This is a genomic window from Kaistia sp. MMO-174, assembly GCF_037147815.1.
Lineage (GTDB): Bacteria > Pseudomonadota > Alphaproteobacteria > Rhizobiales > Kaistiaceae > Kaistia > Kaistia nematophila.
In genome coordinates this window covers 112175-225038 of record NZ_JBBCUO010000005.1, presented here as the reverse complement: position 1 = coordinate 225038, position 112864 = coordinate 112175, and the positions used below count along the sequence as shown (strand labels likewise).

Sequence of the window (112864 nt, the reverse complement as noted above, 5' to 3'; positions counted from 1 at the left end):
CAGGTGTTCTTCCGCGTCACGCTACCGAACGTCAAATGGGCGCTGCTCTATGGCGTGCTGCTCTGCAACGCCCGCGCCATGGGCGAGTTCGGCGCCGTCTCGGTGGTCTCCGGCCACATTCGCGGCCTGACCAACACCATGCCGCTGCATGTCGAGATTCTCTACAACGAGTATAATTTCGCGGCCGCATTCGCCGTAGCCTCGCTGCTGGCGCTGCTTGCCCTCTTTACACTGGTCGTCAAGTCGGTCTTGGAATGGCGTTATGCCGACGAGATCGCCGCGACGCGCCGCCACTGAGGTAACTGCAATGAACGCGATCACCCCGATCGACAAGGGTGCTTCGGTGGCCCTCGGCGCGCCCATCGACGTCACCATCGAGAACGTTCAGAAGGCCTTTGGCGATACGCCGGCCCTGCACGGCGTCTCGCTCGACGTCAAGGCCGGCGAACTGGTGGCGCTGCTCGGGCCCTCCGGCTCCGGCAAAACGACGCTGCTCCGGATCCTAGCCGGCCTCGACGCGCCGACTGCCGGCCGCGTCCTGTTCGGCGGCGACGACGCGCTCGGCCTCTCGGTGCAGGACCGCAATGTCGGCTTCGTGTTCCAGCATTACGCGCTGTTCCGCCACATGACGGTGTTCGACAACATCGCCTTCGGCCTGACGGTGCGGCCGCGCGGCGAGCGGCCGCCCAAGGCCGAGATCCGCAAGCGCGTGCTGCATTTGCTCGACCTCGTCCAGCTCTCCGGCCTCGACAAGCGCTATCCCTCGCAGCTCTCCGGCGGCCAGCGCCAGCGCGTGGCGCTCGCCCGCGCGCTCGCCATCGAGCCGCGCGTGCTGCTGCTCGACGAGCCCTTCGGCGCGCTCGACGCGCAGGTGCGCAAGGATCTCCGCCGCTGGCTGCGCGAAATCCACGACCGGACCGGCCACACCACCTTCTTCGTCACCCACGACCAGGAGGAGGCGCTCGAGCTCGCCGACCGCGTCGTCGTCATGTCGAAGGGTCGGATCGAGCAGGTCGGCACGCCGGACGAGATCTATGACGCGCCGGCGAGCCCGTTCGTGTTCGAGTTCATCGGCGAATCCTCGTTCCTGCCGGTCACCGTCGTCGACGGCGCCGTGCAGCTCGACGGCCAGCCGCTCGACCTCGCCGCGCTCGGCGCGCCGACCGGCGCGGCCACCCTCGGCTTCCGGCCGCATGACGTGACGATCGTCACGGATGGCAGCCCGGCCGTCATCGGCACGATCGTCACCGAGCGCCGGCATGGCGGCGCCCGCCGGCTCGAGCTCGAGGTCGGCGCGGAGAAGCACCGCGTCGAGATCGACATGGCGGTCGACCACACCCGCCTGCCCGGCGGCCAGGTCGCCTTCCGTCCGCATCGCTGGCGGATTTTTCCGCGCTGAGGCCGGCCCCGGGGGCCCTCCCCCGGTTCCCCGATCCGGCTGTGCCACGAGGTCGCTCTCGGCCGTCCGGATCATCTTCCGCATTCGCGCGCCAGGGCCTAGTCTGGCCCTCCCAAGGCGACGACGGTGGAGGAGACCGGAATGAAGCGCTCGCGGATCAATGAAATCATGCTGCAGGGGGACGAGTTCATCCGCTCGTTCGGCTATGTGCTGCCCCCCTTCGCCTACTGGACGCCGGAAGAGCTGCGCGCCCGCAAGGCGCAGGCGCCCGGCATCCTCGACGCGCGGCTCGGCTGGGACATCACGGATTTCGGCGCCGGCGATTTCGACGCGCTCGGCCTGTTCCTGTTCACCGTCCGCAACGGCAACGCGGCCGACCTCGCGACCGGCCGCGGCCTGCTCTATGCCGAGAAGATCATGATCGCCCGGCAGGACCAGGTGACGCCGATGCACCGCCACGTCATCAAGGGCGAGGACATCATCAATCGCGGCGGCGGCAGGCTGACGCTCGAACTCTTCGCCTCCGACGCGGCCGGCAGCCTCGACCGCAAGGCCGGCGTCACGGTGATGACCGATGGCGTCGAGCGCAGCCTCGCCGCCGGCGGCAAGCTGAAGCTCGAGCCAGGCGAGAGCATCACGCTGACGCCCGGCATCTGGCATTCTTTCTGGGCCGAGGGCGCCGACGTGCTGATCGGCGAGGTATCGACCGTCAACGACGACCGCACCGACAACATCTTCGCCGATCCGGTCGGCCGCTTCGCCGAGATCGAGGAAGACGAGCCGCCGATGCACCTGCTGGTGTCGGACTACGACGACTGGCTCGCCCCGTAGCGGCGACGAGCCTCGTCAGGACCAGGCTTCGTCGAGGATCGGCGCGAAGCCGCCGAAGATCATGCGCTGGCCGTCGAAGGGCATGTCGAACTGCATGCGCGGATCGGCCATCGCCTTCTGCCATCCCTCGGCGCGCGCCGCCTTGGACGGCCATTCGATCCAGGAATAGACGATCTTCTCGTCCCCGGTCGCCTTCACGGCGCGACGGAAATCCGTAACCTTGCCCTCCGGCACGTCGTCGCCCCAGGTCTCGACCACCCGCGTCGCGCCATATTCGCGCAGGATCGGCGCCGTCTTCGCCGCCATGGCGCGATAGGCCTCCTTGTTGGCGCCGGGCACGGCGATCAGCGCGCCGTCGACATAGCCGGTCCCGCCGCCCCCGCCCTGCTCGACCAGAAGGGCCTCGAACCCGCCGAAGATCATGCGCTGGCCATCGAAGGGCATGCTGGCCGCCATCTCCTTCATGCGCGGGTCGTTCATCATCTTCTCATTGGCGGCGTCGCGGGTTGCGCGATCCGGATATTCGAACCAGGAGAAGACAACGACCTCATCCGGCTTCGCCTGCACGGCGCCCTTGAAATCGGTGAGCTTGCCGTCGGGCACCTCGTCGCCCCAGGTCTCGACCATGCGGGTCGCGCCGCTATCCCGAATGAAGGCGGCGGCCTCGGCGGCATGCTTGCGGTAGGCTTCCTTGTTGGCGGCCGGCACGGCCACCACGAATCCCTCGACATAGGTCATGGCGTCTCCTCCTTGGTCCCGCCTGGCGGGCTCTCCTCCGCTCGTCCCGCGCCGCCTGCCATGCCGTGGCAGACAATGCGGGACAACGGCTTCCTGGACGGATTGTTCACTTGACAATTTAAGTTGATATCAACATAAAAAGAGCATGTCAAATTCCGGCCCTGTACCCTTTTCGACCACGCTGCATGTCCGCGATCACTGCCTCTGCCTGGCCGCCCAGCGCGCCGCCCGCGCCCTGGCGCGCCGCTTCGACGAAGCATTGCGGCCGGCCGGACTGACCAGCGGCCAGTTCTCGCTGCTGATGTCGCTGAACCGGCCCGTGCCGCCGTCGATCGGTTCGGTGGCGTCACTGCTCGCCATGGACCGGACAACGCTGACGGCCAATCTGAAGCCGCTGGAGCGGCAGGGACTGCTGGAGACCGCCATCGACCCGCAGGACCGGCGCAGCCGCCTGCTGACGCTGACCGACGCCGGCCGCGCGGCGCTCACGGCCGCCGTGCCGATCTGGCAGCGCATGCATGCGGAGGTCGAGGCGCCGCTCGGCGAGGGCGTGGCCGATCTCCTGCGCGCCGGGCTGATGGCGCTCGTCTGACGGATCGACGGCCGGTCGGCTATTGCCGCGCCAGTTCCTCGACGCCCTGCCTGCCGCGCCTGCGCAGCGGCTGCCGCTTGAAGGCGACGTCGACCGACCCGACGGTCATGCCGAGCATGGAGATGACGCCGTTGTTGACGATGGTGTCGCGGCCGGAGCGGCGGATCGTATCCTCGAAATGAAGCTGCAGCTTGCTGCCGTTCTTGCCGCGCGTGATCAGGTCGTAGGACATGCGAATGACATCGTCATCGACCCGCACCTTGGCGGTGCCGACGACGTCCTCGCGTGTGCCGATATAGGTGTTCGGGCCGGTCTTCTTGAAGCGCCAGGTGCGGCGGTCGAGCGCGCCATTGTCGAAACGAAAGGCCTGGTCGAGCACGAAATGGCCGCCGCTGCCGCGCCCGCTCGTGGTGACGACGAAGCCGCGGTCGACGCCGGCGAGCCGGCTCTTGAAGCGGCCGACGCCGGTCGCCTGGCCGCGAAACGCGTCTTCCAGCGTCTGCCCGGTCTCGGCCGCGCCGGAGCCGGCGCTGGAAACGAGCAGCGCCAGCGCGACGACAAGACAATGCGCGATCTTCATTGCGGGCCCCCGGATGCGCCGGATTCGGTATCCGCGCAGTCTAGCCTGAGTTTCGGGGGTTCGTCAGCCTCGCTTGCGCAATGGCGGCAAAACGGGCCCGCGGCCGGCCTCAGCCCGAGGCGCTGACCGGCGCGGCGGCGCTCTCGGTCAGCACGGCATAGAGCGCCGACTGGTCGCCGGAGGCGCGCAGCTTGTTGGCGAGCCCAGGCTCGCGCAGCAGACGCGCGATGCGGGCGAGCGCCTTCAGATGGTCCGCGCCGGCGTTTTCCGGCGCCAGCAGCAGGAAGATCAGGTCGACGGGCTGGTCGTCGAGCGATTCGAAGTCGATCGGCTTGGGAAGGCGGGCGAAAACGCCATGGATGCGGGTCAGCGCCGGCAGCTTGCCGTGCGGGATCGCGATGCCGTTGCCGACGCCGGTCGAGCCGAGGCGCTCGCGCTGCAACAGGGTATCGAAGATCTGCCGTTCGTCGAGACCGGTCAGTTTCGCGGCCTTTTCGGCCAGTTCCTGAAGTGCCTGCTTCTTGCTGTTGGCCTTCAGGGCCGGGACGATGGCGTCCTGGCTGATGAGATCACTGAGGTCCATGACTTGGTTCAAAAATGCCTCGGTTCAAACCTTCGGTCCAAGACCCGTCGTTTCGGCGCGCTCCCCGAGCGCGCCGAAATCTCGATTCCAAGCTTACGCGGAATCAGCTGGCGACGGAATCCCCCTTGCCGCCCTGCGCCGGGTCGATCCACCCGATATTGCCGTCGCGCCGGCGGTACACGATGTTCACGCCGCCATGTCCGGCATGCCGGAACACGACGACCTGCGATTCTGCCAGGTCCATCGCCATCACGGCGCCGGATACGGACATCGTCCGCAGCGCCTTGGTTTCCTCGGCGATCACCATCGGCTTGTAGTCCGCCGCCAGCTCCTCGTCCTCGTCCGGCGTTGCCGCCAGGACGGTGTAGTTGGCGTCGATATCGGCCGCGCCATTGCGCGGATGATGGTCCTTCAGCTTGCGCTTGTAGCGCCGCAGCTGCTTCTCGATGCGATCGGCGGCCTGGTCGAATGTCGGATAGATCTCATGACCCCGTCCCTCGGCATGCAGATCCGCCCCGCTGTCGAGATGCAAGGCGCAATCGACGCGATAGCCGGTTCCATCCCGCTCCAGAACCACGCGACCCGAAAAGCCGCCGGAGAAATATTTGCCGATGGCGTCGCCGACCCGGCCCTCCACATGCGTGCGATAGGCGTCGCTGACTTCGATGTTCTTACCGGAGATGCGCAGAGACATGGACTTCTCGTACCCCTTGGTCGTCGTTGCGAACCGAGGCTCGCTTCGCGCTCCCGCGTGAAGCAGCCCCGTCGGGCACGTGCTTTCCGGCGTCACCAAGGCCTGCCGACTTCGAGCCGTTGGCGTTCCGGCTCCAAGGCCTCGGCCGCCTTCGGCGCCGCGCCCTTCTAGTGACAGCATGCCGGGAAGTCAAGAAACACGCCCCGGCAACAGCCATCATGTCTTGGACTTGGTCATCCGTCGAGCCCAAGGCAAGGGCAGCCGTCTAAACTTTAGCAGGCGGCGACCGCCTGCTTTTCACGACGACGCTGGACCGATGACGGAATCCTCAGGGCTTCGCGGTACTTGGCGACCGTCCGGCGCGCGATGTCGATCCCCGAGTCACGCAGCATCTTGACCAGCGTATCGTCGGAAAGAACATCATCCGGTGTCTCGGCGTCGATCAGCGCCTTGATGCGGTGGCGGACGGCCTCGGCCGAATGCGCCTCGCCGCCCTCGGAGGAAGCGATCGAGGCGGTGAAGAAATATTTGAGCTCGAACACGCCGCGCGGCGTCGCCATGTACTTGTTCGAGGTGACGCGCGAGACGGTCGACTCGTGCATGGCGATCGCCTCGGCGACCGTCTTCAGGTTCAAAGGCCGCAGATGGGCCACGCCATGCGCCAGGAAGGCATCCTGCTGGCGCACGATCTCGGTCGCGACCTTCAGGATGGTGCGGGCCCGCTGGTCGAGGCTCTTCACCAGCCAGTTCGCCGTCTGCAGGCACTCGCTCAGATAGGTGCGGTCCTCGCCCTTGGAACGGCGCGCGACCTTGGAATAATAGCTCTGGTTGACCAGCACGCGCGGCAGCGTGTCGGTGTTGAGCTCGATCCGCCAGCTGCCGTCCGGCGCCGCGCGCACGACCACATCCGGCACGACGGGATGGATCGGCGCCGATCCGAAGGCGCTGCCCGGCTTCGGATCGAGCGTGCGCAGCAGGCGCAGCCGCTCGGCCAGGTCCTCATCGCCGATGCCGCAGAGCCGCTTCAGCCCGCTCATGTCGCGCCGGGCGACCAGGTCGAGATGGCCGATCAGCGTCTTCATCACCGCATCGAGGCGTCCGCGCTCGCGCAGCTGGATCGCGAGGCAATCCGCGAGGTCGCGGGCGGCAATGCCGGTCGGCTCGAAGGTCTGCAGGATGGCGAGCGCATCCTCGACCTGCTCCAGCGGCGCGCCGAGGCGGCTGGCGACAGCCTCCAGGCTGGCGCGCATGTAGCCGGCCTCGTCGATCTCGTCGATCAGCGCCTGGCCGATCAGGCGGAGGCCCGGATCGGTGACGGCAAGGCCGAGCTGGTCGCCCAGCAACGCCGCGAGCGACCGCTCCTCGGCGACGAAGGCTTCGAGATTGTAGTCGTCGCTGCTGACGGCGTGGCGATCGGAGGGCGTCGACCAGGGATCGACCGGCGGCAGGCCCGCCGCTTCGCCAGCCGGGGCGCCGTGATCGTCGGGAAACACGTTGGCGAGGTCGGTGTCGAGCCGCTCGGCGATCGCGTCCGGCGAGACCTCCAGGCGGGTCTCCAGCCAGTCCGGCCGCTCCTCGGCGACATCCGCCGCGAGCGCGCGGTCCTCGGCGGCGTCGGAGGCGCCCTCGGCCGGGAGCGTGAAGCCGGTTGCGTCATCGCGGTCGTCGCGCTCGAGCAGCGGATTGCGCTCGAGTTCGGCATCGACATAGGCGACCAGGTCGAGATTGGAGAGCTGAAGCAGCTTGATGGCTTGCATCAGCTGCGGCGTCATCACGAGGGACTGGCTCTGCCGGAGCAGGAGTTTTTGTGAAAGAGCCATTCTTCGGCAGCGTATCCCGGAGTGTGGTCCAAGGCTTTTTTGCCTTATGGCCACCGGCCTCCCGGCCTGGTGGCCCAAGACTTGCTTGGTTCACCCCTTGGTATCGCAAGCCGCGCCGGCTTCAAAGCGTAAACTGCTCTCCGAGATAGAGACGACGCACGTCCGGGCTGGCGACGATGTCCTCCGGACGGCCTTCCATGAGCACTTCGCCGGCATGGATGATGTAGGCGCGGTCGATCAGACCCAGCGTTTCGCGAACATTGTGATCGGTGATCAGCACGCCGATGCCGCGCTGGGTCAGGTGGCGCACCAGCGTCTGAATGTCGCCGACCGCGATCGGATCAATGCCGGCGAACGGTTCGTCGAGAAGCATGAAGGTCGGACGGCTGGCGAGCGCGCGGGCGATCTCGCAGCGGCGCCGCTCGCCGCCGGAAAGGGCGATTGCCGGCGATTTGCGAAGATGGCTGATGTGGAACTCGGCGAGAAGCGAATCGAGCTCTTCCTCGCGCCGGTGGCGATCGGGCTCGACGACCTCCAGCACGGCCTTGATGTTCTGCTCGACCGTCATGCCGCGGAAGATCGAGGTTTCCTGCGGCAGGTAGCCGATGCCGAGGCGGGCGCGGCGATACATCGGCAATTGGGTGACGTCGTTGCCGTCGAGCTCGATGCGGCCGTGATCGGCCTGCACCAGGCCGGTGATCATGTAGAAGATCGTCGTCTTGCCGGCGCCGTTGGGGCCGAGCAGGCCGACCGCCTCCCCCCGCGCCACGGCGAGGCTGGCGGAATTGACGACGCGGCGGCGGCGATAGCTCTTGCCGAGGCCATGGGCGACCAGCCAGCCGGGTCCGCCGGCATCCTGGGCGTAGCGGGTTACCTGCGGTTCGGCGCCACGACGGGCGGCGATATCAGCCACTGCCGGTTCCCGGCTCCTGAAAAGGCTCGAAAAAATGACCGGCGCTCCGTTCACTGCCCCGGCGCTGCCGGCTGCTTCTGTCATCGGGACGATCCCAGAGGGGATCCGAGGCGTCAATCCGACACCTCGCCTCAGGCCGGCGCATGGTGCGCGGCCTCAGGCCTGACGCGCTAGGGCGTCTTGCCCGGGGCCGAGCCCGGCGTGAAGATGCCGCGGATGCGAGCGCCCGGCTTCTGGTCGACGCGGGCGCGGCCCGTCGTCATGTCCCAGGTCAGCTTGTCGCCGGTGATGACGTTGGGGCCCTGGCTCAGCACGACATTGCCGGTCAGCGTCACCAGCTTGCCGACCATGTCGACGACGGCGGTGTCGCCGGTCGCGGTCTGCTGGCCGGAGTTGACGTAGACCTTGCCGGTCGCCTCGATGCGGGTGAAGCTGCCGGCGCCCGGCAGCGTGCCCTCGAGCTGAGAGGCTTCCTTGTTGGCGGCGGCGGGCTTCGCCGCGCCATCGGCCGACTTGCCATCGGCGCTCTTGCCATCGGCGGCGTCGGCCGGCTTGCCGTCCTTCGGCGCGGTCTTGGAGCCGGCCGAGAAGATCGAGATCTTGCCGGCCTTCAGCACGCTGTCGCCGCGCGTCACGGTGACATTGCCGGTAAAGGTCGAGATGCGCTGACCGTCCTTCTCCACCACGTCGAGCGAATCCGCCTCGACATTGACCGGGCCCTTCTGGCCGGTCTGGAATCCCTTGAACAGGTCGGCATTGGCCTGCGCGCGCGCCTCGACGGCGCCAAGCGCCAGCGGCAGGAAGGCGAGTGCAAAGACGAGGCGGTGGGACAGTCTTGTCATTCGATCACCGAAGGTGCTGCGGGCTGCGGGGAAGGCGAGTCGGCAGAATGGGTTGCAGGAGCCGAGTATGTCACCTTTACCCCGTTCCTGAACAGAATACGTTTGCCGCGATCCTGCACTTCAACGCTGTTGGCCTGGATCCGGCTGCCCTGGGCGGTGAAATCGATCGGCTGGTCGGATCGCATCGTGCCGGCCTTCATGTCGATATCGGCGTTTTCCAGCTTGCCGGCGATGCCGGTCGAGGTCGAAAGCGTGATCGACTTGTCGAGGAACAGGCGCTGCTTGTCGGCGTAGTAGGTGCCGGTGGTGGCGACCACCTTGGCCGTGTCGTCATTGTCCATGCCGATCGTCGCGCCGATCCGCTGCAGGGTGACGACCTTGGTGTCCTTCAGCGACTGCTCGGCCCGGTCGGCCTTCAGCTCGTAGGCGCGGCCATTGTTGGTGAAGCCCGAAACGTGCGGGTTCTCCATCACCACGGCGTTGTTGGTGACGTCGATCGAACCGAAGGCGACGCCTTCCGGCAGGCTCGGCGCGAAATAGGTGAACAGGAAGAAGGCGCCGGCCGCCAGCACGCTGACCGTCGGCAGGGCGATCTTCAGGATGCGGACCAGGCGGCTGTGCCGCATGGCGGCGCGATAACGCGCGTCGACGCCCTGGCGCGGATCCACATGGGAACCGCGGCCTCCTGCTGACCAGGTCGGGTCAGTCGACGCTCTCATGCGCTCTCCGCTCTTTCAAGTCTCGCTGCCGCGGCCGGCAGCCTGCGTCAGCAATATGGATACTTAGCGGCGCAAACCAAGGCGCGACGCAACGTCGCCGCGCGCGGTCAGGAATGCGCGAAGATATCCTGTTCCGCCCAGCCTGCAAGATCGAGCTCGGCGCGGGTCGGCAGGAAACGGAAGCAGGCTTCGGCCAGTTCGGCGCGGTTTTCGCGGGCAAGGCGCTCGTCGAGCCGCGTCTTCAACCCATGCAGATAAAGAACATCGGAGGCGGCATAGGCGAGCTGCGCCTCGCTGAGCTTTTCGGCCGCCCAGTCGGAGCTTTGCTGCTGCTTGGAAAGATCGACGTCGAGCAGTTCCTTCACCAGATCCTTCAGGCCGTGCCGGTCGGTATAGGTGCGGGTCAGCCGCGAGGCGATCTTGGTGCAATAGACCGGATTGACGGTGATGCCGAAGGCATGGCCGAGGACGGCGACGTCGAAGCGGGCGAAATGGAAGATCTTGGTCACGCCCGGGTCGGTCAGCAGCTTGACGAGGTTGGGCGCCTCGCGCTGGCCGCGCGCGATCTGCACGACGTCGGCGGTGCCGTCGCCGGGCGAAAGCTGCACCACGCAGAGACGGTCGCGATGCGGGTTCAGACCCAGCGTCTCGGTATCGATCGCGACCGATGCGCCGTAGTTCGACAGATCGGGCAGGTCGCCACGATGCAGGCGGATCGTCATGGCAGAAAAACCTCAAATTCCGGAAGCGTTTGCGTTTTCCTAGCGAAGCATGTCGTCTTCTGCAATGACGCAGGTCACAGCCGGAAGGCCATAGGGACGAAGGAACGCAACCGATGACCAATCTGCCAGGCGAACCCGCGACCGATCCGGTGCGCTGGGGCATATTGAGCACGGCGCGGATCGCGCGTCAGCGCGTCGTGCCGTCGCTGCTGAAGAGCCCGTCGTCACGGGTCGCGGCCGTCGCCTCGCGCAGCCTCGACAACGCCCGCAATTTCGCCGCCGCCTTCGACATCCCGAAGGCCTATGGCTCCTACCAGGAACTGATCGACGATCCCGAGATCGATGCCATCTACAACGCGCTGCCGAACAACCTGCATGTCGAGACGACGCTCGCCGCCACGGCGAAGGGCAAGCATGTGCTCTGCGAAAAGCCGATCGGCCTCGATCTCGCCGACGCGCTCCGCCTGAAGGCCGCGCCGCCCGGCGTGCTGATCGGCGAGGCCTTCATGATTCGCCATCACCCGCAATGGCACGAGGTGCGGAAGATCCTCGCCTCGGGACGGATCGGCAAGGTCCGCGCGGTGCAGACTTTCTTCGCCTTCCTGAATGTTGACCCCGCCAATATCCGCAACCGGCCGGAAACCGGCGGCGGCGCCATCCTCGATATCGGCTGCTATGCGATCGCCTCGGCCCGCCTGATCTTCGGTTCCGAGCCGCTGCGCGTGCTCGCCCTCATAGACCGCGACCCGGCGATGCTGACCGACCGCACCACCTCGATCCTGGCCGATTTCGGCGAGGGGAGGCAGTTCTCGGCGACGATCTCGACCCAGGCCTTCCGCCACCAGCGCGTCGGCATCATCGGCACGGAAGGCCGGATCGAGATGGAGACACCCTTTTCGGCGCCGACCGACGAGAAGTCGCGCATCCTGCTCGACCTGCACGGCCCCGGCCAGCCGGTCGAGTCGATCGTCTTCCCGCCGGTCGACCAATACGCCCTGCAGGTCGAGGCGTTTTCGCGCGCGGTGCGCGGGACGGGGCCGTGGCAATTCGGGCTCGACGACGCGCTCGCCAATATGGCGGTACTCGACGCGCTGTTCCGCTCCGAGCGCTCCGGCACATGGGAGAGACCCTAGCCGGCGGACGTTCTCTCTCCGGCGGGCGGCGCCGCAATCCGGCCATTCGCGGCGCAAACCGGCGCGCCGCGGCTGCGGCAACCCGCCGTTAACAGGTCGGCTGCCGATGTTCTTGAAGCCGCCGACCGGCACGACCATATTGGGATCACGGGATGGTTCCCGTCGGATGCCTCTTCAGAGGGTCCGGTGACAAGGTCGCTTAGTGAAAGGACTTTGTGGATGTCGCGCGTTTCTGCGTTCTCCAGTCCGTTGCTTCTCGGATTCGACGAGATCGAGCGAGCTCTCGATCGGGTCGCGAAAGCATCCGGAGACGGCTACCCGCCGTATAATATCGAGCGGGTCACCAAAAGTGGCGCGCGCGACGAGTGCCTTCGCATCACGCTGGCCGTGGCCGGCTTCTCCCGCGAGGCGCTCGAAGTGACCGTGGAAGAAAATCAGCTCGTCATCCGCGGCCGCCAGCAGGACGACCGCGAGCGGATCTACCTTCATCGCGGCATCGCGGCACGACAGTTCCAGAAGACCTTCGTGCTGGCCGACGGGATCGAGATCATCTCGGCGGAGTTGAAAGATGGACTGCTTGCCATCGATCTCGCCCGGCCGACGCCGGAGCGGGTGGTGCGCAAGATCGAGATCGGCGTTCGCGACTGAGGGTCGCCGGTCCTCTCGCTCGATGATGAGGAGAATAATGATGTCTGCTACACGTTTCGCCATTTCGCCGGAGAGCCTCGCTGGCCTCGGCAACGGTCAGATCGCCTACGTCAAGGCGGTCAAGTCCGAGAACATCCGGGACCTCTTCCCCGACGCGCCTGAAATCGCCGCCGGCCAGAAGTTCTGGGCCCTGCTCGACGCGCGCGGCACGCCGCTGATGATTTCCGACAGCCGCGATGCCGTGGTCATGAACGCCCATGAAAACGACCTCGAAGCGGTGAGCCTCCACTAGGCTCCTGCCCGGCTCCCCACCCCGCCGGCCTCCCCCGACGGGGCGCGGGCGCCGCCGAGACGAACGACCGATGCCGGGCATCGGATTCTCCCAACCGGGAGGATCCGGTGCCTTTTGCGTTTCAGGGCCACCTCGCAAAGAAAAGGGCCGCCCGGATCGGATCCGGACGGCCCTTTCTTCATCAAATCCGCGCGAGCCGTCAGGAGCGCAGCACACCCTGCGTCGCCTTGGAGACCTGGGCGACGATCTTGGCCGCCACCGCCTCGATCTCTTCGTCGGTGAGCGTCTTCTGCGTCGGCCGCAGCGTCACTTCGATGGCGATCGACTTCTTGTCGGCGCCAAGCGACGCGCCCTCGAACACGTCGAACACCGACACATTGGAGATCAGCGCCTTGTCGGCGCCCTGCGCCGCCTTGACCAGCTTCGCCGCTTCCACCTTGCGATCCACCACGAAGGCGAAGTCGCGCGTCACCGGCTGGTAGGGCACCAGCTCGAGCGGCGGCTTCGTCTTGGTCGGGCGCGCGCGCGGCGCGGGAATGGCGTCGAGGAGAATCTCGAAGCCAACCAGCGGCCCCGCGACGTCGAGCTTGTCCAGCACGGAGGGGTGCAGCTCGCCGAACCAGCCGATGACGTTCTGCGGCCCGAGCTGGATCGTGCCGGAGCGGCCGGGATGGAACCATCCGGGCGCGCCGGCGACGATCTGGAATTTCTCCACCTGCGCGCCGAGGGCGTCCAGGAGGGCGAGCGCATCCGCCTTGGCGTCATAGACGGAAACCGCCGGCGCCTTGCCCTGCCAGTGGCGGCCGGCGCCGTTCACCGTCGCGCTCAGGCGACGGATGCCGGTAGCGGCGGTCAGCTGGTCGGACGGCTTTGTGCCGCGGAAGATCTGGCCGACCTCGAACAGGGCGAGATCCGCCGTGCCGCGGTCGGCATTGCGCTGCGAGGCCAGCAGCAGGCCGGGCAGCAGGCTCGGGCGCATGTCGGACATGTCGGCCGAGATCGGGTTCGCCAGCGCCAGCTCGGGCTTGCCGCCGCCGAAGGCCTCTGCCACCGGCTTGGCGACGAACGACCAGGTGACGGCCTCGACGAGGCCGCGCGCCGCCAGCGCCCGCTTCGCGCGGCGGGTGCGGGTCTGCGCCAGGGTGAGCACCGGCTTGGTGACGTTTTCCGACTTCGGCAGCGGCGTCGACGGCACGCGGTCGACGCCGAGGATGCGCATCACTTCCTCGACCAGGTCAGCCTTGCCGTCGACATCCGGGCGCCAGGACGGCACACCGACGGAGAGCGACGGCGCGCTGCCCGAAACGGTGAAGCCGAGCGCCGTCAGCACGGTGCGGATCTCGTCCTCGGTCGGATCGATGCCGGCGAGACGCTTCACCTCGGCGATCGGGAAGGCGATCGTCAGGTGGCGCTCCGGCACGCTGCCTGTGACGACGACCTCGCTGGCCTCGCCGCCGCAGATCTCCTGCACCAGCCGCGTCGCCAGCTCGATGCCGGGCACCATGAAGGCCGGATCGACGCCGCGCTCGAAGCGATAGCGCGCGTCCGAGTTGATGCCGAGCTTGCGGCCGGTCTGGGCGATGTTGAGCGGCTCCCAGAGCGCCGACTCGATCAGCACGTCGACCGTGTCGTCGGAGCAGCCGGAGGCTTCGCCGCCCATGATGCCGCCGAGCGACTCGAGACCGTTGTCATCCGAAATCACGCAGATCGACGGATCGAGCGCGTAGGTCTTGCCATCTAGCGCGAGCAGGGTCTCGCCCTCCCTGGCGCGACGCACGACGAGGTCGCCCTTGACCTTGGCGGCGTCGAAGACGTGCAGCGGGCGGCCGCGGTCGAAGGTCAGGAAGTTGGTGATGTCGACGAGCGCATTGATCGGGCGCAGGCCGATGGCGCGCAGCTGGCGCTGCATCCATTCCGGCGACGGACCATTCTTCACGCCGCGCACCAGGCGCAGCGCGAAGGCGGGCGACAGCGCCGGCGTGTCGCCGAACTCGAACTTCACGCTGACCGGCGAGGGGAACTTGCCCTCGACCGGGGCGACCGAACGATCCCTGAGCGTACCGAGGCCGGCCGCCGCCAGGTCACGGGCGACGCCATGGATTCCGAGGCAATCCGGGCGGTTCGGCGTGATCGCGATGTCGATGACGGGGTCGCCGAGGCCCGCCCATTCGGCATAGCCCATGCCCACCGGCGCATCGGCCGGCAGCTCGATGATGCCGTCATGGTCTTCCGACAGCTCCAGCTCGGCGGCCGAGCACAGCATGCCGCGGCTCTCGACGCCGCGAATGGTGCCGACGGTCAAAGTGATGTCCTTGCCGGGAATGTAGGTGCCGGCCGGCGAGAAGACGCTCTTCATGCCGGCGCGGGCGTTGGGCGCGCCGCAGACGACCTGCACCGGATCGCCCGAGCCGGTGTCGACCATGCAGACGCGCAGGCGGTCGGCGTTCGGGTGCTGAACCGCCGAGACGACATAGGCGATGGTGAACGGGGCGAGCAGCTTCGCCTTGTCCTCGACGTCCTCGACCTCGAGGCCGACGCGGGTCAGCGCATCGGTGATCTCGTCGAGCGAGGCATTGGTCTCAAGATGCTCCTTGAGCCAGGAAAGCGTGAATTTCATGGGTCTTTCCTTACGAGCTCAGGCCGCCGACGAGCGTCGGCAGGTCCAGCGGACGGAAGCCGTAATGATTCAGCCAGCGCTGATCGGCGTCGAAGAAGGCGCGCAGGTCCGGCATGCCGTATTTCAGCATGGCGATGCGGTCGATACCCATGCCGAAGGCGAAGCCCTGATAGACGTCGGGGTCGAGGCCGGCGAAGCGGATGACGTTCGGGTGAACCATGCCGCAGCCGAGGATCTCCAGCCAGTCGTCGCCCTCGCCGAAGCGGACCTCGTTGCCGACCCGCTTGCAGCGGATGTCGACTTCCATCGACGGCTCGGTGAACGGGAAGAAGGACGGGCGCATGCGCATCTCGACCTTCTCGACCTCGAAGAAGGCGCGGCAGAACTCCTCCAGCAGCCACTTCAGATGGCCGATATGGCTCGACGTGTCGATCACCAGGCCCTCGACCTGGTGGAACATCGGCGTGTGGGTCTGGTCGCTGTCGCAGCGATACGTGCGGCCGGGCGCGATGATGCGGATCGGCGGCTTCTGGCTCTCCATCGTGCGCATCTGCACCGGCGAGGTGTGGGTGCGCAGCAGCAGCCGCTCGCCCTTCTCGTCCGGATTGAAGAAGAAGGTGTCGTGCATCTCGCGCGCCGGATGGCCGACGGGGAAGTTCAGCGCGGTGAAATTGTAGTGGTCGGTCTCGATATCCGGCCCCTCGGCGACGGCGAAGCCGAGGTCGCCGAAGATCGCCGTGATCTCGTCGATCACCTGGGAGACGGGATGGATGCGGCCCTGCTCGAGCGGGCTCGGCCGGAGCGGCAGCGTGACGTCGACCGCTTCCGAGGCGAGGCGGGCGGCGAGGCCGGCTTCCTTCAGCGTGGCGCGGCGGGCGCTCAGGGCTTCCGTGACGCGATCGCGCAGGCCGTTCAGCGCCGGTCCCATGACCTTGCGCTCGTCCGGCGTCATCGCGCCGAGGCCCTTCAGCAGTTCGGAGACGGAGCCCTTCTTGCCAAGGGCGGCGACGCGAACCGTCTCGATCGCCGCTTCGTCGGAAGCGCCGTCGATGGCCGCGTGGATGTCGCGTTCGAGAAGTTCGAGATCGGACATGTCATTCCTCATGGGCGCCCGTGCGGCGCCGGATCATCGTCAGTTCGATCCGAAGAGGAATGCTCGCCGGATCACGCCAAACGCCGCAGCCACATTCAAGCGGCGGCGGCGCGATTGCGTTCCGGCCCCGGAAAGTCCGGCGGGAGGCCGCCCGAAGGCGGCCTGCCCAACTCAGGCGGCCTTGAGGGCGCCCTGAGCCTGATCGACCAGCGCCTTGAAGGCTGCCGGCTGGCTGATCGCCAGTTCGGCCAGAACCTTGCGGTCGACTTCGATACCAGCCTTTGCGAGGCCGTCGATAAATCGGCTGTAGGTCAGGCCCTCGGCGACTTCGCGGACGGCGGCGTTGATGCGCTGGATCCAGAGAGCGCGGAAATTGCGCTTCTTGGCCTTGCGGTCACGGAACGCGTACTGGGCGGCCTTGTCGACGGCTGCCTTGGCGGTCCGGATGGTATTCTTGCGGCGACCGTAGAAGCCCTTGGCGCGCTTCAGGATCTTCTTGTGCTTGGCGTGAGACGTTACGCCCCGCTTAACTCGCGACATGGTTCAAACTCCAGGTAAGGGGGACGGTTCAGCCGTTCAGGAACTGCTTGACGATCTTGGCATCCGCATCCGAAAGCACGGTGGTGCCGCGTGCATTGCGGACAAACTTGGCGGTGCGCTTGATCATGCCATGGCGCTTGCCAGCCTGGCCTGCCTTGACGCGTCCGGTACCGGTGAGCTTGAAGCGCTTCTTCGCGCCGCTCTTGGTCTTCAACTTGGGCATTTTGCTCATCCTTAATCATGCTGCCGGGATGCAGACCACAGCGCCCGTCTTGCGAGGAGCGTTCCAATGGTCGCTTCGGCATGGAAGCATTCGTGAGCCGACGCGGCATGCCCTGAGGAATATCGCCAACGAATTGGCGTTCCCCGCGCCGGGCGGCTCGGAAACGGCGGATCTATAGCGGGCGGAAACCGACGTGGCAAGGGCGGGCCGATGATTCCGGCCCGCCGACTTGCCAAATCCGTGACGCCGACCCCAAGGGTCGATCGCCCGGGTGGCCAAGCGCTCAGCGCGGGGCCAGAACCATGATCATCTGGCGGCCTTCGAGCTTCGGCTCCGCCTCGACCTTGGAAATCTCGGCGGTCTCGTCGCGAACCCGCTCGAGCAGCTTCATGCCCAGGTGCTGGTGCGCCATTTCGCGGCCGCGGAAGCGGAGCGTCAGCTTGACCTTGTCGCCCTCTTCGAAGAAGCGCTTGATCGCCTTCATCTTGACCTCGTAGTCGTGGTCATCGATGGCGGGGCGCATCTTGATTTCTTTGACTTCGACGATCTTCTGGTTCTTGCGAGCCTCGTTCGCCTTCTTCTGGGTCTGGTACTTGAAGCGGCCGAAATCGAGGATCTTGCAGACCGGGGGCTCGGAATTCGGCGCGATCTCGACGAGATCGAGGCCCGCTTCCTGGGCAGCGGCCAGCGCATCCTGAATCGAAGTGACGCCGATGTTCTGGCCGTCCTCTCCGATCAACTGAACTTCACGGACACCACGGATTTCGCGGTTGATACGCGGCCCATCCTTGGTGGGCTCCTGCGCTTTGAACGGACGGCGAATGGGGGCAGTCTCCTCTAACATTTATGAATCTGTCCGGCTTGACTAAATGGTTACGGTCCGCGTGTTTGCCTAGGGCCGACAAAGGCCGAGGCAAGCAGCAGACACGCGGGTCAAAGATCCCGGACAGCCCTGCGAAACTCGGCCAAGCAGGCGGGAAAGTCAACAGAAAGCCGCCATTCCACGCCACTTGAGCGCGGATCGACGCAGATTTCGAGCGACGGATGAGCGATTGATGCAACCAGAACACAAGACCCTGCCCGTCGGCGCCGGCGCCGAAGCGCGCGACATAGCCGTTCTCGCCCGTGCCGGGACGGGCCCCGGCGTGCTGTTCCTCGGCGGATTCATGTCCGACATGCTGGGCTCCAAGGCCGAGGCGCTCGACCACTGGGCGGCGGAAAAGGGCCGTGCCATCACCCGCTTCGACTATTCCGGCCACGGCCAGTCCGGCGGCGACTTCGCCGACGGCACCATCACACGCTGGCTCGAGGAGGCGCGCGCCGTGCTCGAGCGCGAGACGGAGGGCCCGCAGATCCTCGTCGGCTCGTCGATGGGCGGCTGGATCGCGCTGCTGCTGGCGCTGGAAATGACCACCCGCGCGCCGGGCCGGATCGCAGGCCTCGTGCTGCTGGCGCCCGCCGTCGACATGACGCGCGACCTCATCCTCGCCCGGATGACGCCGGCCGAACGGCAGGAAATGGAGACCACCGGCGCGCTGAGGCAGCCGAGCGCCTATTCCGACCAGCCCTATCTGATCACCAGGAAGCTGATCGACGACGGCGAAGCGCATCTTCTCGGCCACAGGCCGGTTGCACTCGGCGCGCCGGTCCATATCCTTCAGGGCGTCCTCGACGACGAAGTGCCGTGGCAGATGGCGATCGACCTTGTCGCACAGCTGGCACAGGACGATGTGGTTCTGACGGTGATCAAGGATGCCGGCCATCGGCTGTCACGGCCGGAGGATCTCAAGAAACTGATCGCCGCGGTCGAGGCGATCGCCTGAACGGCAGGTGGCGGGACCGGATCTGCGGCCCGCACAAGCAGGATCGGAGCAAGGCATGGCGACACGCGGCTTCATCGGCAAGCGTCCGAGCGACGGCATCGGCGACAGGCTGCCGCCGGGACAATATCTGACCGAGGATTTTCCGGTGCTTTCGGCCGGGCCGACGCCGCGCGTCGCGCTCGCCGATTGGCGCTTCACCCTCAAGGACGGCGTGCGGCCGGTGGCGAGCTGGGGCTGGGACGCCTTCAACCAGCTGCCGCAGTCGAAGCTGACGCGCGACATCCACTGCGTGACGAAATGGTCGAAGTTCAACACCGCCTGGTCGGGCGTGATGGTGGACGACATCCTCGCCGAGGCCGGCATCGCCGCGCCGAGCGACTTCACGCTGGCGCATTCCTATGACGGCTATTCCACCAATGTGCCGACCGAGGATCTAATCAACGGCAGGGCGATGGTGGCGACCCATTTCGAGGGCAAGCCGATCAGCCCCGACCATGGCGGCCCGGCGCGGCTGCTGGTGCCGCATCTCTATTTCTGGAAATCGGCGAAATGGGTAAGCGGCCTGCAATTCACCAGCCGCGACGAAGCCGGATTCTGGGAACTGCGCGGCTACCACATGCGCGGCGATCCATGGCGCGAGCAGCGCTTCAGCGGAGATTGACAGCCTCGTGAATGCCTCCCCCGTCATCGCGCCGCAGCCGGAACGGCTGATCTGGCAGATCGCCACCGTCGTCGCCATCACGACCGAGACGCCCCGCGTAAAACTGTTCCGGCTGAAGCCGGCGGACTGGCACGGCTTCACCGCCGGCCAGCATGTCGACGTGCGACTGACCGCGCCGGATGGCTACCAGGCCGAGCGCAGCTATTCGATCGGCTCGGCGCCGGACGACAGCGGCACGATCGAGCTCGCGATCGATCTGATCGACGACGGCGAGGTATCGCCCTTCTTCCACGAGGTCGTGGAGGTCGGCGACGAGATCGAGGTACGGGGCCCGATCGGCGGCCATTTCATCTGGCGCGCCGAAGATGGCGGGCCGCTGCTGTGGATCGCCGGCGGCTCCGGCCTGGTGCCGCTGATGTCGATGCTGCGCCACCGCGCCGCCACCGCACCCGAAATCCCGGCGGCGCTGATCTATTCCGCCCGCCGCCGCGAGGACCTGATCTGGTGCGACGAGCTTTTGCAGCACGCGGCGCGGGACCCGAACTTCACGCTTTTCGCCACGCTGAGCCGCGAGGCGGCACCGGGCGGGGGCGTCTGCCACGCCGGCATCCGCCATGGCCGCATCGACCGCAACCTCGTCGACGCCGCGCTGGCGAGGTTGCCGTCGGCGCCGAAGACCACCTTCATCTGCGGCTCGAACCCGTTCGTCGGCGCCGCCTCGACCTTCGCGCTCGACGCGGGGCTCCCCTTCGCCAGCATCCGGGCGGAGCGCTATGGGGGTTGAGCCGCATTCGATCGTCGCCGCCGCCGTTCCGGCCGAGATCGACGCCCGCGCCGCCGACGAACTGCTGGCCTTCGCCCGCCATCTCGACCGGGCGGCCTCGGCTTGGCTCGACAGCCTCGGCGAGGACGGGCGGCGTCAGGGCCGGCGCGTCGGCTATGTGCTGATCGGCACGCCGGAATATGCGCTCGGCATGGACGTGCTGGTGCGCTCGCTGCGGGCCGTCACCGACCTGCCGATCCTGGTGCTGGCGGCCGGCGGCTGGAAGCCGACGCTCCGCGCGACGAACCTCGCCGTGCTGGCCGTGCCGGAGATCGTCAAGCAGGACCTCGAAGGCAGCCTGGCGGCGCGTTTCCGCCGCACGCTGACCAAGCTATGGGCGTTCAGCTTCGTGTCGCTCGACCGCCTCGTCTATCTCGACGGCGATTGCCTGGTGCGGCAGACAATCGACGACCTCTTCGACGGCGAGGGCTTCGCCGCCGCGCCGGACCTGCTCTGCAACCAGCCGCATCCGGTCTTCAATTCCGGCGTCTTCGCGCTCTCGCCCGACGCGGCGATGCGGCAGTCGCTGTTCGCCTCCCTGCCGGCAACCCCCTCCTTCGACGGCGGCGACCAGGGCATCCTCAACGCCTTCTTCGGCGCGGACGTCACCTGGCTGCCCGCCCGCGACAACTACCTTCGAACTTACGAGCCCATCATGCCTGGCGCTGCCGGCGCGGCGCGCGTCATCCACTACACCGCCAAGAAACCCTGGACGCCGCAATCGGAATCGATCGGCGACCACGCGCTGCTCGGCCTCGACGACGTCTGGACCGAAAAGCTCGACAGGGCCGGGCTGATGGCGCTGGTCGGAACGTGGCGGCGCGCCGTCGCCGACTCCGAGACGGCCGCGAACACGGCGCTCCGGCGCATCGAGGCGGAGCTTGTCGACCAGCGTCGCGGCGCCAAGCGGCTGATGCGCCGCGTGCTGCTGGCGCTCGGCCTCGTCGCGCTGCTGCAGGCCGGCCTGCTTGTCGCCTGGCTATCCGGCTGAGCCGCGCCAGCTGCCGTCGTTCCAGAGCGCCGCGATTCCCTCGCGATAGGTCGGAAAAGCGAGCTTCACGCCGAGATCGGCGGCGAGCCGCCTGTTGCCGACGCGCTTGTTCTCGCCATAGAAGGAGCGCGCCATCGGCGACAGCTCGGCGGTGGCGAAGTCGATCTCGGGCGGCGCCGGCTGGCCCGCAAGCCCGGCGGCGAAGGCGACCACGTCCTGCGGCGGCCCCGGCTCGTCATCGGTGACATTGAAGACGCCGGAGGCCTTTTGCGCCGCGCCGGCGGCGACCGCGGTCGCGATATCGGCGACATGGATGCGGTTGAACACCTGCCCCGGCTTGACCAGCCGGCGGGCCGTGCCCTCCATCACCTGCGCCAGCGCGTTGCGGCCCGGGCCATAAATGCCGGAAAGGCGGAACAGCGCCACCGGCACGCCGCGCTCCTCGCCGAGAATGCGCCATTCCATCTCCGCCCGCACGCGCTCGACCGAGCGGCTGGAAAGCGGGTTCGGCTCCGTCGCCTCGTCGACCCAGCCGCCGCCATGGTCGCCATAGACGCCGACCGTCGACAGATAGCCGAGCCATTCGAGGGCTTCGGCGCCGAGGATGGCGCCGCGCAGCAGCGTGATGACCGGATCGCCGGCCGAGCCCGGCGCGATCGACTGGACGATGTGGGTGGCGCGCCTCGTGGCGGCGACGACGGCGTCGCTCGCGCTCTCGCCGTCGAAGACCAGCGCGTCGATGCCCTTCGCGCGCAGCCGCGCCGCCTTCTCCTCGGTGCGGACCGTGCCGCCGACGGTGGCGTAGTCGCCCTTCGCCCGTTGCGCCAGCGCCTGGCCGGAGAAGCCGAGGCCGAAGATGAAGAGGTGTTTTTCGGTCATGCGGTCTCCGACGCTCGGGGAAAGAAACCCGGTCTATCGCCCAAGCCCATGCGCAGACAAGTCTTTTGGACGCGGATGCGCCCGCCCCTCAGGCGTGGCGGACGGAGGCCAGCGCCTTCGACAGCGCGCTGGCGAAGGATTCGCGATCGTCCGGATTGAGGAAGCTGCCGATCGAAAGGCGGCGGCCATGCGAGGCGAGCGCCATGCGGATGATGCCCCAATCCGGCACGCGCTCGACTTCCAGCCGCGCCCAATACGGGTTGAAGTCGAAATCCTCAGCCCGCCCGTTCGGGGCGATCCGGCGCACGGTCAGATGCTCGTCCGTCATCTCGACAATCTCGCAGGCGCGGCCGGAGCGGTAGTTGAGGCGGAAGGCGAGCTGGATGGCGAGGATGTCGAGGCCGAAGAAGGCGGCGATCGGCCAGGCTCCCATCGACCAGAACAGCAGGCCGCAGCCGAAGCTGGTCAGCACGATGACCATCATCAGCGCCGCGAAGCCGCGCGGCGACAGCGAACGGTACGGCGTCAGCGTCGCCCGGAACAGCACGGTCTCGGGTGTCGTCGGCGGGTTCTGCGGCATGTCGACATTGCGGTCGCTCATGGCTCGTCAGTATAGAGGATGTATGTCGAATGCACAGCCTCTCCCGCCATCCGCGCCACCGCGCCGCAAGGCTCCGCGCGCCCCGAAGCGCTTCACCAGGGCCGAGGTGGAAGAAGTGTTCGCCCGCTTCCAGGCGCGCGATCCCGAGCCGAAGGGCGAGCTCGAAAGCGTCAACACCTTCACGCTGCTGGTCGCCGTCGTGCTGTCGGCGCAGGCGACCGACGCCGGCGTCAACAAGGCGACGCGGGCGCTGTTCGCCATCGCCGACACGCCGGCCAAGATGCTGGCGCTCGGCGAGGAGCGCGTCAGCGACCACATCAAGACGATCGGCCTCTACCGCACCAAGGCGAAGAACGTGATCGGCCTGTCGAGAATGCTGATCGAGCAGCATGGCGGCGAGGTTCCGGACGACCGCGCCGCGCTGGAGGCCCTGCCGGGCGTCGGCCGCAAGACGGCGAATGTCGTGCTCAACATCGCCTTCGGCCACCCGACCATCGCCGTCGACACGCATATCTTCCGGATCGGCAACCGCACCGGCCTCGCGCCCGGCAAGACGGTCGACGCGGTCGAGAAGGAGCTGAACCGGATCATCCCGCCGAAATACATGCTGCACGCGCATCACTGGCTGATTTTGCACGGCCGCTATGTCTGCAAGGCGCGCAAGCCCGACTGCGCCGTCTGCCTCATCAACGACCTCTGCCGCTACCCGGACAAGACGCTGGCGTAGTCAAATCTCTCCGCGCCCTGCTCCATCCTCGCCGTCATCCTCGCGAAAGCGAGGATCCACGCAGCCGGGAACGCTGCCCAGCGAAGCTCCCGAGATCACGGCTGAATGGATCCCAAGGCTCCGCCCGGGATGACGCCGGATATGGAATAAGGGCTGGAGCCAGACTCCGCCCCCAGTCGGAAGCGCTCCGCGACCTCTCCCCATGGGAGAGGAGAAGAAAAACTCACATGCCGATGCCGCGCGCCATCATCGACGCGAGGATCGCGACGACCACCAGCATCGCCGTCTCGGCATGGACCAGGCGGCGGACGCCGGCGATCTCGCCGGGCGAAGGCTGGAAGGCAGGATCCGCCTTGGCGGCCTTGCGCCAGGCGAGGATGCGCATGGTCGGCTGGATCGAGAGCAGGCCGAGCGCGGCGAAAGCGATGATCTTCGCCCAGAACACCGGATTGCCGACATAGAAGCCGGAGCCCTTGAGGCCGAGGAAGACCCGGCCGAAGCCGGCGAGCACCAGAAGCGTCGCCGCGCCGCCATAGATAGCATCGACCCGGCCCAGCTTTTCCAGCGCCGCGCCCGCAAGCCCAGGCTTCAGCAGCAGCAGCTCCATCGCCAGCACCGTGACGATGGCGAAGACGAGCAGGAAATGGGCAATGGCGAGCAGCAGATCGACCAGCATCTCATGTCCCCGTGGCGCGGAACCCTGAACCCCGGGGCGATCTTGCCTAGATTTCGAGCGGACGGGAACCCGTCACGCGCTTGTGCACATGCGTCATGAAGGCTGTGGCGAAGAGCGGCGTCAGAAGGTTGAGGATCGGGATCGCCAGGAAGGCGGCGATGACGAAGCCGGCGAGAAGCACGGTGACGGCGTTGTCGCGGCGGAGCTGGCGGGCCGCCTCGACCGGACGGAACCGCGACGCCGCCGCCTCGAAGAATTCGCGACCGAGCAGGTAGCCGTTGCCGAGGAAGAAGGCGACGAGATTGACGCCCGGCACCAGCAGCAGGATCAGGCAGACGATGTTGACCAGGATCACCGTCGCGGTAAAGCCGAGCGTCGACACGACGCTGTCGACGAAGGAAAGTCCCTGGCCGGGCGGATCCTGCGGGTAGTGCGTGGCCTCGACGACCGCCGCGATGTCGTCGGAGAACAGCCCCGCCATCAGCGCCGAAACCGGAGCAATCAGGAAGCCCAAGCCGACGACCAGCCCGAAGCCGGTGACGATGGCGACCGAGGTGTTGATCCAGGGCTGGCTCGGCCAATCGGCGAAATGCACGACCAACGCCTGCAGGCCGAACCAGATGCCGATCAGGAACACGAAGGTCAGGCCCAGCGTCTTCCACAGCACGGCGCGGAAGGGCGGCGTTCCGATATCGGTCAAGGCGAGCCAGGCGGCCGCAAGCATGGACGTTCTCCCAGATGGACGCTGGCAGATAGGATGCGGGCCACGAAGCCGCAAGGCAACTCAGCCGGCGGGGCGGACGCCCAGTTCGCGGGCGAAGTCGAGCGTCGCCGCGACGACCGCCGCGAGCGGGATGTCGGTCATCGCCTCGCCGCCGAAATCCTGCGCCGAAACGATGCGCGAGGCGGGCGCGTTCGGCGCCCAGCGCTCCGGCCGCGTCGGCCCGAACAGGCTGACCACCGGCACGCCGGCCGCGCCGAACAGATGGCCGAGGCCGCAATCATTCGCCACCAGCAGCTTCAGCGACGGCGCCAGCGCCAGCGGCGCGTCGAGCTTTCCGCGCGGCGCGTCGATCATCATCGCCGTCATGTCGACGACATCGACGTCGGGCGCGCTACCGGCGAGCACCGGCAACGCCGCACGCTCGTCCGGGCCCGCGAGCAGCACCGGCCTGTAGCCGAGCGATCGCAACTCCCGCGCCAGCGCGACGAAGCGCTCGAGCGGCCAGTTCTTCCACGTCTTGTTGCTGCCGAAGGCGAAGCCGATCCACGGCTCCGAAGGCGGCAGGATCGTCGCCGCAAGGGCCTCCGCCCCGGCGCTGGCGGCAATCCGGCCGCTGGCATCGACAGGATCGAAGGCCTGGTAGGCAAGATTGAGCGCCCGCTCGCCGATATGCTTCGGCCGGCGCCGGTCCCACCAGGGCGCGCCGACGCGGCGGTTCAGCCCGGGCAGGCAGGCGTAATACTCGTCGTAGCGAAGCACCAGCCGGGCCGCGAGCACGCTGGCGACGCGGGTTCGAGTGTCGAACACGGCGCTGAAGGGCGGCAGCGTCTTCAGCGTGCGCATGCCCTGCAGAAGCGGCTCGGTGAAATCAAGCTCCGCCATCACCCTGGCGATCCCGCCCTCGACATAGGGCAGCACGGCGGTCTGCATGGCGGTGTCGTGCGCCGAGATCCACCAGATCTCGCGGTCGGGCCTCGCATGACGGATGGCGCGCAGAAGCGGCAGCTTCAGGATGACGTCGCCCAGCCCCTCGCGCTCGACGATCACCGCGATGGGGCGGCTCGCCTGGTCTCCGACGGTCTGGTTCATCCTGCGACTCATTTCTGTAGGCGAAGGTGCCGCGACACCTGGCATGCGGGCCGACCGAACGGTCGGCGGGCGTCTCTGTGCTGCCTATTTGTGTCGCTCTCGCGACATCGGCGCGGCGCCATGCAAAAAGGGCGGTTCCGCCGGGCGGCCTCGGTGGTTGCACGGCGAACGACCGGCTGTATAGTCCGGCTCCGTCACCCCTTTCCGCCGGCCGACCGGCCGCTTGCCCTATCAGGAAATTCTCATGACGGAAGCCCGCTACGACGTTCTCGGGATCGGTAACGCGATCGTCGACATTCTGGCGCGGGCGGAGGACGATTTCCTGGTCGAGCAGCAACTGGTCAAGGGTTCGATGCGGCTGGTCGACATGACCGAGTCGAAGCGGCTCTACGACGCCATGGGCCCGGCGATCGAGGCATCCGGCGGTTCGGCCGGCAATACGGTTGCCGGCGTCGCCTCGCTCGGCGGCAAGACCGCCTTCGTCGGCAAGGTCGCCGATGACGAGCTCGGCGCCATCTACGGTCACGACATGCGCTCGATCGGCGCCACCTTCGACGTGGCGCCGCTGGTCGGCGGCGCCCCCACGGCGCGCTGCATGATCTTCGTCACGCCGGACGGCGAGCGGACGATGAACACCTATCTCGGCGCCTGCCACGCGCTGACGCCGGACGACATCGACCCGGTGCTGTTCGCCGATACCAAGATCACCTATTTCGAGGGCTTCCTCTGGGACGCGCCGACGGCGCGCGACGCCTTCTTCAAGGCGGCCGACATCGCCCACAAGGCCGGTCGCCAGGTGTCGCTGACGCTTTCCGACGCCTTCTGCGTCGATCGCTTCCGCGGCGACTTCATGCGCCTGCTGCGCGACGGCACGATCGACATCCTGTTCGCCAACGAGGTCGAGCTGAAGTCGTTCTACGAGACGTCGAGCTTCAACGAGGCGCTGAAGGCGCTGCGCCAGGATTGCCGCATCGCCACCGTCACGGTCGGCGCCGAAGGCTCCTATGTCGTGACCCAGGACGGCATCGAGCACGTGCCGGCGACGACGGTCGAGAACGTCATCGACACCACCGGCGCCGGCGACCTCTATGCGTCGGGTTTCCTCTACGCCGTCGCCAAGGGCCTCGATCTGAAGACGGCGGCGGCCCTCGGCTCGCTCGCGGCCGGCGAGGTGATCAACCATATGGGGCCGCGCCCCTCGACCTCGCTGGTCGATCTGGCGCGGCAATCCGGCTACGCCGTCTGAGGCCACGTTCCAGCGCGGCCGACAGCGATCCGCGCCCGGAAGGCGTGGATCCATCCTCCCGAAGCCTTTCATCGATCCCGCTGCGGATGATGGAAGGCTTTCGCATTTTCGGGGATCTAGACACGCCGCCAGAGGTCCGCGCGCAGGGGATGGCGAGCGGAAGCAGATGCCTTCCGGGGCGGATCGGCTTAGGCGGCTCGGAGTTTTCCCCAGCCCCGAATAATCCCGGACGATCGCATCGTGTCGTGATTGACAAGGCAACGGGGTCCCCTTATTCATCCGTCCGCGCCCAGATGGCGGAATTGGTAGACGCGCACGGTTCAGGTCCGTGTGACGAAAGTCGTGGAGGTTCGAGTCCTCTTCTGGGCACCATTTCCCAACAGTACCGTTGAAGTCCCTGATATTTTCGAGATATCAGGGGCTTAGTCCACCCCGACTGTCATACAGGGGTGCCATACATGGTGCTGCAGATGGCCAGATCTACCAAACGGCCCGGGTCTCTCAACAATCAGTTCGTACGCCGCGTTCCAGCCGATCTCGTTGATCGCCTGAAGGGCAGGACACTTCGCTTCTCGCTCCCGAGCGGCGAACTTGACCAACCGGATCTTCCGGTCCGCGCCAAGGCTGGCGTCCACATTGCCTTCTCCCTGCAGACTGCAGACAAGTCGCTCACCACCGTGCGACATGCCGCCGCGCTGGCTCAAGTCGAGGCGCTATTCAAGGCCGAGCGCACCGGACCGGTGGATCTCTCGTTCAAGCAGGTTCAGGCACTCGCCGGCATCGCCTATCGTCGGCTTGTTGCCGACAACGAGGAAGATCCGGGCCAGCCTCACGACTGGGCGGTGTTCCAGTCTCTAGTCGCGGATGCGGCTGAATATCTTGAACCGGACGATGACGGCGAGATGCGCCCCTCCTACGGAACGCGTACCGCAGAGCAGGCCCTCGCAGCCATATTCGACATCGACGCGTTCTTGGCCTCCGAAGGCGTGACGCTCGCGCGACCGAGTCGCGATGCCTTCATCCAGGCGCTCGTCAGCGCGCTGTACAAGGCCGCCTCGCTGCTCGGCGTGCGCGCTTCAGGCGACTACAGCCCCGACCCGCATGCCGCCCGCTATCCCGACTGGCAGCGTCCCGAGCCGCCCGTAGAGCGAACCACACCGGCCCCAAGCAAGCCCACGCTCCCAGCCGGCGGCATCACGCTCACCGCCCTGGTTGAGGGCTGGTGGACAGAAGCCAAAGCAACCGGTCGCAAGCCCAGCACCTATGAGAGCTACCGCAACACGATGCAGCGGCTGATCAAGCACCTTGGACATGAAGTTGCGGCGCGCGTCACCCCCGAGGACATCATCAGCTTCAAGGACGCGCGCCTCGCCGAGATCAACCCGAGGAACGGCAAGCCCATCTCACCGAAGACCGTCAAGGGTAGCGACCTGGCGGGACTGAAGGTAGTGTTCGACTGGTCTGTCGTGAACAGGAAGCTTGCCGCCAACCCAGCTGCGGATGTCACGCTAAAGCTCGGCAAGACCAAGCGCACACGCCCGCCCGGCTTCACGGACGAGGAAGCCGTCGTCATCCTTCAGCACGCCACGTCCTTCCAGCGCGGGAACGAACGCTCGACAACAGCAGCCGCCAAGCGCTGGGTGCCGTGGCTCTGCGCCTATACGGGTGGTCGCGTGGGCGAGCTGGCGCAGTTGCGCAAGCAGGACATCCGGCAGGAAGCCGGCCGCTGGGTCATCCACATCACGCCCGATGCGGGCACGGTCAAGACTGACGAAGCACGTGATGTCCCGCTGCACGCTCATCTCATCGAGCAGGGCTTCATCGACTTCGTGACAAAGGCAAAGCCGGGCCCGCTCTTCCTCATTCCGGCCAAGGACGGCGACGTCCTGGGACCGCTGCAGGGCGTAAAGAACCGCCTCGCGGAGTTCGTGCGCGAGGTGTTCACCGACCCACGCGTCGCGCCCAATCATGGCTGGCGTCACCGCTTCAAGACCGTCTGTCGAGACATAGGGATTGATGCGGGGGTACGCGACGCCATCCAAGGCCATGCTGCACGCAGCGTGGCCGAAGAATACGGCGAGGTCTCGATCATCGCCAAGGGCAACGCCATCGACAAGCTGCCGAGATATGCGGTCGACTGACCGAGCGGCCGAGACGACCCCGATTGCACTCGGGAGACCGAACACCTAACAATTGCACGGGGGAATTCTTATGGCGTCAGTACAATCGAATAATGGCGGAGATCTCGGCTTTGAGGCCGACCTGTTCAAGGCGGCCGACAAGCTACGGGGCAATCTAGAGCCGTCCGAATACAAGCACGTCGCGCTCGGCCTGATCTTCCTGAAGTACATCTCCGAGGCGTTCGGGGCGCAGCACGAGAAGCTGCAGGCGGAGGACTACGCCGACCCGGAGGACCCCGAGGAATATCTCGCCGCACACGTGTTCTGGGTGCCGCCAGAGGCGCGATGGGCGCATCTTCAGGCCAACGCCAAGCGGCCGGAGATCACCTTTGTCGACGTCACCACAGGCCGCGAACGCAAGGGCGACATCGGCGGACTGATCGACAACGCTATGGAGGCCATCGAGCGGGCCAACGTGAAGGTCCTGAAGGACGTTCTGCCGAAGATTTATGGCCGCCCGCAGCTCGACAGGACCATGCTGGGCGAACTCGTCGACCTCTTCTCCAAAATCGACATGAAGGCCGGCCATGGCGGCGCGCAGGACCTGCTCGGCCGCGCCTACGAATATTTCATCTCGCAGTTCGCGGGCGCAGAAGGCCGGCGCGGCGGCGAGTTCTTCACGCCACGCTCGGTAGTGCAGACCATTGTCGAGATGCTGGAGCCGACCAAGGGCCGCGTCTACGACCCGTGTTGCGGTTCGGGCGGCATGTTCGTCCAGTCTGAAAGGTTCGTCGAAGCGCATCAGGGCCGGCGCAGCGACATCGCCATCTATGGCCAGGAGCGCAACCACACGACCTGGAAGCTCTGCAAGATGAACCTCGCGGTGCGCGGCATCGACGCCAATATCGCCTGGAACAACGAGGGCTCCTTCCTGCGTGATGCTTTCCCGCAGACGAAGTTCGACTATGTGATGGCCAACCCACCCTTCAACGTGTCGGACTGGTGGCAGCCGCAGCTCGAAGGCGACGCGCGCTGGGCCTTCGGCACGCCGCCACAGGGCAACGCCAACTTCGCCTGGCTGCAGCACATCATCCACCACCTCGCCCCGCGCGGCACGGCCGGCGTGGTGCTGGCGAACGGCTCGATGTCGTCGCAGCAGTCCGGCGAGGGTGAAATCCGAAAGGCGCTCGTCGAGCGCGACGTGGTCGACTGCATGGTCGCGCTGCCCGGCCAACTTTTCTATTCGACCCAGATTCCCGCCTGCCTTTGGTTCCTGGCGCGCGATAAGAGTGCGAACGGCCACCGCGAACGGCGCGGCGAGATCCTGTTCATCGATGCTCGCAAGCTCGGCCGAATGGTTGATCGAACCCGGCGTGAGTTCACGGACGAGGACATTGCCAGAATCACAGAGGTCTATCACCGTTGGCGCAACAAGCCCGAGGCGAATGAGGCTGCAGGCATTGAGCCTTATTCCGACGAACCGGGTTTCTGCCGGTCGGCCACGCTGGAAGAGGTACGCAGCCATGGCCATGTGCTGACACCTGGGCGCTACGTCGGTGCGAAAGACGAAGAAGGCGATGGCGTGCCGTTCGAGGAGCAGTTCGCTAACCTGCAGGCAGTGCTGGAAGAACAGTTCAGACTCGGGCGCGAGTTAGAGGCAGCTATTTCGCTATCTCTCCTTCGGGTGGCATCGCGATGATGAACGACTGGAATACGGTTGAGCTCGGGGAACTGGCTGCGGTCTACGACGGACCTCATGCGACTCCAAAGCTCACAACCAGCGGCCCCATTTTCCTCGGCATCGACACACTCCAGAATGGTCGCCTCGCACTCGACAACACTCGCCACGTCAGTGATGAGGACTTCAAGACCTGGACGCGACGAGTCACGCCTCAACCAGGAGACCTAGTGTTCTCATACGAGACCCGCCTCGGCGAAGCAGCGCTAATACCAGAGCGCCTAACGTGCTGCCTTGGCCGGCGGATGGGCCTGCTTCGACCAAAGCCGGACCGGGTCGACTCGCACTTCCTTCTCTACCGCTACCTCTCGCCGGACTTCCAAACCTTCCTGCGCTCCAGAACAATTCACGGTGCGACGGTAGATCGCCTGCCGCTGAAGCAGTTTCCGTCATTTCCAATCACTCTACCCGATCTAGATGAACAGCGCCGGATAGCCGCGCCTCTCATGCAGCTAGACGACAAAATCGAGCTGAACCGGCGCATGATTGGAACCCTGGAGGCCATGGCTCAGGCGATCTTCCGCGACTGGTTCGTCGACTTTGGCCCCGTCCGCCGCAAGATGGAAGGCACCACCGAACCGGTCGCGGTCCTGGGCGGCGTTACCGGAGACCCGACCCTCGCCGCCGAACTTGCCGGCTTTTTCCCCGCCCATCTTGAGCAGGAAGGCGAGCCCGCCGGCTGGACGTGGGGTACGGCCGAAAACCTCATCGAATTCAACCCTTCCATTCCCCTAAAGAAGGGGACAATAGCGCCTTACTTGGAAATGGCTGCCCTTCCCACTACCGGTCCGACCGCCGATGCTGCGGTCGAGCGCCAATTCGGATCGGGCATGCGCTTCGCAAACGGGGACGCCCTCTTGGCTCGCATCACGCCATGCTTGGAAAACGGAAAGGCTTGCTTCGTCGATAGCCTACCGGAAGGCGCCGTGGGGTGGGGCTCGACGGAATTTTTTGTCCTGCGCGCGAAGCCGCCATGCCCGCCGCCGATGGGCTACTTGCTGTGCCGCGATCCAGACTTCCAGACACTGGCGGTACAAAGCATGACCGGAACGTCGGGACGCCAGCGCGCGCAACTCGACATGCTAAGAGCATGGCCCTTGGCAATTCCGCCCGATACGGTACTTCGCGCCTTCGGGACATTCGTCGAGCCACTCTTTGCCAAGATCACAGCGGCCGCGGCCGAGAACCGGACACTCGCTGAAGCCCGGGATTACCTGCTACCCCGGCTGATGTCGGGAGAGATAAGAGTGACTGCTGCTCCGGGGGGGACAGATGAAAGCAGAGGCGACGGACGCCAGCATAGTTGGAGATCCGAATCTGACATACATGGACAGGCTCCCCCAATGGCCTGAGTTCACATTCGACAATGGACCGATGGATGGACTCATCCCATCCTGCAAGATAGCCAGCTGGCGTGACCTCGAACGAGTCGTTTCTCAGGACCCACACACCAGCAATATCGGGCAGGTTATCTATCGAGGTCATCGTCGGCATGATTGGCAACTGGAACCTGGGCTAACTCGAGCTTTCAGCGGTGGCGCGATACCGCCAAACTGGTCCGCCGGGTTGTTGAGGAAGTTCTCGCTCTCCATGAGGGGGAGAGGCTTCGACTTCGGTGGCCGAGATGACAATGAGATCTGGGCTATCGGCCAGCATTTCGGGCTTGCTACACCACTTCTCGACTGGACCGAGTCAGCCTTCGTGGCCTTGTTCTTTGCATTCGCAGATGAAGACCGTCCCGAAGAGCTATCAAATCCAAGCAGAGCCATATATTGCCTGCAGCGCTCTGCGCTTGACGAGCTTCTTCCTGACCTCTTTTTTGAGCCTAGACTCGGGGAAAACAGTCGCCTGGTGAATCAGGCTGGACTTTTCACAGTGACAGCGGCTGGGGGCGATAACCCTGTCACGGAGGTAATCAACGCGCTCTCAGAAGCAGGGGCGATCAATCCTGACGACCCACGGGAACTGTCAAAATTCATCTGCAAGATCCACATCCCAAATACCGAACGGCCAGCTTGCCTCGGGATGCTTCGCAAGATGAACATCCACCATGCCAACCTGTTTCCCGATCCTGGTGGCGCCTCCAGCTATTGCAACGACTGGCTCAACCGAGCGGTCGCTGAAGAACGTCAATTGCAGGCCGCTCGAAAACTGGCCCGAGCCAAAGCTGAGACCCAGGCCTCGAGAGAAGTCGGCGTGCCATCACATGGTGCGGGAGCGGAACAGGCCATTGCTGACCTCCTCGGACAGTTGGGTGATCTCGACAGGACGGGGATCATCGACGTTGAGACGACCGCCGCTCGCATACAGGAGCGCTATCAGATTGTAGCCGGCATTGACTGGTGGGCACATCCAACCGGCCGAGCACGGCTGAAAGTCGACCTCAAACGGCTGCTTGCATCAATCGACTGGCCCGAGAGCTCGCGTGACATTTTAGCAGAGCGCCTAGTCGAGATTTATGCGGAGCGCGACGAACGCAGTGCAAGATTGCAGCAAGGAGGAGGCGAATCATGAATGGCTTCTCCGAGGAGGTGGTAGAGCACGCTGGCATCGAGGTGCTGAAGGAGCTTGGCTGGAACTACCTGCATGGCAGCTCCATCGCGCCAGACGGGCCAGCCCCTCAACGGCAGGCGTTTTCCGACGTCATCCTTCTGCCGCGCCTTGAACGCGCCTTGGAAGACATCAATCCTGATGTACCGGAGGCCGCCCGAAGTGAAGCCATCCGACAGCTCCTGACCAGCCAGACGCCCTCGCTCGTCGAGGAAAACCGGCGCATCCATCGGCTGCTCACGGATGGTATCTCAGTCGAGTATCGCGCCCCGGACGGACGGATCACGTCGACGAAGGTCTGGCTCATCGACTTCGCAGAAGCTGACGCCAATGACTGGCTCGTCGTTAACCAGTTCACGGTCGTCGAGGCGGGTCAAAACCGCCGCGCCGACCTCGTCCTCTTCGTCAACGGCCTGCCACTGGCAGTGCTGGAGCTGAAGAATGCCGCAGCCGAGAATGCGAGCACGACCGGCGCTTTCAATCAGTTCCAAACCTACCTCAAGAGGATCCCGAGCCTTTTCCGCACAAATGCCGCGCTGGTCATCTCGGACGGCATCGAGGCGCGCATCGGTTCGCTCACGGCCGATTTCGAACGGTTCATGCCCTGGCGAACAACCGATGGCGAGGATTTCGCGCATCGAGGCATGGCCGAGCTGGACACCCTCCTGCGCGGCGTATTCGAGAAGCGACGCTTCCTCGCGCTCATTCGCGATTTCACCGTGTTCGGCGACGGAGGCAGCGGTCCGTTCAAGATCCTCGGTGGCTATCATCAGTTCCACGGCGCGCAGAAAGCAATTCGCGAGGCCATTGTCGCCACCCGACCGGAGGGCGACCGCAAAATCGGCGTGATCTGGCACACTCAGGGCTCGGGAAAGAGCCTGCTGATGGCGTTCTTCGCCGGCCTTGTCGTCAAGTCGCCGGAGCTCGAAAACCCCACCATCGTAGTCTTGACCGACCGCAACGACCTCGACGACCAGCTCTACTCGACCTTCGGCCTATGTCGTGACCTGATCCGACAGACGCCAGAACAAGCCGACACGCGTGAGGATCTGAAGCGGCTGCTCAACCGGGCCTCTGGCGGCGTGATCTTCACGACCGTCCAGAAGTTCTCGCCCGAGCGCGGCGAGGAGACATTCCCCGAATTGAGTAGCCGGCGAAACATCATTGTGATGGCGGATGAGGCGCACCGGAGCCAGTATGGTTTCGATGCCAGGCTCAACCAGCAGACTGGCGTGCGGCGCTACGGTTATGCGCATTACATCCGTCAGGCCATGCCGAATGCCTCCTTCATCGGCTTCACGGGCACTCCCATCGAAGCGGACGACGTGAACACCCCCGCCGTGTTTGGCGAGTACATCGACATCTACGACATCAGCCGGGCGGTTGAGGATGGGGCCACGGTCCCGATCTACTACGAGAGCCGTCTGGCGCGCATTGAGCTCGACGACGACGAGAAGCCGCTGATCGACGCCGAGATTGAGGCGATGGTCGAGGACGAGACGCTGACCGAGGCGGAGAAGGCCAAGGCAAAATGGTCGACCGTCGAGTCGCTCGTGGGCGCTGGCAAGCGTCTGTCGCTGGTCGCCGCCGACCTGGTACGTCATCTGGAGGCTCGGCTCCAGGCCCTCGACGGGAAGGCCATGGCCGTCTGCATGAGCCGGCGCATCTGTGTCGACCTCTACAACGAGATCGTCAAGCTACGACCCGAATGGCATTCCGACGACGACAGCCAAGGCGCGGTCAAAATCGTCATGACGGGCTCGGCATCGGACCCGTTGGATTGGCAGCCGCACATCGGCAACAAGAAGCGCCGCGACGATCTCGCGAAGCGGGCCCGCGACCCCAAGGACCCTCTGAAGTTGGTCATTGTCCGGGACATGTGGCTGACCGGCTTCGACGCGCCCTGCATGAACACGATGTACGTCGACAAGCCAATGCGCGGGCACGGACTCATGCAGGCCATCGCCCGAGTCAACCGGGTGTTCCGCGACAAGCCAGGCGGCCTCGTGGTCGACTACATCGGCATTGCCCAGAACCTGAAATCCGCCCTCGGCCAGTACACGCAAGCCGACCGTGAGCGGACAGGCATCGATGAGGAAGAGACCGTTGCCGCCATGCTGGAGCGGTACGAGGTCGTACGCGGCGTCTTCCACGGCTACGACTTCCAGCCCGGCATCACGGGACAGCCCAAGGAACGCCTTGCCTGTCTTGCAGGAGCCATGGACTGGGCATTGAAATGGGGGGAGGCGGAAACTGCGAAGGTCCCCACGCCTGAGGAGAAGAAGCGAGCACACCGACGTTTCCAGGATCTCGTTCTCGAACTGAGCAAGGCCTACGCACTCGCCAGCGCCAGCGACGAGGCCCGTGCTATCCAGGACGAAGTCGGCTTTTTCCAAGCGGTGCGTGCGGCCATCGTGAAAACCACCGCAAGCGGGAAGCTCAGCCTAGCGGGCAGGACGCTCGCGGTGCAGCAGATCATCGATAGGGCCATCGCTTCGGCCGAGATCATCGACATTCTGCAAGCGGCCGGGCTGCGGTCCCCCGATATCTCGATCCTCTCCGATGAGTTCCTTCTCGAAGTGGCGGGAATGGAGAAGAAGAACCTCGCCCTCGACGCGCTGAAGAAGCTGCTGGCGGGTGAGATCCGAAGCCGCTCGCGCACCAACGTGGTGGAAAGTCGAGCGTTCTCAGAGCGACTGGAGGAAGCCGTTGGCCGATATCATGCTGGCGCGCTTTCAGCCGTCGAGATGATCCAGGAGCTTATTGCACTCGCCAAGGAGGTCCAGGCCTCCTATGCGCGTGGCGAGGAAAGCGGCCTGACACCTGAGGAGCTCGCCTTTTATGACGCTCTCGCGGAGCATGAGAAGGCGGTCGAAATCATGGGCAGCGAGGCGCTCCGGGTCATCGCCCATGAACTGGTCGAGCAGCTGCGCAAAAACGTCTCTGTCGACTGGCACCACCGAGAGAGTGCCCGCGCGCAGATGCGGATCCTCGTGAAGCGCATTCTCCGTCGATATGGCTATCCACCGGATCTGGCAGATATCGCCGTGCAGACCGTCCTGGCACAGGCGGAAACGCTGCTGATGGAGGTAGCGTAGCGATGGCGCTATGCAAAATGCATGGCGTAAGGAGTGCATAGGAAGGCGTCAGAAGTCCGAGTCGTCATCCTCTCCATCGTCATCGATCTGATCCGACAGGTGCCTGACGAGTTGCTTCAGGTTCCGCCCGAAGTAGTGGGAGAGAGCCCGCGCGGCAAGCTCGGGGTTCTGCGCCAGCTTGGTGCTAAACGCTTTCGCGAGCTTGTCTGCCCATTCGCCTGCCATCGCATCCAGCTTCGCCTCTTGCTCATCATCGGTGAGTGGCTCTGACGACTTGCCCTTGGCGGCCTGCTGAGCCTGCCACCATTCCCGGTAGGCGAAGGCATCTGGTCCGAGATCCTTTGCCGCGCGACGCATGAGGGCGACCTGTCGATCCGACACGCCCGCAGCCTTAACGACCATCCCTTTCGTGTAGAGCTTGCCCATCAGGACGAGCCTCCACCCGTAGTCCATTCGCTCGCGGGTGCTCATGGGCAGCTTGGCGCGGCTGTTGGCTTCGCCGGCCGCCAGGATGGCCGCGTCAACAGAACCGATGAACGACGCAACCGGGATAGGCTCAGCCCGCCGGGCAAGCTGATAGGCCAGCATGCGGTGATGGCCGTCGATCAGGTAGGCATCCGGGCCTATCCACGCCACGAGAACCGGCTCCAGCTCCTTGCTGACCTCCAGGCCCCGCTTGAGATCCTGGACGTGCTTCTCGTCGGTCCCGTTGGGGCCACGTGGCTGGAACAGCTCCGGCAGCTGTTTGATCGAGCGCCAGGGCAATCGGTCGGGCAGTGGCGAAGGAGATGGTTGCTGTGCCTTCTCCTTCAGCTCAGCGAGGAGCTGGAGTGGCCTGAAGCTGTTCCGCTCGTCGTCAGCCCCAAGCGCACCAGAGGCCTCGCCAGCGGCCGGTGAGAGCACGTCTTCCATCACTGCAATTCCCTCATCGCTTCCGCCAGCCCTGCCGCGCTTGCCGCTCGCGCCTCGCGGTCGCGCCTTTCGAGACGCGAGAGATGCACGCCAACCCCGCCCAGCGCTTCGCCAACCCACTGCGCCATGATCAGGACGGCCCTCGGTGGAACATCGCGCTGGACGCGCTTGGCACGGCCGCCCGCACCACCTTTCCACTCGTCCATGCTGGCCTCCGTGAGGCCCCGCAAGCGGCGGATGAGCTGAGCCCGGAAGGCCTCATCGGAGCGCAGCCGCCTGGGGTCATTCTCCTGCAGCAGGTACATCGCGAAGACCGTCTCGATGATGGCACGCGGCGTCACGGCCTCGCCCAGGACGACCACCTCGCTGGCCGCCGTGCGCTCATAGCGGTTCCCCGGTACGCCGCGCCTGGCCTCGTTGAGGATGGATCGCGCGTGGTCGACGACCGTCTGCCAGCGAGCTTCGGAATGCGCCCAGGTGGCGTTCTCGGCGTTCCTCTCGATCCGCTTGCGCACCAACGCCACGAACGGCGCAAGGTCCGCCTTCGTCACCGCTGTCTGCTCCGCGTGTCCGTGGCGGCGCAGGTTGCTCTTGTGGGTCGGGCAGAAGGTGCCGTAGCGGGTCGTATGCGCGCCACATCCCAGCACGCGACAGGGTCGGATCATCAAGGCCTCGGAGCGGCAATCAAAACGGCATCCATCCCCGGAGAGACAGACGCGGAACTGCAAGAGCGGACAGGCAACAGCCGGTGACGCGACCTAGCGGTGATGGTCTGTCCCGTCAACGGGTCGCAGGAGTGGCATCGTCGATGGACACACGTGGACTTCTGTCCCTTGGACGGGATCACGGGGTCGGTGCCGCTTCCCTGACGATCCTGTCGACCGTGCTGACGCCGATGCCGAGTTCCTTGGCGATCTTCACCTTGCCCTTGCCAGCCGCGCGGGCCTCCAGCACGGCGGCATGAACGCGAGCCCATTCGGCCGCCTTCTTCAGGTCCTTCTCGGTTCCCTTGGCGGGGCGGCCGAGCTTGGTACCGTTGGCCTTGGCGCGGGACAGACCAGCGTTGACTCGTTCGCGGATCATTTCGCGCTCGAACTCGGCGAACACGCCCATCATCTGGAACATCGCCTTGCCGGCTGGGGTCGACGTGTCGAGGCCCTGCTGGTGCAGGTAGAGGTCGACGCCCTTGGCGTGAAGCTCGCCCAGAAAGCTGAGAAGGTCGGTCAGCGAGCGGCCGAGGCGGTCCACGCTCCAGGCGGCGATGAGGTCGATCTCGCGGCGGGCAACGGCCTTCATCATGGCGTCGAGGCCGGGGCGCTTGTCCCGTCCCTTAGCGCCCGAGATGCCAGCGTCCTCGAAGGTCGCAACCACCTGCCAGCCATGGCGCTCAGCGACCGCCTCAAGCTCGCGGCGTTGGTTCTCGACCGTCTGGCCGGTGGTCGACACGCGGAGGTAGAGGGCGACGCGCTTGGTCATGCTGAAGGTCCTTGCTAGGCACGAGGAGGCACGTGCGATGGCAGGAGTCTAGGTGACCATAGATACGAAAATCAACTGGTTTTCGTATATCAAAAGCCCCCTGACCAACTGCGCGGATCACCTCGATTTCCAGACGGCAGTTTCGGACGGGTTTTCCGTATGCCGACCACACGGCTCGACATCGGCCCGAAAGTGCACTCATCCTGCGCGTCCTCAACAGGAAGCGCATAGATGCCATCACGTAACGTCCATGTCTTCTGCGTCGACGTCGGAAGCCCCAAGAATATCGGCTGGGCGGACAGCACCGGCGGCAGCGGTGGTCCAGCAGATTTCGAGGCTGCCCTGGAAGATGTAGCAGCCCGACTGCATCACGGAGAGTTGGTCGCACTGGGGTTCGAGGCCCCAATCTGGACGCCACGGCGGTCTGATCTGAGCCGGATCACATCTAGTCGAGGCGGTGCAGAACTGGAACTGCGGCGGGCATGGTCGGCCGGAGCAGGCTGCGGAGCATTGGGAGCGGGGCTAGCGCTCATGCCTTGGTGCTTTGCGCTCTTGGCCAAAAACGGCACCGTCCCAGCGACGACCTCCGTCAACAAGTTTCAGGAATGGAGCGCTGGACTGTTCGTCTGGGAGGCTTTGGTAACGGGGAAGGCCAAGGGCGCCTCACATCACCACGACGCTTCCTATGGGGTTGCAGCGTTTGTAGCGCGACTGTCTGACCTACGATCTGACGTCCCCGCCGAACCCGCGCTCAACCATGCCGCTGTTGCTCTCTTGGTCGCCGGGTTCCCCGTACCCCTGAGTGAGTTGTCGCAAGCTGGACTGGTGGTCGCCGCTGCGCCCCGCCTGCCAGACGCCGCTGGAGCGATCAATGGCCGACCGGCTCCAATAAGCATCGAGCCGACATAGTCCGGGGGGGGGAGCACGGGGGGATGATGCTTCGAGGCCTGTCGAGGTGCGCAGACAGATTTTTCGCCAAAAATTCACGGGCCTCTCGTGGCAGTTTAGCGCCAAAGGCGACCGGATAACTCCCATTGCTGCGGACGTACGCGACTGCTATACAGACGCCATCGGACGTTCGAAATTAATCAACGATTTCAATGCACTGATGGCAGATATGCCCGATCCTCTTCTGGGCACCAATTTTCGCAAAAGCCCCGCACTCCGGACCGGATGCGGGGCTTTTGCTTTTTGGCATCCCCCAGGTCCACCTTCCGATCATCGCCGAAGCCGAGAGATGGCCTTGCTGCCGCCCGCAGCGAGCTCGACGGCCGATGCACGCAAAACGGAGATCATTTCCGGTTTGCTCCCCTCCGCCCCGACTGCCGGCGCCTCACGGGAGGGACAGGCTGCGCCTGACGAGTTCGCGCGCCCTATTGACCGCCGATGCGCGCGTGCCATCCTCGGAGAGGGCGAGGCGAAGTCGGCTCGACCTTCGATTTTTTGATGTGGGCTGTCGACGAAGACGGCGTAAGCATTTCCGGGGGAGTCGCGACCCCACAGTCGATTGCGGGTGCTGGTGGGTCGAGAGATGTGGGACAGAAGTCCGGTCAAGCTTTCCCTGCTGCACATGGTGCCGGCCGTCGCGGCGAAGTCGGACATTCTCGTCCCGGATCTACTGGGGCGCGCTGGATTGGCGGCCGACGCACTTTCAATGCGCGGCGCCGTGGCGACGCGAAGTCAGATTTGCACGCTGCTGAACATCTTCGCCCGGAGGTCCGGCGAGGCAACGCTCGGTCTTGATCTTGCAGCGGCGGCCGACCCCCTCCAGCTCGGGTTGAGCGGGCAAGCGTTGATCGGCGGCAGGACTATCCGTGAATGCCTGGCCGCGCATGCGCGCCAGATGCCGACACTCCAAGGCGGCGTCGAGCTCTCGCTCGCGGTCTCGGAGGGAAGGGCGTATTGGCGCCATTCGCTTCTAAACAGCGACGCGCTCCATGCGAGCGTGCTCAACGAGGGGATCGCCGCATTCGTTGTTTCGGCGCTTCGCTCCCTCGCCGGCACATCCCTCGACCTGCACATCGCACTGCCGCACAGGGCACGGGCCCCCATTCGGAGCTACGAAGACAAGCTGGCAGCTGACGTCTCGTTCGGCGCGGGCGCAGGAATCACGATCAGCTTCAGCGCCACATGGCTGGATCAGCCGAGCCGCCTCTTCGCGACCACCATCCCGGAAGCGGCGGATCAATCCGCATTCGACACCTTGCCCATGTGGCAAGATGACAGGCAACTCGAAGCGGCCCTCGCCCGCATCTTCGCGAGCGCCGCGCTGGTCGGCACGCTGTCGCTGGTCGATGCCGCCCGCAGCCTCGGTATCTCCCCACGTAGCCTGCAGCGGCGGTTGGCATCGTGCGGAACATCCTTCGAGGAACAGACAGAGGTCTGGCGCCGGAACCTGGCCCAACAATTTCTGGCTGCCTCCGGCATGGAGATTGGCGCCATCGCCAGGGCCCTGGGCTACAGCGACCCGTCGCATTTCATCCGGGCTTTCCGGCGTTGGCATGGAGTCACGCCGCTTGCCTATCGGCGGTCCGCTTTGGCGCGAAATGGCAATTGAGCCACGCGGGGCCTTCCATTACGGCAAGAAGCAGAACCTCTCACGGCCTCGCGCGCTTTCGGTGACCCATGCCCCACTCATCCAATCCCGAAACCAAGGACGCCGCCGGCCCCAGTCGGCGGACAGTTCTGGCTGGCGGCGCGGGCTTCGCAGCCGCCATCGCCGGCCTGTCGCTCCTGGCCCGGCAGGCCCAAGCTGCTCCCCAGCCCCGGCCTCACGTCGTTTATATCCTGGCGGATGACCTCGGCTTTGCCGATGTCGGCTTCCGCGGATCGGACATCCACACTCCGCATCTGGATCGGCTCGCCGCCGAGGGGGCCACGCTTTCGCAGCTCTACACCCAACCCCTCTGCACACCGACCCGGGCCGCGCTGATGACCGGCCGGTATCCCCTGCGCTACGGCCTGCAGACGGGCGTCATCCCCTCGGGAGGCGACTATGGGCTCGCGACCGACGAGTATCTGTTGCCGCAGGCCCTCCAGCAGGCCGGGTACAAGACAGCGCTGGTCGGCAAATGGCATCTAGGCCATGCCGACCGGAAATACTGGCCCCGCCAGCGCGGATTCGATTTCTTCTACGGGCCGCTCGTTGGAGAAATCGACCACTTCAAACATGAAGCGCATGGCGTGACCGACTGGTATCGCGACAACGACCTGCTCGTCGAGGACGGCTACGACACAGAGCTGTTTGGCGCCGAAGCCGTGCGCCGGATAGGGACGCACGATCCATCTACGCCTCTGTTCCTCTACCTCGCCTTCACGGCCCCCCACACGCCCTATCAAGCGCCGCAGCGCTATCTCGACCTCTACCCGCGCATCGAGGACCCGTCACGGCGGGCCTATGCGGCCATGATCACCGCGATGGACGAACAGATCGGCAAGGTGATCGAGGCGCTGGAAGCGCGTGGCATGCGCGACGACACGCTCCTGATCTTCCATTCGGACAATGGCGGAACACGGTCGAGGATGTTCGTTGGGGAAGGGGCCGTTTCGGGTGAATTGCCGCCCAGCAATGCGCCGCTGCGCGATGGCAAGGGGACGCTCTATGAAGGCGGGACCCGCGTCGTCGGTCTGGCCAACTGGCCGAAGCGCATCCCCGCTGGCCAGGTTGACGCCGTCATTCACGTCGTCGATATGCTGCCGACGCTCGGGGCGCTCGCCGGGGCAGACCTGTCGCGATCCAAGGCTCTGGACGGGAACAACGTCCTGCCCGCGCTGCTTGAAGGCCAGGACGGTCGAACCGGCCTCGTCTACAACATAGAGCCTACCCAAGGCGCCGTTCGACGCGGCTCCTGGAAGTTGATCTGGCATGCCGTCCTGCCTCCCAAGATCGAACTCTTCGACCTCGCGGCAGATCCTGGCGAAACGCGTGATGTGTCAGCGGCTCATCCAGAACTCGTTGCAGAGCTGCAGACCGAAGTCGTGAAACTCGCGCAAAGCATGGCACCCCCGCTGTTCTACGGGACCGCCCTGAAGGCGACGCTCTCCGCCCCGCTCGCAACACCGAGTGCTGCGCTCTATGATCTTGGCTCGCACGACGACTGAACACAGGGGGCGGAGCCGGCTCTTCCTCGCCGGAGCCGGCCCGGCCATAGGGCGGCGGGAACCCTCGCGCCTGCGCCGAATTGATCTTTCGGGTCTCGGAAGAGGCGCAGCGTGGGAGGACGACATGGCCCAGTTTACCGAACAGCAGATCGCCGACGAGGCGCACCGGCTCTGGCTCGAAGAGGGCAGCCCCGAGGGCCGCGCCGCCAGCCACTGGCAGCAGGCAATCGAAATCCTGAAGGCCCGCGAGCCGCTGCCGCCGAAGAGCCAGAGCGAGATCGCCGGCGACAAGATGCCGCCGGAACAGATCGCCTCCGAACTCTGAGGGGATCGCCGCGAACCGAGGGATGGCCGCCATGGCGATGCCGCCCGATCCCCGCACCCGCGCCTTCGCCCGCGTCATCGGGCCGTTCGTGGCGATCGTCTCCGTCATCGCTGTCTTTCGCATGCCCGAGATCACCGCGACGGCCTTCCTCGACGCCTTCTTCCAGAACCCGGTCTTGGTCTGGATCGCCGGCGCGACACTGGTCCTGTTCGGCATCCTGATCCTCGCGCAGCACCCGATCTGGTCCTCGGCACCGGCCGTCGGGATCTCGCTTTTCGGCTGGATCCTGCTCGCGCGCGGCATCGCGCTTCTGACGGTGCCGCAGGCCTATGAGCGCATCGTGCTGACGCTGGCGAATGTGACAGGGCTCCGGATCGGCGCCGGCCTGCTGGCGATCATCGGAATCTGGCTCGCCTCCGTCGGCTGGCGGACGCCGCCGGCCAGCCGGCCCTGACGACGCCGCGCCTCAGTTGAAGGCGCGCACCTCGACCGGCGCCCGGCAAGCAATGGCGGCCTTGCGGCCCCAGGCGAGCGCCTCGTCCAGATTGGCGGCCTCCAGCACCCAGAATCCGGCGACATGCTCGCGGGTCGCGAGATGCGGCCCCTCCGCCGCGCGCACCGCGCCATCCGGCCCGGCCCGCAGCGCCATGGCGCGGCGCACCGGCTCCAGCCCGCCGACGAAGATCCGGACGCCCGCCGCCACCATCTCTTCGTTGAGGACGTCGATGGCGCGATGCATCGCCTCGTCCTCGGCAGTGGCGGGATCGTAGTCATCGGGGTGATGGATGGCGACCCAATATCGTGTCATGACGTCTCCTGTCGTGCTCCGGGCCGGCCCGATACCTGCCCCCATGCTGACGACGAACGCCGGCGCCGGAATTCGACAAAGAGCCGGATGATTTTCCGCGTCCGCCTTGCCCGAAGGTCGGCAACCAGCCGCACCAGCGCCCGGATTGCAGATGGGGCCTCGCCATTCCTCCGGGATGTAGCCGAGGCGGCGGCCTGCTCGAACCCGCTGGCATGGAAGCTACCGGCACCCACGTCATCGACCTGTTTCCACCAGCACCGGGTCAATCCGGCTGTGCCGATCGGGGACGTCGCCGGCGCCGTCAACGAGTTGATCGCAAACCGAGGATCCGGCTACGGCGGCGAGAGCCCGGCACCGGCCCGCTGCCGCAGCACGTCCGCCGAAGCCCATTGATACCGGAATAGCTCGACCGGAGGGTCCCCGCGCATGAACCGTTCAACGGGGGCTCCCCCGAGCCGTTCATACAGGGCGCGCGCCGGTTCGTTGGCCCGGTACACCAAGAGATGCACCGGAGCAGCCCTCACATCCGAGCCCAGGCCGGAAACGCCTTCGACCAGCAGGCGTCTCGCGATGCCCTGCCGTTGATGGCTGGAAGCGACGTAGAGATTGTGAAGATAGCTTCCCCAGGCGTCGTTGGGCTCGAGGACGAAGCAGATGAAGCCAACCACCTGGCGAGCGTCGCTCTCCGCCACCAGGATCGACAGACGCTCGCGGTCGGCGCCCGGCGCGAGCCGCGCGCTCCACAGGACGCGCTTTTGGGCAGGCATTTCCTCGCGCAGATATCCCGCAGGAAGAATATGGGCATAGGCTCGCCATTGCTCCTCGACGTGCAGCGCGATGATCGGCTCCAGGTCTGACGCACGCGCATTCCGGTACAGCATCGCCCCTCCCAGCCTTCTCCGCCTGCTCCGGCGACGGTATCGGCAGCGAGGCGCGATCGCCAGCAGCGCGCGCGGCCCTCAGCCCTCGGCGTGGCGGATCTGGATCTGCGGCAGGCCGATGATCTCGATGTCGAACCGGCGCGCCAGGGCGGCGAAGGCTTCCGTCTCGATCAGCCGGCGATAGGGCTGGTCGGGAAAGGTGATCCCGGCACGATGGATGGCGGCATCGACCAGCAGCATGGTGCCGCCGACGGAATCGAGCCGAACCCGGCGGAGATGGCGGAGATCATGCTGGTAGAGCCGCAGATGGCCGACCGGCGGCTGGTAGAGCCCGTCCCGCACATGCTTGATCCATTGGTCGTCGCGCGGCTCGGCCAGGGCGATCCAGGCGTTCAGGTCGAAGCTCGGCCCGCCCGGCTGCCGGACGCAATCGGGATGCACGACGCGCGCCCGCTCGGCCAGCATGCGACCGAGAATGTCGGGCGGAAAATCGACGATGTCCGCATCGATCCAGAGCACCCAGTCCTCATCGACCAGCGCTGCGTCGAGCAGGCGGTTGCGAGCCTGGGCGATGCGGCTCCGCCGCACCCGCTGATGACGCAGGTTCCAGCGCGGACCGCTGTCGGGGGCCGCGAAATCCTGCTCGACCAGCAGGGTCCGGCGGAAGCGCCGCCGCGAGCGGGCGAGGAAGGCGCGCAGTCGCTCGAGGCTGTCATCGATCGAATTGCCGATGAGGAAGGCGATCGACAGCTTCTCGGCCGGATAGTCCAGCGCCTCGATATGGGCGAAGAGCGCGTCGAGCGTGGCGGCGGCGTTGCGGACGGGAATGGCGACCAGCACCGTGCCGTCGGCCGGCGCCTGCCTGGCGAGCGCGGCGCGGTCGACCGACGCCTCGCGTACCGAGGCGGGCTCGGCGCCGCGCTCGCGCCAGCGGAGCCTCGCCTTGCGAAACGCCGTCTTCAAACGCACCGGCAGACGCAGCGTCTCGTCCGCGCCGACCCAGGTGTGCAGCCAGTGATGCTGCGCCAGCGCGGGGCGGGCGGGATCGATATCCGCGCAGTCGCGGCCGGCCTTGTCACGCGGCGAGAACATATAGCCGGGCAGGACCTCGGGGCGGATCTCCGCATTCGTCGCCTCGACCGCGCCGGTCAGCAGGAAGGGCCCAGTCGAATCGAGCGGATCGAGCGCGTGGCGGCATTCGATCGCGAGATCGATCACCGCGTTCCAGAAGGGATGCCCGGCTGGCGACAGCATGACGGCATTGGAGACGACGTGCGAAAACTGCCGCACCGCGACCACCGTCTCGGCGAGATGGCTGCGCGGCTCCTCGGCAAAGACCGGGCGGTCGGCCCCGAGCCATTCATCGAACGGCCGCAGCGCTTCGGCATCGAGATCGGCGTAGACGCCGCCATAGCTCCTGAGCACGAGGTAGCGGCCGAGATCGGCGCGCTGGATCGGCCTGGCATAGCCGAAATATAGCTCGGCGAGATGCGGATAGTCCGTCTCGACCAGCCGCGCCAGGTCGTCATCGGTCCAGAGGCGGATCTCCCAGCCCGGATGCAGCTTCGGCCAGCTGGCGACGAAGGCCTGCATCGCCTGGGGAATGTCGCGGTCGCGCCAGGTCTGGTGGATGATTTTCGGGATCACGGGTTCGGCACGGCTCCAGGGGCGGCAAGCGCTCGAAGCGCGCCAAGGACGGCCCGCTCGATCGGCTCGGGACCGAAGCGCTGCCAGGCGGCGGCGTGCGCCCGGCTGCGCAAGGCGGCGCGCCGGCCCTCATCGCGCCAGAGGCTTTCAATGGTATCGGCGAACACCCGGTCGCTCTCGGCGAGCAGCAGATCCTCTCCGTCCGCAAGCCCGAGCCCTTCGGCCGCGAGCCGGGTCGCCACCACCGGCAGGCCCCACGCCATCGCCTCGACGATCTTGAAGCGCGTGCCGCCGCCACTGGTGAGTGGCACGACGGCGATATGGGCGCTGGCGAGCAGCGGCGCCAGTTCGTCCGGATCCGCCACGATGCGCACGCCCGCAGCGGCGAGGCGACGGACGCGGCGCGCCGGGTGCCGGCCGGCGAGCGTCAGCCTGGCCTCCGGCAGGCGCCGGCGCAGCCTTGGCAGGATCCTGCGCGCCAGCCGCCCGCAGGCGGCGATGTTCGGCTTGTAGCCGAGATGACCGATGAAGAGCAGTTCCGGCCCCGGCGGCGGCGGCACCGCGCCAAGCGCGACCGGCGCCGTCTCCGGGCGCGGCAGGCCGTTCGGTACGACGATGGCCTCGCCGAGGCCGCGCGCCGCGAGCCGCCCGGCATCGTCGGCGGAGCAGCACCAGACCTGGTCCACCCTGGCGATGGCGGCTGCCTCGATCTCGGCGATCGCCCGGCTGTCGCGCCGGCGCTTCGTTCCGAACCAGTCGCGCCGCAGCGGGATCTGCGCGGCGAGATGCGATTCGACATTGTGCAGGTCGAGCACGAGACGGGCGCCGCTTTCCCCCGCCAGCCGCAGGAACGGGTGAAGGCCGAGATGCTCGACGACGACGGTGTCGGGCCTGAAATCGGTCAGCATCGCCGCGAAGGCGGAAAGCATGGGCGGTTCGATGTGGAGGTCGATCGAACTAAGGCCGGCGACCGGCCGATAAAGCGAGGCGGCGGCGCCGCCGAGATGACGCACCTCGATCCCGGCCGGACTAGCGCTTCCCTCCGGCGCGGCCAGCACGGAGACGAAGCGGACCGGGCCGAGTTTCGCCGCGGCCGACGCGTTCTGCCAGTTGCGCAGGTCCGCGCCGGTGATCGCCGGAAAGGCCGGATGCGCGGCCAGGAACAGGATGCGCCTCACTGGGCCGCCCTGTCGCGAGGCCGGGTCCGCAGCGCCAGCTTCAGGCGGATGCGCAGCCACCGATAGGTGTCGGCCGCCGTCTTCGGCGTCCGCCAGGCCACGCCGAGGAAATGATGCGCCAGCGCCGTCTCGCCGCGGGCGAGATGCACGCGCGCCACCTTGATCGCCATGAAGGCCTCGCGCCGACGCAGCGCGCGGCGGCGGATGCCGCGCGCCTCGAGGCTCGAGAGGCAGCGGCGCCAGGCCTGGAAGCGCTCGCGCGAATCCACCGCCAGCCGGTCGTCGGCGCGCGTCAGGCTGACATTGTAGGTCATCACCACGGCATCGACGGCGGCGATCCGGCATTTGGCGAGCAGCGCCGCCCAGAACAGCGTGTCCTCGTCATAGGCGAGGTTGCCGTGGAAGCGCAGGCCCTGCAGCGCCGCGCGGGCGATCAGCGCGCTGCCGACGACGATGACCACCGCCCGGCCGGCGAGATAGCTCTCGGCAGAAAGTCCCTGCAGCAGCGGCGCGAACGGCTCCGGCTCGCGCCCGGCCCGCCGGCAATGATAGCCGCCGAGGATCAGGTCCGGGGCGTCGGCTGCCTGGCCGGCCGCGACCAGCGCCCGCAGGCCGCCCTCGTGGTGCACGTCGTCGGCGTCGAGGAAATAGATCCAGCGGCCGCTTGCGCGCGCCAGCGCCCGGTTGCGCGCCTCGCCGGCATCGCGGCAGTTGCTGGAAAGCACAACCAGGGGAAGATCAATATCGGCGGCGCAATTTCCGGCGATGGTAGCGGTATCGTCGTCGGAATCATCGTCTACCACGATCACTTCATGAATAACCGCCCGCTCGCCCGCCAGCGATCGCAACGTCAATCCAATCGTCTTGGCCGCATTCCGCGCCGGAATGACCACGCTGACGGTTTCGGGCTGCGAGCCCTGCGTGGAACGCGACACGACGGCACCTGCCAAGAATAGCTGCGGCAAAGGAAAAGGATCAGTCTGGATATTATCCAAACCGCGCGCGGCTGAAAATAGGCGATCCCGCCCGACGCCGGGTAACACCCCGAAGATCGGCGGAGACGGCAGGGCGGTGGCGGCAAAGGGACGGCGGCGACTTGGCGCCGCCGCCCCTCGCGGCTCAGGCCGGCGTCGGCGCGTCGGCGCGCAGCAGACCGGCGGTCTTCAGGTCCGACCAGAGCGAGGCCGGCACGGCGCGATCGAAGGCGGCGCGGTTGCGTTTCGTCTCCTCGGCCGCGACCGAGCCCATCACCAGCGAAGCGACGGCCGGATGACCGAGCGGGAATTTCAGCGCCGCGTCGGCAAGCGTCACGCCATGCGCCTCGCAGATCCTCTGGATCGCCGCGACCCGCTCGAGGATCTCCGGCGGCGCGTCGCGGTAATTGTACTTGGCGCCCTTGACCGGGCCGGTGGCGAGGATGCCGGAATTGAACACACCACCCAGCATCATGCCGATGCCCTTTTCCTCGGCCAGAGGCAGGAAGCTGTCGAGCGCCGGCTGTTCGAGCAGCGAATAGCGGCCGGCAAGCAGCATGGCGTCGAAATCGCCGGCGCGGGCGAAGCGCTCGCACATGTCGGCTTCGTTGAGGCCGACGCCGATCGCGTCGATCACCTTCTCGGCGCGCAGTTTCTCCAGCGCCTTGTAGGCCCCCTCCATCGCCGCCTTGAAGTGGCCGTCGACCGCCGCCGCGCCGTGCGAATAGACGTCGACGTCGTGGATCAGCACGATCTCGATGCGGTCGGTGCCGAGGCGGATCAGCGACTGCTCGAGCGAGCGCATGGCGCCGTCATAGGAATAATCGAGCCGGGCGGGATGCGGCAGGCCGCCGGCGAAGTTCGGCGGCTGGGTGTTGCCATCGGCCGGCTGGTGCAGCGGATCCATCCAGCGGCCGACCTTGGTCGAGAGCACGAAGGACTTGCGGGGCACGCCGCGCAGCGCGGTGCCGATGCGGTGCTCGGCGAGGCCGTGCCCGTAGAAGGGCGAGGTATCGAACAGGTTGACGCCGGCCTCAACCGCCGCCGTGACGGCGCCGCGGGCGGTGGCGTCGTCCAGCCGGTGATAGAGGTCGCCGAGCGGGGCGGAGCCGAAACCAAGGACCGTGACCGGAATCCCCGTGCGTCCAAGCGGGCGCGTCTCAAGTGCCATGACGTTCATTCCTTTGCGTTTCCAAGATCGCGGAGCCGTCATGGCAAGACCCGCGACCGCGCCGTTCCGGCTGTCGGTCACGCCCGCAACATCGCTGGATGCGGCCCCGTCCTCGCCCGCAGGTTCGGCGCTCGCTGCCGCCGCCGTCAAGGCCCCAGCTTCGGCGCGGGCGATCCTCGCCCCCTGCGCCACAAGAAAGGGCCGCCCCTGGGGGCGGCCCTTTTCAACCCGCTCGACGCGGCAGCGTCGAATCCAGACATCACAGGCGCCGCGCGGCCGCCCTACTGGCCCGTCTGGCCGCCACCATCCGAATAGCTGCTGTCTTCCTGGAAGCCGACGGTGCCGTTGTCGTTCTTGGTGATGATCACATGCTCACCGCCGTAAACGCCACGCAGCAGTTGCGGATACGTGACCTGGAATGTCTGCCCGCCAACGGAGACGATGCCCGTCGCGGGATTGGCGTAGTCCACCACGCCGCCCATGGTTTCGGCGGCCATGGCCGGTCCGATGGCCAGAACGCCAGCGAGGGGGATAAGCAGAGCAATCTTTCTCATGATGTCCATCCGTTTTTTTTCGGCCCCGTATGGAATTTGGGGCTGCGAAACAGGTCGGCAACGGGGTGGCCGGTTCATGAACAAAATTTCATGCAGCGGACATGAAATCAGCGTTCATCCCGCACCGAACCGATAAAATTAACAAAGTTAATCAATCACTTACTATTTAAGTGACAAGGGTCATCATTAATAACCTGACCGGTGCAATTCGCGTTCGCCCCACAGCGGGCGAGGCTTGGCGGCCGAGGTCTTTGCGGCCGAATTCCTGGCGGCCGAAGTCTCGGCAGCCGCGCGTGGTGTGGCCCCGCGATCTGGCGGCGCCAACACCGGGACGCTTGAAAGGCGCTAGTTGCTGCTGCCGGAGCCCGAATAGGAGCTGTCCACCTGCACGCCGATCGTGTCGTTGTCGTTTCGCGTGATGATCACGTGCTCGCCCGGCGCCAGATGGCGCAGGACCGACGGGTCGCTCACCTGGATATTGGCGCCGCCGAGCAGCACCAGTTCCCCGGTATAGGGGTCTGCCCGCGCGACCACGCCGTTCATGGTCTCGGCCGCGAGAGCGGTGCCGGACGCAAGCAACAGGCCGGCAAGTGGGAGAAGGTAGAGATGCTTCTTCATGGCTGGTCTCCAGCGTTTTCAGCATCGGAGTGCCCCGGTCGCCGATCCCGGCGACGGCCCCAACATGGGGACATCCACCGGCCGGGCCTATAAAGCCTCAAGGGATTGTGATCGGCCGGCCGGCATTCGCGGGCCGCCGGCCCCGACCGCGAAATGCGCCGCGCCCGGCGCCGCCCCACCCCTGCCCGGTGGCGGCAGCAAAGGCCGGCGCCGGACAAAGCGTTGTCCCGTTTCACCATTTCATGCGCGCATCGAAATGCTCTAAGTCTCGGACCATCGAGGCGGGAGCTTGGAATGCGCGGGATGAGCAGGAAACGGAAAATAACGGGCTTGGGTCAGGTGGCGGCGCGCATCGGCGTCGGAACCGTGGCACTGCTGGCGCTCTCGGTCGGCGCCAACGCCGACGACGCCGCAGCCCGCGGCAAGCAGGTGGTCGATCAATGGTGCCGGATGTGCCATCTGCGCGCCAACGACAAGCCCGACCCGAAAATGGCGCCGCGCTACGAGGACATCGTCAAGCGGCCCGGCCGCGACCAGGCCTATTTCACGAAGTTCCTCGCCGAGGATCATTTTCCGATGACGATCTACCGGCTGTTCGACGACGAGAAGCGCGACGTCGTCGCCTATCTGATGTCGCTCAAGAAGCGCTAGCCGGTCCCGCGTCCGCTTGCCGAAGACGGCACCAATCGGTCAGGACGAATCGGGACCCTCGGCCCCGATATCGGCCGGCCGCGCCATCGATCGTATGCGGGAAAAAAGCTGCGCCGGCTTTCGGCTCGCCGATCGGCGGAGAAGCCGTCCCGGATTTTGTGCGCATCCCTGGGTCTACGCGCATACTTGGCCGGCAAAGCCCCAAAAAGCGAAAAGCCGCCCGGAGGCGGCTTTCGTTCCCTTCAGCGAAGGGGGGAGGATGGTGGAGCCAATCGGAATCGAACCGACGACCTCTTGAATGCCATTCAAGCGCTCTCCCAACTGAGCTATGGCCCCACTATCTCGAAGTCGGAGGGGTTGGGGACCCCCCCGGAACGGCGCAACTCTTAAGCCGCGCCTTTTTTCAAATCAAGCGCCAATTCAAAAAATCGAACCGGTGCCTGTGGATAGGTTTACGACTCTTCGTCGTCGACGCCACCGATGATGTCGGTCACGTCGTCACCTTCCTCTTCCTCGTCCTCGATGAAGACGTCATCGCCGTCATCGTCGGCGAGCTCGACGTCGTCTTCGTCGCCTTCGACCGCGATCGCGCCGCCCGAGGTCTCCTCGTCGGCCTCTTCGAGGCTGACGAATTCGGCGCTCTTGTCGCCCTCGTCCTCGATCTCTTCGTCTTCATCGTCCGTCACATTGGCCGGGCGGGCCTTGGGGGCCGTGCCCGATTCAAAGAACGAACGGGGATACGAAACGCCCGTGAAGGGCGAAACGATGGGATCTTTGTTCAGGTCGTAGAACTTCTTGCCCGTCTCCGGGTCGACCCGCTTGGTGCCGAGTTCCGCTTTCGCCACGTCGTGCCTCATCGGTTGAAAAGAGCGGCTGTCCCTTAATGACTCGCACAGGCCCTGTCAAAAGCAATTCTAGCACAGGCGCTCCCTTGCATTCAGGCGGTTCCCGGCGGCAAGCCGCGATCCGACGCCTCGACCCGGATGACGGCGGGCGGTGGCCGTGCTATCCGACGACCGTCCCTTCTGGTCCTTGAGCCGCATGCGCGACCCCGAATTCGCCTGTGCCGAATACCGAGGAGCCCGACCCTATGCCATCTGCCGCGCCACCTCCCGCCGCCCTGACCGCCCGGACCGCCGGCCCGCTCCGCGGCCGCGTCCGCGTCCCCGGCGACAAGTCGATCTCGCATCGCGCATTGATGCTCGGGGCGGTGGCGATCGGCGAGACGACGATCGAGGGCCTGCTGGAGTGCGCGGACACGCAGGCGACGGCCGCCGCCCTGCGCGCCTTCGGCGCCAGCGTGACGCGTACCGGCGCCGGGATCTGGAAGGTTCGCGGCGTCGGCGTCGGCGGCTTCCTCGAGCCGGAGGACGTGATCGACTACGGCAATTCCGGCACGGGCGCCCGCCTCGCCCTCGGTCTCGTCGGCAGCCAGGCGATCAGCGCGACTTTTGGCGGCGATGCCTCGCTGCGCAACCGGCCGATGGGCCGCGTCCTCGATCCGCTGCGCCGCATGGGCGTGCAGGTGCTCGCCCGCTCGAAGGATCGCCTGCCGCTGACCCTGAAGGGCCCCGACATCACCCTGCCGATCGAGTATCGCGTGCCGGTCCCCTCGGCGCGGGTCAAGTCGGCGGTTCTGTTCGCTGGCCTCAACACGCCGGGCGTCACCACCATCATCGAGCCGACGCCGACGCGCGACCACACCGAGCGGCTGCTGCAGGCCTTCGGCGCGGCCATCGAGATCGAGCTCGGCGCCGACGGCGAACGCGTCGTGCGGCTGGAAGGCCGGCGCGATCTGAAGCCGCAGCAGGTTGCCATTCCCGGCGATCCGAGCTCGGCCGCTTTCCTGATCGTCGCCGCCCTCCTCATCGAAGGCTCGGAACTGACGATCGAGGCGGTGCTGCTCAATCCGATGCGGACCGGGCTGATCGAGACGCTGATCGAGATGGGCGGCGACATCGAGATCGGCAATCGCCGCACGATCGGCGGCGAGGCGGTCGGCGACATCCATGTCCGCGCCAGCCGGCTTCGGGGCGTCGTCGTGCCGGCCGAGCGGGCGCCGTCGATGATCGACGAGTATCCGGCGCTCGCCATCGCCGCCGCCTTCGCCGAGGGTATCACCGTAATGGACGGCATCGGCGAATTGCGGCTGAAGGAATCCGACCGCCTCGCCTCGCTCGCCGCCGGCCTCGGCGCCAATGGCGTCACCGTCGAGGAGGGGCCGGAATCGCTTGCCGTCACCGGCGGCGCGGTGCGCATCGGCGGCGGCGACGTCGCGACCCGGCGCGATCATCGCATCGGCATCAGCTTCCTTGTCCTCGGCCTCGCCGGCCAGGCGCCGGTGACGATCGACGACGCCACGCCGATCGACATCCACTTTCCCGAATTCCAGGCCCTGATGAGCGGGCTTGGCGCGCATTTCGAAAGGGCGGAGCCCGCCGCAGCATGATCATCGCAATCGACGGACCCGCCGCCGCGGGCAAGGGCACGATCGCCCTGAAACTGGCGAAGCACTATGGCCTCAACCATCTCGACACCGGACTGCTCTACCGCGCCATCGGCCGGCTGATGACCGAACAGGGGCTCGACCTCGACAACGCCGCCGAGGCCGGCGCCGTCGCCCGCCGGCTGACGCCGAAGGACCTCGACCATCCCGAACTGCGCGGCCGCGAGGCCGGCGAACTGGCGTCGCGCGTCGCCGTGCATCCGGAAGTGCGCGCCGCGCTCGTCGAGTTCCAGCGCGCCTTCGCCCGCACGGCGCCAGGCGCCGTGCTCGACGGCCGCGACATCGGCACGGCGATCTGCCCGAACGCCGACGTCAAGATCTTCGTCACGGCGTCGCCGGAAGTGCGCGCCCGCCGCCGCACCGACGAGCTGAACGCCAAGGGCCGCAACGTGCCCTATGAGCGGATCCTGGCCGAGATCCTGGAGCGCGACGAACGCGATTCGCACCGCTCGGCCGCGCCGCTGCGCCAGGCCGACGACGCGGTGCGCCTCGACACCACGGCGCTCGACGCCGAGGCGGCCTTCGCGGCCGCGGTGGCGATCGTCGAGGCCGGACACGACTGATTGAACGTCGGCACCGGCCAAAGGCGCAGAAATCGGCCAATTTGGCCTTGCCGCTGCGAGATCGACCCTATATAGAGCCCAGATCTTTGCGTTCAGGGCGTCGGAAATGGCCATCCGAGGCCGTTTCGGCGTTCCGAGCGCATCGATAAGCACCCGAATCGCGGTCCGGAAGCGTCGGTCCGCCCCAATGCGGTAGCCCCGATTTCCGTCGTGGGCAGGAACGCGATCCGGGTTTTCGCAACACGAACCGCCGACGCATGCCAGCAATGGCACCAGGAGTTTTCATGGCTGTAACCAATCCGTCCCGGGAAGATTTTGCCGCGCTTCTCGAGGAATCCTTCCAGAATGAAGACCTCTTCGAGGGCAGCGTCGTCAAGGGTACGATCGTCGCCATCGAGAAGGACCTCGCCGTCATCGACGTCGGTCTGAAGACCGAAGGCCGCGTGGCCCTCAAGGAATTCAACGGCCCGGGCCGCGAGAACGCGCTCAAGGTCGGCGATGTGGTCGAGGTCTATCTCGAGCGCGTCGAAAATGCTCTCGGCGAAGCCGTTCTCTCGCGCGACAAGGCGCGCCGCGAGGAGAGCTGGATCCGTCTCGAGGAGCAGTTCAACAAGAACGAGAAGGTCACGGGCGTCATCTTCAACCAGGTCAAGGGCGGCTTCACCGTCGACCTGGACGGCGCCGTCGCCTTCCTGCCGCGCTCGCAGGTCGACATCCGCCCGGTGCGCGACGTCGGCCCGCTGATGCACACGCCGCAGCCCTTCCAGATCCTCAAGATGGACAAGCGCCGCGGCAACATCGTCGTCTCGCGCCGTACCGTCCTGGAAGAGACCCGCGCCGAGCAGCGCTCCGAGCTCGTCCAGAGCCTGGAAGAGGGTCAGATCATCGAGGGCGTCGTCAAGAACATCACCGATTACGGTGCGTTCGTTGACCTCGGCGGCATCGATGGCCTGCTGCACGTCACCGACATCGCGTGGCGCCGCATCAACCACCCGACCGAGGTGCTCTCGATCGGCCAGACCGTCCGCGTGCAGATCATCCGCGTCAACCACGAGACGCACCGCATCTCGCTCGGCATGAAGCAGCTCGAGGCCGATCCGTGGTCTGGCATCGAGGCCAAGTACCCGGTCCAGGCCAAGTTCTCGGGCCGCGTCACGAACATCACCGACTACGGTGCGTTCGTCGAGCTGGAGCCGGGCATCGAAGGCCTGATCCACGTCTCCGAGATGTCCTGGACGAAGAAGAACGTCCATCCGGGCAAGATCGTCTCCACCTCGCAAGAGGTTGAGGTGATGATCCTCGAGGTCGATCCGGTCAAGCGCCGTATCTCGCTCGGCCTGAAGCAGACCCTGTCGAACCCGTGGGAGAGCTTCTCCGAGAAGTACCCGATCGGCTCGATCGTCGAAGGCGAAGTCAAGAACAAGACCGAGTTCGGCCTGTTCATCGGCCTCGACGGCGACGTCGACGGCATGGTCCACCTGTCGGATCTCGACTGGAACCGTCCGGGCGAGCAGGTCATCGACGAGTACAACCGCGGCGACATGGTCAAGGCGCAGGTGCTCGACGTCGACATCGACAAGGAGCGCATCTCGCTCGGCATCAAGCAGGTCGGCGGCGATCCGTTCGTCGAGGCTTCCGGCGAGCTGCGCAAGGGCGCTGTCGTCACCTGCGAGATCACCGCAGTGACCGAAGGCGGCCTGGAAGTTCGTCTGGCCGACAGCGACCTGACCTCCTTCATCCGTCGCGCCGACCTGTCGCGCGATCGTTCGGAGCAGCGTCCGGAGCGCTTCGCCGTCGGCGAGAAGGTCGATGCCCGCATCACCAACTTCGACAAGAAGGCCCGCAAGGTCGCCGTCTCGATCAAGGCGCTGGAAATCGCCGAAGAGAAGGAAGCGGTCGCCCAGTACGGCTCGTCGGATTCGGGTGCGTCGCTCGGCGACATCCTCGGCGCCGCCCTCAAGGCACGCCAGGACAGCGAAGAGTAATCTTCCCGTTCCATCGAACTAAGGAAACGCCCCGGCTCGTCCGGGGCGTTTTCGTTTGGGGCCGATGCAGAAATCGCCTGTGCCGACAATCGCTTGGCACGGACTTGTTTGATTCTGCATTGCAAAACATGTAACCCGTTCTGGGTCTTCGAGATCGACCGGGAGCGCATGGATGAGCATGGACGCGGATCAGATCCTGGATCGCCGACGGTTACGGCGAAAACTGACCACCTGGCGCATCCTCGCCTTCGTGGCGGCGGCGCTCGCCATCGTCGGCGGCGGCCTGCTGGCGGCCGGTCCCGACGGCATCGGCGGACGCTCCCGCCCGCACATCGCCCGGGTGACGATCTCCGGCTTCATCTCCGAAAACCAGGACCAGCTCGACCTGATCGACAAGATCGCGAAGAGCGACGCCGTGCAGGGCGTGATCGTCTCGATCAATTCAGGCGGCGGCGCCACCGCCGGCGGCGAGGCGCTCTATGACGCCATCCGCAAGCTCGCCGCCGAGAAACCGACCGTCGCCGCGATCCGCACCGTCGGCGCCTCGGCCGCCTACATGACCGCCATCGCCACCGACCACATCGTCGCCTATCGCAGCTCGATCACCGGCTCGATCGGCGTGCTGTTCCAGTCGCCGGAAGTGAGCGGCGCCATGGAAAAGCTCGGCATCAAACTGACCGAGGTGAAGTCGTCGCCGCTGAAGGCGGCGCCCTCCCCCTTCGCGCCGCCCTCGCCCGAGTCGCTCGCCGTCATCGACAGCCTGATCCGCGATACCTACAACTGGTTCGTCGACATCGTCGCCGAGCGCCGCAAGCTCGACCGGCCGAAGGCGCTCGCGCTTGCGGATGGCCGCGTCTATTCCGGCCACCAGGCGCTCGAGGCCGGGCTGATCGACGAGATCGGCGGCGAGGAGGCGGCGATCGGCTGGCTGACAACCAAGCGCGGCGTCGATGCGCGCCTGCACGTGATCGACTGGGAGCCCGAAGGCAGCTCCAGCCCGTTCTCCTTCGCCAGCGCCGCTTTCGCCTGGCTGGCGCGCGAGGCCGGCTTCGCGCCGGACTGGCTGCGCGGCAGCGGCCTTTCCGGCCTGATCCCCGCCAGACTCCAGCTTGACGGTCTCCTATCCGTTTGGCAGGCTCCGGCGGGTCTGAACGACGCTGAGGGGGCTCCGCGGTGATCAAGTCCGAACTGGTGCAGAAGATCGCCGAACAGAATCCGCATCTCTACCAGCGGGATGTGGAGCACATCGTCAATTCGATCCTCGACGAGATCATCGATGCGCTGGCCCGGGGCGACCGGGTCGAACTCCGCGGTTTCGGGGCCTTTTCGGTGAAGAACCGGCCGGCGCGACAGGGCCGCAACCCGCGCACCGGCTCGAAGGTCGAGGTCACCGAGAAATACGTGCCGTTCTTCAAGACCGGCAAGGAGATGCGCGAGCGTCTCAACGACGGCGACTGATCGCGGCCGGCTCGACGGGCGGCGGGCCGCCCGTTGAACCAAATGTGATCCCGTGTGTTTATTGGCGGGTTATCCTGTCCGGAGCGGTGGAAGCCATCCGGGCGTCCTGCTTGAGGCGGTATCGATGAAGAAGATTCTTGCGGTCGTCATCCTGGTTCCGATCGCAATCGTCGCGGTGGCGCTTTCGGTCGCCAACCGCCATGCCGTGGCGCTGTCGCTGGATCCGTTCAATTCCACCGATCCGGCCGTCGTCATCAGCATGCCGCTCTTCGTCCTGATCTTCGCCGCCATCGCGCTCGGCGTCGTCATCGGCGGGATCGGCACCTGGCTCGGCCAGGGTCGATGGCGCCGGCAGAGCCGCCGCCTGCGCCACGAGCTCCAGGACGCGAAGCGCGAAAACGCACAATATCGTGCCGCCGCGAGCCCGGCGACCGCGCTGCCGACCCCGCGCCGCGCCGCCTGAAGGCCCATCGCTCCGGCTCTGCCGCTTTTCACGTGAAACCGGTCCACGGACCGGCCGGCCCCGCACCGGCCGGAACCCGTTCGCCGCTTCGCGCCGGCACGGACTTTGCGGCTCGGACTTTTCTTGGACTTGCCGCCGCTTTCGTGCCAAACCCTTCCGCCAAGCTAGGTGCGTGACAATGAACGCTGCCCGTGAACCCAAAGCCGCAACAGAAGCTCGGACGCCCGAGACCGTGACGCCATGTCGGTAACGCTATGTCCGTGATCGTCAAGATCTGCGGTCTCTCCACCGAGGAGACGCTCGATGCCGCGCTCGACGCCGGCGTCGACATGGTCGGCTTCGTGTTCTTCCCGAAGAGCCCGCGCGCCGTCTCGATCGAGCGCGCCGCGGCGCTCGCGGCGCGGGCCCGCGGCCGCGCCGAGATCGTCGCGCTCACCGTCGACATGGACGATGCCGGCCTCGCCGCGATCGTCGACACGGTGAGACCCGACTGGCTGCAGCTGCATGGCGGCGAGAGCGTCGCCCGCGTCGCCGAAATCCGGCAGCGCTTCGGACTCAAGGTGATGAAGGCGCTCGGCATCCGCTCGGCCGAGGATATCGCCAGCGCGCCGGCCTACGCCGGCATCGCCGACCGCCTGCTGCTCGACGCCAAGCCACCCAAGGGGGCGACGCTTCCCGGCGGCAACGGCGTCACCTTCGACTGGCATCTGCTCGATGCGCTTGACCCCGGCCTTTCCTATATGCTTTCGGGAGGGCTGGATGCCGACAACGTCGCGGAGGCCCTGGCGCTCACGCGGCCGTTCGGGATCGACGCTTCCTCGGGCGTGGAAAGCGCGCCCGGCATCAAGGATCCCGCGCGGATCCGCGCCTTCATCGCCGCGATCCGCGGCTTCCGACCCACAGCTGATCAAGGCCGGACGATTGCCGGCGAGAGGATTTCGTCGTGACCGCTCCTGTCGAGCCCAATTCCTTCAAGACCGGCCCGGACGAGCGCGGCTTCTTCGGCATCTATGGCGGCCGTTTCGTCGCCGAGACGCTGATGCCGCTGATCCTCGAACTGCAGCAGGCCTATGACGACGCCAAGGCGGATCCCGCCTTCAAGGCCGAGCTGCAGGCGCTCTCGACCTATTATGCCGGCCGGCCGTCGAAGCTCTATTTCGCCGAAGGCCTGACGAAGCACCTCGGTGGCGCGCGCATCTTCTTCAAGCGCGAGGACCTGAACCACACCGGCAGCCACAAGATCAACAACTGCCTCGGCCAGATCCTGCTCGCCAAGCGCATGGGCAAGACGCGGATCATCGCCGAGACCGGCGCCGGCCAGCATGGCGTCGCCTCCGCCACCGTCGCGGCGCGCTTCGGCCTGCCCTGCGTCGTCTACATGGGCGCGACCGACGTCGAGCGGCAGGCGCCGAACGTCTTCCGCATGAAGCTGCTCGGCGCGACGGTCAACCCGGTCACCGCCGGCAACGGCACGCTCAAGGACGCGATGAACGAGGCGCTGCGCGACTGGGTCTCGAATGTCGAGAACACCTATTACCTGATCGGCACCGCCGCCGGCCCGCATCCCTATCCGGAGCTGGTGCGCGACTTCCAGTCGGTGATCGGCACCGAGGCCCGCGCCCAGATCCTGGAGCAGGAAGGCCGCCTGCCCGACATGATCATCGCCGCCGTCGGCGGCGGCTCCAACGCCATCGGCCTGTTCCATCCGTTCCTCGACGACAAGGATGTCGAGATCGTCGGCGTCGAAGCCGGCGGCCACGGCCTCGACATCGAGAACGGCCACGCCGCCTCGATGAATGGCGGCCGCCCCGGGGTGCTGCACGGCAACCGCACCTATCTGCTGCAGGACGCCGACGGCCAGATCCTCGAGGGCCATTCGGTCTCGGCCGGCCTCGACTATCCCGGCGTCGGCCCCGAGCACAGCTTTTTGCGCGACACCGGCCGCGTCAACTACGTGCCGATCGTCGACCAGGAAGCGCTCGACGCTTTCCAGGTCTGCACCCGCGTCGAGGGCATCATCCCGGCGCTGGAATCGGCCCATGCCATCGCGCAGGCGATCAAGGTCGCGCCGACCATGGCCAAGGACAAGATCATCATCGTCAATCTCTCCGGCCGCGGCGACAAGGACGTCCACACTGTGGGCAAGCTGCTCGGTATGGATATCTGAGCAAGAGGCGGCACGTTCCATGACCGAAACCCGTATCGATCGCCGCTTCGCGGCCCTGAAGTCCGAGGGCCGGCCGGCGCTCGTCACCTTCATGACGGCCGGCGACCCCGATCCCGCCACGACCCTCGCGCTCTTGAAGGCGCTGCCCGGCGCCGGCGCCGACGTCATCGAGCTTGGCATGCCGTTCTCGGACCCGATGGCCGACGGCCCGGCGATCCAGGCCGCCGGCCTGCGCGCGCTGAAGGGCGGCCAGACGCTGGTGAAGACCCTCGATCTCGTCCGCCAGTTCCGCCAGTCGGACGATGCGACGCCGATCGTGCTGATGGGTTACTACAACCCGATCTACTCGCATGGCTCGGAAGCCTTCGTCGCCGAGGCCAAGGCCGCCGGCGTCGACGGCCTGATCATCGTCGACCTCCCGCCGGAGGCCGATGACGAGCTCTGCATCCCGGCGCTCGAGGCGGGCCTCAACTTCATCCGCCTCGCCACGCCGACCACCGACGACAAGCGGCTTCCCGCCGTGCTCGAGAACACCTCGGGCTTCGTCTACTACGTCTCGATCAACGGCATCACCGGTTCGGCAGCCCCCGACGCCTCGCGCGTCGCCGAATCCGTTGCACGGATCAAGCGTCACACCCATCTACCGGTTGCCGTCGGTTTCGGCGTCAGGACAGCCGAGCAGGCGGCAGCGATCGGCGCGAATGCCGATGGCGTCGTCGTCGGCTCGGTCATCGTATCGGCCATTGCGGCATCGCTCGACAGCGAAGGCCGCGCCACAGCCGCCACCGTACCGGCCGTCCTGGCCCTCGTTTCCGAACTTTCGGGCGGCGTTCGCGCCTCCCGCAAATCGGTCGCCGCCTGAACAAGGATCACGCGATGAACTGGATCAACGACGTCGTCCGTCCGAAGATCAAGAGCCTCTTGAACAAGCGCGAGGTTCCCGAGAACCTCTGGATCAAGTGCCCCGAGACCGGCGAGATGGTTTTCCATCGCGACCTCGAGGCCAACCACTACGTGATCCCGAACTCGGGCTATCACATGCGCATGAGCGCGCCGAAGCGGCTCGCCTATTTCTTCGACGACGGCAAGTACGAAGCCGTCACCGTGCCGGAAGTGGCGGTCGACCCGCTGAAGTTCCGCGACGAGCGCCGCTATACCGACCGCCTCAAGGACGCCCGCACCAAGACCGGCCTGCAGGACGCGATCCTGGTCGGCGCCGGCACCGTCGAGGGCGTGCCGATGGTCACCGCCGTGCAGGACTTCGACTTCATGGGCGGTTCGCTCGGCATGGCCGCCGGCGAAGCGGTCATCGCCGGCATGGAAGCAGCGCTGAAGCGCAAGCAGCCCTTCGTCATGTTCGCCGCCTCCGGCGGCGCGCGCATGCAGGAAGGCATCCTGTCGCTGATGCAGCTGCCGCGCACCACCGCCGGCGTCATCGCGCTGCGCGAGGCGAAGCTGCCCTATATCGTCGTGCTGACCAACCCGACCACGGGCGGCGTCACGGCTTCCTACGCCATGCTGGGCGACATCCAGATCGCCGAGCCGGGCGCGCTGATCGGCTTCGCCGGCCCGCGCGTCATCGAGCAGACAATCCGCGAAAAGCTGCCGCCGGGCTTCCAGCGCTCGGAATTCCTGCATGACCACGGCATGGTCGACCTCGTCGTCCACCGCCACGAACTGCGCCAGACGATCGCGCGGCTCTGCAGCCTGCTCGGCCCGCAGCCGGCGAAGCCCGCCGACAAGCCGGAAGCCAAGGCGAAGGCCAAGCCGGCGCCGTCGCAGGACGTCGCGCTGGCGTCCTGATCGACGCCGCGCACACGCAACACACATCGTTTTCGGCCGGCGACCTTCGGGCCGCCGCCCGTATTGCGTGGCTCGCGCCACGCCACGGGATCGCGTCATGGACCATATCATGGACCGCAGCACCGTCATCCTGGAGCGCCTGTTCCAGCTACACCCGAAGGAAATCGACCTTTCGCTCGACCGGCTGAAGCCGCTGATGGCGAAGCTCGGCGATCCGCAGACGAAGCTCGCCCCGGTGCTGCACATCGCCGGCACCAACGGCAAGGGCTCGACCACCGCCTTCCTGCGCGCCATGCTGGAAGCGGCCGGCCTCACCGTGCATGTCTACACGTCGCCGCATCTCGTCCGCTTCCACGAGCGCATCCGCCTCGGTCGCAAGGGCGGCGGCCGCTTCGTCGACGAGGACGCCCTGGTCGACACGCTGCTCGATATCGAGAAGGTGAATGACGGCGAGCCGATCACCCATTTCGAGATCACCACCGCTGCCGCCTTCAAGCTGTTCGCCGACCATCCGGCCGATGTGACGCTGCTCGAGGTCGGCCTCGGCGGCCGCTACGACGCCACCAACATCATCGACCGGCCCGACGTCGCCGTGATCACGCCGATCTCGGTCGACCACGAGAAGTTCTTCGGCAGCTCCCTCGACGGCATCGCGCACGAGAAGTCGGGCATCATCAAGCGCGGCCGCCCCGTGGTGGTCGCGCCGCAGCCGGCGATCGTGCGCGAGGTGATCGAGCGCGACGCGGCCCGTCTTGCCGCGCCAATCTTCCTCGGCAACCAGGATTGGGTGGCGCATGCCGAGCGCGGCCGGCTGGTCTACCAGGACGAGGACGGCCTGCTCGACCTGCCGCCGCCGCGCCTGCCGGGCCGGCACCAGTTCGTCAACGCCGGCACCGCCATCGCAGCGCTGCGCCGCTCCAGCCTCGACGTGCCAGTCGCGGCGATCGAGGCAGGCCTGCAGGGGGTCGAATGGCCGGCGCGGATGCAGCGCCTGACCACCGGAAAGCTGGTCGACCAGGCGCCGCCGGAATCCGAGATCTGGCTCGACGGCGGCCACAATCCCGGCGCCGGCCTGGTTGTGGCCGAGGCGGTCGCCGATCTCGAGGAGCGGGTCTCGCGGCCGCTCTACCTGATCGCCGGCATGTTGGTGACCAAGGACCCGGTCGGCTTCTTCCGCCCCTTCGCCGGGCTGGCGCGGCATGTCTATACGGTGCCGATCGAGGGCTCCAATGCCGGCCGTGACCCGGTCGAGCTCGCCGCCGCCGCCGAGGCCGCCGGACTCAGCGCCGAGGCGACGACGGGCGTCGAGGCGGCGCTCGCCGCCATCCGCAGACAGCTGCCGCCGGGCATCGCGCCGCGAATCCTGACCTGCGGTTCGCTCTATCTCGGCGGCACGGTGCTGGCCGCGAACGGCACGCTGCCCAGCTAGAGCGTTTTTGAGCGAAGTGGGCACCGGTTCGCGTGAAGAAAACGCGATCAAACAAAGAGTTAGAGCCCCTTCGTGTTTTCATGAAACACGGAGGGCTCTAGGCCGATACGATCCTAGTCGCCAAACAAAAACGGGACCCAGCGGGTCCCGTTTCCATATCCAGAATGGTTCGGACGACGATCAGATCGCGCCCTTGATCCAGTCGGCCAGACGGCTCTTCGGTGCGGCGCCGACCTGGATCGAGGTGGGTTCGCCGTCCTTGAACAGGATCAGCGTCGGAATCGAACGCACGCCATAGCGCACGGCAATGTCCGGGTTCTCGTCGATGTTGAGCTTGGCGATGGTCACCTTGCCGGCCATCTCGGCCTGGATCTCTTCCAGAGCCGGCGCGATCATGCGGCAGGGACCGCACCATTCCGCCCAGAAATCGACGACGACCGGGCCGGATGCCCCCAGAACGTCGGCGTCGAAGGAACTATCCGTTACTTTGGCAGTCGCCATGGCAAGCCTCAAAGGGATGGAGGAGAGTGGTTCTAAGGTAGGAACCCGCCTCTTGCCGGTCAAGGCAAAGGGATTTCACCCCGCCGTAATGGCAGCCATGCGACTATCGAGCAACTCCGACGGGATCGCCATCAACAGCGGGATCTCGGTCCAGAGCAGCGCCGTCTCGATCGGCCGGTCGGGGTAGAGCGTCTGAAGCAGGGCGCGATAGAGCGCCAGCTGCGCCAGATGCGCCTCGGGCACTTCGGAGAGCTGGCGCGGCGCCGGGCGGTTGGTCTTGTAGTCGACCAGGATGACCCGATCCGGCAGCACGACGAGACGGTCGATCCGGCCGGAAACCGAAGCCGTGCCGCTGCGCGTTTCGATCGTGCCGGCAATCGGCACCTCGGCGCGGCTCTCCGGCCCGAACAGGGCGGAGAAGCTGTCGTCGTCGAGGATCGGCAGGATCAGCTCCAGCAGCCCCTGGCGGGCCGTTTCCGGCCATTCGCGCCCGACCACCTCCAGATAGCGCGCAGCAACTGTCGCCCTATGTTCCGCCGGCTGGTCGGGCAGCGCCTGCAACAGGCGGTGGATGATGCGACCGCGATCGAGCGCCGTCAGCGCGGCGGGATCGAGCCTTGCATCCAGCGCCGTCACCGGCGGAAATGCCGGCTCGGCCTCGGCGAAACCGACAGCAGCCGACGGCGTCAGCCGCTTCGGCATCGGCGGCGCCGGTGGAGGACTTTCGGCCAGCCAGTCAGGCAACGGCTCGGCGACACGCTCGCCGGAGCCGGCCGTCTCGGCAAGCGCCGCCACCGCCTCACGGCTCCAGTCCTGCCGCCACTCGATCGTCTCGAAACTCTCGCTCGGAAGATCGACCGACACGAGGTGACCGTCGACGCCGAGCGCCTTGCCGACCAGATCGTGCCAGAGCAGATCGGCGCCGGTGTTCGCCTTCATCGTGCCGCAGACGATCAGGTGGTCACGCGCCCGCGTCAGCCCGACATAGAGCAGCCGGCGATACTCTTCCCGCGCCTTTTCACGCAGCACCGCGACGGCGTCCTCGACGACCTGCGGCTTCCGCGCTCCCGGCGCGATCCAGACCAGCGGCGCGCCATCGGCAGCGTCGGGATCCTCCGCCAGCGCCACGATCTTCGGATCATGGCTCGCATGAACGGGCTTGGAGCCGGTATCGACCAGGAAGACGATGTCGGCCTCAAGGCCCTTGGCGCCGTGCACGGTCATGACGCGGATCTCGTCGCGGGCGAGGTCGGCGTCGCGCTTGATCTCGGTCGCCGCCTCGCGCATCCAGCCGACAAAGCCCTGCAGCGACGGCACGGAGGCCTGCTCATGCGCCAGCGCCTGCGCCAGGAACTCGTCCAGCACGTCGTCGGCCTCCGGCCCCAGCCGCGCCAGCAACCGCTTGCGGCCGCCCTCCGGGCCGAGGATGCGGGCGAAGAAGGCATAGGGGCTCATGAACTCGGCCCGGCTGCGCCAGGCCTTCAACCGCGCCGAGGCCTCGATCGCCGCCGGGTCCGTCGAACGGTCGAGCGCATACCAGAGCGAGCCGCCGCGCGGATGCGCCAGCTCGAACAGTTGCTCCTCGGTGAGGCCGATCAGCGGGCTCTTCAGCAGCGCCGCCAGCGCGAGATCGTCGCGCGGCTGCAGCAGGATCTCGGCCAGCGCCAGCAGGTCGAGCACGGCGATATGGCTTGCGAGCGCCAGCCTGTCGGCGCCGGCGACCGAGAGGCCCGCCGCCTTCAGCGCGCGGTTGATCGCGTCGGTCTGCGGGCCGCGCTTCCGCGTCAAGACGAGAATGCCGCCCTCGCGGATCGGCTTGCCCGTCGCCGCGATGGTCGCCTTGCTCTGCTTCCAGCCGGCGATCGTCTCGGCGATCCGCTCGGCCAGCCGCACCTCCGGGCTCTTCTCGTCGAGGCGGTCGAGCGGCGTGTGCCAGTCCTCCGGCTGCGGCGGCTTGTCGGCCTCGATCGGCGGCCAATAGGTGACGCGGCCGGGATCGAGCCGGCGCGCCGCCGCATGGACCGGGGCCGCCTTCGCCTGTGTCAGCCCGGCATGGGCGTCCTCGGGGGCGAAGATCGCGTCGACCGCCGACAGCACGTCCTGCGTCGAGCGGAAGGAGAGCTGCAATTCGAGATTGAACCACTGAGCCTTGGCTGTTTTGGCGCGATCGGAAAACGACTTGCGCTGTCTCGCAAACCAGGCGGGAACGGCGCCCTGGAACGAATAGATCGACTGCTTCTCGTCGCCGACGGCGAAGAAGGTGCGGATGACGTCGCGCGCGCTCTGGCCGGTGAAGAACTCGCCGGCCAGCCGCTCGATCACCTGCCACTGGCGCGGGCTGGTGTCCTGCGCCTCGTCGACGAGGATGTGGTCGAGGCCGCGATCGAGCTTGTAGTGGACCCAGGCGGCGGCGTCGGAGCGCGCCAGCAGATTGGCGGTCTTCACCACCAGATCCTGGAAATCGAGCGCGCCGCGCAGCTGCTTGGCCCGCTCATAGTCGCCGATCACCGCGTCGCCGAGCGTCAGCAGCGCGCTCGTCACCGCATAGGCCTCGGCCGAGGCGATACGGTCGAGCAGCAATTCGATGCGATCGCGCTCGTCGGAGAGCGTCTCCTCCAGGCCGGGCCACGCCGTCCGAATGCCCTTGGTCGTGAGGCTTCCGACCACCCGAAGATCGCCATCCTGCTTCATCCAGAAGCCGAGCCAGGCCGTCGCCCTGCCCTCCGCCGTCTCGGCGGTCAGGATCGGCGCAAGGCGTTCGGCGCTCTTCTTGTCGTTGGCGCCGCTGGCCGCAAGCCGGTCGACCAGTTGCCGGAGCTCGGCATCATCGAACGGGATCTCCGAACCGAGGCGATCGCGAAGACTTTCCGCGGTCTCGCCCGAACCGAGGCTGAGGGCGCGACGGAGGTCGCGCAGGCCGCTTGCGAGATCGCCGGCGCCGACGATGAACTCGCGCACCGCGTCGCGCGACGACACGATCGCCGCCAGCGCCGCTTCGATGCCCTGGTCGCTCGCCGCTTCCAGCACCCGCGCGAACGCTCGGCCCTGCGCGGTGTCAGCCTCCAACGACGCGCGCGCGATGACCCGGCGCTGCGCATCGGCGATCAGGATCGAGGCGCCGCGATCATCCAGCACCTCGAAGCTGCCGGCGACATTGGCCTCGAACGGGAACTGGTGCAGCAGCCTTTCGCAGAAGGCGTGGATGGTCTGGATCTTCAGCCCGCCCGGCGTCTCCAGCGCACGGGCGAACAGCCGGCGGGCGCCGACGAGATCGGCCGGGGTCGCCGGCACGCCCTGATAATCGGCCAGGATCGCCGAGAGCTCGTCATCAGCCAGCGTCGTCCAGCCGGCGAGGATCTCGAACACGCGGCTCGACATCTCGGCCGCGGCCGCCTTGGTGAAGGTCAGGCAGAGGATGGAGGCCGGATCGGCGCCATTCAGCAGCAGGCGGATGACACGCCGCGCCAACACATAGGTCTTGCCGGAGCCGGCATTGGCGGAAACCCAGGCCGAGGCCTCCGGATCGGTCGCCCGCGCCTGCGTATCCCTCGTCTTCGCGTCGACCGAGATCACGCTGCTCATTCGCCGCCCTCCTCGCCATCGCCGAGCGACCATTCGCGGATGCGGGCGAGATGATCGTAGGGGCTCTCGAAGCGGGTCTCGAACATCGGCCGCGCCCGCGAGACATAGGCGCGCTTCGGATCGTCGAAGGCTTCGATCAGGGCGGCGAGCCGCGCCTTCGCCTCGTCGCCGAGCTCGTCGGCCGTCTTGTCCTTGGTGACGGCCGAGGAGAAGGGCTCGCCCTTGCCGACCTTGCCGAGGCCGATCCAGCCCAGCGTCGTCACCGACACGCCCGCCTCGACATCCTGGAAGCCGCCGCCGCGCGCCATCGCCACTTCCAGCGCCAGCTGCGGCGCGAGGCCGGTCGAAAGCTGCTTGGCGCTCGGCGGCGAGCCGGTCTTGAAATCGAGGATCTCCAGCGAACCGTCGAGCCGGACATCGACGCGATCGGCGCGGCCGGTCAGCCTGAATTCGCCGGCCGGCGCCGGGAACGCCCAGGCGCCGCCGATCTCGGCATGACGACGGGCGACGGCATCGCGGCCCGCCTCCCAGCCGATGAACCATTCGGCGATCGCCAGGAAGCGCGGCCACCACAGCGCATAGACCGCCGGGAAGGGTTCGATGCGGGCGAAGACGCGGCGGCCGATGATCGTCAGCGCCGTCAGCGCCGTGGCGTCGAACTGGCCTTTCCATTCCTGGATGAAATCGCCCAGCGCGTCGTGGATCAGCGTGCCGCGCAGCGCCACGTCGGGGACGACGCCGATCGGATCGAGCGGATCGAGCTTCAGGATGCGGCGCGCATAGATCGCGTAAGGGTCGCGGATCAGCGTCTCGATCTCGGTGACCGAAAGCCGGCGCGGACGCGCCTCCAAGGGCGGCAGCGGCTCGGGACGGCGGACCGGCAGGGGCCGCGCCGTGCGATCGAGCGCGCGGGCCCAGTCGAGATAGCGCAGGCCGCGGAGGCCAAGCGCCTTTGCCTCGCTCTTGCCGAGGCGGGCGAGCAGGCGCTGCAGCCAGCGCGCGGCGACGGTTGGCGTGCCGCCCCGGCGCTCGGCGCGGGTGACGACTACTTTGCCGGCTGACAAGGCGCTTGTAAAATCATGCGCCGACTGGCCGAGCTTGCGCTCCGGTGCTTCCAGCCCGAGCTCGGCCCGCATCGAGCGCGACAGCCACGGGTCGGTGCGCGTCTCGGACGGCCAGACGCCCTCGTCCAGCCCGCCCAGCACCATCAGGTCGACGATCTGCAGCCGCGCTTCCAGCGTGCCCCAGATGAACAGGCGCGGATCGGAGCCCGGTCGTGCCGGCACGCCGACGCCGGCCATGGTCGCATCGAGAAAGCCCGGATACTCGTAGCCGGCCATGTCGAGCGCTTCGGCGTCGTCGCTCATCAACCCGGCGAGCAGCGTCGCCAGCGCCTGGCCGGATTCATCGGCCCAGAGGATGTCGTCGCTGCCGTCCTCGCGCGCCGCGACCAGCTTGAGCGCGGCGACGACGGCGGAGGTCATCGCCTTGGCGTCGGACGCGTTGACGCCATCCATGAGTCGGCTAAGCGGTTCGATCGCCTCGGCCATGCGGCCGGCGAGATCGCGCGCGGCCTGCCATTCCGTGGGCCCCAGGCGCTTCACCGCCTGCGGCGCGTAGCGGCCCTTCGGCAGGTCTTCCTCGGCCTGATCCAGCGCCTCGACCAGCCCTTCGACGCCATCGGCAAGCAGCTGGCCGCGGAACAGCACCAGGTCGAGAATGTCGATCGCGGCGCGGCAGGCGGCGCGCCCGAGGCCGAAGGAGGCGAGCGGGTGCTTGGCCAGCGCCAGCAGGTCGAGCGGCGCGCCGTTTGATCTCGCCGCCGCCACCAGCAGGCGCGCCAGCGTGCCCGGCGACGAGGTCATCAGCGGCCGCCCGGCGGAATCATCGACCGACAGACCGAAGCGGCCGAGTTCGATGGCGACGCGGCCGGCGAGGCGGCGATCCGGCGTCACCAGCGCCGCCGTCCGGCCCGGCTCGCGGATCGCCTCGCGCATGGCGAGCGCGATCGCCACCGCCTCTTCCTGCTCTGTACGGGCCACGACCAGCGCGACATCGCCGATCGCCGAGGCGACGACGGGCGGCGCGGTGGCCCAGTCCTCGGTCGTCTCGGCCGGCCGCATCGCCTCCGAGATCAGGCGGACGCGCTCGGCCATGTCCGGCGTCATCGCGCCGAGGGTGACGATCTCGTCGCGGCCGACGCCAATCGTCTCGATCAATTGCTTCAGGCCATATTGCGGGTGGCCGGGCGCCGAGCGGGCCGGCGCCGCGAGCCCGCCGATCGCCATCCAGCCATTGGCGTCGAGCTCGGTATCGATGCCCGGCATGACGACGGCGCCGTTCGACAAATGGGCGATAACCGACAGCAGCTCGGCGACGGCCGGGATCGAGCCGGTCGAACCGGCGGCGATGACGAGGCCGCGCGGCGGCGACGCTTCCAGTCGGGCGGCGGCGGCGCGGAGCAGGTGGTCGCGCCGGACCGAAGGATCGGCGAGGCCGCGCTCGCTGAGGAAGGCCGGCCAGTGCACGCCGACGATGCGCAGGAAATCGAGCGAGATCTGCCAGTAACGGGCAAGGTCCTCGGGGACCAGCGTCTCCAGCTTCTCCCAGGCAATGCCCGTCGTCTCGATGTCGTCGATCAGCCGGGCGAGATCGCCGGCGAGATGAAAGGCGTCGGCGGCGGAGGCCGGCACCAGCACGCGGTCGTCCTCGTCGAGCGCCAGCAATTCGCGCCGCACCGCCCGACCCCAGGCGAGCGTCAGCCGCGTCAGCACCAGCAGGCGGTCGAGCCTCGAGATCGCTTCGGGCAGGACGAGGCGGCCATCCGGATCGTCGGCGGCGGCCTCGAGGATCTGGTCCTCCTCGTCGACATCGCCGATCGGCCGGATCGCCGGCAGGATGGCGGCGCGGCCGCCGAGCCGTTCCAGGATTTCGGCATGCAGCGAGCGCGCGGCGCGGCGCGTCGGCACGAGGATGGTGATATCGGCGAGCGCCAGCGGATCCTTAGCCGGATTCGGAATGGCTCCGAAGCGGCCGGAGAACAGCGCATCGACGAGGGTCGGCAGGAAGGGCGTGCCCGGCGGGATCGTGAAGACGCGCGGGTTCGACCTCGTCATCGTGCCTCAGGCTGCGCTTTCGGAAACCGACATCTCGGCCTCGCGGATCGCTTCCGGCGTGCCGACATGCAGCCAGGTGCCGTCCATGCGGATGCCGAACAGGCGGTCCCTGGCGATGGCGCGGTCGAACAGCACATTCAACGAGAACGAGCCTTCCGGCGCATCGGCGAAGAAGCGCGGCGACAGGATGGCGGTGCCGGAATAGACGAAAGCGGCAACCGTGCGCTCGACGCGGCGGGAAAGCCGGCCGTCCTTGTCCATGATGAAATCACCGAGGCCGGGATAGCCGATCGCGGTCACCGTCGGCGCCAGCATCAGGAGCGCGTCCATCTTGCTGTCGTCCCAGGCGCGGGCGAGCCAGTCGAGATTGGGGCGCGGCCCCTCCAGCCAGAACGAATCCGAATTCATCACGTAGAACGGCTCGTCGCCGAGTAGCGGCAGCGCCTTGGTGATGCCGCCGCCGGTCTCGAGCAGCGCGCCGCGCTCGTCCGAGACGATGACCTTCGGCGCCGTGCGCTTCCTGACGTGGGTTTCGACGAGATCGGCGAGGTAGTGGACATTGACCACCGCCTCCTCGACGCCGGCGTGGGCGAGGCGATCGAGCGCATGGTCGATCAGCGAGCGGCCGGCGATCTCGATCAGGGGTTTGGGAACCGTTGCCGTGACGGGCCGCATGCGCTTGCCGATCCCGGCGGCGAGCACCATGGCGCGCTTCGGATGGATCGGCGTGTTGAGATGGGAGGTCGGCATATCGGTCTCGGACAATTCCGTTGTTCTTGGCTCTGGCTTCAGCCGCCTCGAAGGCGCCGTCAGTCGTCGAGCGGCAGGTATCGTTCATACCAGAGTGCCAGACCGGAAAGAACCGGATGGCGCAGACACCGCCGCAGATAGCCCCTTACACGGGGAATGTGACGAAGATATTGGGGCTTGCCCGCCGCCGCCGCCAGGCGGGCAAATCCGCCCAGCACCTTGGTCGCACGCTGCGCCCCGGAAATCGCATAGGCCTCGCGGAAGGCGGCCTCGTGGAAGGTCCCGAGCGCTCGCCGCGCCGCCACATAACGATCGGCGAGCAGATGCTCCAGCGCCGGCTCGACCGAAACGCGGACGTCCTGCAGAAGCGAGGCGACGTCATAGGCCGAGGCGCCGATCATCGCATCCTGATGGTCGAGAATGCCGATCCGCCGCAATCCCTCGCGCTCCGACAGCCAGAGCAGGTTGGGCGAATGGAAATCGCGCAGCAGCCAGCTCTTCTCGACCGCGTCGAACCGCTCGAACAGCTCGCACCAGACCGCGACGAAGGCCATCTCCGCCTCGTCGGACAGCGGCTCGCCATTGACATAGGGCGCGTACCAGCGCGGCAGCAGGTCGACCTCGATCGCCAGCGCCCCCTCGTCAAAGGGCGGAATGCGATGGATCGTGCCATCCGGCAGCGACAGATCGACGGGACGCGGCACCGCATGCAGCGCCGCGAGCACATCGATGGCGATCCCATAGCGCCCGGGATCCGGCGCGCCGCCAGTCAGCACGCCCTCGCTGCCCAGATCCTCGACAAGCAGCAGCCCCGCCGGCATGTCGGCGGCCAGGATCGCCGGCGCCGAGAAGCCGGCGGCTCGCAGGCCGTCGCTCATCGCCACGAAGGGGCGGACATTGGTGGCACGGTGCGCGAGGTCATCATAGGTGCGGCCATCGCGCACCGCCGGGCCCGGCCGCTCCGGCGCGTCCATCACCACGGCGCGACGGCCATCCGGTGTCTCCACCCGCTCATAGGCGCGCGTCGACGCATCGCCCTGCAAATGCCGGCGGATGGCATCCGCCATGCCGGCGGCAGCAAGGAAGGCGCGGATCGCCAGCGTGCGCCGCAGCCGCTTCAGCCAGCCGGCATCGCCCGAAAGCGTCGCCACGCGGCCGGCGCCATGGATCTCGAGCGCGATCTCGAGCCGGTTGGCTGGCAGGCTTTCCTCGGCCCGCTCCGGCCATTCGACGAGCACGACGCCCTCGCTCACAGCCTCGTCGAAGCCGATCTCCTCCAGCTCGTCGGCGGAGCCGAGGCGATAGAGATCGAAATGAGCGATCGGCAGGCGGGTATCGTAGGTCTGGACGATGGTGAAGGTCGGGCTCGGTACCTCGAGCTCGGAATTGCCCGCGACGGCACGGATCAGCGCGCGGGCGAAGCTGGTCTTGCCGGCGCCGAGATCGCCGCGCAGCGCGATGACGTCGCCTATGGCGAGCTTGGCCGCGACGTCCTCGGCGAGACGGATGGTGGCCGCCTCGTCGGGCAGCTCAACCCGGATCGGATCCAGCGGGCTCATTCAGCGGCAACAGCGAGCTCGGTCGGCCGGATCGGCAGATGCACGCTGACCTCCGTGCCGTGACCTTCCTCGGAGCGGATGCTGACCGTGCCGCCATGCAGCTCGACGAAGCTCTTGACGATGGCGAGGCCCAGGCCGGCACCGCCGCGCGCCGAGCCAGCGGCGCGGCTCTCGAAGCGATCGAACACCGAGGCGAGGAATTCCGGCGCAATGCCCGGGCCCTGGTCTTCGACGCTGAAGACGATCGCCTCCGCGGTGCGGCTGGCGCTGAGCACGACCGAGCTGCCGAGCGAGGAGAAGCCGACGGCGTTCGAAAGCAGGTTGTAAAGGATCTGGCGGACGCGCTTCTCGTCGGCGATGAAGCTGCCGATGCCGGCCGGGATCCGCGTCTGCAACAGCAGCTGCGATTCCTGCAGCCGGTCGCGCACGCCCTCGATCGCCGCAGCGACGGTGCGCTCGATATCGACCTCGCCCAGTTCGAGCGCGATGATGCCGGCGTCGACGGTCGCGAGGTCGAGAATGTCATTGACGATCGCGAGCAGCGCGCCGCTCGAGGACAGGATGTAGCCGGTATATTCCTGCTGCTTCTCGGTCAGCGGCCCGATCGAGACGTCCGAAAGCAGCTGGGTGAAGCCGATGATGTTGGTGAGCGGCGAGCGCAGCTCATAGGACACATGCTGGATGAAGGCGTTCTTCAGCCCGTCGGCGGCTTCCAGCGCCTCGTTGCGGTCGGTCAGGGCGCGCTCGACCTGCACCGTATCGCTGACGTCCATGAAGGTGACCATGGTCTGCCCGCCGGGCAGCGGCACGGTCGCATAATCGACGACGCGGCCATCGGAGCGCTCCATGCGCCCGGACGTCGGGGCGCGGCCCTCGTCGAGACCCGCGACCGAGGCGGTGAAGCGCGTCCAGGCGGCCGGCGCGTCATGGAGGCGGCGGCAGGCGCGCTCGACCTCGCTGATATGGGGATGGCCGGCCAGGAAGGCCGGATCGAGCCGCCAGATCCGCGCGAAGGCGGGATTGTCGAGCCGCAGGCGTCCATCCGAGCCGAACACCGCGACGCCTTCGGCCAGATGGTCGAGCGTCTCGCCCTGCACGCGCGACAGCGCGTTGTAGCGGCTCTCCAGCTCCAGCTGCTCGGTGACGTTCTCGTAGATCCAGGTGATGCCGCCCTGCGGATGCGGATTGGCGAGGACGCGCAGCGTCTGGCCGTCCGGCAGGTGCCACCAATGCTCGCGCGCATCGAGCGACTGGTAGGCGGTGAGCAAGTCGTTGCGCCAGCTCTTGAAGTCCGCCTGTTCGGGCAGGCGGCGGCTGGCGCGCATCCGGTCGAGCACGGCGCTCTCGTCGGGCTGGCTGTCGAGGAAACCGGCCTCGAGGCCGAACAGCGAGCGGAAGGCGGCGTTATAGGAACGCAGCCGGCGATCGGAGCCGAACACGGCAACGGCGGTGGCCAGCTGGTCGAGCGTCCGGGCATGGAACTCGACCAGCCGCTTCATCTGGTTCTGCACGGTCTCGAGTTCGGTCGCGTCGATGGCGATGCCGGCGCTGCCGGTGCCGGAGACAACGTCGACGACGTCGAAGATGCGCCGGGCGCCGGCGACGATGGCCGGCAGGCGGCGCTCCGAAACCGGCTGGCCATCGTGACCGGAACCGATCGCCTCACGGCCGGCGGTATCGAGGAATTCGAGATTGCGCGTGACGGCGTCGACCGGGTCGCGCGCCTCGACGGCGCGGGCAAACGCATTGTTGACCCAGGACAGCTTGCCATCCCTGCCACGGATCCAGGCCGGCATCGAGGTCGCCTGGAACAGCGCCCGCATCGCCTCGACGTCCTCGGTCAGGCGATGGTGGCGCGCCTCCAGCTCGGCCAGCGCCAGCCGGTCGCCCGAGAGATCGCGGAAACGCACCACGGCGCGGCCGCCGGCGGTCCGGCCGACCGCCTCGACGAAGCTGCCATTGCCAGTCTCGAGCGTGATCGCGAAGGTCTCGCCGCGCTTGCGCAGGGTTGCGATCGCCGTATCGAGCGAGCTCGCGGCCATCGGCTCGAGCCAGGCGCCAAAGGCGAGGAAGGCGGAGCGATCTTCCGGCGCGCCGCAGGATTTCGGCAGGCGCCCCATCACCAGCGGCGGCTCGCCGGGAGCGCTCCAGGCGACCAGACGCTGGTCCTCGGCATCGACCAGCGCCTCGGCGCGATCGGCGCCGGCCTTGAAGTCCGCCAGGCGAAGCTTCAGCGCGGCATTCTCGGCTTCCGCCCGGTTGCGCGCTCGCATCAGCGCCATGGCGCCGAGGACGGAGAAGGCGACGACTCCGAGCAGCGCGCTCGTCAGGGCGGTGTTGCCGGCATTCAGCGTGGCGGCGACCGGCCCGGCGGCGAGCGCTTCGCCGGCAGACAGGGCAAGACCGGTCAGGGAGGTGGCGGCAAGCAGGGTCTGGCGCAGATGTGGCCGGACGAGGCTCCAGCGGCGTGCACCGCGAGTTCCATCCATATTCCTGCGATGCCAGAGCATGCGGCAGGGCCCTTCCGCCGTCAGAGTAATGTATCGACCCGTCCCGGCGCCGACTACGAACTCCGGCTCTCATGCGAATCATCCCCAATGTAGCGGCAGGGGGAATCCGGTGTGAAGCCGATGACGACGAGAAAAAGGCCATGCGGTGGATCCGCATGGCCCTGGATTGTCAGATGATCGTGGTTAACCGCCAGTTAAGGCGATGGGCACTCAAAATATAGCGCTCACGCCTCTCTCGAACCACGATGGGTAGCGCTCGACTGCGACGGATCGTCAGCGCCGGATTATTCGGTCAGTAACGATAGTGGTCCGGCTTGAACGGACCAGCCGGAGAAACGCCGATATAGGCCGACTGCTTCTCGTTCAGCGTCGTCAGCTTGACGCCGATCTTGGCGAGATGCAGCGCCGCCACCTTCTCGTCGAGGTGCTTCGGCAGCGTGTAGACCTTCTTCTCGTACTGGCCCGGCTTGGTCCAGAGTTCGATCTGCGCCAGCGTCTGGTTAGTGAAGGACGCCGACATCACGAAGCTCGGATGGCCGGTGGCGTTGCCGAGATTGACCAGTCGGCCTTCCGACAGAAGGATGATGCGCTTGCCGTCGGCGAACTCGACCTCGTCGACCTGCGGCTTCACATTGTTCCACTTCAGATTGCGCAGCGCCGAAATCTGGATCTCGCTGTCGAAGTGGCCGATGTTGCAGACGATGGCGCGATCCTTCATGGCGCGCATATGGTCGATCGTGATGACGTCGACATTGCCGGTGGCGGTGACGAAGATATCGGCGCGCGGGGCGGCGTCGTCCATCGTCGTGACCTCGTAGCCTTCCATCGCCGCCTGCAGGGCGCAGATCGGGTCGACTTCGGAGACGAGCACGCGGCAGCCGGCCTGGCGCAGCGAAGCGGCCGAACCCTTGCCGACGTCGCCGAAGCCGGCGACCATCGCGACCTTGCCCGACATCATGACGTCGGTGCCGCGGCGGATGCCGTCGACGAGCGATTCACGGCAGCCATAGAGGTTGTCGAACTTCGACTTGGTGACGGAGTCGTTGACGTTGATCGCCGGGAAGAGCAGCGTGCCCTTCTTCTGCATCTCGTAGAGGCGATGCACGCCGGTCGTGGTCTCCTCGGTGACGCCCTTGATCGAGCGGGCGATCTCACCGTACCAGCCGGGCTTGGTAGCGAGGCGCTTCTTGATCGCGGCGAAGAGGACTTCCTCTTCCTCGTTCTCAGCCTTGTCGAGGAAGGCGGTGTCGCCGCCCTCGGCGCGCAGGCCGAGATGGACCAGCACGGTGGCGTCGCCGCCGTCGTCGAGGATCATGTTGGGAACGCCGCCATCCGCCCATTCGAAGATGCGGTGGGTGTATTCCCAGTAGTCCTCAAGGCTCTCGCCCTTGATGGCGAAGACCGGGACGCCGGACTTGGCGATCGCCGCGGCAGCGTGGTCCTGCGTCGAATAGATGTTGCACGAAGCCCAGCGGATGTCGGCGCCGAGCGCCTTCAGCGTCTCGATCAGCACGCCGGTCTGGATCGTCATGTGCAGCGAGCCGGCGATCCGGGCGCCCTTCAACGGCTGCGACGGGCCGAATTCGGCGCGCACGCTCATCAGGCCGGGCATTTCCGTCTCGGCGATGGCGAGTTCCTTGCGGCCCCAATCGGCGAGACCGATATCCTTGATCGCGTAGTCGTTGGCGGCAACCATCTTGGCTATCTCCATGCGTTGCGTTTGTCGCGCTTATAGCGGAGACGACGCCGGGCAGCAATCAGGATATAAAGATGTCTTTATGTGGCGCAGCAATGCGCCGTTCGCCGAGCCGGAGGGAGGGGTTATTCCTCTTCGCCGAAGCGATCGGCCACCAGCGCCGCGATGGCGTCGAGGGCGGCTTCCGCATCCGGCCCCTCAGCGGCGACGCGGATGGACGAGCCAATGCCGGCGGCCAGCATCATCAGGCCCATGATCGAGGTGCCGCCGACCGTATTCTGATCCTTGGACACAGTGATCGACGCCTCGAAGGCGTCGGCGCACTGGACGAACTTGGCGGAAGCGCGGGCATGCAGTCCCTTGCGGTTGACGATCGGCAGGTCGCGATAGAGCTCGGTCGTGTCGATGTCGGTCATGCTACGCAACCCTAATGCCCGGCCAGAACCTGACTGGCTACATTGATGTATTTGCGGCCGGCTTCCTGGGCGCCGGCCACCGCGTCGGCGAGCGGCTTTTCGATGCGCACGCTCGCCAGCTTGATCAGCATCGGCAGGTTGACGCCGGCGATCACCTCGACGCGGCCCGCTTCCATGACCGAGATCGCCAGGTTGGACGGGGTGCCGCCAAACATATCGGTCAGAAGAATGACGCCGCTGCCATCGTCGACGCTGAGCACGGCCTCCAGAATGTCCTGACGGCGACGCTCCATGTCGTCTTCCGGACCGATCGCGATCGTCTCGATCTGCGTCTGGCGACCAACCACGTGCTCCAAAGCCGCCCGAAATTCGGTCGCGAGCTGGCCGTGGGTTACAAGGACGAGCCCGATCATGCCCTTCGAATACCTGCTTTTCTCAGTTCGAGCCCCGAAGGGACCCTGGAAAACGTCGAGACCGCTTTGTTCCGGCGGCCGGTCATGATCGGCCATGGCGCCGCATCTTGACCGAACCCTACCGCAACGCAAGAAAAAAGCGGGGCGCTCTCCATACGAACAAGAACGATACTAGACAATCGCCGAACGGAACGCCAATGCGGCCCGGACGCGGATCCAGCCATCCGCCTGCCCCAGCGGAAGGGCCAGCCGGCGAAGGCCGACGCCGAGGATCGAAACCGTCCGATCCGCCGCCTCGGGCATACGCGGACAGCGCTCGGACGCTTCGAAATCGACGACAAGTTCGATCGGAACCGGCGACAAATACGGCACAGTTACAAGGCCCTGGCCGCGAATCTCCAGAAGCCCGGCGAGAATTTCCGGTACGCCGGCGAAGAGCCGCCCGTCCGAGACGGAGAGGATGACGCGGTCGTCGGCGACCAGCCGGCCGGCCTGGCGGTCGGCCATCAGCAGGGCGAGAAGCAGCGACGATTTTCCACACCCGGAAGGCCCGCGGATCAGCACGCCGGCGCCGTCGACGAGGACGGCGCTGGCATGAACCGTGGCCGGAGCCGCCGTCACGAGTCGGCCGCGGGAAGGCGGACGGTGAAGCGCGCGCCGACGATTTCGGCCCGATCCGCCTTGCTCGACTTGCCCCTGGAACGGTTCTCGGCCCAGATCCGGCCGCGATGCGCCTCGACGATCTGCTTGGAGATCGACAGGCCGAGGCCGGAATTCTGACCGAACGCCTCCTGCTCGGGACGATCCGTATAGAAGCGCTCGAAGATCCGGTCGATCTGCTCCGCCCGGATGCCCGGCCCGTCATCGTCGATGACGACGTCGACGAAGCTGCCGTTGCGGCGCACCTGCACGCGCACGGCGCCATCCTGGCGGCAGAACGAGCGGGCATTGTCGATGAGATTGGTGAAGACCTGCGCCAGGCGGCTGTCATGGCCGAGCACGATGAAGGCGTCGGTCTCCTCCGCCTCGGCGATCTCGATCAGGATGCGCGGCCCCTCGGGGGGCGTGGTGTCGCGCGCCATCGAGACGACCGCCTCGACCACGCCGGCGACGTCGATCGGCGTCGCGTCCTGGCGCGCCAGCTCGGCATCGAGACGCGAGGCGTCGGAGATGTCGCTGATGAGGCGGTCGAGCCGGCGGACGTCATGCTGGATGATGTCGTTCAGCCGCTTCTTGGACGCCGCCGTCTTGGCGAGCGGCAGCGTCTCGACGGCGCTGCGGAGCGAGGTGAGCGGGTTCTTCAGTTCATGGCTGACATCGGCGGCGAAGCTCTCGATCGCCTCGATGCGATTGAACAGCGCGCCCGTCATCTCGCGCAGCGCCACCGACAGATGGCCGATCTCGTCGCGGCGGTTGGAGAAATCGGGGATCTGCGGCCGCGCCGTGACGCCGCGTCGGACACGGTCGGCGGCGTCGGCGAGCCGGCGCAGCGGCGCCGCGATGGTGCTCGCGAGCAGGATCGACAGCAGCACGACGACGCCGGCCGAGACGAGGAAGACGCGCACGATCGCCATGCGCTCGGCATGGACGATCTGGTCGATGTCGCCGCCCTGCGTCGAAAGCAACAGCACGCCAAGCACGGAGCGATAGCGCTGGATCGGCACGGCGACCGAGACGATCAGCTCGCCACGGTCGGTGATGCGCACGATCGAGGACGGGCCGCCGTCGAGCGCCGTCGCGACCTCGGGATAGCCGCGGCCGTTGGAGCCGCCGAGTTCCTGGTAGATCGGCAGGTCGTCGCGCTGCAGATGGACGTTGAACCATTGCCAGATGCGATCGAACAGCGCCGGCTCCTCGTCCGCCGGCGGCAGATCGAAGCGCAGGATCTGGCCGCGCGAATAGAGATGGCGCGAATCGACGACGAGGCTGCCGTCGCGGTCATAGATGCGGGCGCGGGTGCGGGTCGGTGAAATCAGCCGGCGCAGCACCGGCGCGACGCGCTCCGGATTGATCGGGAAATCGAGCCCCTCGATCGAATTCTCGCCCGGCACCAGGCTTTCGCCCGCCTGCAACTCCAGCAGCTTGTCGGGATCGATCGTCAGGTTGTTGGTCTCGACCGTGGCCGAGGCGGCGATGGCCCCGGCGATGATCTCGCCCTGCGTCAGCAGGCTCTCCAGCCGCGCGTCGATCAGACCGGCGCGAAACTGGTTCAGGTAGAGAATGCCGGAGACGAGAACGATCAGCGCGGCCAGATTGAGGATGATGATCCGGCGCGTCAGGCTCGAGAAGGCATGCGGGCCGATCGAGCGCATCATGCGGCCGAAAGAACGGCGCATCATGCGCATGCGAAAGCGCCAGGGGCGCCTGCGCGTCGCTACCGTCGGCTCCTCAATACTGATCGTCATGCCTCTTTGCGCAGCCCGACTTCGCGTCAGGCCTCCTTGAAGCGATAACCGACGCCATAGAGCGTCTCGATCATGTCGAAGTCGTCATCGACGACCTTGAACTTCTTGCGCAGCCGCTTGATGTGGCTGTCGATGGTGCGGTCATCGACATAGACCTGATCGTCATAGGCCGCGTCCATCAGGGCATTGCGGCTCTTGACGACGCCGGGCCGCTGCGCGAGCGCGTAGAGGATCAGGAATTCGGTGACCGTCAGCGTCACGGGCTGACCATTCCAGGTGCAGGTGTGGCGCTCCTGGTCCATCGACAGCGCACCGCGATCAAGATTGCGGGCGGCGTCCGGCACCTTGGCCGGGACGACGGCCTCGCGCGGCTGGAAGCGGCGCAGCACCGCCTTGACCCGCTCGACCAGCAGGCGCTGCGAGAACGGCTTCTTGATGAAATCGTCGGCGCCCATCTTGAGGCCGAACAACTCGTCGATCTCGTCATCCTTCGAGGTCAGGAAGATGACCGGCAGGTCGGTGCGCTGGCGCAGGCGGCGGAGCAGCTCCATCCCGTCCATGCGCGGCATCTTGATATCGAGAATGGCGAGGTCCGGAAGCGACTGCTGGAAGCCGTCAAGGGCGGAGGCGCCGTCGGTGTAGGTCTGGACCCGATAGCCCTCGGACTCCAATGCGATCGACACGGAGGCGAGGATGTTTCGATCGTCGTCGACCAGAGCGATCGTCGGCATAGATAGGCTTCTCCCGAAATCTGCCCCGGATGGGCGTTTGACCGGCCTGAAGGCAAGCGGATGTCACGTCACGCCGGCCCCCGCCTAAACGTCGCAGGAATACGCGGAAAATATGGCGTGCAGCCTACCGGATTTAAACCCTCGGCGCCAATCGCCCGGAAAACCGCCATCGAATGAGAGACATAGAAAGTTGAAGGTGTTAATCAGCTTTCGAAGTAGCTAGTCCCAAGGAAAGCAATATGTCCGAGAATTTTCCGTTCGATCCGGTCGAAACCGGCCGCGCCGTGATCCGCAGCACGATCGCCGGCAGCCTGGCGACGCTGGACGAGGCCGGCAATCCCTTCGCCACCCTGGTCACCATGGCGACGACGGTCGACCTGCGGCCGGTCCTGAGCCTTTCCGACCTCGCCGTACACACGCAGAACCTGAAGCGCGATCCGCGCGCCTCGCTCCTGCTCGTGGCGCCGGGCGGCGAAACCGGCAATCCGCTCGCCGGGGCCCGCATCACCCTGGTCGGCACGATCGAGCGCGTCGACGACGAGCATGCCGCCTGGCGCTACGGCCTGCGTCAGGGCAAGGCGGCCCGCGCCTCCGCCCTGCCCGGCTTCCACCACTACGTGATGAACGTCACCAACTCGCACCTCGTCGCCGGCTTCGGCAACATCGCGCAGATCGCGGGCAAGGATCTTCTTCCCGATTACTCGGACAGCAAGGATCTACTCGACGGCGAGAAGATGGTCGTCGAGCACATGAACGATGATCATGCCGACGCCATTGCGCTCTACGCCATCAAGCTGCTCAATCAGCCGGGCGGCGCCTGGCGCATCACCGGCTGCGACCCGGAAGGCATCGACATTGCTACGAGCACCTTGCGCGCGCGGCTGCCTTTTCCTACCCGCGCCACCACGGTCGGCGAGGCCGGCGGCTATCTGAAGTCCTTCGCAAAACAGGCGAGATCGCTGGAACAATAGTGTCATTTTACGAACAAATAGAATATTCTGTTTGTTCGGATGTCAAATAATTGGTTTCCGGCCATCGGTTGCTTTGGGACCAGTCGATTAAATCGTTTTAATGCGATCACGATAACTGGACCCATGCAGTTTTTGTTGCAGTTGCGAAATCCGATCCTCTAGGTTCTGGCCTGCCGGCAGCGTTGTCGCCGGCAGAGCCGGTGCCGTCCGCTGATGCGGCGCACCATTCCCGGAGCGAGGCCTCGCGAAGGTGCGCGTGCCTCTCAGAGCGGAGACGACCCTGTGACCGAGAACGGCATTCGCAATCCTGCCCATGGCGCCGAGCAGTTCGGCCTGAAGTGGCTGGCCGGTCTCTATTGGAACTATGGGGCGCCGGCTCTCTATGAGGAATCGCTGCGCCGCGGCGAAGCCGTGGTGTCGATCGACGGCGCGCTGACCGTCGAGACCGGCGTGCATACCGGCCGCTCGCCGCAGGACAAGTTCGTCGTCCGCGACACGCTGACCGAGAATGCGGTCTGGTGGGACAACAACAAACCGATGTCCCCGGCGCATTTCGAGACGCTTTACGCCGACATGCTGGCGCACGCCTCCGGCCGCGAGCTGTTCGCGCAGGACCTGCAGGGCGGCGCCGACCCGGCCGAAGCGGTCGCGGTTCGCGTCTTCACCGAGAAGGCATGGCACTCGCTCTTCATCCGCAACCTGCTGATCCGTCCGGACGCGGCCGCGCTGAAGAGCTTCGTGCCGAAGCTCACCATCCTCGACCTGCCGAGCTTCAAGGCCAATCCGGAACGGCATGGCTGCCGGACAGAGACCGTCATCGCCTGCGATTTCGCCCGCGGCATCGTGCTGATCGGGGGCACCTCCTATGCCGGCGAGATGAAGAAGGCCGTCTTCACCTACCTGAACTTCACCCTGCCGCCGAAAGGCGTCATGCCGATGCACTGCTCGGCCAATGTCGGCCCGGACGGTGATGCCGCTGTGTTCTTCGGTCTCTCCGGCACCGGCAAGACGACACTCTCCGCCGACCCCGCCCGCACGCTGATCGGCGATGACGAGCATGGCTGGGGCCCGGACGGCATCTTCAACTTCGAGGGCGGCTGCTACGCCAAGACGATCAAGCTCTCGGCCGAGGCCGAGCCGGAGATCTTCGCCACCACCAAGCGCTTCGGCACGGTGCTGGAGAATGTCGCCATCGATCCTGCGACCCGCGAGATCGACTTCAACGACGCCTCGAAGACCGAGAACACCCGCGCCGCCTACCCGCTGCACTTCATCCCGAATGCGAGCGAGAGCGGCCGGGCCGGCCACCCGAAGACGATCGTCATGCTGACCGCCGACGCCTTCGGCGTGATGCCGCCGATCGCCAAGCTGACGCCCGAGCAGGCGATGTACCACTTCCTCTCCGGCTACACCGCCAAGGTCGCCGGCACGGAGAAGGGCGTGACCGAGCCGCAGGCGACATTCTCGACCTGCTTCGGCGCGCCGTTCATGCCGCGCCATCCGGCCGAGTACGGCAACCTGCTCAGGAGCCTGATCGCCGAGCACGGCGTGTCGTGCTGGCTGGTCAACACCGGCTGGACCGGCGGCGCCTACGGCACCGGCCGCCGCATGCCGATCAAGGCGACCCGCACACTGCTCACCGCGGCGCTGAACGGCTCGCTGGACGGCGGCCGCTTCTATACCGACCGCACCTTCGGCTTCCAGGTGCCGACCGACGTCGCCGGCGTCGAGCCGCACATCCTGCATCCGCGCAAGACCTGGCAGGACAAGGCCGGCTACGACGCGCAGGCGGCGAAGCTGGTCGGCATGTTCCTGAAGAACTTCGAGAAGTTCGAGAACCATGTCGACGCCTCGGTGACGGCCGCCGCTCCGGGCACGATGGTCGCCTGACCGGCCCCGGTCGCCGCGCCCTTTTCGCGGGGCGCCGCATTCACTACCCTCCCGGGCTGTCTCGCGCAGCCTGGGAGTTTCTCATGCCTCCGCCGATCCCGGTCGATCTCCAGCCCCATACGCCCGCCTGGTCCGATGCCGCTGCGCGGGAGGCGCAGCGCCTCGCCGAGGCGCTCGGGCCGCAACTGATCGCCGTCCACCACATCGGCTCGACCGCGATCGCGGGCCTTCTCGCCAAGCCGATCCTCGACATGATCCCCGAAGTCCGCGCGCTGGCTGCGTTCGACGCCTGCCAGGCAATCCTCGCGCATCTCGGCTATGAGTGGTGGGGCGAATACGGCATGCCCGGCCGCCGCTATGCGACGCTAACCGACGGCGCGACCGGCCAGCGCTGCATCCAGCTGCATGTCTTCGAAACCGGCTCGCCGCATATCGTGCGCCACCTGGCATTCCGCGACTATCTGCGTTCGCATCCCGCCAAGGCGCGCGAATATGAAACGGTCAAGCTCCGGAGCCGGGAGCAGCATCCCTACGATTCGCATGCCTATTCCGAAGCGAAATCGGACTGGGTGCGCCTGACCGAAGCCGAGGCAATCGCCTTCTACCGGACGCGCTAAGGCGGGCTGGCCCAGCGGAGCCGAGCCTTCCGTATGGCCACGCAGCTGCAAATCGTTCTAGCCTGCGACGAACGGGAGCAAGCCAAATGCGCCAGCCAACCTTTCATCGCGTCGTCGGCCTCGGCGAGAACTGCCGGGCGAAGCACAATATCGAGCGGAAGTGGACCGAGTATCGGCGCACGAGCTTGCGGGCGACGACGGATTGCCTGACGCGTACGGTGTTCGATTGGCAGGCCACGCCCTACCCGGCCCTGCTCGAATATCTCCGCCGCGATTTTCGCGGCATGTTCGAGCTGGAAGACCTGGGCATGCTCGACGGCCGCGTCGTCAACAAGCGTTATGGAACGCTGCATCGGCACGACTTTCCCGACAGTCCCGACCTCGCCGTCCACTATGCGGCCGCGCGCTCCCGCCACGACCATCTCTGCAACAAGACGCGAAGCGCCGTCACGGACCGGCTGCCGACCCTGTTCATCCGCTATGGCGCGCTGGCGCCCGGCGAGGAACGCGTGCTGCACGACGCCATCGCCGCGCTCCGGCATGGCCGGCCCTTCGCGCTGGCGCTGATCGACGATGACGGGCACCCGCCTTCCGATCCGGCCGAGCCCTGGCAGGGCAACCACGACTATTGGCATGCGGCGCTGTCCCGTTATTCGATGCGATCCGACGCGTCGCTCGGCACCCTGCTGCCGAAGATCGCCCGCGAGCAGGCCCGCCGCATCGCCGGCCACATCCGGCACCTCCGCTTCTGAGGCCCCCCAATGCAAAAAGGCCCGGCGATCGCTCGCCGGGCCTTCTCATTTTGTCGACAAAAGCGGGCGATTACTCGCCGGCGGCTTCCGTCTTTTCCTTGATCTCTTCGCCGGTCGCCTGGTCGACGACCTTCATCGACAGGCGGACCTTGCCGCGCTCGTCGAAGCCGAGCAGCTTGACCCAGACCTTGTCGCCTTCCTTGACGACGTCCTGGGTCTTCGCCACGCGCTGGCTCGAAAGCTGCGAGATGTGGACGAGGCCATCCTTGGCGCCGAAGAAGTTGACGAAGGCGCCGAAATCGACGGCCTTGACGACGGTGCCCTGGTAGATGGCGCCGACTTCCGGCTCGGCGGCGATGCCCTTGATCCAGTTCAGCGCGGCGGTGATAGCCTTGCCGTCCGAGGAGGCGACCTTGACGGTGCCGTCATCGGAGATGTCGATCTTGGCGCCGGTCTTTTCCACGATCTCGCGGATGACCTTGCCGCCCGAACCGATCACTTCACGGATCTTGTCGGTGGGGATCTGGATGACTTCGATGCGCGGAGCATGCTCGCCGAGCGACGGACGCGCGGTGGTCAGCGCCTTCGCCATCTCGCCGAGGATGTGCTCGCGGCCGCCCTTGGCCTGGTCCAGAGCGACCTTCATGATCTCTTCGGTGATACCGGCGATCTTGATGTCCATCTGGAGCGAGGTGACGCCCTCGGAGGTGCCGGCGACCTTGAAGTCCATGTCGCCGAGGTGATCCTCGTCGCCCAGGATGTCGGAGAGGACCGCGTAGCGATCGCCTTCGAGGATCAGGCCCATGGCGATGCCCGCCACCGGACGCTTCAGCGGCACGCCGGCATCCATCAGCGACAGCGAGCTGCCGCAGACGGTCGCCATCGAGGACGAGCCGTTCGACTCGGTGATCTCGGAGACGACGCGCAGCGTGTAGGGGAACTCGTGGTGGTTCGGGAGAACCGGACGGACAGCGCGCCAGGCGAGCTTGCCGTGACCGATCTCGCGACGGCCGGGCGAACCCATGCGGCCGGTCTCGCCGACCGAGTAGGGCGGGAAGTTGTAGTGCAGCAGGAAGGTTTCCTTGTAGGTGCCTTCCAGCGCGTCGATGAACTGCTCGTCATCGCCGGTGCCGAGGGTCGCGACCACCAGGGCCTGCGTCTCGCCGCGGGTGAAGACCGCCGAGCCGTGCGTACGCGGCAGGACGCCGACTTCCGACACGATCGGGCGGACCGTCTTCAGGTCGCGGCCGTCGATGCGGCTGCCGGTGTCGAGGATGTTCCAGCGAACGATCTTCGCCTGGAGCTCCTTGAAGACGGCGCCGATCTTTTCCTTGTCGAAGCGGGGCTCTTCGCCTTCCGGGAAGAAGTGTGCCAGCACCTTCGCCTTGACGGCGTCGACGGCGGCATAGCGCTCCTGCTTGACGGTGTTCTTGTAGGCCTCGCGCAGCTCGGCCTCGGCGATGCCGAGCATCTCCGTCTCGATCGCCGAAAGGTCGGCCGGCGCGAACTCGCGCGGCTCCTTGGCGGACTTCTCGGCGAGCTGGATGATCGCGTCGATCACCGGCTGGAAGCCGCGATGACCGAACATCACGGCGCCGAGCATGGTCTCTTCCGAAAGCTCCTGCGCTTCCGACTCGACCATCAGCACGGCGTCCTGGGTGCCGGCGACGACGAGGTCGAGCTTCGAGCTCTCATTCTGCTCGAGCAGCGGGTTCAGCACGAACTCGCCGTCGATCAGGCCGACGCGCGCGCCACCGACCGGGCCCATGAAGGGCACGCCGGAGATCGTCAGCGCAGCCGAGGCGGCGACGAGGGCGACGATGTCGGGATCGTTCTCGAGGTCATGCGAGAGAACGGTCGTGACGACCTGGGTCTCGCAGCGGAACCCTTCCGGGAACAGCGGGCGGATCGGACGGTCGATCAGGCGGGAGGTCAGCGTCTCCTTCTCGGAGGGCCGGCCTTCGCGCTTGAAGAAGCCGCCGGGGATCTTGCCGGCTGCGAAGGTCTTCTCCTGGTAGTTGACCGTCAGCGGGAAGAAGTCGACACCCGGCTTCGGCGCCTTGGCGGCGACGACGGTCGCCAGCACGGTCGTTTCGCCATAGGTGGCGAGAACGGCGCCGTCAGCCTGGCGGGCTATCTTGCCCGTCTCGAGGACGAGCGGGCGGCCGCCCCATTCAATTTCGACGCGTTGGACATCGAACATGGCAATTCCTTTCCTGCGCGGATGCGCCCAAGGAGCCATGAGCAAGACGGCTAGAGGCTTTCGACCCTACGAGGAAAAAGCATCCGGCGATCCTGCCATGGCTCGACCGCTGATCCGCGGGCAAATCGCGCGGCAGCCCCATGCCGCCGCGCCGTACAGGCGTCTGTGGAGGCAGGCCCCGAGGGCCCGCCTGTCTCAGCGACGCAGGCCGAGGCGCTCGATGAGCGTCTTGTAACGCTGCTCGTCCGTCTTCTTCAGGTAGTCCAGCTGGCTACGACGCTGGCTGACCATCTTGAGCAGGCCGCGGCGCGAATGATTGTCCTTGCTGTGACCCTTGAAGTGTTCGGTGAGGTTGGCGATGCGCTCCGAGAGCACGGCAACCTGCACTTCCGGCGAGCCGGTGTCGTTCTCGACGGTCGCGAATTCCTTGATCAGTTCCGCCTTGCGAGCAGCTGTGATCGACATCGGGTATCCCTTTCCTGGGCTCTAGTCCCGGCTTCCTCGCCGGAAAATCAAAATCCGACCGACTTCCGCAGCAGGCCCCACGCCGGCTCGCGCCGTTCGGGACATGCAGGACGACGGTCTCGACGTCCCCGGACGGCCGAGGCCGTCGCGGTCGCCGCTGTTTCGACGGCCAGTGCCGGGATGTCGTCCAGCACGGTCGCCGTTCCAAGCGGCTTGGCCCGGACGGCAAAACCGTCCGGGAGCGCGGCCTATATGGCCGAATTTGCCTGCAATAGCCAGAGGAAACTTCCCTGACGTCCGTTCACGCGCCGACGAAGACGCGTGATGGATGCAGCTCGCCGCGCTCGACTTCGCCGATCGCGACCAGGGTGCCGGCGACGGTGGCGAACACCGTCGCGCCATTTTCAGGCGCGTCGCGGCCGCGCAGCAGCACGCTCTGGCCGTTGCGCAGCCGGGCGCCGTCGGTCTCGGAGATGCGCACCTCGGCGAGGTCGCCGAGCGCGAGCTCGACGGGCGCGAGATGCGCGTCGCAGCCCTCGGCCCCGCCCTCCTCCTGCGCGGCGCGCAGATCGTCGAGCTTGATCATCGACGCCTCGTCGAACGGCCCGACCAGCAGCCGGCGGAGGCCGACGACGTGGCCGCGCGTGCCAAGCGCCCGCGCCATGTCGCGGGCGATCGCCCGCACATAGGTGCCCTTGCCGCATTCGGCGGCGAAGACGGCGGTGTTCTCGTCCGGCATGTCGACCAGGTCGAGGCGATGGATCTGGATCGGTCGCGCCTCCAGCACGACGTCCTCGCCGTCGCGCGCCAGGTCATAGGCGCGCTCGCCCTCGACCTTGATGGCGGAAAAGGCCGGCGGAACCTGCATGATCTCGCCGGTGAACTGATCCAGGATCGCCTCGATCGCCGCCCGCGTCGGGCGCACGTCGGAAGTGGCGACCGGCTGGCCTTCGGCGTCGTCGGTGCGCGTCTCCTCGCCCCAGCGGACGGTAAAGCCGTAGATCTTGCGGCCGTCCATGATGAACGGCACGGTCTTGGTCGCCTCGCCGAGCGCGATCGGCAGGCAACCGGTGGCGAGCGGATCGAGCGTGCCGGCATGGCCGGCCTTCTGCGCGCCGAACAGGCGCTTCACCACCGAAACGGCCTGGGTGGAGGTCATGCCCAGCGGCTTGTCGAGGCTGACCCAGCCGGAAACCGGCCGCCCCTTCTTCTGGCGTTGGCCCATGATCTACTCTTCGTCGGTCTCGTCGTGGCCGCGACCCGCCTCGATATCCTGGCGGACGACGGGGTCGTTCCGGAGCAGCGCATCGATCTTGGCGGCTTCGGCAAAGGACTTGTCGAGCACGAATTTCAGGTCGACGGCGAACTTGAGCTCGATCCGGCGCGAAACCTCGCCGCGCAGATATTTGCGATGCTGCTCGAGCGCCGCCACCACGGCGTCGCCATTGTCGCCGCCGAGCGGCATGACATAGCAGGTCGCCATCTTGAGATCGTTCGAGACGCGGACCTCGGGCACCGTGACGATAACGCCGTCGAGCACGGGCTCGTTCAGATTGCCGCGCGACAGAACCTCGGACAGGGCATGGCGGACCAGCTCGCCGACGCGCAGCTGACGCTGGCCGGCGACGCCGATCTTCTTCCCATTGGCAGCCGTTCTGGCCATTTCGGAAATACTCCATCGCGCCTTCAGGCGGCGCGTGCGGGCCGCTTGTGCGACGGATCCGCCTCGGGCCGCGACATCCGCCGGGCCGAACCAATTTTAAACGGGACGAACGCGACCGAGACGGCCGCGTTCGTCACCACGATTTCGGGATCGAAGCGTTCGCGATCAGAGCGAGCGCTTGATCTCCTCGACGCGGTAGCACTCGATGATGTCGCCTGCGCGCATGTCTTCGTACTTCTCGAAGGCCATGCCGCATTCCTGGCCCGCCGGCACTTCCTTGACTTCGTCCTTGAAGCGCTTGAGCGTCGACAGCTTGCCCTCGTGCACCACGACGTTGTCGCGGATGAGGCGGACATTGGCGCCGCGCTCGACCGTGCCGTCGGTGACGCGGCAGCCCGCGACCTTGCCGACCTTGGAGATGTGGAACACCTCGAGGATCTCGGCATTGCCGAGCATCGTCTCGCGCCGCTCGGGCGTCAGCAGGCCGGACATCGCTGCCTTCACGTCATCCACGAGGTCGTAGATGATGTTGTAGTAGCGGATCTCGATGCCTTCGCGGTCGGCCACGTCGCGCGCCTGCTTGTTGGCGCGAACGTTGAAGCCGATGATCGCGGCGTTCGAGGTCGCGGCCAGCGTGACGTCGGACTCGGTGACGCCACCGACACCGGACAGGATGATGCGAGCCTGCACCTCGTCGGTGCCGAGCGCTTCCAGCGCACCGGCGATCGCCTCGACGGAGCCCTGCACGTCACCCTTGATGACGAGCGGGAATTCCTTGAGACCGGCGCTCTGACGCTGGTTCATCATCTCGGCGAGCGAGCCGCGCGCCGTCGTCTGGCGGGCAACAGCCTTCTCGCGCTTCTGGCGGGCGCGGTAGTCCGCGATCTCGCGGGCACGGGCCTCGTTCTCGACCACGGCGAAGCGGTCGCCGGCGGCCGGCGCGCCCTGGAAGCCCAGGACCTCGACCGGCATCGACGGCGCGGCGTCGGTCATTGCGATGCCACGATCGTTCAAGAGCGCGCGGACGCGGCCCCATTCCGAGCCGGCGACGACGATGTCGCCCGGGCGCAGCGTGCCGCGCTGGACGAGGACGGTCGCGACCGGGCCGCGGCCCTTGTCGAGCTTCGCCTCGATGACGACGCCGTCGGCGGTGCGGTTCGGGTCGGCCTTGAGGTCGAGCACTTCCGCCTGCAGCAGGATGGTCTCGAGCAGCCGGTCGAGATTCTGGCCGGTCTTGGCCGAAACCTCGACGTCCAGCGTCTCGCCGCCCATCGATTCCACGAAGACTTCGTGTTGCAGCAGCTCGGTACGCACCCGGGTCGGGTCGGCCGAGGGCTTGTCGATCTTGTTGATCGCCACGATCACCGGAACGCCAGCCGCACGGGCGTGATTGATCGCCTCGATGGTCTGCGGCATCACGCCGTCATCGGCGGCGACGACCAGGATGACGATATCCGTCGACTTGGCGCCGCGCGAACGCATCGCCGTGAAGGCGGCGTGGCCCGGCGTGTCGATGAAGGTGATCTTCTGGCCGTTCTGCTCGACCTGGTAGGCGCCGATGTGCTGGGTGATGCCACCGGCCTCACCCGACACGACGCTGGTCTTGCGGATGGCGTCGAGCAGCGAGGTCTTGCCGTGGTCGACATGGCCCATGATGGTGACGACGGGCGGCCGGGTGACCAGCTCGCCTTCCGACTCGCGGGTGTCGAACAGGCCTTCCTCGACGTCGGACTCGGCGACGCGGCGAACCGTGTGGCCCATTTCCTCGGCGATCAGCTGGGCCATGTCGGCGTCAATGACGTCGGTAGCCTTGAGCAGCTGGCCCTGCTTCATCAGGAACTTGATCACGTCGACGGCGCGCTCGGCCATACGATTGGCGAGATCGCCGATCGAGATGGTCTCCGGCAGCACGACCTCGCGCGACACCTTCTCGCGCGGACCCTGCGAGATGTTGCGGTTGCGCTCGCGTTCGCGGCGACGACGGACCGAGGCGAGCGAACGCTCGCGCTCGGAATCATTCAGCGCGTTCGAGAGCGTCAGGCGACCGCGCGACGCGCCGTCATCCTTCTTGACCGGCTTCGGATCGACAGCCTTCGGACGCTTCGAGGTCGACGGGCGCAGACCGCCCGAACGATCGTCGTCGTCGAGCGCGCGGCTGGTCGGGCGGGCGCCCGGGGCCGCGGTGCGCTGCGCCGGCTTTTCGGTCGCGTTGGGGTCGCGCTGCGTCGGCGCGGCCGCACGGGCCGCCGGCTGGGCGGCCGTGGTCTGGCGAGCCGCCGGCGCGGCCGCAGAGGTCTCGCTCTGGCGACGGCGGGCGGCCTCCTCGGTCTTCTCGCGAAGGGCTGCCTCGGCGGCGCGGCGGGCGTCTTCCTCAGCCTGGCGCTTGGCGGCTTCCTCGCGCTCCTTGGCGAGGCGAACCTCTTCCTCGGCGCGGCGGATCGCATCGAGCTCGGCCTGACGGCGCTCTTCGGCATCGCGGACACGGGCATCGGCGAGCGCCTTGGCGCGAGCGTCGAGTTCATCAGCCGAGAGCTGGCGCAGCACCATGCCGGGGCGTCCGCCCTGCGGACGCGACGACTGGGCCGGAGCGGCCGGTCCCTGGCGCGACGGCGCCGAAGACTGGATGGGCTTCACGGAAGAGGTCGGCGAAGGAGCCGGCGACGGACGCGGCGCGACGGGCTGGGCCGCGGTCGGCTCAGCCTTGCCATGCATCAGAACCCGCTTCTTCTTCTCGACGACGACGGTATTGGTCCGGCCATGCGAAAAACTCTGGCGCACGGTACCGCGCTCCGGATCGCGGCCCTTGAGGCTCAGGGTCTTCTTCGCGCCGCCAAGATCCTTGTCGCCGCTGTTGTTCGTATCGTTCATTCGGTCTTCTGTCCTGCGGGGTCTTCGGCCATTGCCGACACGTTCGGTTCACGCACTTGCGGCGCGTCGATCGCGCCAACGTCATCGCCAATAGCAACGAGCCCGTCTTCTCCCAGAAAACAGGCGAGCGCGGCGACACGCTCTATCACATTTTCGCTCGCCCGGCCCACGAGCAGAGCAGCATGTATCACATTTGACCGGCCCAATGCCAAATCCAATTGCTCCGATCGGAACATACGGAGCACCGGAACGGCATCGGTTCGTCCAAAACGGCGTTTCAGGGCCGCCTCGATCTTCGCACGGCCATCCTCGGCCGCTTCCTTCGCCTGGACGATCCCGGCAAGGCCCTCGCGGGCGATCGCCGTCTCGACCTTGGCGAAACCGGTGACGATCTCACCGGCCTTTCGCGCGAAGGACAGGGCCTGAAGGGCCGCATCCTCCAGCAGGCTCTCGACGCGCCCGGCCAGGCCGGGCTCGACGACGACTTCCTGCTTGAAGCCGCGCGCGAAGAGCCGCTTCTTTTCCGCCTGCGCCACGAGATCCGCGCGGGCGGTGATCCAGACGCCCCGGCCCGGCAGGCGATGCCGGAGATCCGGAACCACCCTGCCTTCCGGGTCGAGGACGAACCGGATCAGTTTCTCGGTTGGCATCGCCTCTCGCGTGACGATGCAGCTTCGGGTCGTCGGTTCGCTCTTGCGCGGCAAAACTTCTCTCCGCGGTCCGAACGCCTCAGGCCTCGGCCTCTTCGCCGGCGGCATTGGCTTCCTGCTCGGCGGCGGCCTCGTCCTCGGTGATCCAGCCGGCCCTGACGCGGGCGGTCATGATCATGTTCTCGGCGTCGCTGCGCGAGAGGCTGAAGCCGTCGAGCACGCCGCCATGGCGGGTCGTCTCGCCTTCGTTCCGCTCGGCCCAGCCGACGAGATCGTCGGGCACGTAGCCAGCAAAATCCTCGATCGTCTTGACGCCGTCCTTGCCGAGCGCGACGAGCATGGAGCTCGTGAGGCCCGGGATTTCCTTGAGCTCGTCGAGCACGCCCAGCGACTTGCGCTCCTCGTCGTGCTCGGATTCGAGCCGGTCGAGATAGTCACGCGCGCGCTGCTGCAGCTCGGCGGCAGTCTCTTCGTCGAAGCCTTCGATCGATGCCAGTTCATCCGGCTCGACGAAAGCGATTTCCTCGAGCGAAGCAAAGCCTTCGGAAGCGAGCAGCTGGCCGACGACTTCGTCGGCATCGAGCGCCGTATTGAACAGCGCCGAACGCTCCTGGAATTCCTTCTGACGACGCTCGGATTCTTCCTGCTCGGTCAGGATGTCGATATCCCAGCCGGTCAGCTGCGAAGCAAGGCGCACATTCTGGCCGCGACGGCCGATGGCAAGGGATAGTTGGTCATCCGGGACCACGACTTCAATACGCGACGCGTCTTCGTCGAGCACGACCTTGGCGACTTCCGCCGGCTGCAGCGCGTTGACGATGAAGGTGGCAGCGTCGGGCGACCACGGAATGATGTCGATCTTCTCGCCCTGCAGCTCGTTGACGACGGCCTGGACGCGGCTGCCGCGCATGCCGACGCAGGCGCCGACCGGATCGATCGAGCCATCGCGCGAGATCACGGCCATCTTGGCGCGCGAACCCGGATCGCGGGCGACCGACTTCACCTCGATGATGCCGTCATAGATCTCGGGCACTTCCTGAGCGAACAGCTTCGCCATGAACTGCGGATGGGTGCGCGACAGGAAGATCTGCGGGCCGCGCTGCTCGCGGCGCACGTCATAGACATAGGCGCGGATGCGGTCACCATAGCGGAAGGCTTCGCGCGGGATCATCTCGTCGCGGCGGACGATGCCTTCACCACGGCCGAGATCGACGATCACGTTGCCGTATTCGACGCGCTTGACCGAGCCGTTGATGATCTCACCGATGCGATCCTTGAACTCGTCGAACTGGCGGTCACGTTCGGCCTCGCGCACCTTCTGCACGATGACCTGCTTGGCCGACTGGGCGGCGATGCGGCCGAAATCCATCGGCGGCAGCGCTTCGGCGATATAGTCGCCGACCCGGGCCGCAGGATTCTGGTCGGTCGCGAGATCGAGCGAGATCTCGATCGCCGGGTTCTCGACATTGTCGACGACCTGCAAGAGGCGCTGCAGCCGGATCTCGCCCGTCTTCGGGTTGATCTCGGCGCGCACGTCGGTCTCCGAACCGTAACGCGAACGGGCCGCCTTCTGGATCGCATCTTCCATGGCGGCGATCACGATCTGCCGATCGATCACCTTCTCGCGGGCAACCGCGTCGGCAATCTGCAGAAGTTCGAGGCGGTTGGCGCTGACTGCCATCGTCCTGTCTCCGTTAACCTGAACCTGATGACGGCGTCGCGATCAAGCGTCGCTGGTCTCGTCTCTTAAGTCGTTGTCGTCGATGTCGTCGTCGGGTTGCTGGCGCTTGGCGTCGCGCAGCGTCTCGGCGATCAGGGCGTCGGTCATGACGAGCCTGGCATCGGAAATGGCGTCGAGCGGCAGCCAGACCCGGTCGGGCGCGCCCTGCGGCGCATCCTCGAGCTTGACGCCGGTGGCGTCGCCGTCGAGGCCGATCAGGATGCCGCGAAAGCGCTTGCGGCCCTCGATCGGCGCGCTCAGCTCGATCTTCGCCTCATGCCCGGCCCAGCGCACGAAATCGGCGCGGCGTACGAGCGGGCGATCGATGCCGGGCGACGACACCTCGAGGTGATAGGCGCCGGAGATCGGGTCCTCGACGTCGAGGGCGGGCGAAATGTTGCGGCTGACTTCGCCGCAATCCTCGACCGTCATCGTGCCGTCGGGACGCTCGACCATAACCTGCAGCGTCTGACCGTTGCGGGTGGAAAGCTTGACGCGCACCAGCCGGTAGCCGAGCCCCTCGATGATGGGTTCGACGATCGCCGCGACGCGGGCGTCGAGCCCCGTCTCGGTGACGATGCGTGCTTCGTTTTCCGGGGCGATATCCGCCAAATGCATGCTCCGTTCAAGGATCTCGTAGAGTGCGTCCGGCCGGAGCGGGCCCGGAGGTCCACTCTCTCTTACGACCGATCGTTTGAGATGAATGAAAGGCGTATAGGCCCAGGATCGCGCGAATGCAAGCAAAAGTGGCTCTATCGGCGAGCGGCGAGGCCGGATCGGCCGCGCCGCGGGGCGAACAGGGCGCCCTAGCGGCGCTGGAAGGTCAGGTAGCTTCCCTGCCGACCCTCGCGAAAAGCCTTCTGCTCGTAGCGCGTTCCCGGCCAGCCGGCCCAGGGCTTGCGCCAGTCGTCGGCGTCGCGCGCCGTCCAGGTGAATTCGGCGTGATCGCGCACATGCAGAAGCGTCCACTCGACATAGGATTCGATGTCGGAGGCGAAGCGGAACAGGCCGCCCGGGCGCAGCACGCGGGCGAAACGCGTCAGGTTCTTTTCGGAGACGAAGCGGCGCTTCCAGTGACGGAACTTCGGCCAGGGATCGGGATAGAGCAGATCGATCGCCGCGAGGCTCGCCGGCGGCAGCCAGTCGAGCAGCTCGGCCGCGTCGCGATCGAACAGGCGGACATTCGCGAGCCCGCCCGCATCGATCGCCGAGGCCGCCTTGGCCATGCCGTTGACGAAAGGCTCGACGCCGATGCGGCCGACGGCCGGCTCGGTGGTCGCGCGATGCACGAGATGCTCGCCGCCGCCGAAGCCGATCTCGAGCACGACCTCGCCAACCGGCGCCTTGAACAGGGACGGAAGAGCGGCGGGCGCCGGTGCGGAAACGTCGATGCTCAGCCGCGCCAGGACGTCGGCGAGCGTTTCGGCCTGACCGGCGCGGAGATTGTGTCCCTTGCGCCGGCCATAGAAGGAATCGCGCCGTAGCGCGTGGTCAGGAGTGGTCACAGCGATTTACGGATCGCTTCCACGAGGTCGGTCCGCTCCCAGGAGAAGCCACCATCCGCTTCCGGCGCACGGCCGAAATGACCATAGGCCGAGGTCCGGGCGTAGATCGGCCGGTTCAGCTGCAGGTGCTCGCGGATACCGCGCGGCGACAGGTCCATGACCTGGGCGAGGACCTGCTCGACGCGGGATTCCTCCACCTTGCCGGTGCCGTGCAGGTCGACATAGATCGACAGCGGCTGCGACACGCCGATGGCGTAGGAGAGCTGGATCGTGCAGCGAGCGGCGGCGCCGGAGGCGACGACGTTCTTGGCAAGATAGCGGGCGGCATAGGCGGCCGAGCGGTCGACCTTGGTCGGGTCCTTGCCGGAGAAGGCACCGCCGCCATGCGGCGCGGCGCCGCCGTAGGTGTCGACGATGATCTTGCGGCCGGTCAGGCCGGCGTCGCCATCGGGCCCGCCGATGACGAACTTGCCGGTCGGATTGACATGCCAGATGGTGTTGGCGCCGATCCAGCCCTCGGGAAGCGCCTCGCGGATATAGGGCTCGACGATCGAACGGACGTCGTGCGAGCTCAGGTTCTCGTCGAGATGCTGGGTCGACAGCACGATCTGCGTGACTTCGACCGGCTGGCCATTCTCGTAGCGGACGGTAACCTGGCTCTTGGCATCCGGACCGAGCGCATGCGTCTCGCCGGAGCGACGCGCCTCGGAGAGGCGCTTCAGGATGCGGTGGGCATAGAAAATCGGCGCCGGCATCAGCTCGGGCGTTTCCGAGCAGGCATAACCGAACATGATGCCCTGGTCGCCGGCGCCTTCATCCTTGTTTCCCGCGGAATCGACGCCCTGGGCGATGTCGACCGACTGGGCGTGCAGATGCACGTCGATGTCGGCCGTCTCCCAATGGAAGCCGCCCTGCTCGTAGCCGATATCCTTGATCGCCAGCCGGGCGATGTGGGAAACGAGATCGCGGGTGATCGCGGCCGGGCCGCGCGTTTCGCCGGCGATCACCACGCGATTGGTGGTGGCGAGCGTCTCGGCGGCGACGCGAAGGTGGCTCGGATCCCAGCCCTGCTCCGGACCGATGCGGAAGAAGGCATCGACGATTTCGTCGGAGATACGGTCACAGACCTTATCAGGATGCCCTTCGGAAACTGACTCACTCGTGAACAGATATGACGTTCTCGACACCGCAACGGACCCCGTGCAGAAAATGGCCGGAGCAGGTGCTCCGGCGATACCATGGCTTTTTTAGCCAGTACCGCCAGTGGGTCAAGCCGCAAAGGGCCCGTTCGCGCGGAACCGCGACGACGGAGAAGAAACTTCCGACCCAACCCTGTCCGACGCAAGCTGAAACTCAATTGCCGCCTGCCCGCCCGGCCTCAGCCGGCGAAGCAATCAATCGTCGGTTTCTTCGCCGGCCACGGCCCGCACGAGTTCGACGATACGACGACGCACCTTGGTGTCCTTGATGCGGACGAAGGCCTTGTTCAGCTGCAGGCCTTCGGTGCTGGTCAAAAAGTCGGTGACGAAGGCGGCAGGGCGCGCTTCGGCGAAACCGCTTTCTGCAGATGCGCCCGGCGCATCCTCGAAAAAGAACGAAACCGGCACTTCGAGCACCTGCGCGATGTGCTGCAAACGGCTGGCGCCGATGCGGTTGGTGCCCTTCTCATACTTCTGAATCTGCTGGAACGTGATGCCGAGGCTCTCGCCCAGCTTTTCCTGACTCATGCCCTGCATCATTCGGCGGAGCCGGACGCGCCCACCCACATGCATATCGACGGGATTGGGCTGCTTCTTGTTAGCCATCAAGGGCTTCTTCTCCTAGACCCATGCCGCACCGGCCGGAAATTACAGAAAGAGCTTCTACCCTGACTAGTCCGCGTGCCTGCACGCACTATCGGCGGAAGCTCCGCCGATCTAATAAGCCCCGCCCGCGCGCAAAATGCCGCTGCGCAATCTGCGTGTCAATTGCGTTGTTTAGTCCGGGTGAAACTTCCAGTAGAGGCTACAACGATCGCGAGTATGATCAAGGCGAAATAAAGACTGTCCCGATACTTGGAATAGATTGTAGGCCTTATTGCAACTGGAAGAGTACCGTCGACAACGCCATCTTGGTCAACTCCAAGATATGCCAAGAGGTTCCCATAGGGATCGATGATTGCCGACACGCCTGAGTTTGCAGAACGTGCTACCGGGATGCCCTCTTCGACCGCTCTTATGGTTGCCTGATGCAGATGCTGCCAGGGGCCCGGAGTATCGCCAAACCAGCCATCATTGGTGACATTGACGATCCAGCCGGGTCGATCGGCACCGTCGACCACCTCGCCGGCGAAGATAATCTCGTAACAGATGAGCGGACTGAAGGACGGCGCCCCCGGCAGATCCAGCGTCATCCGTCGTTCGCCGGCGTCGAAACCGCCCGGCAAAGCAATCATTTGACTGATGCCGAGACCCCGGAGAATTCTGTCGAATGGCAGGTATTCTCCGAATGGGACTAAGTGCACCTTATCGTAACTGCTCCGAACTATCCCGTCGGAATCGACTATTTGCAGGCTGTTGAAAACCCGCGGCTCGATTTCTTCGCCCACAACCGCCTGGCCGCGGGCGGCGCCGGTGATCAACGTCGCGTTGTCCGGCAGGAACGAACCGATCAGCGCCAGCGCGTTCGGCTGCTCGTCGAGCAGGAAGGGAAAGGCGGTTTCCGGCCAGATCAGATGGGTGAAAGGGGCGGGTTTTCCCTCTTCCATGCCGGTTGCGCTCAACCGTAGATATCGACCAAGAATTTCGTCGCCGCGACCGGAGGCCCATTTTTGGTCCTGTGCGATCACAGGTTGCACCAGACGGAGCCTGACGCCAGGTACCATTGCCGTTTCGGCCGATGCGAGGCGTGCAAAACCGAAGCCGAGGTCCGCCAGGAACAGCGCGGCGATCACAAAAAACGCACAACGATCCACAACTCGATCGCCGGGATCGCGGCTGAACCACAGGATTGGCGCCGCGGCGACGAGAAAGGCGAAGAAGGTGACGCCCCAGACGCCGATCAGCGAGGCGACCTGCATCATCACGGGCACCGGCATCATGGCATAGCCGAAGGCGTTCCATGGAAAGCCGGTCAGGACGTGCCCGCGCAGCCACTCGACCAGGCTGAGGCAGACGGCGAGGACGAGGATACGGGGCCAGCCGCGCGGCCAGGCGATGCGGGCGACGCCGGCGCCAAGCCCCCAGAACAGGGCGAGGCCGGCCGGCAGGACCAGAACGGCGAGCGGCATGAGCCAGGCGAAGGCCGCCGCGTCGACGAGGAAGGCGGCGCCGATCCACCAGAGCCCGCCGACGAAATAGCCGAAGCCGAAGCTCCAGCCGACGGCGAAGCCGGAGCGGAAGCGCGATAGCCCACCGGCAGAGGTGACCGGCGCGCGGTCGAGCAGGAACACGAGGAACGGGAGCGTGATCCAGAGGACGGGAAACCAGCCGAGCGGCGGCAGCGCCAGGGCCGAGCCGGCCCCGGCGAGAATGGCGAGACCGGCCCGCCGCCAGCCTCGCGCCAGTACCATGGGGCGGGGCCGATCCGGCGCCGCCAGACTGTTCGAGCGAAAGGCCATGGTCTCCCGGATCTCTGGTGGGCCGCGCTCAGGCGCGGGAACGAGGGATGCGGGAGCGCGGCACGGCGGTCACGCGGCCGCCGCGTCCGTGCGGCGGATGCGCAGGCGCTTCACGCGGCGCGGGTCGGTCTCGAGGATCTCGAACTGCAGGCCACCGGGAACGTCGATCTGCTCGCCGATGGCCGGGATCCGGCCGAGCAGCGTGAACACCATGCCGCCGAGCGTGTCGACGTCGTCATGCTCGGAGCCGAGATCGAGCCGGGTGCCGAGCACCGCCTCGACATCGTCCAGGTCGGCGCGGGCATCGGCGAGATAGGAGCCGTCGGCATCGCGGACGATCATCGGCGCCTCGACGTCGTGCTCGTCCTCGATATCGCCGAAGACGATCTCGACGACGTCCTCGAGCGAGACCAGCCCGTCAGTGCCGCCATATTCGTCGATCACCACCGCCATCTGCACGCGCTTCGCCTGCATGGTCGAAAGCAGCGTCGCGGCCGGCATGGAGGGCGGCACGAACAGCACTTCGCGGATCACCGATGTCTCGCCGAGAGGAATGCCCAGATTGATCCGGGAGAGGTCCAGTCCGCCCTCGATCGAGGCCGCCGACATCATGTAGTCCATCAGATCCTTGATATGGACCATGCCGATCGGGTCATCGAGGCTTTCGCGGTAGACAGGCATGCGCGAATGGCCGGAATCGCGGAAGGCCGCCACGGCCTCGCCGACGGTCTGGTCGACGTCGAGGGCAAGGATGTCGGCGCGCGGAATCATCACGTCGTCGACGCGGACCTCGCGCAGATGCAGGATGTTGCGCAGCATGCGGCGCTCTTCGGCGGTGAAGGTGTTGTCCGCCTCGCCCGCGTCCAGGGCGTCCTCGATGTCGTCGCGCAGGGATCCGGCTACCTTGAGCCCCACCGCCTGGCGGATTCGATCCAGCCAGCTTTCGGGTGCGCGTTCCGTCTCGCGCAATTCCGGCGCGGGGGTTTGACTACTCTGGGGCTCGGGGTTCGATTCCGCGCTCGAACCGGGCGTCTCGGTGTCACTCATCGTCCGTCGTTTGTCAGTGCTGATCGATCGCCGCCGCCTTACAGCGGAGGCTCGGCGTAAGGGTCGGCAATGCCAAGGCGGGCCAGGATCTCCGTCTCCAGAGATTCCATGCGTTCCGCTTCGTCATCCTCCAGATGATCATGCCCGAAGAGGTGAAGCAACCCGTGCACCACCAGATGGGTCAGATGGTCCTCGAAAGCCAGCCCCTGCTCGGCGGCTTCGGCGACCACTGTTTCACGTGCAACCACGATGTCGCCGAGCAGCGGGCCGAAGCGCTTGGAGTCCGGCGGGCTGCCGGGAAAGGACAGCACGTTGGTCGCCTTGTCCTTGTCGCGATAATCCGCATTGAGCTGCCGCACATGCTCGTCGTCGGTGAAGACGACGGAAAGCTCGGAGCCCTTGACCGCAGGCAGCTGGCCGACGGCAAAGCTCGCCTCGACCGCCTGCGCCACCAGACGCGCGAGCTGGTCCTCCTCCGGCCAGTCGCCAGCCTCGACCAGCAGGTCGATCGCGATCGGCAGGGTATTTGCGCTCATGCCGGGCCTCCCGAGAGAGCGCCGCGCGGCGGCGGCGAGACGGGACGCGGCGGCGCCTTGTCATAGGCGCGCACGATGCGGCCGACGAGCGGATGGCGAACGACGTCGACATCCGTGAACTTGATCTGGACGATGCCGGGCACGTCGCGCAGCAATTCGCTCGCCTCGACGAGGCCGGAGATCTGGCCCGGGGGCAGGTCGACCTGGGTCGGGTCGCCGGTGACGATCATCCGCGATCCCTCGCCGAGACGGGTCAGGAACATCTTCATCTGCATCGAGGTGGTGTTCTGCGCCTCGTCCAGGATGACGACGGCGTTCGCCAGCGTGCGGCCGCGCATGAAGGCGAGCGGCGCCACCTCGATCATGCCGGAGGTCAGGCCGCGCTCGACCTTTTCCGGCGGCATCATGTCATAGAGCGCGTCATAGAGCGGGCGGAGATAGGGATCGACCTTCTCCTTCATGTCGCCGGGCAGGAAGCCGAGCCGCTCGCCCGCCTCGACGGCGGGCCGCGACAGGATCAGGCGCGAGACATCACCGCGCTCGATCAGGGCGGCGGCATAAGCGACGGCGAGATAGGTCTTGCCGGTGCCGGCCGGGCCCATGCCGAAGACGAGCTCGGCCCGGTCCATCGCCCGGATATAGGCGTCCTGGGCCGGATTGCGGGCCATCACGGTGCGGCGGCGGGTCGAGATCTGCGCCATGGCGAGCCGGCCCTTCGGCTCCAGGCTCGGCAGCGAGAGCTGTTCGTCGTCGGCGATCGCCATGCGGATGGCGCCCTCGACGTCGGCGGGACCGACCTCGTGGCCCTGCTGCAGGCGGACATAGAGCAGGTCGAGCGCCAGCCGCGCCTGGGCGCAGGCTTCGGGGCGTCCGCGCACGGTCACCTGATTGCCGCGCGCCACCGCCTCGACGCCGAGCTTCTGCTCGATGATGGCCAGGTTCTGGTCGAACTGGCCAAGGAGCTCGCTCGCCAGCCGGTTGTCGTCGAAGGCGATCACGACATGGGTGATGTCGGAAGCATGCGACATGTCAGCGGCGCGGCCACCCGGCACTCCGGGCGGCGTATGGGAGCGTGCATTCACGTAATGGCCTCCACGGTGCTCGAGATCGCGGCCGTCCGGCCAACCGGCTCGGCCAAGGTGCCAAACAGGGAATTCGAACCAAGTCCGGTGATCGCAACCCGGCCGATCGTGCCGATCCGGCTCTCGTCGCCGTCGACCAGCACGGCCTGCAGATAGGGCGAGCGGCCCATCAGCTGGCCGGGGCGGCGGCCGGCCTTCTCGAACAGCACGTCCATCTCGGTGCCGACGCGCGACCGGTTGAACGCCGTCTGCTGGTCGAGAATCAGCGCCTGCAGACGCTGCAGCCGCTCCGACATCACCCGCTCGTCAACATGGCCGTCCCGGCCCGCCGCCGGCGTTCCCGGGCGGGCGCTGTACTTGAACGAATAGGCCGCGGCATAGCCGACCGTCTCGACCAGGCGCATCGTCGCTTCGAAATCCTCGTCCGTCTCGCCGGGGAAGCCGACGATGAAATCGGAGGAAAGCGCGATGTCGGAGCGTGTGGCGCGGATGCGGTCGACGAGGCGGAGATAGTCGTCCGCCTTGTGCTTGCGGTTCATCGCCGCGAGGATCCGGTCGGAACCCGCCTGCACCGGCAGGTGCAGATAGGGCATCAGCGCCGGCAGGTCGCGATGCGCCGCGATCAGCGCGTCGTCCATGTCGCGGGGATGGCTGGTGGTGTAGCGCAGCCGGTCGAGGCCCGGGATTTCGGCGAGGCGGAACAGCAGCTCGCCGAGGCCCCATTCGCGGCCGTCGGTGCCGGCGCCGTGCCAGGCATTGACGTTCTGGCCGAGCAGGGTCACCTCGCGCACGCCGGCATCGGCCAGCCGCTGGGCTTCCTCGACAATCCGGGCGACCGGTCGCGAGACTTCCGCCCCTCGCGTGTACGGCACGACGCAGAAGGTGCAGAACTTGTCGCAGCCTTCCTGGATGGTGAGGAAGGCGGTGACGCCGCGCGCCCGCGTGCGCTCGCGGGTCGCGGCCGGGAGACGCTCGAATTTCTCGGCGAGCGCGAACTCGGTCTCGACCGCCCGCTTGCCGCCGGCGACGTCGCGCAGGAGCTGCGGCAGGTGCTGGTAGGATTGCGGCCCAACGACCAGGTCGACGACCGGGGCGCGGCGGGCGATCTCGGCGCCCTCGGCCTGGGCGACGCAGCCCGTCACACCGATGGTCACGGCACGGCCGCTCCGCGCCGCCTCTTCCTTCATCACGCGCAGGCGCCCGAGTTCGGAATACACCTTCTCGGCCGCCTTCTCGCGGATGTGACAGGTATTGAGGAGGACGAGGTCGGCGTCATCGACCTTGTCGGTCGCTTCGTAGCCATCGCTTGCCAGGGCATCCGCCATACGATCGGAATCGTAGACGTTCATCTGGCAACCATAAGTCTTGATGAAGACGCGCTTCTTTTCTTGGGTTCCGGTCATTGATCCGGTTATCTACCGCCACGGTTCGGCTTGGCACGATCGCTTCCGGCGGGTGTCCCGCCGTCGCCTGTCCCTTCCTATCCGCTTTCTGCCTCGCTGAGAATAGGCGCTTCCGGTGACGGCGCGGTGACGGTGATGTTCTTGAGGCCCCGCGCCCGGATCGAGCGCACCAGCGCGCGCACTTCCGCCTCGGCCGAGGCCGTCACCTGCTTGCGGTCGACGTCCGGTCCGAACACGATCGGCTCACCGAACGCGACCACGGCATCGATAGCGCCGATATCGATCAACCCGACCAGATGCGGCGCCAGGTCCATGTCGCCATGCCAGGCGATCTCGGCCATGCGCGAGCGGTCGATCGGCAGGCCCTGGAAGCCGACATAGACGATGGCGACGGGCTGAACGACGATCGGCCGGTCGCCGCCGCCCGCCTCGCGCGCGGCCCCGACCAGGGCGCTGCGGAAGGGCAGGATCGAGATGCCGTCGCCGGTCGTGCCCTCGGCGAATAGCACCAGCGCCTCGCCGCCGGCCAGCCGCGCGGCGATGGCATTGCTGGCGGCGGCGGTCGCCGTCCGCCGCGTGCGGTCGATGAAGACGCTTCGCTGCAGCCGCGCCAGCCACTTCACCACCGGCCAGCCGCCGACCTCGCTCTTGGCGACGAAGGAGACCGGCAGCAGGCTGCCGAGCGTAACGATATCGACCCAGGAAACATGATTGGAGACGATCAGGAGCGGCCGGTCCGTCGCCGGCGTTCCCTCGACCCGGACGCGCAGGCCAAGGCAGCGCGCCGCCACACGCTGCCACCACATCGGCACGCGGGCAGCCAGCCCGGGCCGGAAGCGAATGGCGAAGAGCTGGACCGGCAGCAGGACCAGCGTCGTCAGCAACAGGCCCGCCAGGATCGCGGCGAGCCGCAGCCGCCCCATCAGGAACGGCCCTTCGGCGTCTTGTCGTCGATCGGCACGGCATAGAGCTCGAGCCGATGGTCGACCAGCTTGTAGCCGAGACGGCGGGCGATCAGCTCCTGCAGCGCCTCGATCTCCTCGCTGCGGAACTCGATGACGTCGCCGCTGCGCAGGTCGATCAGGTGGTCGTGATGCTCTTCCGACACCGCCTCATAGCGGCTGCGACCGTCGCGAAAATCGTGACGCTCGATCATGCCGGCGTCCTCGAACAGCTTCACGGTGCGGTAGACGGTCGAGATCGAGATACGCGGATCGATCGCCGAGGCGCGGCGATAGACTTCCTCGACATCGGGATGGTCTGTGGCGGCATCGAGCACGCGCGCGATGACGCGGCGCTGCTCGGTCATGCGCATGCCCTTCTCGACGCAGGCGTCTTCCAGGGTTGTCGGATGCTGCAGCTCTTGCGTCACACTCATCTCCTGCCCCCTGACACCAACTCGCTTCACCGGAGCTTCAAGCGCAGCACCAGCGCCGTTCCGCCCGGACCATGGTCCTCGGCATAGTAGCCCTTTCGGCGGCCCACTTCGACAAATCCGAGCGAGCGGTAGAGTGATACCGCGCTGGCATTCTTTTCGTCGACTTCCAGAAAGATCTCCGGCACGAGGTCGCGATAGAGCGCGCGCAGCGCCGCCTCCATCAGCCGGCGGCCATAGCCGCGGCCGCGCGCGGCGGGCGCCACCACGATGGTCAGCACCTCGGCCTGGTCAGCCACGGTGCGGATCAGGATGAAACCCTGCGGCCGGCGGACCCCGAACAGGGATTCGCGCCGCAGCACATGGCTGCTCACCGTCTTGTCGGCGATCAGCGCGTCGATCTCGTCGGCGCTCCAGCCGCGCCGGAAACCGGTGGCATGGATCTCGGCCAACGCCTCGGCATCCTCCGCCTCGGCGGCGTCCAGGATGATGCGAGGCCGCAACAACATATCCATCATCGGCGCGCAATTCCCTTGTGAAGCTGCGGCTTGGCGTCGGGAGGGCGGACATAGAGCGGCTTCGGCGGATGACCGGCGGGATCGAGCGCCGCGCCGAGCTCCAGCAGGGTCGCGATATCGGGAGCCGAGCGGTCATGGAGGATCCGTCCCGACGATCCGAGCCGCGCCGCGCCGGCGCCGGCAAGGTCCGCGCCCGACTGCGCCGCCAGCTCGGCAAAGAACGGCATGGCTTCAAGCACCGCCTCGCCGACCGGCTCGGCATTCGCTGAGAAGAGCTGGCCGTAGAGATCGTCACCACGCGCCGGCAGCAGCGCCAGGATCGGCCGATCGGCGACCTCCCCGCGCTCGCGCTTCGCCAGCGCCGCATGGACCTGCAGCGTGCCGACTCCGACGACGGGGATACGGTGGACGAGCGCGAGGCCGCGCGCCGCCGAAATCCCGACGCGCAGGCCGGTGAACGAACCCGGGCCGATCGAGACGACGATGCGGTCGAGGCTCGCCGCCGACACACCGGCCTCGGCAAGCAGCGCCGCGATCTCCAGCATCAGCCGCTCGGCATGGCCCTTGCCGATGGTTTCGACGCGCGAGAAGACGACTCCGCCGGTCGCGAGACCAACGGAGCAGTTTTCGAGCGCGGTATCGATGGCGAGCAGGTTCATGCGCCCCGGATAGAGGCTGAACGGGCCGCTGTCGAGCGCTGCGGATCAGGAAACCGCTTCAACCTCGCGCACTTCAGGCACGAAATGACGCAGTAGGTTCTGGATTCCGTGCTTCAGCGTCGCCGTCGAGGACGGGCAGCCCGAGCAGGAGCCGCGCATGTTGAGATAGACGACGCCATCGCGGAAACCCTGGAAGGTGATGTCGCCGCCATCCTGCGCCACGGCCGGGCGGACGCGAGTCTCGATCAGCTCCTTGATCGTCTCGACCAGCTCGGCATCGCCCTCGTCGAAGAATTCCTCGTCGCTGGCATGCGGCTTCAGCGTCGCCATCACCGGCACGCCGGCCATGAAATGCTCCATGATCGCGCCGAGGATGGCCGGCTTCATGTGCTGCCACTCGCCGTCCTTCTTGGTCACGCTGATGAAATCGTGGCCGAGGAACACGCCGGAGACGCCATTGACGGAGAACAGGCGCTCGGCCAGCGGCGAGCGTTCGGCTTCGCCGGCATCGCGGAAATCGGCCGTGCTTTCCGGCAGGACGAGCCGGCCGGGCAGGAACTTCAAGGTCGACGGATTCGGCGTCGCTTCGGTTTGGATGAACATGATGCGGGCTCCGCGCGAACTTGTTTAGAATATTTCCAGAATTGGCATCGTAGCCATTGTCGAGGCCCGATCCAAGCGGAATCCGGCTCCGGCGCCTAAAATCGTAGTCTCGGGGTCAGGTTTCAAGCGATGGCGGCGATGTCGTCGTCGGAAAGCGTGCCCGGGACGATGGTGATCGGCACCGGGAAGGTCGCCGCGAGCTTGCCGGCGATCGAGGAAACCAGCGGTCCCGGCCCTTCCTTGTCGGTGCCGGCCGCCAGGACGAGGATGGCGATGTCCTCGTCGCCCTCGATCAGCGCCGTGATCTGCTCGGCGCGGGTGCCTTCGCGAATCACCAGTTCCGGCTCGATCGAGGAATGGCGGCGGGCGAGATCGGCGAAGCGGCCGAGCGCCGCCTCGGCCTCGTCCATCGCCTCGGCCCGCATGATGTTCTCGACGCCGATCCAGTGCTGGAAGCCGGTCGGCTCGATCACATAGAGCAGGACGAGGCCGCCGCTGGTGCGGTCTGCGCGCCGGGCGCCGTAGATGACGGCGCGCGAGCATTCGGGCGTGTCGTCGATCACCGCCAGAAACTTGCGGCGGTGACCCGTTTCCGTGCTCTTGCGCTTCATCAGCATGCTGCAATGCTGCCATCCGGCGGGCCGCCCGGCAAGCGCCGGATGGCCCCGGGGAGGCCCTACTTGCGGCGGATGAAGCCGACGATGTCCTTGACGCCGTCGAGGATCGGGCGCGCGATCGCGTCGGCGCGCGCCGCGCCATCGGCGAGGATCGCGTCGATATGGCCGGGATCGGCCATCAGGCGGCGCATCTCGCCGCCGACCGGACCAAGCTTGTCGACCGCGAGATCGGCGAGCGCCGGCTTGAAAGCGGAGAACTGCTGGCCGCCAAACTCGCGCAGCACGTCGTCCTTGGTCAGACCGGAGAGCGCGGCATAGATGCCGACGAGGTTGTCGGCCTCGGGACGGCCCTTCAGGCCCTCGGCCTCGCCGGGAAGCGGCTCGGCGTCGGTCTTGGCCTTGCGGATCTTCTGCGCGATCGCGTCGGCGTCGTCGGCCAGGTTGATGCGCGAATAATCGGACGGATCCGACTTCGACATCTTCTTCGAACCGTCGCGCAGCGACATGATGCGGGTGGCCGGCCCGGTGATGACCGGCTCGGTGATCGGGAAATAAGCGTCGCCGAAACCATGCGCGGCGATCGACTCGGCATAGTCGTTGTTGAACTTCTGGGCGATGTCGCGCGTCAGCTCGAGGTGCTGCTTCTGGTCCTCGCCGACGGGCACATGCGTCGCCTGGTAGGCGAGGATGTCGGCGGCCATCAGGCTCGGATAGGCGAGCAGGCCAAGCGAGGCGTTCTCCTTGTCCTTGCCGGCCTTGTCCTTGAACTGCGTCATGCGGTTCATCCAGCCGATGCGCGCGACGCAGTTGAAGATCCAGGCCAGCTCGGCATGGGCCGAAACCTGGCTCTGGTTGAAGACGACGTGCTTCACCGGGTCGATGCCGGCGGCGACGAAGGCGGCCGTGACCTCGCGGATCTGCCGCGTCAGCTCGGCCGGCTCCTGCCAGACGGTGATCGCGTGCATGTCGACGACGCAGTAGATGCACTCATTGGCTTCCTGCAGCGCGACGAAATTGACGATCGCGCCGAGATAGTTGCCGAGATGCAGATTGCCGGTCGGCTGGACGCCGGAGAAGATGCGCGTCTTGAATTCAGTCATCGGAAACCCCGTTTTTCCGGCGCGTTATCGCGCGGAGCGCCGCGCCGTGCAAGCATTCGATCAGCGACGGCCGCGGTTGCGCAGCTTGCCGACGATCGCGCCGAAATGGACGACGCCGGTCAGCTGGCAGAAGAGCGCGAACAGCACCAGCCCGATACCGCAGATCGTGCCCATCGCCACCGCGCGGAACAGGATGCGCTGATCGGCGAAATAGGGCTCTGCCCACCAGGCGGCGAGGAAGACGGAGAGCCCCATCGCCATGGCGGCGACGAGCACCATCGGCATGTTGCGCTTCACCTTGTCGTCGAACTGGAAATGACCGCGCCGGTGCAGGGCCCAGGCGAGCAGGGCCGCGTTGACCCAGCCCGAAATGCTGGTCGCGATGGCGATGCCGACATAGGTCAGCGACGGGAACAGCGCCAGCGAGCCGATGATGTTGACGGCGACGCCGATGGCGGCGAACCACATCGGCGTCTTGGTGTCCTCGCGGGCGAAGAAGCCGGGCGACAGCACCTTGATCAGCACGAAGGCCGGCAGCCCGACGGCATAGCCCATCAGCGTGTGCGCGGTGGCGATCGTGTCGTCCAGGCCGAACTCGCCGCGCTGGAACAGCACCTGCACGATCGGCTTCGCCAGCACGAACAGCGCGATCGCCGCCGGCAGCGTCAGCGTCATCGCGAATTCGAGGCTGCGGTTCTGGGTATGATGGACCAGGTCGGTGCGGCCGGAACGGACATGGCGCGACAGGTCGGGCAGCATGACGACGGCGATGGTGGCGCCGACGATGCCGAGCGGCAGCTGATACAGCCGATCGGCATAGCCGAGGATGGCGATGGCGCCCGGCGCGAACGAGGCGATCATCGTGCCGATGACGATGTTGATCTGGGTAACGCCGCCGGCGACGAGGCCCGGAACGGCGAGCGTCGTCAGCCGCCGAACGCCGGCGGTCAGCCGCGGCCAGCGCAGCTTCAAAAGCATGCCCGTCCGCCAGGCGTCGACGACGACGACGGCGAGCTGCAGAACGCCGCCGATCAGCGTCGCCCATGACAGCAGGATGCCGGCCTCGGCCGTGTTTTCGAGCTTGTAGAACAGGATGTAGGCGAGCGCGGCCACCAAAACGACGTTGAGAAGGCCTGGCGCCATCGCCGCCGCCATGAAGCGGCCCTCGGCGTTGAGCACGCCGCTATAGAGCGCCAGCAGCGAGATCAGCGTCAGATAGGGGAACGAGATCCGCGTCAGCAACACGGCGAGATCGAATTTAGACGGCTCTGCCACGAAGCCGGGCGCCATCACATACATGAGCGGGACCATGGCGATCAGCGCGATCACCGTCAGCACGATCAGGAAGGCGAACAGGGCCGACAGCGCCTCGGAACCAAATTCCTTCGCGGCGTCGCGGCCCTCCGCCTCGAGCTTGCCGGCGAACAGCGGAATGAAGGCGGAGGAAAAGGCGCCCTCGGCGAAAAGCCGGCGGAACAGGTTAGGGAAGCGGAAGGCGACCATGAAGGCGTCCGCCACCGGCCCGGTGCCGAGCGCCGCCGCCATGAACATGTCGCGCACGAAGCCGAGAAGCCGGCTCGATGTCGTCGAGCCACCGACGGTGACAAAGTTTTTCAGGAGAGACATTGCCACCTGGCGGATCGGAAGGAGGGACATGACCGCCCGCGGCCGCGGGCGGGTCGAGTTAGACCCTTGGTTGCTGGAAAATCAAGGCAAAGGGAAGGCCGGGCCGACAGGGCCCGTTCGAGACGCGCCACGGGTGAAACCCGCCACGGCCCGCCTTGGACGGCACGGTTCACCCGGCCTTGCGCGCCGGCGTCTTGTCGGTAGGCGTCGTACCCTCGAAGGCCTGGCGCAGGCGACGGCGGATGCTCGCCTCGCGATTGGCGTTCATCACCTTCCGGCCGGTGAGATCGGTGACGTAGAAGACGTCGACCGCCCGCTCGCCGAAGGTCACGACATGGGCCGAGGCGATGTTGAGGTTGAGATCCGAGATCGACCGGGTCAGGTCATAGAGCAGGCCCGGGCGGTCGAGCCCGGACGCCTCGATGGCGGTGAACTGGTTCGACCAGGAATTGTCGAGCAGGATCTGCGTCTCGACGGTGAACGCCTTGATCTTGGCGCGCGGCTTCGCCTTCTTGGCGATCACGTCCGGTAGGGCGACGGCGCCGGAAAGTGCCTGTTCGATCAGCGCGCCGACCCGGCGGGCGCGATCGGTTTCCTCCGCATCGGTCTCGAATTCGCGCGCGATGAAGATGGTGTCGAGGGCGAAACCGTCCGTCGTCGTGAAGATCTGCGCGTCGACGATGTTGCCGCCGGCAGCCGTGCAGGCGCCGGCGATCATCGAAAGCAGGCGCGGATGATCCGGCGCCAGCACGGTGATCTCGGTGATCGCCTCGAAGGCGTGCGCCGAGACGGCGGTGGCGAGGGTCTTGCCGGAGCGGTCGGCGTCGCGGATCAGGCCCGCATGGGCGATCTTGCGCGGCAGGTCGACCCGCAGCCAATAGGCCGGGTAGTGCCGGTCGAGATAGGTGGCGAGCTCTTCCTTCGGCCAGTCCTTCAACGCATCGGCAAGCTCCGCCTTGGCGGCGGCGACGCGCTCGTCGCGCGATACCTGGCTGTGGCCGCCGGTCAGGAGCGGCTCGGTCTCGTAATAGAGCGTGCGCAGCAGCTGGCCCTTCCAACCGTTCCAGACCCCGGGCCCGACCGCCTTGATGTCGGCGATCGTCAGCACCAGCAGCATGCGCAGCCGCTCGAGGCTCTGCACGACGGCGGCGAAATCCTGGATCGTCTTGCGGTCGCCGAGGTCGCGCGATTGCGCAGTCATGCTCATGACGAGATGCGCCTCGATCAGCCATGCGACCGTCTCGGTCTGCGCCGGCGTCAGGCCGAACCGTGGCCCGAGCTTGCGCGCTACCCGCGCGCCGGCGATCGAATGGTCCTCCGGC

106 protein-coding genes and 2 tRNA genes (2 of these 108 cut by a window edge) are annotated in these 112864 nt (G+C 66.7%); 39 read left to right on the top strand and 69 right to left on the bottom strand.

Going from position 1 to position 112864, the window contains the following annotated elements:
* From cysW to WFK98_RS18910, 3 genes are all read left to right on the top strand, one after another.
* A protein-coding gene (gene cysW, locus WFK98_RS18920) for a sulfate ABC transporter permease subunit CysW (protein WP_336801568.1) crosses the window boundary here: on the top strand, positions 1-297 show its 3' end. The gene continues 528 nt to the left of window position 1, outside the view; the window shows 297 of its 825 coding nt (coding positions 529-825); its start codon lies beyond the left edge, outside the window; its stop codon occupies positions 295-297.
* 64 nt (positions 298-361) lie between these two features.
* Entirely contained in the window at positions 362-1399 is a 1038-nt protein-coding gene (locus WFK98_RS18915) for a sulfate/molybdate ABC transporter ATP-binding protein (RefSeq protein WP_266337351.1), read from the top strand.
* A 141-nt stretch (positions 1400-1540) separates the two neighbouring features.
* Positions 1541-2230, top strand: a complete 690-nt coding sequence (locus tag WFK98_RS18910) for a D-lyxose/D-mannose family sugar isomerase (RefSeq protein ID WP_336801304.1) — start codon at positions 1541-1543, stop codon at positions 2228-2230.
* A 15-nt stretch (positions 2231-2245) separates the two neighbouring features.
* Here the strand turns inward: WFK98_RS18910 and WFK98_RS18905 are convergent, their stop codons facing one another.
* The gene (locus WFK98_RS18905) at positions 2246-2968 is read right to left on the bottom strand and encodes a DUF1428 domain-containing protein (protein WP_266336742.1); all 723 of its coding nucleotides are present in this window, start codon (positions 2966-2968) and stop codon (positions 2246-2248) included.
* A 145-nt stretch (positions 2969-3113) separates the two neighbouring features.
* On the opposite strand from WFK98_RS18905, the gene WFK98_RS18900 reads away from it, so the two are divergent.
* Positions 3114-3560, top strand: coding sequence for a MarR family winged helix-turn-helix transcriptional regulator (locus WFK98_RS18900; RefSeq protein ID WP_336801303.1), 447 nt, complete (start codon positions 3114-3116; stop codon positions 3558-3560).
* 19 nt (positions 3561-3579) lie between these two features.
* On the opposite strand, the gene WFK98_RS18895 is transcribed toward WFK98_RS18900, so the two are convergent.
* The 8 genes from WFK98_RS18895 to WFK98_RS18860 all read right to left on the bottom strand — a co-directional run bounded on the left by WFK98_RS18895 (position 3580) and on the right by WFK98_RS18860 (position 10433).
* On the bottom strand, positions 3580-4140 hold the full coding sequence (locus WFK98_RS18895; protein WP_336801302.1) for a DUF3833 family protein: 561 nt from the start codon (positions 4138-4140) through the stop codon (positions 3580-3582).
* 109 nt (positions 4141-4249) lie between these two features.
* Positions 4250-4723: a PTS IIA-like nitrogen regulatory protein PtsN gene (ptsN, locus tag WFK98_RS18890; RefSeq protein WP_266336739.1), complete on the bottom strand. Its 474-nt coding sequence runs from the start codon at positions 4721-4723 to the stop codon at positions 4250-4252.
* Between the two features lie 103 nt (positions 4724-4826).
* Positions 4827-5417, bottom strand: coding sequence for a ribosome hibernation-promoting factor, HPF/YfiA family (gene hpf / locus WFK98_RS18885; protein WP_266336738.1), 591 nt, complete (start codon positions 5415-5417; stop codon positions 4827-4829).
* Positions 5418-5689: 272 nt separating this feature from the next.
* Positions 5690-7237: an RNA polymerase factor sigma-54 gene (rpoN, locus tag WFK98_RS18880; RefSeq protein WP_336801301.1), complete on the bottom strand. Its 1548-nt coding sequence runs from the start codon at positions 7235-7237 to the stop codon at positions 5690-5692.
* Between the two features lie 121 nt (positions 7238-7358).
* Positions 7359-8285: an LPS export ABC transporter ATP-binding protein gene (lptB, locus tag WFK98_RS18875; RefSeq protein ID WP_420909592.1), complete on the bottom strand. Its 927-nt coding sequence runs from the start codon at positions 8283-8285 to the stop codon at positions 7359-7361.
* Positions 8286-8320: 35 nt separating this feature from the next.
* On the bottom strand, positions 8321-8992 hold the full coding sequence (locus WFK98_RS18870) for an LptA/OstA family protein (protein WP_336801299.1): 672 nt from the start codon (positions 8990-8992) through the stop codon (positions 8321-8323).
* On the bottom strand, positions 8989-9711 hold the full coding sequence (gene lptC, locus WFK98_RS18865) for an LPS export ABC transporter periplasmic protein LptC (RefSeq protein WP_266336734.1): 723 nt from the start codon (positions 9709-9711) through the stop codon (positions 8989-8991). Before lptC ends, WFK98_RS18870 begins: the two co-directional genes overlap by 4 nt.
* A gap of 107 nt (positions 9712-9818) precedes the next feature.
* On the bottom strand, positions 9819-10433 hold the full coding sequence (locus WFK98_RS18860) for a ribonuclease D (protein WP_266336733.1): 615 nt from the start codon (positions 10431-10433) through the stop codon (positions 9819-9821).
* Positions 10434-10546: 113 nt separating this feature from the next.
* Here WFK98_RS18860 and WFK98_RS18855 point away from each other — a divergent pair, with 113 nt between their 5' ends.
* The 3 genes from WFK98_RS18855 (at position 10547) to WFK98_RS18845 (ending at position 12506) form a co-directional block, all read left to right on the top strand.
* On the top strand, positions 10547-11566 hold the full coding sequence (locus tag WFK98_RS18855) for a Gfo/Idh/MocA family protein (RefSeq protein ID WP_336801298.1): 1020 nt from the start codon (positions 10547-10549) through the stop codon (positions 11564-11566).
* A 219-nt stretch (positions 11567-11785) separates the two neighbouring features.
* A complete protein-coding gene (locus tag WFK98_RS18850) occupies positions 11786-12214 on the top strand; it encodes an Hsp20 family protein (RefSeq protein WP_266336731.1) in 429 nt (142 codons plus the stop codon).
* A gap of 40 nt (positions 12215-12254) precedes the next feature.
* Positions 12255-12506 carry a DUF1150 domain-containing protein gene (locus tag WFK98_RS18845; protein ID WP_266336730.1) on the top strand — a complete coding sequence of 84 codons (252 nt, stop codon included), beginning with the start codon at positions 12255-12257 and terminating at the stop codon, positions 12504-12506.
* Between the two features lie 199 nt (positions 12507-12705).
* Here WFK98_RS18845 and pheT read toward each other — a convergent pair whose 3' ends face one another.
* The 5 genes from pheT to infC form a co-directional block, all read right to left on the bottom strand.
* On the bottom strand, positions 12706-15123 hold the full coding sequence (gene pheT, locus WFK98_RS18840; protein ID WP_336801297.1) for a phenylalanine--tRNA ligase subunit beta: 2418 nt from the start codon (positions 15121-15123) through the stop codon (positions 12706-12708).
* 10 nt (positions 15124-15133) lie between these two features.
* Positions 15134-16216 (bottom strand): phenylalanine--tRNA ligase subunit alpha, encoded by a 1083-nt coding sequence (pheS, locus tag WFK98_RS18835; protein WP_266336728.1) that lies wholly within the window; start codon positions 16214-16216, stop codon positions 15134-15136.
* Positions 16217-16387: 171 nt separating this feature from the next.
* Positions 16388-16756, bottom strand: a complete 369-nt coding sequence (rplT, locus tag WFK98_RS18830) for a 50S ribosomal protein L20 (RefSeq protein WP_266336727.1) — start codon at positions 16754-16756, stop codon at positions 16388-16390.
* Positions 16757-16784: 28 nt separating this feature from the next.
* Positions 16785-16979, bottom strand: coding sequence for a 50S ribosomal protein L35 (gene rpmI / locus WFK98_RS18825; protein WP_201401663.1), 195 nt, complete (start codon positions 16977-16979; stop codon positions 16785-16787).
* Between the two features lie 283 nt (positions 16980-17262).
* A complete protein-coding gene (gene infC / locus WFK98_RS18820) occupies positions 17263-17802 on the bottom strand; it encodes a translation initiation factor IF-3 (protein ID WP_266337350.1) in 540 nt (179 codons plus the stop codon).
* A 232-nt stretch (positions 17803-18034) separates the two neighbouring features.
* Here infC and WFK98_RS18815 point away from each other — a divergent pair, with 232 nt between their 5' ends.
* Genes WFK98_RS18815 through WFK98_RS18800 form a run of 4 tightly spaced genes read left to right on the top strand, consistent with a single transcriptional unit; the run spans position 18035 to position 21277 of the window.
* On the top strand, positions 18035-18802 hold the full coding sequence (locus tag WFK98_RS18815) for an alpha/beta hydrolase (protein WP_336801296.1): 768 nt from the start codon (positions 18035-18037) through the stop codon (positions 18800-18802).
* Between the two features lie 55 nt (positions 18803-18857).
* Entirely contained in the window at positions 18858-19463 is a 606-nt protein-coding gene (locus tag WFK98_RS18810; protein WP_266336725.1) for a sulfite oxidase-like oxidoreductase, read from the top strand.
* A 7-nt stretch (positions 19464-19470) separates the two neighbouring features.
* Positions 19471-20247: a ferredoxin reductase gene (locus tag WFK98_RS18805; RefSeq protein WP_336801295.1), complete on the top strand. Its 777-nt coding sequence runs from the start codon at positions 19471-19473 to the stop codon at positions 20245-20247.
* Positions 20237-21277 carry a glycosyltransferase gene (locus WFK98_RS18800; protein WP_336801294.1) on the top strand — a complete coding sequence of 347 codons (1041 nt, stop codon included), beginning with the start codon at positions 20237-20239 and terminating at the stop codon, positions 21275-21277. The genes WFK98_RS18805 and WFK98_RS18800 overlap by 11 nt, the downstream gene beginning before the upstream one ends.
* Here the strand turns inward: WFK98_RS18800 and WFK98_RS18795 are convergent.
* On the bottom strand, positions 21266-22156 hold the full coding sequence (locus WFK98_RS18795) for an SDR family oxidoreductase (RefSeq protein ID WP_336801293.1): 891 nt from the start codon (positions 22154-22156) through the stop codon (positions 21266-21268). The genes WFK98_RS18800 and WFK98_RS18795 overlap by 12 nt on opposite strands.
* Positions 22157-22244: 88 nt before the next feature.
* Positions 22245-22757, bottom strand: a complete 513-nt coding sequence (locus WFK98_RS18790; protein WP_336801292.1) for a DUF2244 domain-containing protein — start codon at positions 22755-22757, stop codon at positions 22245-22247.
* Positions 22758-22779: 22 nt separating this feature from the next.
* On the opposite strand from WFK98_RS18790, the gene nth reads away from it, so the two are divergent.
* On the top strand, positions 22780-23484 hold the full coding sequence (nth, locus tag WFK98_RS18785; protein WP_336801291.1) for an endonuclease III: 705 nt from the start codon (positions 22780-22782) through the stop codon (positions 23482-23484).
* A gap of 223 nt (positions 23485-23707) precedes the next feature.
* On the opposite strand, the gene WFK98_RS18780 is transcribed toward nth, so the two are convergent.
* The 3 genes from WFK98_RS18780 to WFK98_RS18770 are packed head-to-tail and all read right to left on the bottom strand — an operon-like array spanning position 23708 to position 25973.
* Complete coding sequence (locus WFK98_RS18780) at positions 23708-24160, bottom strand: DUF2214 family protein (RefSeq protein WP_336801290.1); 453 nt, start codon at positions 24158-24160, stop codon at positions 23708-23710.
* 46 nt (positions 24161-24206) lie between these two features.
* Complete coding sequence (locus tag WFK98_RS18775) at positions 24207-24884, bottom strand: sulfate transporter family protein (RefSeq protein ID WP_266336718.1); 678 nt, start codon at positions 24882-24884, stop codon at positions 24207-24209.
* Positions 24885-24944: 60 nt separating this feature from the next.
* Positions 24945-25973: a glycosyltransferase family 9 protein gene (locus WFK98_RS18770; RefSeq protein WP_336801289.1), complete on the bottom strand. Its 1029-nt coding sequence runs from the start codon at positions 25971-25973 to the stop codon at positions 24945-24947.
* 244 nt (positions 25974-26217) lie between these two features.
* On the opposite strand from WFK98_RS18770, the gene WFK98_RS18765 reads away from it, so the two are divergent.
* From WFK98_RS18765 to WFK98_RS18735, 7 genes are all read left to right on the top strand, one after another.
* Positions 26218-27219 (top strand): adenosine kinase, encoded by a 1002-nt coding sequence (locus tag WFK98_RS18765; protein ID WP_336801288.1) that lies wholly within the window; start codon positions 26218-26220, stop codon positions 27217-27219.
* 287 nt (positions 27220-27506) lie between these two features.
* Positions 27507-27591 (top strand) — tRNA-Leu (locus WFK98_RS18760).
* 86 nt (positions 27592-27677) lie between these two features.
* Entirely contained in the window at positions 27678-29360 is a 1683-nt protein-coding gene (locus WFK98_RS18755; protein ID WP_336801287.1) for a tyrosine-type recombinase/integrase, read from the top strand.
* A 70-nt stretch (positions 29361-29430) separates the two neighbouring features.
* Positions 29431-31038, top strand: coding sequence for a class I SAM-dependent DNA methyltransferase (locus WFK98_RS18750; protein WP_336801286.1), 1608 nt, complete (start codon positions 29431-29433; stop codon positions 31036-31038).
* Positions 31035-32429: a restriction endonuclease subunit S gene (locus WFK98_RS18745; protein WP_336801285.1), complete on the top strand. Its 1395-nt coding sequence runs from the start codon at positions 31035-31037 to the stop codon at positions 32427-32429. The genes WFK98_RS18750 and WFK98_RS18745 overlap by 4 nt, the downstream gene beginning before the upstream one ends.
* A 22-nt stretch (positions 32430-32451) precedes the next feature.
* Positions 32452-33591: an FRG domain-containing protein gene (locus WFK98_RS18740; protein WP_336801284.1), complete on the top strand. Its 1140-nt coding sequence runs from the start codon at positions 32452-32454 to the stop codon at positions 33589-33591.
* Positions 33588-36725 carry a type I restriction endonuclease subunit R gene (locus WFK98_RS18735; RefSeq protein WP_336801283.1) on the top strand — a complete coding sequence of 1046 codons (3138 nt, stop codon included), beginning with the start codon at positions 33588-33590 and terminating at the stop codon, positions 36723-36725. Before WFK98_RS18740 ends, WFK98_RS18735 begins: the two co-directional genes overlap by 4 nt.
* Positions 36726-36773: 48 nt before the next feature.
* On the opposite strand, the gene WFK98_RS18730 is transcribed toward WFK98_RS18735, so the two are convergent.
* The 3 genes from WFK98_RS18730 to WFK98_RS18720 all read right to left on the bottom strand — a co-directional run bounded on the left by WFK98_RS18730 (position 36774) and on the right by WFK98_RS18720 (position 39113).
* Positions 36774-37637 carry a ParB N-terminal domain-containing protein gene (locus WFK98_RS18730; RefSeq protein ID WP_336801282.1) on the bottom strand — a complete coding sequence of 288 codons (864 nt, stop codon included), beginning with the start codon at positions 37635-37637 and terminating at the stop codon, positions 36774-36776.
* Entirely contained in the window at positions 37637-38302 is a 666-nt protein-coding gene (locus WFK98_RS18725) for a hypothetical protein (protein WP_336801281.1), read from the bottom strand. The genes WFK98_RS18730 and WFK98_RS18725 overlap by 1 nt, the downstream gene beginning before the upstream one ends.
* Positions 38303-38480: 178 nt before the next feature.
* Positions 38481-39113, bottom strand: coding sequence for a recombinase family protein (locus WFK98_RS18720; protein ID WP_336801280.1), 633 nt, complete (start codon positions 39111-39113; stop codon positions 38481-38483).
* Between the two features lie 1531 nt (positions 39114-40644).
* Between WFK98_RS18720 and WFK98_RS18715 the strand changes: the two genes are divergently transcribed.
* The 4 genes from WFK98_RS18715 (at position 40645) to WFK98_RS18700 (ending at position 43993) form a co-directional block, all read left to right on the top strand.
* The gene (locus WFK98_RS18715) at positions 40645-41670 is read left to right on the top strand and encodes an AraC family transcriptional regulator (RefSeq protein ID WP_336801279.1); all 1026 of its coding nucleotides are present in this window, start codon (positions 40645-40647) and stop codon (positions 41668-41670) included.
* Between the two features lie 68 nt (positions 41671-41738).
* Positions 41739-43214 carry an arylsulfatase B gene (locus WFK98_RS18710; protein ID WP_336801278.1) on the top strand — a complete coding sequence of 492 codons (1476 nt, stop codon included), beginning with the start codon at positions 41739-41741 and terminating at the stop codon, positions 43212-43214.
* A 124-nt stretch (positions 43215-43338) separates the two neighbouring features.
* Positions 43339-43539 (top strand): DUF2934 domain-containing protein, encoded by a 201-nt coding sequence (locus tag WFK98_RS18705; protein ID WP_266336713.1) that lies wholly within the window; start codon positions 43339-43341, stop codon positions 43537-43539.
* A gap of 31 nt (positions 43540-43570) precedes the next feature.
* On the top strand, positions 43571-43993 hold the full coding sequence (locus tag WFK98_RS18700; protein WP_336801277.1) for a hypothetical protein: 423 nt from the start codon (positions 43571-43573) through the stop codon (positions 43991-43993).
* 12 nt (positions 43994-44005) lie between these two features.
* On the opposite strand, the gene WFK98_RS18695 is transcribed toward WFK98_RS18700, so the two are convergent.
* The 8 genes from WFK98_RS18695 to WFK98_RS18660 all read right to left on the bottom strand — a co-directional run bounded on the left by WFK98_RS18695 (position 44006) and on the right by WFK98_RS18660 (position 51370).
* The gene (locus WFK98_RS18695; RefSeq protein ID WP_266336711.1) at positions 44006-44347 is read right to left on the bottom strand and encodes a YciI family protein; all 342 of its coding nucleotides are present in this window, start codon (positions 44345-44347) and stop codon (positions 44006-44008) included.
* Positions 44348-44679: 332 nt separating this feature from the next.
* The gene (locus tag WFK98_RS18690) at positions 44680-45228 is read right to left on the bottom strand and encodes a GNAT family N-acetyltransferase (RefSeq protein WP_266336710.1); all 549 of its coding nucleotides are present in this window, start codon (positions 45226-45228) and stop codon (positions 44680-44682) included.
* Positions 45229-45306: 78 nt separating this feature from the next.
* A complete protein-coding gene (locus WFK98_RS18685) occupies positions 45307-46875 on the bottom strand; it encodes a glycosyltransferase (RefSeq protein ID WP_336801276.1) in 1569 nt (522 codons plus the stop codon).
* On the bottom strand, positions 46872-48053 hold the full coding sequence (locus WFK98_RS18680; protein WP_336801275.1) for a glycosyltransferase family 4 protein: 1182 nt from the start codon (positions 48051-48053) through the stop codon (positions 46872-46874). The genes WFK98_RS18685 and WFK98_RS18680 overlap by 4 nt, the downstream gene beginning before the upstream one ends.
* A complete protein-coding gene (locus tag WFK98_RS18675) occupies positions 48050-48988 on the bottom strand; it encodes a glycosyltransferase family 2 protein (RefSeq protein WP_266336707.1) in 939 nt (312 codons plus the stop codon). The genes WFK98_RS18680 and WFK98_RS18675 overlap by 4 nt, the downstream gene beginning before the upstream one ends.
* Before the next feature lie 184 nt (positions 48989-49172).
* On the bottom strand, positions 49173-50198 hold the full coding sequence (locus WFK98_RS18670) for an aldo/keto reductase (RefSeq protein WP_266336706.1): 1026 nt from the start codon (positions 50196-50198) through the stop codon (positions 49173-49175).
* Positions 50199-50479: 281 nt separating this feature from the next.
* Positions 50480-50752, bottom strand: coding sequence for a hypothetical protein (locus WFK98_RS18665; protein WP_266336705.1), 273 nt, complete (start codon positions 50750-50752; stop codon positions 50480-50482).
* A gap of 345 nt (positions 50753-51097) precedes the next feature.
* The gene (locus WFK98_RS18660; protein WP_266336704.1) at positions 51098-51370 is read right to left on the bottom strand and encodes a hypothetical protein; all 273 of its coding nucleotides are present in this window, start codon (positions 51368-51370) and stop codon (positions 51098-51100) included.
* A gap of 339 nt (positions 51371-51709) precedes the next feature.
* Here WFK98_RS18660 and WFK98_RS18655 point away from each other — a divergent pair, with 339 nt between their 5' ends.
* Positions 51710-52021, top strand: a complete 312-nt coding sequence (locus tag WFK98_RS18655) for a c-type cytochrome (RefSeq protein ID WP_266337349.1) — start codon at positions 51710-51712, stop codon at positions 52019-52021.
* 260 nt (positions 52022-52281) lie between these two features.
* Here the strand turns inward: WFK98_RS18655 and WFK98_RS18650 are convergent.
* Positions 52282-52357 (bottom strand) — tRNA-Ala (locus WFK98_RS18650).
* 116 nt (positions 52358-52473) lie between these two features.
* Positions 52474-52866: a TIGR02300 family protein gene (locus WFK98_RS18645; protein ID WP_266336703.1), complete on the bottom strand. Its 393-nt coding sequence runs from the start codon at positions 52864-52866 to the stop codon at positions 52474-52476.
* 245 nt (positions 52867-53111) lie between these two features.
* Here WFK98_RS18645 and aroA point away from each other — a divergent pair, with 245 nt between their 5' ends.
* From aroA to WFK98_RS18590, 11 genes are all read left to right on the top strand, one after another.
* Complete coding sequence (aroA, locus tag WFK98_RS18640; protein ID WP_336801274.1) at positions 53112-54470, top strand: 3-phosphoshikimate 1-carboxyvinyltransferase; 1359 nt, start codon at positions 53112-53114, stop codon at positions 54468-54470.
* A complete protein-coding gene (cmk, locus tag WFK98_RS18635) occupies positions 54467-55090 on the top strand; it encodes a (d)CMP kinase (protein WP_266336701.1) in 624 nt (207 codons plus the stop codon). Before aroA ends, cmk begins: the two co-directional genes overlap by 4 nt.
* A 284-nt stretch (positions 55091-55374) precedes the next feature.
* A complete protein-coding gene (rpsA, locus tag WFK98_RS18630; RefSeq protein ID WP_266336700.1) occupies positions 55375-57075 on the top strand; it encodes a 30S ribosomal protein S1 in 1701 nt (566 codons plus the stop codon).
* A 172-nt stretch (positions 57076-57247) separates the two neighbouring features.
* Complete coding sequence (gene sppA / locus WFK98_RS18625; RefSeq protein WP_266336699.1) at positions 57248-58252, top strand: signal peptide peptidase SppA; 1005 nt, start codon at positions 57248-57250, stop codon at positions 58250-58252.
* On the top strand, positions 58249-58533 hold the full coding sequence (ihfB, locus tag WFK98_RS18620) for an integration host factor subunit beta (protein WP_266336698.1): 285 nt from the start codon (positions 58249-58251) through the stop codon (positions 58531-58533). Before sppA ends, ihfB begins: the two co-directional genes overlap by 4 nt.
* A gap of 124 nt (positions 58534-58657) precedes the next feature.
* Positions 58658-58996 carry a lipopolysaccharide assembly protein LapA domain-containing protein gene (locus tag WFK98_RS18615; protein WP_266336697.1) on the top strand — a complete coding sequence of 113 codons (339 nt, stop codon included), beginning with the start codon at positions 58658-58660 and terminating at the stop codon, positions 58994-58996.
* Positions 58997-59250: 254 nt separating this feature from the next.
* Positions 59251-59943: a phosphoribosylanthranilate isomerase gene (locus WFK98_RS18610; protein ID WP_336801273.1), complete on the top strand. Its 693-nt coding sequence runs from the start codon at positions 59251-59253 to the stop codon at positions 59941-59943.
* Positions 59940-61163 (top strand): tryptophan synthase subunit beta, encoded by a 1224-nt coding sequence (gene trpB / locus WFK98_RS18605; protein WP_336801272.1) that lies wholly within the window; start codon positions 59940-59942, stop codon positions 61161-61163. Before WFK98_RS18610 ends, trpB begins: the two co-directional genes overlap by 4 nt.
* 19 nt (positions 61164-61182) lie before the next feature.
* Positions 61183-62025 (top strand): tryptophan synthase subunit alpha, encoded by an 843-nt coding sequence (gene trpA, locus WFK98_RS18600; RefSeq protein WP_336801271.1) that lies wholly within the window; start codon positions 61183-61185, stop codon positions 62023-62025.
* A 14-nt stretch (positions 62026-62039) separates the two neighbouring features.
* Positions 62040-62966 (top strand): acetyl-CoA carboxylase, carboxyltransferase subunit beta, encoded by a 927-nt coding sequence (gene accD / locus WFK98_RS18595; RefSeq protein ID WP_336801270.1) that lies wholly within the window; start codon positions 62040-62042, stop codon positions 62964-62966.
* 109 nt (positions 62967-63075) lie between these two features.
* Positions 63076-64395: a bifunctional folylpolyglutamate synthase/dihydrofolate synthase gene (locus WFK98_RS18590; RefSeq protein ID WP_336801567.1), complete on the top strand. Its 1320-nt coding sequence runs from the start codon at positions 63076-63078 to the stop codon at positions 64393-64395.
* A 180-nt stretch (positions 64396-64575) separates the two neighbouring features.
* Here the strand turns inward: WFK98_RS18590 and trxA are convergent, their stop codons facing one another.
* From trxA to WFK98_RS18530, 12 genes are all read right to left on the bottom strand, one after another.
* Positions 64576-64896, bottom strand: a complete 321-nt coding sequence (trxA, locus tag WFK98_RS18585; protein WP_336801269.1) for a thioredoxin — start codon at positions 64894-64896, stop codon at positions 64576-64578.
* Positions 64897-64971: 75 nt separating this feature from the next.
* A complete protein-coding gene (gene addA / locus WFK98_RS18580) occupies positions 64972-68478 on the bottom strand; it encodes a double-strand break repair helicase AddA (RefSeq protein WP_336801268.1) in 3507 nt (1168 codons plus the stop codon).
* Positions 68475-71594: a double-strand break repair protein AddB gene (addB, locus tag WFK98_RS18575; protein WP_336801267.1), complete on the bottom strand. Its 3120-nt coding sequence runs from the start codon at positions 71592-71594 to the stop codon at positions 68475-68477. Before addB ends, addA begins: the two co-directional genes overlap by 4 nt.
* A gap of 6 nt (positions 71595-71600) precedes the next feature.
* Complete coding sequence (locus WFK98_RS18570; RefSeq protein WP_266336689.1) at positions 71601-72344, bottom strand: nucleotidyltransferase family protein; 744 nt, start codon at positions 72342-72344, stop codon at positions 71601-71603.
* Between the two features lie 59 nt (positions 72345-72403).
* Entirely contained in the window at positions 72404-73903 is a 1500-nt protein-coding gene (gene tsaE, locus WFK98_RS18565; RefSeq protein ID WP_336801266.1) for a tRNA (adenosine(37)-N6)-threonylcarbamoyltransferase complex ATPase subunit type 1 TsaE, read from the bottom strand.
* On the bottom strand, positions 73900-76392 hold the full coding sequence (locus WFK98_RS18560; RefSeq protein WP_336801265.1) for an ATP-binding protein: 2493 nt from the start codon (positions 76390-76392) through the stop codon (positions 73900-73902). Before WFK98_RS18560 ends, tsaE begins: the two co-directional genes overlap by 4 nt.
* Positions 76393-76705: 313 nt before the next feature.
* The gene (ahcY, locus tag WFK98_RS18555) at positions 76706-78109 is read right to left on the bottom strand and encodes an adenosylhomocysteinase (protein WP_336801264.1); all 1404 of its coding nucleotides are present in this window, start codon (positions 78107-78109) and stop codon (positions 76706-76708) included.
* A 125-nt stretch (positions 78110-78234) separates the two neighbouring features.
* Entirely contained in the window at positions 78235-78525 is a 291-nt protein-coding gene (locus WFK98_RS18550; RefSeq protein ID WP_266336685.1) for an HPr family phosphocarrier protein, read from the bottom strand.
* A gap of 11 nt (positions 78526-78536) precedes the next feature.
* On the bottom strand, positions 78537-78938 hold the full coding sequence (locus WFK98_RS18545) for a PTS sugar transporter subunit IIA (RefSeq protein ID WP_266337347.1): 402 nt from the start codon (positions 78936-78938) through the stop codon (positions 78537-78539).
* A gap of 171 nt (positions 78939-79109) precedes the next feature.
* The gene (locus WFK98_RS18540; protein WP_336801263.1) at positions 79110-79559 is read right to left on the bottom strand and encodes an HPr kinase/phosphorylase; all 450 of its coding nucleotides are present in this window, start codon (positions 79557-79559) and stop codon (positions 79110-79112) included.
* The gene (locus WFK98_RS18535; RefSeq protein ID WP_420909579.1) at positions 79556-81343 is read right to left on the bottom strand and encodes a stimulus-sensing domain-containing protein; all 1788 of its coding nucleotides are present in this window, start codon (positions 81341-81343) and stop codon (positions 79556-79558) included. Before WFK98_RS18535 ends, WFK98_RS18540 begins: the two co-directional genes overlap by 4 nt.
* A gap of 26 nt (positions 81344-81369) precedes the next feature.
* Positions 81370-82074: a response regulator transcription factor gene (locus WFK98_RS18530; protein WP_266336683.1), complete on the bottom strand. Its 705-nt coding sequence runs from the start codon at positions 82072-82074 to the stop codon at positions 81370-81372.
* Positions 82075-82313: 239 nt separating this feature from the next.
* On the opposite strand from WFK98_RS18530, the gene WFK98_RS18525 reads away from it, so the two are divergent.
* The 4 genes from WFK98_RS18525 (at position 82314) to WFK98_RS18510 (ending at position 86304) form a co-directional block, all read left to right on the top strand.
* Complete coding sequence (locus tag WFK98_RS18525) at positions 82314-83045, top strand: HugZ family pyridoxamine 5'-phosphate oxidase (RefSeq protein ID WP_336801262.1); 732 nt, start codon at positions 82314-82316, stop codon at positions 83043-83045.
* Between the two features lie 282 nt (positions 83046-83327).
* Positions 83328-84935, top strand: coding sequence for a phosphoenolpyruvate carboxykinase (locus tag WFK98_RS18520; protein ID WP_336801261.1), 1608 nt, complete (start codon positions 83328-83330; stop codon positions 84933-84935).
* Between the two features lie 83 nt (positions 84936-85018).
* On the top strand, positions 85019-85552 hold the full coding sequence (locus tag WFK98_RS18515; RefSeq protein ID WP_336801260.1) for a GrpB family protein: 534 nt from the start codon (positions 85019-85021) through the stop codon (positions 85550-85552).
* 86 nt (positions 85553-85638) lie between these two features.
* Positions 85639-86304 (top strand): hypothetical protein, encoded by a 666-nt coding sequence (locus WFK98_RS18510; protein WP_336801259.1) that lies wholly within the window; start codon positions 85639-85641, stop codon positions 86302-86304.
* Between the two features lie 70 nt (positions 86305-86374).
* Here the strand turns inward: WFK98_RS18510 and pnp are convergent, their stop codons facing one another.
* The 25 genes from pnp to WFK98_RS18385 form a co-directional block, all read right to left on the bottom strand.
* Positions 86375-88507: a polyribonucleotide nucleotidyltransferase gene (pnp, locus tag WFK98_RS18505; protein WP_336801258.1), complete on the bottom strand. Its 2133-nt coding sequence runs from the start codon at positions 88505-88507 to the stop codon at positions 86375-86377.
* 195 nt (positions 88508-88702) lie between these two features.
* Positions 88703-88972, bottom strand: a complete 270-nt coding sequence (gene rpsO / locus WFK98_RS18500; RefSeq protein ID WP_266336678.1) for a 30S ribosomal protein S15 — start codon at positions 88970-88972, stop codon at positions 88703-88705.
* A gap of 301 nt (positions 88973-89273) precedes the next feature.
* Positions 89274-90197, bottom strand: coding sequence for a tRNA pseudouridine(55) synthase TruB (gene truB / locus WFK98_RS18495; protein WP_266336677.1), 924 nt, complete (start codon positions 90195-90197; stop codon positions 89274-89276).
* A 3-nt stretch (positions 90198-90200) separates the two neighbouring features.
* A complete protein-coding gene (rbfA, locus tag WFK98_RS18490) occupies positions 90201-90635 on the bottom strand; it encodes a 30S ribosome-binding factor RbfA (protein WP_266336676.1) in 435 nt (144 codons plus the stop codon).
* Positions 90636-90800: 165 nt separating this feature from the next.
* Positions 90801-93503: a translation initiation factor IF-2 gene (gene infB / locus WFK98_RS18485; RefSeq protein ID WP_266336675.1), complete on the bottom strand. Its 2703-nt coding sequence runs from the start codon at positions 93501-93503 to the stop codon at positions 90801-90803.
* Positions 93500-94207: an RNA-binding protein gene (locus WFK98_RS18480; protein ID WP_266336674.1), complete on the bottom strand. Its 708-nt coding sequence runs from the start codon at positions 94205-94207 to the stop codon at positions 93500-93502. Before WFK98_RS18480 ends, infB begins: the two co-directional genes overlap by 4 nt.
* Positions 94208-94232: 25 nt before the next feature.
* Positions 94233-95834, bottom strand: coding sequence for a transcription termination factor NusA (nusA, locus tag WFK98_RS18475; protein ID WP_266336673.1), 1602 nt, complete (start codon positions 95832-95834; stop codon positions 94233-94235).
* Positions 95835-95876: 42 nt separating this feature from the next.
* Positions 95877-96491, bottom strand: coding sequence for a ribosome maturation factor RimP (rimP, locus tag WFK98_RS18470; protein ID WP_336801257.1), 615 nt, complete (start codon positions 96489-96491; stop codon positions 95877-95879).
* Positions 96492-96679: 188 nt separating this feature from the next.
* A complete protein-coding gene (gene trmB / locus WFK98_RS18465) occupies positions 96680-97378 on the bottom strand; it encodes a tRNA (guanosine(46)-N7)-methyltransferase TrmB (RefSeq protein ID WP_266336671.1) in 699 nt (232 codons plus the stop codon).
* Positions 97375-98565, bottom strand: a complete 1191-nt coding sequence (metK, locus tag WFK98_RS18460) for a methionine adenosyltransferase (RefSeq protein WP_266336670.1) — start codon at positions 98563-98565, stop codon at positions 97375-97377. Before metK ends, trmB begins: the two co-directional genes overlap by 4 nt.
* A 207-nt stretch (positions 98566-98772) precedes the next feature.
* Positions 98773-99186 carry a helix-turn-helix domain-containing protein gene (locus WFK98_RS18455; protein ID WP_266336669.1) on the bottom strand — a complete coding sequence of 138 codons (414 nt, stop codon included), beginning with the start codon at positions 99184-99186 and terminating at the stop codon, positions 98773-98775.
* Positions 99187-99341: 155 nt separating this feature from the next.
* Positions 99342-100976, bottom strand: coding sequence for an apolipoprotein N-acyltransferase (lnt, locus tag WFK98_RS18450; RefSeq protein WP_336801256.1), 1635 nt, complete (start codon positions 100974-100976; stop codon positions 99342-99344).
* A 69-nt stretch (positions 100977-101045) separates the two neighbouring features.
* Positions 101046-102023 (bottom strand): hemolysin family protein, encoded by a 978-nt coding sequence (locus WFK98_RS18445; RefSeq protein WP_266336667.1) that lies wholly within the window; start codon positions 102021-102023, stop codon positions 101046-101048.
* Positions 102024-102061: 38 nt separating this feature from the next.
* Complete coding sequence (ybeY, locus tag WFK98_RS18440; protein WP_266336666.1) at positions 102062-102559, bottom strand: rRNA maturation RNase YbeY; 498 nt, start codon at positions 102557-102559, stop codon at positions 102062-102064.
* Positions 102556-103587 carry a PhoH family protein gene (locus WFK98_RS18435; RefSeq protein ID WP_336801566.1) on the bottom strand — a complete coding sequence of 344 codons (1032 nt, stop codon included), beginning with the start codon at positions 103585-103587 and terminating at the stop codon, positions 102556-102558. Before WFK98_RS18435 ends, ybeY begins: the two co-directional genes overlap by 4 nt.
* Before the next feature lie 50 nt (positions 103588-103637).
* Positions 103638-105044, bottom strand: coding sequence for a tRNA (N6-isopentenyl adenosine(37)-C2)-methylthiotransferase MiaB (gene miaB, locus WFK98_RS18430; RefSeq protein WP_336801255.1), 1407 nt, complete (start codon positions 105042-105044; stop codon positions 103638-103640).
* 77 nt (positions 105045-105121) lie between these two features.
* A complete protein-coding gene (locus WFK98_RS18425) occupies positions 105122-105967 on the bottom strand; it encodes a lysophospholipid acyltransferase family protein (RefSeq protein WP_336801254.1) in 846 nt (281 codons plus the stop codon).
* Positions 105967-106422: a Fur family transcriptional regulator gene (locus WFK98_RS18420; protein WP_266336663.1), complete on the bottom strand. Its 456-nt coding sequence runs from the start codon at positions 106420-106422 to the stop codon at positions 105967-105969. Before WFK98_RS18420 ends, WFK98_RS18425 begins: the two co-directional genes overlap by 1 nt.
* Before the next feature lie 26 nt (positions 106423-106448).
* Positions 106449-106922, bottom strand: a complete 474-nt coding sequence (locus tag WFK98_RS18415; protein ID WP_266336662.1) for a GNAT family N-acetyltransferase — start codon at positions 106920-106922, stop codon at positions 106449-106451.
* 11 nt (positions 106923-106933) lie between these two features.
* The gene (gene tsaB / locus WFK98_RS18410) at positions 106934-107596 is read right to left on the bottom strand and encodes a tRNA (adenosine(37)-N6)-threonylcarbamoyltransferase complex dimerization subunit type 1 TsaB (RefSeq protein ID WP_336801253.1); all 663 of its coding nucleotides are present in this window, start codon (positions 107594-107596) and stop codon (positions 106934-106936) included.
* A 45-nt stretch (positions 107597-107641) separates the two neighbouring features.
* Positions 107642-108199: a NifU family protein gene (locus tag WFK98_RS18405; RefSeq protein ID WP_266336660.1), complete on the bottom strand. Its 558-nt coding sequence runs from the start codon at positions 108197-108199 to the stop codon at positions 107642-107644.
* A gap of 122 nt (positions 108200-108321) precedes the next feature.
* Entirely contained in the window at positions 108322-108816 is a 495-nt protein-coding gene (locus WFK98_RS18400) for a universal stress protein (protein WP_266336659.1), read from the bottom strand.
* Between the two features lie 59 nt (positions 108817-108875).
* Complete coding sequence (gene trpS, locus WFK98_RS18395; RefSeq protein ID WP_266336658.1) at positions 108876-109916, bottom strand: tryptophan--tRNA ligase; 1041 nt, start codon at positions 109914-109916, stop codon at positions 108876-108878.
* A gap of 60 nt (positions 109917-109976) precedes the next feature.
* Complete coding sequence (murJ, locus tag WFK98_RS18390; protein ID WP_336801252.1) at positions 109977-111542, bottom strand: murein biosynthesis integral membrane protein MurJ; 1566 nt, start codon at positions 111540-111542, stop codon at positions 109977-109979.
* A gap of 169 nt (positions 111543-111711) precedes the next feature.
* A protein-coding gene (locus WFK98_RS18385) for a [protein-PII] uridylyltransferase (RefSeq protein ID WP_420909591.1) crosses the window boundary here: on the bottom strand, positions 111712-112864 show its final stretch. The gene runs 1634 nt beyond the window's last position; only the last 1153 of its 2787 coding nucleotides appear in the window; the start codon falls outside the window, past its right edge — the gene reads right to left on this strand; the stop codon is at positions 111712-111714.

Excerpts from the sequence above, each read along its gene's own strand:
- WFK98_RS18730 (WP_336801282.1), bottom strand. The coding sequence starts at position 37,637 with ATGGAAGACGTGCTCTCACCGGCCGCTGGCGAGGCCTCTGGTGCGCTT.
- pnp (WP_336801258.1), bottom strand. The coding sequence starts at position 88,507 with ATGTTCGATGTCCAACGCGTCGAAATTGAATGGGGCGGCCGCCCGCTC.
- WFK98_RS18740 (WP_336801284.1), top strand. The coding sequence starts at position 32,452 with ATGGATGGACTCATCCCATCCTGCAAGATAGCCAGCTGGCGTGACCTC.
- WFK98_RS18725 (WP_336801281.1), bottom strand. The coding sequence starts at position 38,302 with ATGATCCGACCCTGTCGCGTGCTGGGATGTGGCGCGCATACGACCCGC.
- WFK98_RS18860 (WP_266336733.1), bottom strand. The coding sequence starts at position 10,433 with ATGACGATCCGCCTGCATCGTGGCGACCTGCCCGATCTGTCGAACTAC.
- lnt (WP_336801256.1), bottom strand. The coding sequence starts at position 100,976 with ATGGCCTTTCGCTCGAACAGTCTGGCGGCGCCGGATCGGCCCCGCCCC.
- tsaE (WP_336801266.1), bottom strand. The coding sequence starts at position 73,903 with ATGAGCCCGCTGGATCCGATCCGGGTTGAGCTGCCCGACGAGGCGGCC.
- truB (WP_266336677.1), bottom strand. The coding sequence starts at position 90,197 with ATGGGCCAACGCCAGAAGAAGGGGCGGCCGGTTTCCGGCTGGGTCAGC.
- WFK98_RS18670 (WP_266336706.1), bottom strand. The coding sequence starts at position 50,198 with ATGGCACTTGAGACGCGCCCGCTTGGACGCACGGGGATTCCGGTCACG.
- WFK98_RS18850 (WP_266336731.1), top strand. The coding sequence starts at position 11,786 with ATGTCGCGCGTTTCTGCGTTCTCCAGTCCGTTGCTTCTCGGATTCGAC.
- cmk (WP_266336701.1), top strand. The coding sequence starts at position 54,467 with ATGATCATCGCAATCGACGGACCCGCCGCCGCGGGCAAGGGCACGATC.
- trpS (WP_266336658.1), bottom strand. The coding sequence starts at position 109,916 with ATGACTGAATTCAAGACGCGCATCTTCTCCGGCGTCCAGCCGACCGGC.
- trxA (WP_336801269.1), bottom strand. The coding sequence starts at position 64,896 with ATGGCGACTGCCAAAGTAACGGATAGTTCCTTCGACGCCGACGTTCTG.
- WFK98_RS18750 (WP_336801286.1), top strand. The coding sequence starts at position 29,431 with ATGGCGTCAGTACAATCGAATAATGGCGGAGATCTCGGCTTTGAGGCC.
- WFK98_RS18695 (WP_266336711.1), bottom strand. The coding sequence starts at position 44,347 with ATGACACGATATTGGGTCGCCATCCATCACCCCGATGACTACGATCCC.
- rpsA (WP_266336700.1), top strand. The coding sequence starts at position 55,375 with ATGGCTGTAACCAATCCGTCCCGGGAAGATTTTGCCGCGCTTCTCGAG.
- rplT (WP_266336727.1), bottom strand. The coding sequence starts at position 16,756 with ATGTCGCGAGTTAAGCGGGGCGTAACGTCTCACGCCAAGCACAAGAAG.
- WFK98_RS18425 (WP_336801254.1), bottom strand. The coding sequence starts at position 105,967 with ATGGGGCGGCTGCGGCTCGCCGCGATCCTGGCGGGCCTGTTGCTGACG.
- hpf (WP_266336738.1), bottom strand. The coding sequence starts at position 5,417 with ATGTCTCTGCGCATCTCCGGTAAGAACATCGAAGTCAGCGACGCCTAT.
- WFK98_RS18660 (WP_266336704.1), bottom strand. The coding sequence starts at position 51,370 with ATGAAGAAGCATCTCTACCTTCTCCCACTTGCCGGCCTGTTGCTTGCG.
- murJ (WP_336801252.1), bottom strand. The coding sequence starts at position 111,542 with ATGTCTCTCCTGAAAAACTTTGTCACCGTCGGTGGCTCGACGACATCG.
- WFK98_RS18755 (WP_336801287.1), top strand. The coding sequence starts at position 27,678 with ATGGTGCTGCAGATGGCCAGATCTACCAAACGGCCCGGGTCTCTCAAC.
- WFK98_RS18795 (WP_336801293.1), bottom strand. The coding sequence starts at position 22,156 with ATGACCGAAAAACACCTCTTCATCTTCGGCCTCGGCTTCTCCGGCCAG.
- WFK98_RS18720 (WP_336801280.1), bottom strand. The coding sequence starts at position 39,113 with ATGACCAAGCGCGTCGCCCTCTACCTCCGCGTGTCGACCACCGGCCAG.
- WFK98_RS18855 (WP_336801298.1), top strand. The coding sequence starts at position 10,547 with ATGACCAATCTGCCAGGCGAACCCGCGACCGATCCGGTGCGCTGGGGC.
- WFK98_RS18800 (WP_336801294.1), top strand. The coding sequence starts at position 20,237 with ATGGGGGTTGAGCCGCATTCGATCGTCGCCGCCGCCGTTCCGGCCGAG.
- trpA (WP_336801271.1), top strand. The coding sequence starts at position 61,183 with ATGACCGAAACCCGTATCGATCGCCGCTTCGCGGCCCTGAAGTCCGAG.
- WFK98_RS18590 (WP_336801567.1), top strand. The coding sequence starts at position 63,076 with ATGGACCGCAGCACCGTCATCCTGGAGCGCCTGTTCCAGCTACACCCG.
- accD (WP_336801270.1), top strand. The coding sequence starts at position 62,040 with ATGAACTGGATCAACGACGTCGTCCGTCCGAAGATCAAGAGCCTCTTG.
- ptsN (WP_266336739.1), bottom strand. The coding sequence starts at position 4,723 with ATGGACCTCAGTGATCTCATCAGCCAGGACGCCATCGTCCCGGCCCTG.
- WFK98_RS18770 (WP_336801289.1), bottom strand. The coding sequence starts at position 25,973 with ATGAACCAGACCGTCGGAGACCAGGCGAGCCGCCCCATCGCGGTGATC.
- WFK98_RS18870 (WP_336801299.1), bottom strand. The coding sequence starts at position 8,992 with ATGACAAGACTGTCCCACCGCCTCGTCTTTGCACTCGCCTTCCTGCCG.
- infB (WP_266336675.1), bottom strand. The coding sequence starts at position 93,503 with ATGAACGATACGAACAACAGCGGCGACAAGGATCTTGGCGGCGCGAAG.
- WFK98_RS18700 (WP_336801277.1), top strand. The coding sequence starts at position 43,571 with ATGGCGATGCCGCCCGATCCCCGCACCCGCGCCTTCGCCCGCGTCATC.
- WFK98_RS18445 (WP_266336667.1), bottom strand. The coding sequence starts at position 102,023 with ATGAGTGACACCGAGACGCCCGGTTCGAGCGCGGAATCGAACCCCGAG.
- WFK98_RS18610 (WP_336801273.1), top strand. The coding sequence starts at position 59,251 with ATGTCCGTGATCGTCAAGATCTGCGGTCTCTCCACCGAGGAGACGCTC.
- WFK98_RS18570 (WP_266336689.1), bottom strand. The coding sequence starts at position 72,344 with ATGCCGACCTCCCATCTCAACACGCCGATCCATCCGAAGCGCGCCATG.
- lptC (WP_266336734.1), bottom strand. The coding sequence starts at position 9,711 with ATGAGAGCGTCGACTGACCCGACCTGGTCAGCAGGAGGCCGCGGTTCC.
- miaB (WP_336801255.1), bottom strand. The coding sequence starts at position 105,044 with ATGACCGGAACCCAAGAAAAGAAGCGCGTCTTCATCAAGACTTATGGT.
- WFK98_RS18900 (WP_336801303.1), top strand. The coding sequence starts at position 3,114 with ATGTCAAATTCCGGCCCTGTACCCTTTTCGACCACGCTGCATGTCCGC.
- rpmI (WP_201401663.1), bottom strand. The coding sequence starts at position 16,979 with ATGCCCAAGTTGAAGACCAAGAGCGGCGCGAAGAAGCGCTTCAAGCTC.
- rimP (WP_336801257.1), bottom strand. The coding sequence starts at position 96,491 with ATGCATTTGGCGGATATCGCCCCGGAAAACGAAGCACGCATCGTCACC.
- WFK98_RS18710 (WP_336801278.1), top strand. The coding sequence starts at position 41,739 with ATGCCCCACTCATCCAATCCCGAAACCAAGGACGCCGCCGGCCCCAGT.
- WFK98_RS18535 (WP_420909579.1), bottom strand. The coding sequence starts at position 81,343 with ATGACGATCAGTATTGAGGAGCCGACGGTAGCGACGCGCAGGCGCCCC.
- WFK98_RS18790 (WP_336801292.1), bottom strand. The coding sequence starts at position 22,757 with ATGAGCGACCGCAATGTCGACATGCCGCAGAACCCGCCGACGACACCC.
- WFK98_RS18405 (WP_266336660.1), bottom strand. The coding sequence starts at position 108,199 with ATGTTCATCCAAACCGAAGCGACGCCGAATCCGTCGACCTTGAAGTTC.
- WFK98_RS18545 (WP_266337347.1), bottom strand. The coding sequence starts at position 78,938 with ATGATCGGGCTCGTCCTTGTAACCCACGGCCAGCTCGCGACCGAATTT.
- WFK98_RS18780 (WP_336801290.1), bottom strand. The coding sequence starts at position 24,160 with ATGCTGGTCGATCTGCTGCTCGCCATTGCCCATTTCCTGCTCGTCTTC.
- WFK98_RS18435 (WP_336801566.1), bottom strand. The coding sequence starts at position 103,587 with ATGTCGCATGCTTCCGACATCACCCATGTCGTGATCGCCTTCGACGAC.
- WFK98_RS18715 (WP_336801279.1), top strand. The coding sequence starts at position 40,645 with ATGTGGGACAGAAGTCCGGTCAAGCTTTCCCTGCTGCACATGGTGCCG.
- WFK98_RS18745 (WP_336801285.1), top strand. The coding sequence starts at position 31,035 with ATGATGAACGACTGGAATACGGTTGAGCTCGGGGAACTGGCTGCGGTC.
- rpsO (WP_266336678.1), bottom strand. The coding sequence starts at position 88,972 with ATGTCGATCACAGCTGCTCGCAAGGCGGAACTGATCAAGGAATTCGCG.
- WFK98_RS18895 (WP_336801302.1), bottom strand. The coding sequence starts at position 4,140 with ATGAAGATCGCGCATTGTCTTGTCGTCGCGCTGGCGCTGCTCGTTTCC.
- WFK98_RS18735 (WP_336801283.1), top strand. The coding sequence starts at position 33,588 with ATGAATGGCTTCTCCGAGGAGGTGGTAGAGCACGCTGGCATCGAGGTG.
- WFK98_RS18550 (WP_266336685.1), bottom strand. The coding sequence starts at position 78,525 with ATGACCGACATCGACACGACCGAGCTCTATCGCGACCTGCCGATCGTC.
- ahcY (WP_336801264.1), bottom strand. The coding sequence starts at position 78,109 with ATGGTTGCCGCCAACGACTACGCGATCAAGGATATCGGTCTCGCCGAT.
- WFK98_RS18765 (WP_336801288.1), top strand. The coding sequence starts at position 26,218 with ATGACGGAAGCCCGCTACGACGTTCTCGGGATCGGTAACGCGATCGTC.
- rbfA (WP_266336676.1), bottom strand. The coding sequence starts at position 90,635 with ATGGCCAGAACGGCTGCCAATGGGAAGAAGATCGGCGTCGCCGGCCAG.
- addB (WP_336801267.1), bottom strand. The coding sequence starts at position 71,594 with ATGACGAGGTCGAACCCGCGCGTCTTCACGATCCCGCCGGGCACGCCC.
- nth (WP_336801291.1), top strand. The coding sequence starts at position 22,780 with ATGTCGAATGCACAGCCTCTCCCGCCATCCGCGCCACCGCGCCGCAAG.
- WFK98_RS18525 (WP_336801262.1), top strand. The coding sequence starts at position 82,314 with ATGTCCGAGAATTTTCCGTTCGATCCGGTCGAAACCGGCCGCGCCGTG.
- WFK98_RS18845 (WP_266336730.1), top strand. The coding sequence starts at position 12,255 with ATGTCTGCTACACGTTTCGCCATTTCGCCGGAGAGCCTCGCTGGCCTC.
- WFK98_RS18690 (WP_266336710.1), bottom strand. The coding sequence starts at position 45,228 with ATGCTGTACCGGAATGCGCGTGCGTCAGACCTGGAGCCGATCATCGCG.
- nusA (WP_266336673.1), bottom strand. The coding sequence starts at position 95,834 with ATGGCAGTCAGCGCCAACCGCCTCGAACTTCTGCAGATTGCCGACGCG.
- ybeY (WP_266336666.1), bottom strand. The coding sequence starts at position 102,559 with ATGAGCGCAAATACCCTGCCGATCGCGATCGACCTGCTGGTCGAGGCT.
- rpoN (WP_336801301.1), bottom strand. The coding sequence starts at position 7,237 with ATGGCTCTTTCACAAAAACTCCTGCTCCGGCAGAGCCAGTCCCTCGTG.
- WFK98_RS18615 (WP_266336697.1), top strand. The coding sequence starts at position 58,658 with ATGAAGAAGATTCTTGCGGTCGTCATCCTGGTTCCGATCGCAATCGTC.
- WFK98_RS18530 (WP_266336683.1), bottom strand. The coding sequence starts at position 82,074 with ATGCCGACGATCGCTCTGGTCGACGACGATCGAAACATCCTCGCCTCC.
- WFK98_RS18515 (WP_336801260.1), top strand. The coding sequence starts at position 85,019 with ATGCCTCCGCCGATCCCGGTCGATCTCCAGCCCCATACGCCCGCCTGG.
- WFK98_RS18910 (WP_336801304.1), top strand. The coding sequence starts at position 1,541 with ATGAAGCGCTCGCGGATCAATGAAATCATGCTGCAGGGGGACGAGTTC.
- pheT (WP_336801297.1), bottom strand. The coding sequence starts at position 15,123 with ATGAAATTCACGCTTTCCTGGCTCAAGGAGCATCTTGAGACCAATGCC.
- WFK98_RS18665 (WP_266336705.1), bottom strand. The coding sequence starts at position 50,752 with ATGAGAAAGATTGCTCTGCTTATCCCCCTCGCTGGCGTTCTGGCCATC.
- addA (WP_336801268.1), bottom strand. The coding sequence starts at position 68,478 with ATGAGCAGCGTGATCTCGGTCGACGCGAAGACGAGGGATACGCAGGCG.
- WFK98_RS18810 (WP_266336725.1), top strand. The coding sequence starts at position 18,858 with ATGGCGACACGCGGCTTCATCGGCAAGCGTCCGAGCGACGGCATCGGC.
- aroA (WP_336801274.1), top strand. The coding sequence starts at position 53,112 with ATGCCATCTGCCGCGCCACCTCCCGCCGCCCTGACCGCCCGGACCGCC.
- WFK98_RS18905 (WP_266336742.1), bottom strand. The coding sequence starts at position 2,968 with ATGACCTATGTCGAGGGATTCGTGGTGGCCGTGCCGGCCGCCAACAAG.
- WFK98_RS18815 (WP_336801296.1), top strand. The coding sequence starts at position 18,035 with ATGCAACCAGAACACAAGACCCTGCCCGTCGGCGCCGGCGCCGAAGCG.
- pheS (WP_266336728.1), bottom strand. The coding sequence starts at position 16,216 with ATGTCCGATCTCGAACTTCTCGAACGCGACATCCACGCGGCCATCGAC.
- WFK98_RS18510 (WP_336801259.1), top strand. The coding sequence starts at position 85,639 with ATGCGCCAGCCAACCTTTCATCGCGTCGTCGGCCTCGGCGAGAACTGC.
- WFK98_RS18705 (WP_266336713.1), top strand. The coding sequence starts at position 43,339 with ATGGCCCAGTTTACCGAACAGCAGATCGCCGACGAGGCGCACCGGCTC.
- WFK98_RS18560 (WP_336801265.1), bottom strand. The coding sequence starts at position 76,392 with ATGGATGGAACTCGCGGTGCACGCCGCTGGAGCCTCGTCCGGCCACAT.
- WFK98_RS18400 (WP_266336659.1), bottom strand. The coding sequence starts at position 108,816 with ATGCTGATGAAGCGCAAGAGCACGGAAACGGGTCACCGCCGCAAGTTT.
- sppA (WP_266336699.1), top strand. The coding sequence starts at position 57,248 with ATGAGCATGGACGCGGATCAGATCCTGGATCGCCGACGGTTACGGCGA.
- WFK98_RS18420 (WP_266336663.1), bottom strand. The coding sequence starts at position 106,422 with ATGAGTGTGACGCAAGAGCTGCAGCATCCGACAACCCTGGAAGACGCC.
- tsaB (WP_336801253.1), bottom strand. The coding sequence starts at position 107,596 with ATGAACCTGCTCGCCATCGATACCGCGCTCGAAAACTGCTCCGTTGGT.
- WFK98_RS18775 (WP_266336718.1), bottom strand. The coding sequence starts at position 24,884 with ATGCTTGCGGCCGCCTGGCTCGCCTTGACCGATATCGGAACGCCGCCC.